Origin of the sequence: Caballeronia sp. LP006 (assembly GCF_031450995.1) — a bacterium.
Taxonomy (GTDB): domain Bacteria; phylum Pseudomonadota; class Gammaproteobacteria; order Burkholderiales; family Burkholderiaceae; genus Caballeronia.
Genome location: NZ_JARTVW010000005.1, coordinates 1,310,199 through 1,424,316 on the forward strand (window position 1 = coordinate 1,310,199; position 114,118 = coordinate 1,424,316).

Annotated in this window: 103 protein-coding genes, 1 tRNA gene and 1 pseudogene (2 of these 105 only partly in view); 53 read left to right on the forward strand and 52 right to left on the reverse strand. The window is 62.7% G+C overall.

Translation table 11 applies throughout. The features are described 5' to 3' along the window. Positions 1–447, reverse strand: the 5' portion of a protein-coding gene (locus tag P9250_RS22760; protein WP_244827436.1) for an ABC transporter permease. Its footprint begins 267 nt before the window's first position; the window shows 447 of its 714 coding nt (coding positions 1–447); the start codon lies at positions 445–447; its stop codon lies off the left edge, out of view. Positions 448–482: 35 nt separating this feature from the next. Continuing rightward, positions 483–1,169 (reverse strand): ABC transporter permease, encoded by a 687-nt coding sequence (locus tag P9250_RS22765; RefSeq protein ID WP_244827437.1) that lies wholly within the window; start codon positions 1,167–1,169, stop codon positions 483–485. A gap of 367 nt (positions 1,170–1,536) precedes the next feature. On the opposite strand from P9250_RS22765, the gene P9250_RS22770 reads away from it, so the two are divergent. Further along, on the forward strand, positions 1,537–2,235 hold the full coding sequence (locus P9250_RS22770; protein WP_250463968.1) for a pirin family protein: 699 nt from the start codon (positions 1,537–1,539) through the stop codon (positions 2,233–2,235). 246 nt (positions 2,236–2,481) lie between these two features. Here P9250_RS22770 and P9250_RS22775 read toward each other — a convergent pair whose 3' ends face one another. After that, positions 2,482–3,084 (reverse strand): periplasmic heavy metal sensor, encoded by a 603-nt coding sequence (locus P9250_RS22775; protein WP_310395323.1) that lies wholly within the window; start codon positions 3,082–3,084, stop codon positions 2,482–2,484. A 249-nt stretch (positions 3,085–3,333) separates the two neighbouring features. On the opposite strand from P9250_RS22775, the gene P9250_RS22780 reads away from it, so the two are divergent. Beyond that, positions 3,334–4,056: a response regulator gene (locus P9250_RS22780; RefSeq protein WP_244827440.1), complete on the forward strand. Its 723-nt coding sequence runs from the start codon at positions 3,334–3,336 to the stop codon at positions 4,054–4,056. Further along, entirely contained in the window at positions 4,040–5,383 is a 1,344-nt protein-coding gene (locus P9250_RS22785) for an ATP-binding protein (RefSeq protein WP_309961163.1), read from the forward strand. The genes P9250_RS22780 and P9250_RS22785 overlap by 17 nt, the downstream gene beginning before the upstream one ends. A gap of 277 nt (positions 5,384–5,660) precedes the next feature. Here P9250_RS22785 and P9250_RS22790 read toward each other — a convergent pair whose 3' ends face one another. Further along, complete coding sequence (locus tag P9250_RS22790; protein ID WP_244827442.1) at positions 5,661–5,924, reverse strand: hypothetical protein; 264 nt, start codon at positions 5,922–5,924, stop codon at positions 5,661–5,663. A 98-nt stretch (positions 5,925–6,022) separates the two neighbouring features. Continuing rightward, a complete protein-coding gene (locus P9250_RS22795; protein WP_244827443.1) occupies positions 6,023–7,708 on the reverse strand; it encodes a diguanylate cyclase in 1,686 nt (561 codons plus the stop codon). 721 nt (positions 7,709–8,429) lie between these two features. Here P9250_RS22795 and P9250_RS22800 point away from each other — a divergent pair. Beyond that, on the forward strand, positions 8,430–10,181 hold the full coding sequence (locus P9250_RS22800; protein WP_244827444.1) for an ABC transporter permease subunit: 1,752 nt from the start codon (positions 8,430–8,432) through the stop codon (positions 10,179–10,181). A 12-nt stretch (positions 10,182–10,193) separates the two neighbouring features. Then, on the forward strand, positions 10,194–11,573 hold the full coding sequence (locus P9250_RS22805) for a nitrate/sulfonate/bicarbonate ABC transporter ATP-binding protein (protein ID WP_310395327.1): 1,380 nt from the start codon (positions 10,194–10,196) through the stop codon (positions 11,571–11,573). A gap of 314 nt (positions 11,574–11,887) precedes the next feature. Here the strand turns inward: P9250_RS22805 and P9250_RS22810 are convergent, their stop codons facing one another. The 3 genes from P9250_RS22810 to P9250_RS22820 form a co-directional block, all read right to left on the reverse strand. Continuing rightward, the gene (locus P9250_RS22810) at positions 11,888–12,412 is read right to left on the reverse strand and encodes a hypothetical protein (protein WP_250463975.1); all 525 of its coding nucleotides are present in this window, start codon (positions 12,410–12,412) and stop codon (positions 11,888–11,890) included. Further along, positions 12,409–12,963 (reverse strand): hypothetical protein, encoded by a 555-nt coding sequence (locus tag P9250_RS22815; RefSeq protein WP_244827447.1) that lies wholly within the window; start codon positions 12,961–12,963, stop codon positions 12,409–12,411. The genes P9250_RS22810 and P9250_RS22815 overlap by 4 nt, the downstream gene beginning before the upstream one ends. Before the next feature lie 263 nt (positions 12,964–13,226). Continuing rightward, positions 13,227–14,297, reverse strand: coding sequence for a sigma-54-dependent Fis family transcriptional regulator (locus tag P9250_RS22820; protein WP_244827448.1), 1,071 nt, complete (start codon positions 14,295–14,297; stop codon positions 13,227–13,229). Between the two features lie 600 nt (positions 14,298–14,897). Between P9250_RS22820 and P9250_RS22825 the strand changes: the two genes are divergently transcribed. From P9250_RS22825 to P9250_RS22845, 5 genes are all read left to right on the forward strand, one after another. Further along, complete coding sequence (locus tag P9250_RS22825; RefSeq protein ID WP_250525579.1) at positions 14,898–15,251, forward strand: hypothetical protein; 354 nt, start codon at positions 14,898–14,900, stop codon at positions 15,249–15,251. A 55-nt stretch (positions 15,252–15,306) separates the two neighbouring features. Continuing rightward, positions 15,307–15,624, forward strand: a complete 318-nt coding sequence (locus tag P9250_RS22830) for a YqjD family protein (RefSeq protein WP_250508771.1) — start codon at positions 15,307–15,309, stop codon at positions 15,622–15,624. Positions 15,625–15,708: 84 nt separating this feature from the next. Further along, positions 15,709–15,945: a hypothetical protein gene (locus tag P9250_RS22835; RefSeq protein ID WP_244827451.1), complete on the forward strand. Its 237-nt coding sequence runs from the start codon at positions 15,709–15,711 to the stop codon at positions 15,943–15,945. Positions 15,946–16,326: 381 nt separating this feature from the next. Next, entirely contained in the window at positions 16,327–17,733 is a 1,407-nt protein-coding gene (locus tag P9250_RS22840; RefSeq protein ID WP_250492040.1) for a sigma-54 dependent transcriptional regulator, read from the forward strand. A gap of 239 nt (positions 17,734–17,972) precedes the next feature. Continuing rightward, positions 17,973–18,179: a hypothetical protein gene (locus P9250_RS22845; RefSeq protein WP_244827453.1), complete on the forward strand. Its 207-nt coding sequence runs from the start codon at positions 17,973–17,975 to the stop codon at positions 18,177–18,179. A gap of 24 nt (positions 18,180–18,203) precedes the next feature. On the opposite strand, the gene P9250_RS22850 is transcribed toward P9250_RS22845, so the two are convergent. Next, on the reverse strand, positions 18,204–18,386 hold the full coding sequence (locus tag P9250_RS22850) for a hypothetical protein (RefSeq protein WP_310395333.1): 183 nt from the start codon (positions 18,384–18,386) through the stop codon (positions 18,204–18,206). Between the two features lie 2 nt (positions 18,387–18,388). On the opposite strand from P9250_RS22850, the gene P9250_RS22855 reads away from it, so the two are divergent. The 4 genes from P9250_RS22855 to P9250_RS22870 all read left to right on the forward strand — a co-directional run bounded on the left by P9250_RS22855 (position 18,389) and on the right by P9250_RS22870 (position 21,784). After that, positions 18,389–18,625 carry a hypothetical protein gene (locus P9250_RS22855; protein ID WP_310395335.1) on the forward strand — a complete coding sequence of 79 codons (237 nt, stop codon included), beginning with the start codon at positions 18,389–18,391 and terminating at the stop codon, positions 18,623–18,625. A gap of 191 nt (positions 18,626–18,816) precedes the next feature. Further along, on the forward strand, positions 18,817–20,277 hold the full coding sequence (gene otsA, locus P9250_RS22860) for an alpha,alpha-trehalose-phosphate synthase (UDP-forming) (protein ID WP_244827456.1): 1,461 nt from the start codon (positions 18,817–18,819) through the stop codon (positions 20,275–20,277). A gap of 131 nt (positions 20,278–20,408) precedes the next feature. After that, positions 20,409–20,759 carry a chemotaxis protein gene (locus P9250_RS22865; protein WP_244827457.1) on the forward strand — a complete coding sequence of 117 codons (351 nt, stop codon included), beginning with the start codon at positions 20,409–20,411 and terminating at the stop codon, positions 20,757–20,759. A gap of 116 nt (positions 20,760–20,875) precedes the next feature. Further along, positions 20,876–21,784 carry a YihY/virulence factor BrkB family protein gene (locus P9250_RS22870; RefSeq protein ID WP_310395337.1) on the forward strand — a complete coding sequence of 303 codons (909 nt, stop codon included), beginning with the start codon at positions 20,876–20,878 and terminating at the stop codon, positions 21,782–21,784. 137 nt (positions 21,785–21,921) lie between these two features. On the opposite strand, the gene P9250_RS22875 is transcribed toward P9250_RS22870, so the two are convergent. Continuing rightward, a complete protein-coding gene (locus tag P9250_RS22875) occupies positions 21,922–23,409 on the reverse strand; it encodes an RNA polymerase factor sigma-54 (protein WP_310395339.1) in 1,488 nt (495 codons plus the stop codon). A 474-nt stretch (positions 23,410–23,883) separates the two neighbouring features. Here P9250_RS22875 and P9250_RS22880 point away from each other — a divergent pair, with 474 nt between their 5' ends. After that, on the forward strand, positions 23,884–24,222 hold the full coding sequence (locus P9250_RS22880) for a BON domain-containing protein (protein WP_244827460.1): 339 nt from the start codon (positions 23,884–23,886) through the stop codon (positions 24,220–24,222). 313 nt (positions 24,223–24,535) lie between these two features. Beyond that, a complete protein-coding gene (locus P9250_RS22885) occupies positions 24,536–24,751 on the forward strand; it encodes a hypothetical protein (protein ID WP_250463988.1) in 216 nt (71 codons plus the stop codon). 167 nt (positions 24,752–24,918) lie between these two features. Here the strand turns inward: P9250_RS22885 and P9250_RS22890 are convergent, their stop codons facing one another. The 7 genes from P9250_RS22890 to P9250_RS22920 form a co-directional block, all read right to left on the reverse strand. Continuing rightward, entirely contained in the window at positions 24,919–25,371 is a 453-nt protein-coding gene (locus tag P9250_RS22890) for a PA2169 family four-helix-bundle protein (RefSeq protein ID WP_310395341.1), read from the reverse strand. Positions 25,372–25,485: 114 nt separating this feature from the next. Continuing rightward, positions 25,486–26,055 carry a hypothetical protein gene (locus tag P9250_RS22895; RefSeq protein WP_244827463.1) on the reverse strand — a complete coding sequence of 190 codons (570 nt, stop codon included), beginning with the start codon at positions 26,053–26,055 and terminating at the stop codon, positions 25,486–25,488. A gap of 83 nt (positions 26,056–26,138) precedes the next feature. Next, complete coding sequence (locus P9250_RS22900; protein WP_244827994.1) at positions 26,139–26,426, reverse strand: DUF1488 domain-containing protein; 288 nt, start codon at positions 26,424–26,426, stop codon at positions 26,139–26,141. 113 nt (positions 26,427–26,539) lie between these two features. Beyond that, positions 26,540–27,073: a DUF4142 domain-containing protein gene (locus P9250_RS22905; RefSeq protein ID WP_250525580.1), complete on the reverse strand. Its 534-nt coding sequence runs from the start codon at positions 27,071–27,073 to the stop codon at positions 26,540–26,542. Positions 27,074–27,135: 62 nt separating this feature from the next. Then, the gene (locus tag P9250_RS22910; protein WP_250463994.1) at positions 27,136–27,687 is read right to left on the reverse strand and encodes a type 1 glutamine amidotransferase domain-containing protein; all 552 of its coding nucleotides are present in this window, start codon (positions 27,685–27,687) and stop codon (positions 27,136–27,138) included. A 136-nt stretch (positions 27,688–27,823) separates the two neighbouring features. Next, positions 27,824–29,191, reverse strand: a complete 1,368-nt coding sequence (locus P9250_RS22915) for an MFS transporter (protein ID WP_310395344.1) — start codon at positions 29,189–29,191, stop codon at positions 27,824–27,826. A gap of 75 nt (positions 29,192–29,266) precedes the next feature. Then, positions 29,267–29,770 (reverse strand): YbhB/YbcL family Raf kinase inhibitor-like protein, encoded by a 504-nt coding sequence (locus tag P9250_RS22920; RefSeq protein WP_250463998.1) that lies wholly within the window; start codon positions 29,768–29,770, stop codon positions 29,267–29,269. Positions 29,771–30,087: 317 nt separating this feature from the next. Here P9250_RS22920 and P9250_RS22925 point away from each other — a divergent pair, with 317 nt between their 5' ends. Further along, positions 30,088–31,569, forward strand: coding sequence for a sensor domain-containing diguanylate cyclase (locus P9250_RS22925; RefSeq protein ID WP_250525582.1), 1,482 nt, complete (start codon positions 30,088–30,090; stop codon positions 31,567–31,569). Positions 31,570–31,587: 18 nt separating this feature from the next. On the opposite strand, the gene P9250_RS22930 is transcribed toward P9250_RS22925, so the two are convergent. Beyond that, positions 31,588–31,983, reverse strand: coding sequence for a hypothetical protein (locus tag P9250_RS22930; protein WP_310395347.1), 396 nt, complete (start codon positions 31,981–31,983; stop codon positions 31,588–31,590). Between the two features lie 156 nt (positions 31,984–32,139). On the opposite strand from P9250_RS22930, the gene P9250_RS22935 reads away from it, so the two are divergent. Beyond that, positions 32,140–32,817: a TetR family transcriptional regulator gene (locus P9250_RS22935; protein ID WP_244827470.1), complete on the forward strand. Its 678-nt coding sequence runs from the start codon at positions 32,140–32,142 to the stop codon at positions 32,815–32,817. A 75-nt stretch (positions 32,818–32,892) separates the two neighbouring features. Here P9250_RS22935 and P9250_RS22940 read toward each other — a convergent pair whose 3' ends face one another. Beyond that, positions 32,893–33,759, reverse strand: coding sequence for a shikimate dehydrogenase (locus P9250_RS22940; protein WP_310395349.1), 867 nt, complete (start codon positions 33,757–33,759; stop codon positions 32,893–32,895). A 239-nt stretch (positions 33,760–33,998) separates the two neighbouring features. On the opposite strand from P9250_RS22940, the gene P9250_RS22945 reads away from it, so the two are divergent. Beyond that, entirely contained in the window at positions 33,999–35,915 is a 1,917-nt protein-coding gene (locus P9250_RS22945) for a sugar phosphate isomerase/epimerase and 4-hydroxyphenylpyruvate domain-containing protein (protein WP_250464024.1), read from the forward strand. Between the two features lie 66 nt (positions 35,916–35,981). Further along, a complete protein-coding gene (locus P9250_RS22950) occupies positions 35,982–36,152 on the forward strand; it encodes a hypothetical protein (protein WP_309842076.1) in 171 nt (56 codons plus the stop codon). On the opposite strand, the gene P9250_RS22955 is transcribed toward P9250_RS22950, so the two are convergent. Then, positions 36,136–36,456 carry a hypothetical protein gene (locus P9250_RS22955; RefSeq protein WP_309961147.1) on the reverse strand — a complete coding sequence of 107 codons (321 nt, stop codon included), beginning with the start codon at positions 36,454–36,456 and terminating at the stop codon, positions 36,136–36,138. The genes P9250_RS22950 and P9250_RS22955 overlap by 17 nt on opposite strands. Positions 36,457–36,636: 180 nt before the next feature. On the opposite strand from P9250_RS22955, the gene P9250_RS22960 reads away from it, so the two are divergent. Beyond that, positions 36,637–36,711: transfer RNA gene (locus P9250_RS22960), tRNA-Arg, on the forward strand. Positions 36,712–37,288: 577 nt separating this feature from the next. Next, complete coding sequence (locus tag P9250_RS22965) at positions 37,289–40,453, forward strand: PAS domain S-box protein (RefSeq protein WP_310395352.1); 3,165 nt, start codon at positions 37,289–37,291, stop codon at positions 40,451–40,453. A 9-nt stretch (positions 40,454–40,462) separates the two neighbouring features. Here the strand turns inward: P9250_RS22965 and P9250_RS22970 are convergent, their stop codons facing one another. Genes P9250_RS22970 through P9250_RS22995 form a run of 6 tightly spaced genes read right to left on the reverse strand, consistent with a single transcriptional unit; the run spans position 40,463 to position 46,840 of the window. After that, positions 40,463–41,785 (reverse strand): hypothetical protein, encoded by a 1,323-nt coding sequence (locus tag P9250_RS22970; protein ID WP_310396849.1) that lies wholly within the window; start codon positions 41,783–41,785, stop codon positions 40,463–40,465. Beyond that, positions 41,785–43,365 (reverse strand): VWA domain-containing protein, encoded by a 1,581-nt coding sequence (locus P9250_RS22975; protein ID WP_310395354.1) that lies wholly within the window; start codon positions 43,363–43,365, stop codon positions 41,785–41,787. Before P9250_RS22975 ends, P9250_RS22970 begins: the two co-directional genes overlap by 1 nt. 1 nt (position 43,366) lies before the next feature. Then, positions 43,367–44,380: a VWA domain-containing protein gene (locus tag P9250_RS22980; protein WP_310395356.1), complete on the reverse strand. Its 1,014-nt coding sequence runs from the start codon at positions 44,378–44,380 to the stop codon at positions 43,367–43,369. Then, positions 44,367–44,882, reverse strand: coding sequence for a DUF4381 domain-containing protein (locus tag P9250_RS22985; RefSeq protein WP_310395358.1), 516 nt, complete (start codon positions 44,880–44,882; stop codon positions 44,367–44,369). Before P9250_RS22985 ends, P9250_RS22980 begins: the two co-directional genes overlap by 14 nt. Then, complete coding sequence (locus tag P9250_RS22990) at positions 44,879–45,862, reverse strand: DUF58 domain-containing protein (protein WP_250492068.1); 984 nt, start codon at positions 45,860–45,862, stop codon at positions 44,879–44,881. Before P9250_RS22990 ends, P9250_RS22985 begins: the two co-directional genes overlap by 4 nt. Positions 45,863–45,880: 18 nt before the next feature. Continuing rightward, complete coding sequence (locus tag P9250_RS22995) at positions 45,881–46,840, reverse strand: MoxR family ATPase (RefSeq protein ID WP_310395361.1); 960 nt, start codon at positions 46,838–46,840, stop codon at positions 45,881–45,883. A 240-nt stretch (positions 46,841–47,080) separates the two neighbouring features. Here P9250_RS22995 and P9250_RS23000 point away from each other — a divergent pair, with 240 nt between their 5' ends. The 11 genes from P9250_RS23000 (at position 47,081) to parC (ending at position 64,035) form a co-directional block, all read left to right on the forward strand. Next, on the forward strand, positions 47,081–48,289 hold the full coding sequence (locus tag P9250_RS23000) for a formylglycine-generating enzyme family protein (protein WP_370652093.1): 1,209 nt from the start codon (positions 47,081–47,083) through the stop codon (positions 48,287–48,289). A 45-nt stretch (positions 48,290–48,334) separates the two neighbouring features. Further along, positions 48,335–49,408 (forward strand): HAD family hydrolase, encoded by a 1,074-nt coding sequence (locus P9250_RS23005; protein WP_310395363.1) that lies wholly within the window; start codon positions 48,335–48,337, stop codon positions 49,406–49,408. Between the two features lie 43 nt (positions 49,409–49,451). Then, positions 49,452–51,116, forward strand: a complete 1,665-nt coding sequence (locus P9250_RS23010) for an arylsulfatase (RefSeq protein ID WP_244827481.1) — start codon at positions 49,452–49,454, stop codon at positions 51,114–51,116. A gap of 18 nt (positions 51,117–51,134) precedes the next feature. Continuing rightward, positions 51,135–53,714, forward strand: coding sequence for a fused MFS/spermidine synthase (locus tag P9250_RS23015; protein WP_310395366.1), 2,580 nt, complete (start codon positions 51,135–51,137; stop codon positions 53,712–53,714). Between the two features lie 79 nt (positions 53,715–53,793). Next, positions 53,794–54,762, forward strand: a complete 969-nt coding sequence (locus P9250_RS23020) for a transporter (protein WP_310395368.1) — start codon at positions 53,794–53,796, stop codon at positions 54,760–54,762. Positions 54,763–54,890: 128 nt separating this feature from the next. Next, positions 54,891–55,691, forward strand: a complete 801-nt coding sequence (locus P9250_RS23025; RefSeq protein WP_310395369.1) for a hypothetical protein — start codon at positions 54,891–54,893, stop codon at positions 55,689–55,691. Positions 55,692–55,807: 116 nt separating this feature from the next. After that, positions 55,808–56,542, forward strand: coding sequence for a methyltransferase domain-containing protein (locus P9250_RS23030; protein ID WP_310395371.1), 735 nt, complete (start codon positions 55,808–55,810; stop codon positions 56,540–56,542). 187 nt (positions 56,543–56,729) lie between these two features. Next, the gene (locus tag P9250_RS23035) at positions 56,730–57,089 is read left to right on the forward strand and encodes a DUF4399 domain-containing protein (protein ID WP_244827998.1); all 360 of its coding nucleotides are present in this window, start codon (positions 56,730–56,732) and stop codon (positions 57,087–57,089) included. Between the two features lie 312 nt (positions 57,090–57,401). Next, on the forward strand, positions 57,402–59,336 hold the full coding sequence (locus P9250_RS23040) for an ATP-binding cassette domain-containing protein (RefSeq protein WP_310395373.1): 1,935 nt from the start codon (positions 57,402–57,404) through the stop codon (positions 59,334–59,336). Positions 59,337–59,671: 335 nt separating this feature from the next. Beyond that, positions 59,672–61,651 (forward strand): DNA topoisomerase IV subunit B, encoded by a 1,980-nt coding sequence (locus P9250_RS23045; RefSeq protein ID WP_244827487.1) that lies wholly within the window; start codon positions 59,672–59,674, stop codon positions 61,649–61,651. A 65-nt stretch (positions 61,652–61,716) separates the two neighbouring features. Next, positions 61,717–64,035 (forward strand): DNA topoisomerase IV subunit A, encoded by a 2,319-nt coding sequence (gene parC, locus P9250_RS23050; RefSeq protein ID WP_310395375.1) that lies wholly within the window; start codon positions 61,717–61,719, stop codon positions 64,033–64,035. A 49-nt stretch (positions 64,036–64,084) separates the two neighbouring features. Here the strand turns inward: parC and P9250_RS23055 are convergent, their stop codons facing one another. Together P9250_RS23055 and P9250_RS23060 are read right to left on the reverse strand one after the other, a co-directional pair. Further along, a complete protein-coding gene (locus P9250_RS23055; protein WP_310395377.1) occupies positions 64,085–64,660 on the reverse strand; it encodes a PIN domain-containing protein in 576 nt (191 codons plus the stop codon). Beyond that, positions 64,657–65,124, reverse strand: coding sequence for a helix-turn-helix domain-containing protein (locus tag P9250_RS23060; RefSeq protein ID WP_309845180.1), 468 nt, complete (start codon positions 65,122–65,124; stop codon positions 64,657–64,659). The genes P9250_RS23055 and P9250_RS23060 overlap by 4 nt, the downstream gene beginning before the upstream one ends. Before the next feature lie 137 nt (positions 65,125–65,261). On the opposite strand from P9250_RS23060, the gene P9250_RS23065 reads away from it, so the two are divergent. Continuing rightward, a complete protein-coding gene (locus P9250_RS23065; RefSeq protein ID WP_244827489.1) occupies positions 65,262–65,720 on the forward strand; it encodes a CopD family protein in 459 nt (152 codons plus the stop codon). Between the two features lie 3 nt (positions 65,721–65,723). On the opposite strand, the gene P9250_RS23070 is transcribed toward P9250_RS23065, so the two are convergent. The 5 genes and pseudogenes from P9250_RS23070 to P9250_RS23090 form a co-directional block, all read right to left on the reverse strand. Next, on the reverse strand, positions 65,724–68,216 hold the full coding sequence (locus tag P9250_RS23070) for an EAL domain-containing protein (protein ID WP_309842142.1): 2,493 nt from the start codon (positions 68,214–68,216) through the stop codon (positions 65,724–65,726). 660 nt (positions 68,217–68,876) lie between these two features. Next, a complete protein-coding gene (locus P9250_RS23075) occupies positions 68,877–69,338 on the reverse strand; it encodes a RidA family protein (protein WP_244827491.1) in 462 nt (153 codons plus the stop codon). A 54-nt stretch (positions 69,339–69,392) separates the two neighbouring features. Then, positions 69,393–70,589: a PLP-dependent aminotransferase family protein gene (locus tag P9250_RS23080; RefSeq protein ID WP_250464150.1), complete on the reverse strand. Its 1,197-nt coding sequence runs from the start codon at positions 70,587–70,589 to the stop codon at positions 69,393–69,395. A 146-nt stretch (positions 70,590–70,735) separates the two neighbouring features. After that, positions 70,736–71,662 carry a DMT family transporter gene (locus tag P9250_RS23085; RefSeq protein ID WP_250508795.1) on the reverse strand — a complete coding sequence of 309 codons (927 nt, stop codon included), beginning with the start codon at positions 71,660–71,662 and terminating at the stop codon, positions 70,736–70,738. 301 nt (positions 71,663–71,963) lie between these two features. After that, positions 71,964–72,626 (reverse strand): annotated as a pseudogene (locus P9250_RS23090) (VOC family protein); the annotation flags it as partial. Positions 72,627–72,851: 225 nt separating this feature from the next. On the opposite strand from P9250_RS23090, the gene P9250_RS23095 reads away from it, so the two are divergent. Continuing rightward, the gene (locus P9250_RS23095; protein WP_250464154.1) at positions 72,852–74,291 is read left to right on the forward strand and encodes a PLP-dependent aminotransferase family protein; all 1,440 of its coding nucleotides are present in this window, start codon (positions 72,852–72,854) and stop codon (positions 74,289–74,291) included. Between the two features lie 53 nt (positions 74,292–74,344). Here the strand turns inward: P9250_RS23095 and P9250_RS23100 are convergent, their stop codons facing one another. After that, the gene (locus P9250_RS23100) at positions 74,345–74,917 is read right to left on the reverse strand and encodes a Rhs element Vgr protein (protein WP_310395381.1); all 573 of its coding nucleotides are present in this window, start codon (positions 74,915–74,917) and stop codon (positions 74,345–74,347) included. Between the two features lie 187 nt (positions 74,918–75,104). On the opposite strand from P9250_RS23100, the gene htpG reads away from it, so the two are divergent. Beyond that, positions 75,105–77,009 carry a molecular chaperone HtpG gene (gene htpG / locus P9250_RS23105; RefSeq protein WP_310395383.1) on the forward strand — a complete coding sequence of 635 codons (1,905 nt, stop codon included), beginning with the start codon at positions 75,105–75,107 and terminating at the stop codon, positions 77,007–77,009. A 181-nt stretch (positions 77,010–77,190) separates the two neighbouring features. On the opposite strand, the gene P9250_RS23110 is transcribed toward htpG, so the two are convergent. Then, complete coding sequence (locus P9250_RS23110; RefSeq protein WP_250492084.1) at positions 77,191–77,442, reverse strand: hypothetical protein; 252 nt, start codon at positions 77,440–77,442, stop codon at positions 77,191–77,193. 124 nt (positions 77,443–77,566) lie between these two features. Between P9250_RS23110 and P9250_RS23115 the strand changes: the two genes are divergently transcribed. From P9250_RS23115 to P9250_RS23140, 6 genes are all read left to right on the forward strand, one after another. After that, a complete protein-coding gene (locus tag P9250_RS23115; protein WP_310395385.1) occupies positions 77,567–78,214 on the forward strand; it encodes a chorismate lyase in 648 nt (215 codons plus the stop codon). Next, on the forward strand, positions 78,211–78,693 hold the full coding sequence (locus tag P9250_RS23120) for a DNA-deoxyinosine glycosylase (RefSeq protein ID WP_309842158.1): 483 nt from the start codon (positions 78,211–78,213) through the stop codon (positions 78,691–78,693). The genes P9250_RS23115 and P9250_RS23120 overlap by 4 nt, the downstream gene beginning before the upstream one ends. Further along, entirely contained in the window at positions 78,690–79,592 is a 903-nt protein-coding gene (locus tag P9250_RS23125; protein ID WP_310395387.1) for a spermidine synthase, read from the forward strand. The genes P9250_RS23120 and P9250_RS23125 overlap by 4 nt, the downstream gene beginning before the upstream one ends. Positions 79,593–79,878: 286 nt before the next feature. Next, the gene (locus P9250_RS23130) at positions 79,879–80,136 is read left to right on the forward strand and encodes a DUF3311 domain-containing protein (protein ID WP_244827500.1); all 258 of its coding nucleotides are present in this window, start codon (positions 79,879–79,881) and stop codon (positions 80,134–80,136) included. After that, on the forward strand, positions 80,136–81,686 hold the full coding sequence (gene mctP, locus P9250_RS23135; protein WP_244827999.1) for a monocarboxylate uptake permease MctP: 1,551 nt from the start codon (positions 80,136–80,138) through the stop codon (positions 81,684–81,686). Before P9250_RS23130 ends, mctP begins: the two co-directional genes overlap by 1 nt. 89 nt (positions 81,687–81,775) lie before the next feature. Continuing rightward, positions 81,776–82,864, forward strand: coding sequence for an FUSC family protein (locus P9250_RS23140; RefSeq protein WP_250492088.1), 1,089 nt, complete (start codon positions 81,776–81,778; stop codon positions 82,862–82,864). Between the two features lie 34 nt (positions 82,865–82,898). Here P9250_RS23140 and P9250_RS23145 read toward each other — a convergent pair whose 3' ends face one another. The 7 genes from P9250_RS23145 to P9250_RS23175 all read right to left on the reverse strand — a co-directional run bounded on the left by P9250_RS23145 (position 82,899) and on the right by P9250_RS23175 (position 88,876). Further along, positions 82,899–83,333 (reverse strand): VOC family protein, encoded by a 435-nt coding sequence (locus tag P9250_RS23145; protein ID WP_250464167.1) that lies wholly within the window; start codon positions 83,331–83,333, stop codon positions 82,899–82,901. 199 nt (positions 83,334–83,532) lie between these two features. Further along, positions 83,533–84,486: a transaldolase gene (tal, locus tag P9250_RS23150; protein ID WP_244827503.1), complete on the reverse strand. Its 954-nt coding sequence runs from the start codon at positions 84,484–84,486 to the stop codon at positions 83,533–83,535. A gap of 210 nt (positions 84,487–84,696) precedes the next feature. Beyond that, positions 84,697–85,002, reverse strand: coding sequence for an energy transducer TonB (locus P9250_RS23155; protein WP_310395391.1), 306 nt, complete (start codon positions 85,000–85,002; stop codon positions 84,697–84,699). Position 85,003: 1 nt separating this feature from the next. Then, complete coding sequence (locus P9250_RS23160; RefSeq protein ID WP_310395393.1) at positions 85,004–86,206, reverse strand: benzoate/H(+) symporter BenE family transporter; 1,203 nt, start codon at positions 86,204–86,206, stop codon at positions 85,004–85,006. A 13-nt stretch (positions 86,207–86,219) separates the two neighbouring features. After that, a complete protein-coding gene (locus tag P9250_RS23165) occupies positions 86,220–87,395 on the reverse strand; it encodes a VWA domain-containing protein (protein WP_244827506.1) in 1,176 nt (391 codons plus the stop codon). Between the two features lie 25 nt (positions 87,396–87,420). Then, positions 87,421–88,011 (reverse strand): GNAT family protein, encoded by a 591-nt coding sequence (locus P9250_RS23170; RefSeq protein WP_310395394.1) that lies wholly within the window; start codon positions 88,009–88,011, stop codon positions 87,421–87,423. A 22-nt stretch (positions 88,012–88,033) separates the two neighbouring features. After that, the gene (locus P9250_RS23175) at positions 88,034–88,876 is read right to left on the reverse strand and encodes a MoxR family ATPase (protein ID WP_244827508.1); all 843 of its coding nucleotides are present in this window, start codon (positions 88,874–88,876) and stop codon (positions 88,034–88,036) included. Between the two features lie 397 nt (positions 88,877–89,273). Between P9250_RS23175 and P9250_RS23180 the strand changes: the two genes are divergently transcribed. Together P9250_RS23180 and P9250_RS23185 are read left to right on the forward strand one after the other, a co-directional pair. Beyond that, on the forward strand, positions 89,274–89,639 hold the full coding sequence (locus P9250_RS23180; protein ID WP_061121774.1) for a c-type cytochrome: 366 nt from the start codon (positions 89,274–89,276) through the stop codon (positions 89,637–89,639). Positions 89,640–89,735: 96 nt separating this feature from the next. Then, on the forward strand, positions 89,736–90,116 hold the full coding sequence (locus P9250_RS23185; protein ID WP_244827509.1) for a c-type cytochrome: 381 nt from the start codon (positions 89,736–89,738) through the stop codon (positions 90,114–90,116). Between the two features lie 96 nt (positions 90,117–90,212). Here P9250_RS23185 and P9250_RS23190 read toward each other — a convergent pair whose 3' ends face one another. The 3 genes from P9250_RS23190 to rsxB all read right to left on the reverse strand — a co-directional run bounded on the left by P9250_RS23190 (position 90,213) and on the right by rsxB (position 92,307). Continuing rightward, complete coding sequence (locus P9250_RS23190) at positions 90,213–90,644, reverse strand: DUF1841 family protein (protein ID WP_250464171.1); 432 nt, start codon at positions 90,642–90,644, stop codon at positions 90,213–90,215. Between the two features lie 101 nt (positions 90,645–90,745). Then, entirely contained in the window at positions 90,746–91,390 is a 645-nt protein-coding gene (gene nth, locus P9250_RS23195; protein ID WP_244827511.1) for an endonuclease III, read from the reverse strand. After that, the gene (rsxB, locus tag P9250_RS23200) at positions 91,387–92,307 is read right to left on the reverse strand and encodes an electron transport complex subunit RsxB (protein WP_409014927.1); all 921 of its coding nucleotides are present in this window, start codon (positions 92,305–92,307) and stop codon (positions 91,387–91,389) included. The genes nth and rsxB overlap by 4 nt, the downstream gene beginning before the upstream one ends. 261 nt (positions 92,308–92,568) lie before the next feature. Here rsxB and P9250_RS23205 point away from each other — a divergent pair, with 261 nt between their 5' ends. Continuing rightward, entirely contained in the window at positions 92,569–93,201 is a 633-nt protein-coding gene (locus P9250_RS23205; RefSeq protein ID WP_244828000.1) for a TetR family transcriptional regulator, read from the forward strand. Between the two features lie 112 nt (positions 93,202–93,313). Here P9250_RS23205 and P9250_RS23210 read toward each other — a convergent pair whose 3' ends face one another. Together P9250_RS23210 and P9250_RS23215 are read right to left on the reverse strand one after the other, a co-directional pair. Then, the gene (locus tag P9250_RS23210) at positions 93,314–94,585 is read right to left on the reverse strand and encodes a polyhydroxyalkanoate depolymerase (protein WP_250464175.1); all 1,272 of its coding nucleotides are present in this window, start codon (positions 94,583–94,585) and stop codon (positions 93,314–93,316) included. Positions 94,586–94,932: 347 nt separating this feature from the next. Then, positions 94,933–96,807: a glycoside hydrolase family 15 protein gene (locus tag P9250_RS23215; protein WP_244827514.1), complete on the reverse strand. Its 1,875-nt coding sequence runs from the start codon at positions 96,805–96,807 to the stop codon at positions 94,933–94,935. A gap of 396 nt (positions 96,808–97,203) precedes the next feature. On the opposite strand from P9250_RS23215, the gene P9250_RS23220 reads away from it, so the two are divergent. Further along, positions 97,204–97,452: a hypothetical protein gene (locus tag P9250_RS23220; protein ID WP_310395403.1), complete on the forward strand. Its 249-nt coding sequence runs from the start codon at positions 97,204–97,206 to the stop codon at positions 97,450–97,452. Between the two features lie 65 nt (positions 97,453–97,517). On the opposite strand, the gene P9250_RS23225 is transcribed toward P9250_RS23220, so the two are convergent. Continuing rightward, entirely contained in the window at positions 97,518–97,670 is a 153-nt protein-coding gene (locus tag P9250_RS23225; protein WP_244827516.1) for a DUF3096 domain-containing protein, read from the reverse strand. 170 nt (positions 97,671–97,840) lie between these two features. Between P9250_RS23225 and P9250_RS23230 the strand changes: the two genes are divergently transcribed. Both P9250_RS23230 and P9250_RS23235 read left to right on the forward strand, forming a co-directional pair. Then, entirely contained in the window at positions 97,841–99,184 is a 1,344-nt protein-coding gene (locus P9250_RS23230; protein ID WP_310395405.1) for a lactonase family protein, read from the forward strand. A 275-nt stretch (positions 99,185–99,459) separates the two neighbouring features. After that, a complete protein-coding gene (locus tag P9250_RS23235; RefSeq protein WP_310395407.1) occupies positions 99,460–100,527 on the forward strand; it encodes a transporter in 1,068 nt (355 codons plus the stop codon). A gap of 6 nt (positions 100,528–100,533) precedes the next feature. On the opposite strand, the gene P9250_RS23240 is transcribed toward P9250_RS23235, so the two are convergent. Together P9250_RS23240 and P9250_RS23245 are read right to left on the reverse strand one after the other, a co-directional pair. Next, on the reverse strand, positions 100,534–104,205 hold the full coding sequence (locus P9250_RS23240) for a DNA translocase FtsK (RefSeq protein ID WP_310395410.1): 3,672 nt from the start codon (positions 104,203–104,205) through the stop codon (positions 100,534–100,536). A 145-nt stretch (positions 104,206–104,350) separates the two neighbouring features. Then, positions 104,351–104,923: an META domain-containing protein gene (locus tag P9250_RS23245; protein WP_310395413.1), complete on the reverse strand. Its 573-nt coding sequence runs from the start codon at positions 104,921–104,923 to the stop codon at positions 104,351–104,353. A 296-nt stretch (positions 104,924–105,219) separates the two neighbouring features. Between P9250_RS23245 and purT the strand changes: the two genes are divergently transcribed. The 4 genes from purT to P9250_RS23265 all read left to right on the forward strand — a co-directional run bounded on the left by purT (position 105,220) and on the right by P9250_RS23265 (position 109,007). Beyond that, a complete protein-coding gene (gene purT, locus P9250_RS23250) occupies positions 105,220–106,488 on the forward strand; it encodes a formate-dependent phosphoribosylglycinamide formyltransferase (protein ID WP_309842195.1) in 1,269 nt (422 codons plus the stop codon). A gap of 45 nt (positions 106,489–106,533) precedes the next feature. Further along, a complete protein-coding gene (locus tag P9250_RS23255) occupies positions 106,534–106,689 on the forward strand; it encodes a DUF6726 family protein (RefSeq protein ID WP_309845184.1) in 156 nt (51 codons plus the stop codon). Positions 106,690–106,783: 94 nt separating this feature from the next. Beyond that, positions 106,784–107,116, forward strand: coding sequence for an MliC family protein (locus P9250_RS23260; RefSeq protein WP_409014928.1), 333 nt, complete (start codon positions 106,784–106,786; stop codon positions 107,114–107,116). Positions 107,117–107,537: 421 nt separating this feature from the next. Further along, positions 107,538–109,007 (forward strand): DEAD/DEAH box helicase, encoded by a 1,470-nt coding sequence (locus P9250_RS23265; RefSeq protein ID WP_250464186.1) that lies wholly within the window; start codon positions 107,538–107,540, stop codon positions 109,005–109,007. 240 nt (positions 109,008–109,247) lie between these two features. Here P9250_RS23265 and gluQRS read toward each other — a convergent pair whose 3' ends face one another. Both gluQRS and P9250_RS23275 read right to left on the reverse strand, forming a co-directional pair. After that, positions 109,248–110,123 (reverse strand): tRNA glutamyl-Q(34) synthetase GluQRS, encoded by an 876-nt coding sequence (gluQRS, locus tag P9250_RS23270; RefSeq protein ID WP_310395416.1) that lies wholly within the window; start codon positions 110,121–110,123, stop codon positions 109,248–109,250. A gap of 19 nt (positions 110,124–110,142) precedes the next feature. Continuing rightward, complete coding sequence (locus tag P9250_RS23275; protein ID WP_250464190.1) at positions 110,143–110,997, reverse strand: sulfurtransferase; 855 nt, start codon at positions 110,995–110,997, stop codon at positions 110,143–110,145. 213 nt (positions 110,998–111,210) lie between these two features. On the opposite strand from P9250_RS23275, the gene dnaE reads away from it, so the two are divergent. Continuing rightward, positions 111,211–114,118, forward strand: partial view of a DNA polymerase III subunit alpha gene (dnaE, locus tag P9250_RS23280; RefSeq protein WP_409014929.1) — the 5' portion only. 623 nt of this gene lie beyond the right edge of the window; the window shows 2,908 of its 3,531 coding nt (coding positions 1–2,908); its start codon is at positions 111,211–111,213; its stop codon lies beyond the right edge, outside the window.

A 114,118-nucleotide genomic window follows, 5' to 3' on the forward strand; every position in this document is an offset into this window, starting at 1 on the left:
TCGCCGATACAGCGTGAACGACGACATGCCATACGCGCGCGCGGCCTCGATCTCACCGTAGGGCGTCGCCTTGATGGCGCCGGCGAAGATTTCCGTGGTGTACGCGCAGGTATTGAGCGTGAAGGCGAGCAGCGTGCAGTTCATGCCGCTCTTGAAAAAGTCGGCGAGCAGCATGTGATCGCGCACGACCTGCAGGCTGTATAGGCCCGTGTAGCAGAGCAGCAACTGCACATAGAGCGGCGTGCCGCGAAACACGTACGTATACAGCCACACCGAACGCGAGAGCAATTTGTTCTTCGAGACGCGCGCAACCGACAGCGGTATCGAAAGACAAAAGCCGAGGCCGATGGAGATGACCAGCAGCCACATCGTGATCGCGAGACCGGTGATGCGGTAGCCGTCTGTGAAGAGGTAGTTCTTCCAGTATTCCTGGATGATTTGGATCATGGATTCCGCCGTTCTTTTTTAACCGACAGGCTCTATCAGAGGTCAGCCTTGCGCACGCCGATGGAATACCGCCGTTCGAGCCAGATCAGCACGAAATTGGAGATCGTGGTGATGGCCAAGTAGATCGCGCCGGCGAGCAGCGTGAAGAAGAAGAAACGCATCGTGCCCTTGCCGGCGTCCTGCGAGGCCTTGACGACATCCGCGAGACCGATGATCGACACGAGCGCCGTCGCCTTGACCATCACCTGCCAGTTATTGCCGATGCCGGGCAGGGCGAAGCGCATCATCTGCGGAAACATGATGCGCGTGAACGTCTGCCAGGGCGTCATGCCGTAAGCCGCACCCGCTTCGAGCTGGCCGCGCGGCACCGAGAGAAACGCGCCGCGAAACGTCTCCGTGAAATACGCGCCGTAGATGAACCCGAGCACGAGAATGCCGGCCAGGAATGGATCGATATCGATTTGATCCCAGCCGAGGGCATCCGTCAGCAGATTCAGCCAGATCTGGATGCTGTAGAAGAGCAGCAGCATGAGCACGAGATCGGGCACGCCGCGAATCAAGGTCGTGTAGACGGTGCCGACGCCCGAGGCGATTCGATTCTTCGACAGCTTCGCCGCCGCGCCGATCAGCCCGATCACGAAGGCGAACGCGAGCGACAACACCGCCAGCTTGACGGTCTGCCAGGTGCCCGCGAGGATCAGCGGACCGTAGCCTTGCAACATGGTGGTTCCTTGTAAAGGTGCCCGACGTGCCGGAAACTGCGAACGTGACGCGCGCCGCGCGCGGGGTTCGGGCTCCGGGAGATGACGCCTTTGGTGCGCGTATTCTAGGTGGCCAAAATTGGCGGTCGCCGTTGGCGGACGCCGAAAGACGCGCCTTCACGGGCTTTCCCGACCGGCTCTGGCCACAGGGCCGCCTGAAAAGCGCGGTATTTTACCCGAAGCCGGAAGATGCGCGGGTGAGAAGCGGAGGCATCCGATTACCCTCATGCGCGAGACGGTGTAGTGCCCGCGTGCCCGTTGTTTGACGGGGTGGACACCCTTACATTCTGTCCATCGCATTTCAACGTATTCAACGGGAGCACACATCATGTTCGAGATTCGCCGCAGCAGTGAACGCGGTCACGCCAACCACGGCTGGCTCGACTCGTACCACAGCTTCTCCTTTGCCGACTACCACGATCCGGAACACGTCCACTTCGGCGCGTTGCGCGTAATCAACGAAGATCGCGTCGCGGGCGGACAGGGTTTCGGGACGCACGGGCATCGGGATATGGAGATCGTGAGCTACGTGCTGGAAGGCGCGCTGGCGCACCGCGACAGCATGGGCAACGGTTCGACCATCCGCCCGGGCGACGTGCAACGCATGAGTGCGGGAACGGGCGTTCGGCATAGCGAGTACAACGGTTCGCCCAGCGAGACGGCCCACTTTCTGCAAATCTGGATCATTCCGGATGCACAAGGCAACGCACCGGGCTACGAAGAAAAGCGTTTCGGCGATGAGGAAAAGCGCGGCCGTCTGCGTGTGATCGCCTCGCCGCAAGGCGATGAAGGCTCGGTGAAAATCGGCGCTGATGCGCGCATCTTCGCGGGCCTTTTCGACGGCGCCGAGCGCGCGGACTTCGATGTTCCCGCTGGCCGGCGCGTGTACGTGCACGTGGCGCGCGGCGCGGTTTTGGTGAACGGCGAAGCGCTGAAAGCCGGCGATGCCGCGAAGATCGAGGATGTGTCGAAAGTCACGGTCGAAGGCGGTGAAGGCGCGGAAGTGCTGTTGTTCGATCTGGCTTGAGGTCGACGAAGGGTGATCGGGCGCTGCGGATGCTTCGCGCGGACGTTGAGTGCCGGAGAGCCGTAGATTAGAAGATCCATGCAACGCAAAGCCGCGAAGCGCCCAAAGCGCTTCGCGGTTTTTTTTGACGCGCAACATCGCGTCTCAAGCTAAGAGCAGCATGATGCTACCAGCTCGCGCGAACGCAGAGCTTGAACATAAACGCCCGCCGTCCGTATCACGACGGCGGGCATCGCTCCACGAAACTCAGGGCTTCGTCGTACCCGAAGCGCCAGCCGGCGCGCCGGCGCCCGGGCCGCCGTGCTGACCATCACGCTTGCCCCAGCGTTCGTGCATCTTGTGCTCGTGCTCGCGCATCTTCGCAAAGTGCTTCTTAAGCGCCGTGCTCACAGTGGTCTTCTGCTGATCGTTCAGCGAGTTATAGAAGTTGAGCCATGCGGTCGTGGTGCCTTCGCGCAACTGCTGGTTCTGCTGCTCGATCTTCTGATGCGCCGCGTTCATGGCGTTCAGGTCGAGAATCGGCTGCTGCTCCAGCGACTTCATCTGCTCGTGCATCTGACGGTGGCTCTCGCGCATCGCCTGACGGTTCTGCTTCATGGTGTCCTGCGCGGTCTGCCAGAGCTTTTCCTGATCTGCGTTGAGCTTGAGCTGACTATGAAGCTGCTCCATCTGCTTCTTCATCCGCTCTTCCATGCGATGACCGCCAGGGCCGCCGGGGCTACCCATCATGGCGGGACCGCCGGGCGGCGGCGCGGGAGGCGCGTCGCTGGTGGCGGCATAAGCCGTGGCGCCGAATGTCAGTGCAATTGCAGTGGCGGCGGCAGTAAGAATGCGATATTGCTTGCCCATTGTGAGACTCCCTGATTGATTGTCGATGCCGAAACGTCGAAGCCGCTTGCGACGGTATTTCCGAGAAGGTCGTCCAGGCTTTTGCGCTTGTCGGTGAGACACAGCGTAGAGGCTTGCGCCGCGTGGCGTGTTACGACACGGTCGCTGCTTATTACGCAGGTTTACGCGATGCTTTCGCGGTAACACCCCGTAACCCTTTACGGCATCCTTGCGGGCAAACGGTTACGTCTCACGCGCTAAACTTCAGCCATGACTACGCAAATACTTGTCGTCGACGACGACGCCGAACTGCGCGACCTTCTGCGCGACTATCTGGTCCGGCAGGGCATCGAGGTTTCGGTGCTGCACGACGCCGGTTCGCTGGAACGCCGGCTGGAGCGCGAGCGCCCCGATCTGATCGTGCTCGACTTGATGATGCCGGGCGTCGACGGCCTGACCGCGCTCAGAAAGCTGCGCGCATCGGGCGACGACATCCCCGTCATCATGCTGACCGCGCGCGCGGACGACGTGGACCGCATCGTCGGTCTCGAACTCGGCGCGGACGATTACCTCGGCAAGCCGTTCAATCCGCGTGAATTGCTTGCCCGCGTGCAAGCCGTGCTGCGCCGCCGCCGCACCATTCCATCGGCCGCGCCGGAACAGCGCGAGCCGTATTCGTTCGGGCGCTTCAGGCTCGACTTCCAGTCGCGCACGCTGCAACAGGACGACAGGCCGATCACCTTATCCGGCAGCGAATTCGCGCTTCTGAAGATTTTCGTCAACAACCCTATGCGCACGCTGACGCGCGAGCGTCTGCTCGAACTGCTGCACGGACCGGAATACGACGGCACCGACCGTGGTATCGACGTGCAGGTGTGGCGTCTGCGGCGCATTCTGGAAAGCGATCCATCCGCGCCGCGTTTCATTCAGACGGTGCGCGGGCGCGGCTACGTGTTCGTGCCGGACGGCGAGCAAAATGCGCCGGGCAATTGACACGCTGTTCGGGCGGCTGGTCGTCATCGTCATCGGCATGCTGGTGCTGTCGCATGTCGCTTGGTTCGCCATCATCCGCTTCGAGCGCGACAACGTGCAGACGCGTTTTGCCGTCGAGGAAACCGCATTTCTCGTCGATGCCGTGCGTCAGCACATGGCCAACACACCCGATCAACCCTTGCCGCCGCGCGTGCGCATCTTTCCGCTCAACAGCCCGGAAGTGCCCCGAACGCCCGACGAAGACACGCCGCCGCCGCTCGCTCATTTCATCGAAGACCTGAAAGACCGTCTGCCGGATGGCACCGATGTTCGCCTGAACGAACCCGGCGCGCCGCCGAGCGTGTGGGTGCATGGCGCGAAGGACGCCGGCTGGATCGTCGTGCCGGTGCAGCCGTTGCGGCCGCCGCGCTCCCGCGACCGCATGCTGCTGTGGCTCGCGCTCATTTTCTCGACTGCCGTGCTCGCCGCGCTCTTCGGCGCATGGCAGTTGCAATACCCATTACGCTCGCTGGCGCAAGCGGTCGGGCGTTTCGGTCGCGGTCAGCCGACGCCGCCCGTTCCCGAACGCGGCCCGCGTGAGTTGCGGCAACTGACGCACGGCTTCAATCAGATGGTGCGTGAAGTCTCGCAAACCGAGAACGATCGCGCGGTGATGCTCGCAGGCGTCGCGCACGATCTGAAGACACCGCTCGCGCGTTTGCGTCTACGCGCCGAGATGATGGACGACGCCAAGGTGCGTGATGGCGTAGTGCGCGATGTCGATTCCATGGCGCATATCGTCGATCAGTTCCTGGTATTCGCGCACGACCGGCCAGATGGCAGCGAGCCCGTTTCGGTCGATCAGCAGTGCGAGAAAATCGCGCGGACGTATCGCGCGGTGTCGCCGACCGCGGAACCGGTTCGGCTCGACCTGGAAGCCGGGCCGAATTTCGTGCTGCCCGCGGCAACGCTCGACCGGCTCTTGTCGAATCTCCTCGATAACGCGCATGCCTACGGCGCGGCGCCCATCGTCATTGCGACACGGCGCGCGGCAAAGGGCTGGGTGCTAACCGTCTCGGATCACGGCAAGGGTATCGCGCCGGACGATCTCATCAAGGCGAGCCGGCCGTTCGTGCGGCTCGATCCGGCGCGCGGCGGCAGCGGACATAGCGGCCTCGGTTTGGCTATCGTCGAACGGCTCGCACGGCGCGCGGGTGGGGAATGCGAGGTCGGCAATCAGCCTGCGGGCGGGTTGCAGGTGGTCATGACCTTCCCGTTCGATGTCGCCACGCAGCCGACGAGCGAAAGGCGCGTGGGAGCGCAGCATGAGGAGCGTGCTTCTCTTTGAACCGCGCACGTCGGCTTTCGTCGCGCTGAAAACAAAACGCCTCCGCATCGAAACGGAGGCGTTTTGTTTTGCGCCAATGTCTATGGAACGATGTTTCAGTGTCGGGCCGTGTTCGTGTGTAGCTCGAAGTAGGCCAGACGATGCTCAACGTCCGAAGCGCTGAACCTGCATCGAGAAAGCAAAATCGCCTCCGAATCAAAGTCCGGAGGCGTCTTTACTAAACCCGCGTCAATGGAACAACGTTTCAAGGCCAGGCGGCATTAATCCATGCCCCACGTCAATCAAACAACGTTTCCAGCGCCGAGGCCGCTTCACTATCCACGGTGTTGTAAGTCACCGTCGAAGCCTCGAAGATGTAATGCGTGGTGTACTTGCCAAGCCGAGCGAGAATTTCCTCCTGAATGACTTCCGGCGCAAGCGCGATCTTCAGAAACCACGTGGTCGAAGAAAGGCGCGTCTGGAACGAGCCGTACTCGGCCAGCAATTGGTCGAACGTTTCAGCGTCCTGATCGCGGCACACGATGACCAGATTTCCCTTCATGCATTTCTCCCGTGACGGCGGCGTCATTCGATATCGAACGTCGATGATACCTGCCCGCCGTCGAGCGCGACGAGATGCCTTCCCAAGCCATGCCGCGCTTACTTGCCCATCAGCGAGTTCTCGGGATAGCGCGCGGGCGGCGGGGGATCGGCCGGGCGCACTTCGCTGCGGTCGCGACCACGCGATTTCGCCTCGTAGAGCGCGAGATCGGCGCGAGAGAGAATCCATTCGAGCGCATCGTCGGCAGCGAGTTCGGTAATCCCGATGCTTACCGACAACACCGCCTCGTCGGGAAGATGCGCGCAATGCTCGTGATGAAAGCGCTTGCGCAGCCGCTCCAGCACGGCCTGCGCGTCCGCCAGCGCGGTCTGCGGCAGCAGGATGCCGAATTCCTCGCCGCCGAGCCGGCCGACTGCATCGCTCGGACGCAACTGCGCGCGGCACACTTCGGCGAAGTGTTCGAGCGCGCGGTCGCCGGACGCGTGTCCGTAACGGTCGTTGATCTGCTTGAAGTGGTCGAGGTCCGCGATGGCGAGCGACAACGGCGTGCCGACCGAGCGCGCGAGTTCCACTTCGTGGCGCAGCGTGTCGAGAAAGTAGCGGCGCGAGAGGGCGCCGGTGAGCGCGTCGTGGCGCGCTTCGGCCGACAAGAGCGTATTGGCCGATTGCAACTGCTCGGCGAGGTCGCGCGTCGCGCGATGCAGACGGCGCTCGCGTGAATACGAGATGGCGATCACGATAGCGAGTGTCACGACGCCGAGCATCGTCAGGAACACCAGCACGCGGTCGCGGCTGTGGTTGCGGCTGATCTCCGGCCAGCTCGTGAGCGGATGGACGATGTGCGCCGACAGCCCCGAATTCAGCCCGGTGCGCTCGTCGTAGAGCGCGGGCACGCTGCTGCCGTTGGTCGCGTAGAAGGTTTCCGCGAGCGTCGGCGCGAGCCAGTGCTCGGCCGCGCGCATCTGATCGCCGACATGCGCGACGCGCAACGGCGGAAAGTCCTCGCGCCGGTAATGTTCGAGCCGCTCGCGCGGCGTCATTTGGGCGACGGGCGCATCGGGCATGGCCTGATACTCGAGCGCGCCGTCGTGCGCCATCACCACGACGCCGTTTTCATCGGTGACGAAGGTGCCGGCCCGCGACACCCAATGCCGCAACCGGTCGATGCTCACCTTGGCGATCACCGCGCCCACGAGGATGCCGTCGTCGTAGATCGGCGCGGCGATGTAGATGCCCGGATCGCCCGAAAGCCGCCCGACGCCGTACATCTCGACGAAGCCGCCGAGCAGCGCCCGCGCGACATAGCCGCGCGCGCTCATCTTGTAGCCGATGAAACTGTTGTCGTCCGCCGAATTGCTCGATGCAATGCAGTAGCCCTGGTCGTTGATGAGCCAGATGGAATCGAGGCCGGAGAAGCCCTGTGCGTCATGGAGGAACCGGTTGACCTTCGCGAGATTGGGACGCGCGGTCCATTCGGCGCGCCGTTCGCTTTCCGAGCCCGCGGGGTTCGAGGCATAATCCCGCGATTGCGCGAGCGCATGCTGCATGAGCTCGACCTGTGCGAGCGTGGCGGGAATGGCGCGCGACATCGCGAGATCGCTTGCGATGACCTGCGCCATGTTGTCGACGATGGATGCCGCCATTTGTCGTTCGGTGCGCACCGTGCCCGTCATTTCCTGCTGTACCATTCGGTCCGACAGCAAGCCGGCCGCGATCCAGCACGCAAGGCCGAGCAGCGCGAATCCGAGGAGCGCGATCAGTCGGTGCAGGAGGGTCTTGTTCATCGCGTTCTCGGCTACGCTGGCTCACGCCGCGCGCGGATTCAAGCGAGAACAGCCGGGCAGACGGGCGTTCGGCTTCGGGGCGGCGTAGTGCATTGCATCGGCGCTCATTATTGTTAGTGATAGCCACGATTGGACGATGTTTTTCGCCGCCCAGCAAGCGCCTTGTCTCCACAGACGGCGTCTACCCAACACAGGGTAAGCACGGGCGGTTCGGTTCTTGCGTTATGTGTTGCCTTCGTCGCTGCTCAAACGCACTCCCGGCGTGGTTTTGGTCGGCCTGCTCCTCGGCTTGGGGCAGAGGTTAAGTCAAAAGAAAGCCAGACCATTCAGAATGCGGATGCGACGGCGACCAAGCGTTTATTTTGCCTCCGTGGCGCCGAAGAGCAAATAGAAACATCACACGAATGACGTGCCTGAGCGCCGAAAGATTGTGACTGTCACGAAACTTGGTGTAGTGTCGCTCGGTTCCGCACAGCCGGTACGCACTGGTTAAAGAGTGACGGCTTCCTGACGTTATCCATTTGCTGGTTTTCTGTGTCGTCTGTCAGCTTTTGGACGGGCAGATACGTTGAGCATGCGGGTAGCGCGACGGATTCCACGAGAGTCGACGATCAGGCAGTCATCGATCACGAAGGCGTCTTGCCCGCGCGACGGCTTGCCGTCATGAGCACTATCCCGCGCCTTGCGCGGTTGGAACAAAGCCTTACGGGGAGGGCGTTGCATGGAATTTGGTTTCAATCTGAACCGCACGGCGAACGCGTCGGTATGGCGGATCTTGCCCAATCGCTGGGACTTCGTCGCGTTCCCGATGATCATCTGCATCATCGCGCTTGCCGCTGTCGGTTTCCACGAGACGCTCGCGCCTATTTCCACCCTGCAGACGCAGGCGATCTCGCTCGACCCCGGCAATCTCCCCGAATACGCGCTGCGCACGACCTTGCGCATGCTGCTCGCCATGGTCGCCTCGCTCATCTTCACGCTGGTTTATGGCACGCTCGCGGCGAAGAGCCGGCGCGCGTCGGTCGTGCTGGTGCCGGTGCTCGACATCCTGCAATCGGTGCCGGTGCTCGGCTACATCTCGTTTACCGTCACGTTCTTTCTCGCGCTTTTTCCCGGACGCGTGATCGGCGCGGAGTGTGCCGCGATTTTCGCCATCTTCACGAGCCAGGCGTGGAACATGACCTTCAGCTTCTACCAGTCGCTGCGCACGGTGCCGCGCGATCTGGATGAGGTCTCGCGCGGCTTTCACCTCACCAACTGGCAGCGCTTCTGGAAGCTCGAAGTGCCGTTCTCCATGCCCGGCCTCATCTGGAACATGATGATGTCGATGTCGGGCGGCTGGTTCTTCGTCGTCGCCTCCGAGGCCATCACGGTGGGCAACCGGAGCATCGTGCTGCCGGGCATCGGCGCGTATCTGGCCGCGGCGATCGGCGAGCGCAATCTCTCCGCGATCGGTTGGGTGATTCTGGCGATGACCGTCGTTATCCTTGCCTACGATCAACTGATGTTCCGTCCGCTTGTCGCGTGGGCAGACAAATTCCGCATGGAGAACACGAGCTCGGGCAACGCGCCGGAATCGTGGCTGCTCGATCTGATTCGCCGCACGCGGCTGATCCACCGGTTGCTGGTGCCGGCCGGATGGCTGTTCGCGAAGGCCGCGCGCTTCCCGATTCGTCTGCCGTCGCTGCAAGGCGTGAAGCTGCCGTTGCGCGCCACCGTGCCGTCCACGCGCACCGGCGATATCGCCTGGGGCGCGGCGGTGCTGCTCGTCACGGCGTTCGTCACGTGGAAGGTGGTCTCGTTCGTGTCGACGGGCGTCGGCTGGAGCGATGTCGGTCACGTGTTCGTGCTCGGCTTCATCACGCTGATTCGCGTGGTCGTGCTGATCGGCATTGCGTCGGTGGTGTGGGTGCCGGTCGGCGTGCTGATCGGGTTGCGCCCCGCGCTCGCCGAGAAGATGCAGCCCGTCGCGCAGTTTCTCGCGGCGTTTCCGGCGAACCTGCTGTTTCCGGTGTTCGTCGTCGCCATCGTGCGCTGGCATCTGAACCCGGATATCTGGCTTTCGCCGTTGATCGTGCTCGGAACGCAGTGGTATATCCTCTTCAACGTGATTGCCGGGGCATCGGCGTATCCGAACGATTACCGCGAGGCCGCGGCCAACTTTCAGATTCGCGGTTGGCAATGGTGGAAAAAGGCCATGCTGCCAGGCATCTTCCCGTACTACATCACCGGCGCGATCACGGCATCGGGCGGCGCGTGGAACGCGAGCATCGTCGCGGAGGCGGTGTCGTGGGGCAAGACGAGCGTCGTCGCGCACGGGCTCGGCGCGTATATCGCGCAGACCACTGCGGATGGCGACTATCCGAAGATCATCCTGGGCATTGCCGTGATGTCGCTTTTCGTCACGCTGTTCAACCGATTGTTGTGGCGCCCGCTGTACGCCTACGCCGAAGCAAGACTTCGACTGGATTGAGGACGAGTTCCGATGCAGAACACCAAGAACACGCAAAACCCCAACACGCCGGGCGCATCGCGCACGACGGGCACGCCGGCGCCCAGCGTGCCCGGCACGCCGCCGCGCCTGGGCGCGGAAATCCTGCGCGTGCAGAACGTGAGCCGCGGATTCAACAAGACCCAGGGCGAACTGCTCGTGCTCGACGACGCCAACCTCTCGCTGCGCGAAGGCGAGATAGTCGGTCTGCTCGGACGATCGGGCTCGGGTAAATCGACGCTGTTGCGCATCATCGCCGGACTGATCGAGCCGACTGCCGGCGACGTCACTTATCTGAACGAGCCCTTGCGCGGACCGGCGAAGGGCGTCGCGATGGTGTTCCAGACGTTCGCGCTGTTCCCGTGGCTGACCGTCATGCAAAACGTGGAAGCGGGTCTGGAAGCGCAGGGCGTGGCGGCGCGCGAGCGGCGCGAACGGGCGTTGGCGGCCATCGACCTGATCGGGCTGGACGGTTTCGAGAATGCCTATCCGCGCGAATTGTCGGGCGGCATGCGGCAGCGCGTGGGTTTTGCGCGCGCGCTCGTCGTCGATCCGACCTTGCTGCTCATGGACGAGCCATTTTCCGCGCTCGACGTGCTGACCGCCGAGAACTTGCGTACCGACTTGCTCGACTTGTGGACGCAAGGGCGCATGCCGATCAAGTCGGTGCTGATCGTCACGCACAACATCGAGGAAGCGGTGTTCATGTGCGACCGCATTCTGGTGCTGTCGTCGAATCCGGGCCGCGTGATGGCCGAGATCAAGGTGCCGTTCAAGCATCCGCGCAATCGTCTGGACCCGGCGTTCCGGCGTCTCGTCGACGACATTTACGCGAAGATGACCGCGCGGCAACTGGATGAATCGAAGAAGAAGGGACTCGAGCTCGGAAGCTGGCTGCCGTCGGTGTCGACCAATCTGATGGCGGGTCTCATCGAAACGCTCGCGGCGGAGCCGTATCACGGTCGCGCGGACATGCCGGAAATCGCGCGCACGCTGCATCTCGAGGTCGATGAACTCTTTCCGGTGGCCGAAGTGCTGCAGCATCTCGGTTTCGCCGACGTGCGCGAAGGCGATATTTTCCTGACGCCGCAGGCGCGCGTGTTTGCCGAATTCGGCACGCAGGAGCGCAAGATGATGTTCGCCGAGCATCTGCTGCGGCACGTGCCGCTGGCGGCGCGGATCAGGAAGGTGCTGAACGAGCGGCCGGGGCATCGCGCGCCGCGCGTGCGCTTCGAGCAGGAACTGGAAGACTTCCTCTCCGACAAGGCTGCGCAGGAAACGCTGGATGCGGTCATCGACTGGGGTCGTTATGGCGAGATCTTCTCGTACAACGATCAAACGGAGATGCTGAGTCTGGAAGACGTGGAGGCTTGAGGCGGTGGTTTTTGCGGGAAAGGCGCGGTGACCGGTCAGGACGCCGCGTTTTTCTTTGGGGCTTTGATCATGACGTCGTGCTGGAGGCAAGTGAGAACGCTGAAGGTCGAGGCAAGGAGAAGCGAGTACTCGTCACGCCGTTTTCGAAAGTAGCAGGCGCACGGCAACGGTCAACGAACGGCGCGGCAGGCTCGCACTGCACTGGCCCGCCAACATCAAGCCATCGCCAGAATGGAAGCCAACAAAAAAGCGCGGACTCGCCGCGCTTCTTGTTCGAAGCCTCTAAGCAAAAAAGCGGTTCGGCTGTCTCCCGCCTACTGTAGATTTCCCCACCGCTCGACCGCCGGTTCCGCCGAAGCCCACTTCCATCCCTCGGTTTGCTGACACGCCGTCGCGATGAACCAGTCTTCATGCGAACTCGGATCGTCGCCATCCGCCACGGAGAACGCGAATTCCTTGCAGCTCGCAAGCGCGCTCTTGACCTCGCGCAGCACTCGCACCTGGCCGTGGCCATTTTCCACCGGCAAGGTGTGCTTGACCTTCCAGGGTCGCGTCTCGCCGATGTCCGACATGCCCGCCGTCACCGCGATGGCAACCTGCTGATCCTGATGCAGAGACTTCGTCACGCGTTTCACGACTTCGTCGGTCGCGGCCTGCACCGCAATGCCGACGCCCAGGCCGATAGCCGGATTGGTCGTCACCGCGCCCGTCGCCACGCCCGCGAGCGCACCGCTTGCCGCGCCAATCGACGCGCAGCCGCTCATCGCGACGCACGCCGCCGCGAAAGCCGCGATGCAGCCAAGGCGCAGCGCCATGGATACCGCCACGCGCTCCGTCATTGCAGCGAGCCCCAACGCGGCGTCGCCGGTTCGGCCGATGCCCACTTCCACTTGTCGCCGTCGCGGCACACGGATGCCACGTAGAACGCGCTGTCGGCGGCACGGTCTTTGGTCGCGTCGCGATCGACGGAAAAGACGATTTCCTTGCAGTCGAGCGTACCGCTGCTGATCTGGCGGCTCACTGTCACGCGGCCTTTCTCGTCGTCTTCGATAGGCACCGAATGCACCGAGATCCACGGCGCCACCGAGCCGACGTCGAGCGGGCCGGCGACCGACGCGATCTTGTCCTGCGTGTCCGTATGCACGATGCGCTGCGAGTACTGCACGCCCGCGCGCGCCGCCGCCACCGCGCCAAGACCGATACCCGTGGCGACCGCCGCGTTGCTCGTCACCTTGCCCGCGATAGCCGCACCGGCGATACCGGCGCCAGCCGTCGCGCCTTCGCTGTAGAGGGAATTGCAGCCGCTGAGACTCACGCAGGCGATAGCGCCCGACACGATCGCGGCAAGCGCGGCGGCGCGCTTGCCGCGCCATTCAACCCTGATCTGCATGTTGCTGGTTTCCTTCGTCTGCCCAGGCGCCGTGAGCCAGGCTGCGAATCTCCTTGAGGAATCGCCGCCAAAGCCCCGCCACGTAAGAATGCGCGACACGTGCATGTCGCGAGCTTCGCGCATTTTGAAGCATGCTTCTAATTACCGCTTCGAGAAAATTGCAAGAAATTGCAAGCAGCGGGAACGCGTTGCTCAACGCCCCATAAAAAAGGCGAGAACGCTTTCACGCACTCGCCTTTTGTTCGTCCGTGACCAACGGACGCTCAACTTTCGTTGCTGCCGCCGGAAGGGGCTTCGCCTGATTCGGTGTCCTCGTTTTCATAGGCGCCAAGGCGGTTGTAGAGCGTCTTGAGACTCACGCCCAGCGCTTTCGCGGCACGACGCTTGTCGCCGCCGCAATGCTTGAGCGTGCCGAGGATGATCTGCTTCTGCGCATCCGCGAGCGGCGTGCCGACCCAGACGTTCATCGCATCGCCCTGAGTGACGGGCTTCTTCACGCGCGATGCCAGATGCGGATGCGCGATCTCCACCGTCTTCTCCGCGAGAATGAACGCGCGATACACCGTGTTCTTGAGTTCGCGCACGTTGCCCGGCCACGAGTAGGTGCGCAGCACGTCGAGCGCGCGCTTGCTGAAGGCCTTGCTCGTGCCCTCCTGCGCGTTCATTTCGGACAGAAAATGCTGGGCGAGCAGTTCGCGGTCCGAATCGCGTTCGCGCAAAGGCGGCGCGCGCAGCGGAAACACGGCGAGCCGGTACATCAAGTCCTCGCGCAAGCCGTTTTCCTTCACGGCGGCAATCGGATCGCGGTTGGTCGCGGCGATCACTCGAACGTCGGAGCTGATGAGATCGTTGCCGCCGACCCGAAAGAACGTGCCGGTTTCGAGCGCGCGCAAGAGCTTCACCTGCCGCACGGGCGACATCTCCGTCACTTCGTCGAGAAAAAGCGTGCCGCCATTCGCGTGTTCGAAGTAGCCGATACGTCCCGATACCGCGCCCGTGAAACTGCCTTTTTCGTGACCGAAGAGTTCCGCTTCGATGAGGTTGTCGGGAATCGCGCCGCAATTCACGGCAATGAACGGTGCGTCCTTGCGCGCGCTTTTATCGTGTATGGTGCGCGCGACGAGCTCCTTGCCGGTGCCCGACTCGCCGATGATGAGCGCGGTCGCATCGGTGCCGGCGACGCGTTCGATCTGCGTGTACAACTCCTGCATCACGGGTGATGAGCCGTACAGCAGTCCGTACGATCTCAAGCCCGGCACTTCCCCCGCATTGCGCTTTTTCTGCGCGGCTGTATCGCCGACGGCGATGGGCGGGTCCAGATCGGTTGTCGCCATGTGTGCTGATATGTCCTGAGTTCTGCCAATATGGTTGAGCGGATGGCGGCCAGGCATCGGTCAAGCGTGGTGGCGCATGTCGATGCGCGAGAGCGGCGCCAAGCATGCAAACCGGCCGCGTTAGCTGAGTTTCGGCTCGATGCCGCCAGTTTCGGGCGTTTCCTGGCAGCAACACGTCGCTTGGTTTGACGGCAAGCAAGCTCGCGATCCATTCGTACGATCGCTCGTCAGGCGGGTCGATGTTTTCCGTAGACGGACAAGTCCATCTCATAAACGCTATTTAACCATTCGCAACGACTTTGCGGCAACGTGCGGCGTTCGGCATCGCCCAATTTGTCTGATTGGCACATGTGCGTCGCGTGACTTCCGGCAAGGTTCTCGCTTCGCTCGGGGAATTTACACGTCCACAGCGTAATACTTACCCGGTTTCGTGATGGCTTGCGCGGACCACTTCGGGCAAAACATTTCCTGGACGCCGTCACAGATGGCTGGCATGAAAGCTGCAAGGACGGAGTTATCCTTATTCGAACAAGCTCGCAACAAGCGGTCGGTGTGCATCGCAACTGCGAGCGGACGGCAGCGAGAGAGGTAACACGCATCATGGACGATACGCTCGACTTCGACACCGCCACGCGCGACGGCACTATGGTCGGCAACTTCGGTGGCAACGCCAGCAAGCCCGTGCGGCCGACGCGCGGCGGACAGGAACTCGCGGTGCGCGAGCCGATCGACATTTACCATTGGGCTCTGGTCGCGCTGGTGACCGCGCTCATGTGTGCCGTGCTCGGTTACGCGGCGGGCACACCTGCGCTCTCGCGTGCGGCGAACGTCACGAGCGCCGTGTTCGGCATGCTTGGCGTCGCGTTGATGGCCGGCGGCGTCCTGCGCAATCTGCGCATGCGTTTCACGATGCACGGTGTGGCCAAGGCGCTCGCGGGCGCTGAAACGCATTGAGATACGCAAAGCTTCAGACTTCACCCCCACATTTCTAAAGCAAGGACCTGATTTCATGACTGAGACGACTGTCCAGCTTGCGTTGGGCAAGCAGAAAATTATCGAAGACATCAAGGTGCTGCTCAACGACTCGGAAGAGTTGTTGCGGCTCTCGGCGTCGCTGCCGGGCGAGGGCGTCGATGCCTTGCGCACGCGCCTTCGCGATCACGTCGATTCGGCGCGCTCCGCGCTCGAAGACGCTCAAGCAAGCGCGCAGACGCGTTACAAGACCAGCGTCGAGTGCACCGAAAAATATGTGCGCGAAAATCCGTGGCAATCGCTGGGTATCGCGGCGGGCGCGGGCTTTCTCATCGGGCTTCTGGTTGTCCGCTGATCGAAGCGCGCTGAGTAGTCAAGAGCGCGCATCGGCGAAATCAAGGCACAAACAGCGATTTAGATAACCAAGGGAGAAAACGAGATGGCACGTCCTTCAATCGGAATTTTCGGGGCGCTGTTCGCGGTGGGCAGCGTGCTTGCATGGAAATGGGCGCAATCGCGCGATGCCGCCACACGTCGCACGGCCCGCGATCTGCACCGTTGGGAAGACGAGGGCGGCAAGGTGCTGACGCCGTCGAGTCGCTTGCCCGCGCCGCATGAGGTGAATGGTCACGGCGTAGGCGGCACGGCAGACGCCTGGAATTTCCCGCGAAGCTGACGCGCAGTAGTCCACAACCGTCGTTCCGTTGCGAGCGACGGAGTACTGCTGGAAGGCGCTTTCATCACCGCCGCGCTCGAACGAACTCCACGCACGCCCGACCGGCGTGCGTTTTTATGTCGATAAACCTTTATAATCAACGAATATCCGCCATAAGTTGCCTAAATGGAAAAACTTACGGCTGACAGACCCAAGCGTACAGCGCATCGGAAATTATTCTATTTCTCGCGCTTTTTGCGTCATGCACTTCAAGCTCGAGCCACAACGGGCGCATGACCGAAAGCCGCACCGGCCCGGGCAGTCCACCGTGTCATCGCCCGGAGAAGACCACGCCGCACCTGGCGTGTGACCCTGAAAACGCTTTGGAAATATCGAGACGCAATGCCACATGTATTGATTGTCGATGACGATCCCAGTACCCGCGAGGCGCTAGCCGCGATCATCGGCGAAGACGGACTGACGACAGCCACGGCAGGCGACTTGCGCGAGGCGCGCATCCAGCTCGTGCGGCAGACGCCGGACGTCGTGTTTACCGACCTCAAGCTGCCCGACGGCACCGGCGTCGATCTGTTCGAGGATCTGGACCCGCGCTCGGGCGTCGAGTTCATCGTCATTACCGGCCATGCGACCGTCGAGTCCGCGGTCAGCGCACTCAAGATGGGTGCGGCGGATTATCTGGTCAAACCCATCAACATGCAGCGCGTGAAGGCGATCCTTTCGCGCCTGCCGCGCGCCGGCGACCTGAAAGCGGAAATCGGCACCTTGCGTGGCGAGTTGCGCCGCATGGGCCGCTTCGGGCTGATGCTCGGCAATTCGCCGGCCATGCAAACGGTCTACGATCAGATCGGCCGCGTGGCACCGACGGCAGCGTCCGTGCTGTTGATCGGCGAGTCCGGCACCGGCAAGGAAGTCGCCGCGCAGACGCTGCACGAGCTGAGCCTGCGACGCAAGCACGCGTTCATCGCGGTGAATTGCGGCGCCATTTCGCCGAACCTGATCGAATCCGAAATGTTCGGCCATGAACGCGGCTCGTTCACGGGCGCGGACCGGCAGCACAAGGGTTATTTCGAGCGCGCGAACGGCGGCACGCTGTTCCTCGACGAAATCACCGAGATGCCTATCGAGCTTCAAGTGAAGCTGTTGCGCGTGCTCGAAACCGGCATGTTCATGCGCGTCGGGACCACGAAGGAACTCGAAACGGACGTGCGCCTGATTGCCGCGACCAATCGCGATCCCGAGCAGGCTGTGCTCGAAGGCAAACTGCGGCTCGACCTGTATCACCGCCTGAACGTGTTTCCGATCAACCTGCCGCCGCTGCGCGAACGTGGCACGGACGTCGAATTGCTCGGGCAGGCGTTCCTCGACGAACTCAACTCGCGTTACAACACAAAGAAGGTGTTTCCCGCCGCCGTGCGTGAAATGCTCGCGTCCTACAACTGGCCCGGCAACGTGCGCGAGTTGAAGAACTACGTGCAGCGCGCGTACATCATGTCGGGTACGGATTCGGATAGCACGGCCACCGTGCCGCTGCAGATTTCACTGTCGCGTCCTTCGGCGGGCACGGCCGTGACGATTCCCTTCGGCACGTCGCTCGCGCAGGCTGATCGGCAACTCATTCTCGCTACGCTCGAACAATGCGGCGGCGTGAAGACGCGGGCGGCGGAAATTCTCGGCATCAGCCTGAAGACGTTGTATAACCGGCTCGTCGAATACGGCGAGGATTCCGCTGGCAAGGCAGCCGTCGGAGAAGGCGGAGACCTTTCTGACGCGGATAGCGAAAATACCTGAACGTCGCTTATCTTTAGACAAAACATTGCCCGCTGCTTGCAAAAGCGCGGGCTTTTTTATTTGTCGCATGCGGATTCAGCGCCGATAATGAAGCGGAGTCCTGGCGTGAGGTAGGCGTAAATTGGAAGAAACAAGGGCATAGGCCTTGCTGACCGCTGACTGCCATCCACGCGCGGGAAACCGCAGGAAAAGGAGCGTGGATGCGGCGATTACGATCACAAGACCGCAAGGAGCCTGACATGCCCGATTTCGCATCCGATAGCGCTCGAATCAGCGCGCAGACGCCCCAGCCGCCGGACCCGCCCGTGACGCCGCCCGATCAGCCGCCGCCTACGCCGATTCCGCCCGACACGAATCCCGATCCGACTCGCGAGCCGCCCGAACAACCGATGCAGCCCATTGGCGACCCGCCGCCCGGACCGAACGAAGCGCCGCACGTGCAATAAGGGAATTGGCGAACTTTCGACCATTCACTGAATCTGTGCAGGCTTTGAATAAGTTTCCATCTCGAAGGTAGGGATTACAACGTAGCCAGCAACAATGACCGGCGCTGCAATCAGTGTCCGGTCGATTTTTCTAGCAAAGATGCATTGCGACAAGATCGGTCCGACGCCGCCGACGTCATTTTCGACGGCCTTCTTCTCTGGAGGCATTGATGAGGCATCCCGCACTCCGACGCTCCGCGCGTCACTCTTTCAAGCGCGAAGCACGCGCCGAGGCGGCTAAAACCGCTGGTGGCGAAGCCGCGCCGGCACCGCCGATCGAACACGATCCCGCCAGCCAGAACCGCCCCGCACCTGACGCTCCGCCCGACGGCGAGCACAATCAGGGCGGCGTGCGCCGCGAGGGAATCGATTATCAGCGCGACCTGGGTTCGGAGCAGGATTCCTGATTTCACCGCCTTTGTTTCCTTCGACGAAAGAGCAAAAACTTCTACGCGGCGGCGGCTTACCGCGTGTCCGATTTCGTTCGTAACACTTGGATACGAATTTTCATCCTGCCCGTGTCTTAAAAAGGCACGGCTCTTGCATATCTTCAGCCGCCAATTCGAGCAAGCAACGACAACTGAGAGGTGATGCTGTAATGAGCAGATTGATCGTGGTTTCGAATCGCGTCGCGCCGATCCAGGAAGGCAAGCCCAGCGCGGGCGGCCTTGCCATCGGCGTTCTGGATGCGCTCAAGGAGACGGGCGGCGTATGGTTCGGTTGGAGCGGCGAGATCGTCGGTGAAGCGGCTGACCCTGTCATCGAGAAAAACGGCAATGTGACGTATGCCACCGTCGGCCTGACGCGCCGCGATTACGACCAGTATTACCGTGGTTTTTCGAACGCCACGCTGTGGCCGACTTTCCACTACCGCAACGACCTGTCGCGTTTCGATCGCGAGGAATACGCGGGCTATATGCGCGTGAACGCGGGACTCGCCGCGAAGCTCAAGACGCTCATCAAGCCGGATGACATCATCTGGGTACACGACTATCACTTGCTGCCGTTCGCGCAGGAGTGCCGCAAGATCGGCATCCAGAATCCGATTGGCTTCTTCCTGCACATTCCGTTTCCAGTGCCGGAAGTGATGCGAACCGTGCCGCCGCACGAGGAACTGATTGCCGGCATGTGTCAGTACGACGTCGTGGGCTTTCAGACCGATGCCGACAAGCAGTCCTTCACCGATTACGTCGAACGTAGCGGGCGTGGTCATCTGAGCGAAGACGGCATGTTGCAGGCGTTTGGCCGCATGCTGAAAGTGGGCGCGTATCCGATCGGCATCTATCCGGACGCCATCGCCAAGGCAGCGGATCAGTTCTCCAACCGCAAGCAGGTCAAGAGCCTGCGCGACAGCATGCGTGGCCGCAAACTCATCATGAGCGTCGATCGGCTGGATTATTCGAAGGGCCTCGTCGAGCGCTTCCAGGCTTTCGAGCGCCTTTTGCTCAACGCGCCGGGCTGGCATGGCCGCGTTTCGCTCGTGCAGATCGCGCCGCCGACACGCTCGGACGTGCAGACATATCAGCGCATTCGCCAGAACCTGGAAGGCGAAGCGGGGCGTATCAATGGCCGGTTTGCGCAACTCGACTGGACGCCGATTCAATATCTCAACCGCAAATACGAACGCAATCTGCTGATGGCGCTTTTCAGGCTTTCGCAGGTCGGATATGTCACGCCGCTGCGTGACGGAATGAATCTCGTGGCGAAGGAATATGTCGCGTCGCAAGACCCGGCCGATCCGGGCGCGCTCGTGCTGTCGCAATTTGCCGGCGCGGCAGATCAACTGCCGGGCGCGCTCGTCGTCAATCCGTTCGATCTGTCGCAGATGTCCGAGGCGCTCGAACGTGCGTTGTCGATGCCGCTCGCCGAACGCCAGGCGCGTCACGCCGACATGATGGCGCCGCTGCGCGAGAACAATCTGTCCGTGTGGCGCGATTCGTTCCTGTCGGATTTGCGCAGCGTCGCAACCGCGACTTCCGTCACAGAGCAGACCGTCAAGACGGTGCGCCAGGGCGCGAGTACATCGACGCAGGCAAGACGGCCCTCCGCCAAGGCTTGAACGTGTAACCAGAAAACCCCGCGCCTCTACACGGCGCGGGGTTTTTATTTGTGCGCGCCATTCGACGCCGCACGGTTTGCGCGGAACGCTCCTTGCGCTTCAACCTTCGACACGAAACGAAGGAGGTCACGATGAGCGGAAGCACTCTGAATCCCAATGAAGAAGGCGAGATCGAAGTTGGCAAGGGGCACGGCACAGGCGCGTTAGGTCCGAGCGATTCCTCGGATAGCGGTTCCGACGTGCAGGGCGAAATGCGTCATCCGGGCGACATCGAAGACGAACTCGATGCCCACGCGCTCGGCCAGTCCAAAGCCGAACTCGCGAGCGATACCGACCGCTACGGCACGGGCGAGGCAGCTTCCGCCGATGGCGACCACAATCTCGAACCGGACGCGGACATTCTGCCGGACGACATCGAGGACGAAACGCGCGGCCTGCTCGACGAAGACGCCGACCCCGCGGACGACGAAGACAAGGTCTGAGCACGCATTTAACGATCGATACGGCGTGCCGCGATGCACTTGCGGCGCGCCGTTTTTACGCACGTCTTTCGAAGCGGCGTTAACATCGGCGATTGATAACCGCCAAGCTCACGCCGATGACCCGAGAAGTTCCGACCTCTTCCACGCCTGTCGCTATCGGCCGCACGTCGCGTTTCGGCTGGGTTGCGTGGTTCGTCGATCCCGTCAGGCAATGGATTCAGGACCATTGCCTGATGTTCTCCGCATCGATTTCGTTTTTCGCGGCGTTCTCGCTGGCGCCGACGCTCGTCATCGTCATCGCGGTCGCGAGCGTTTTCTTCGGCGCGGATGCCGTGCAAGGCAGACTCTTCGATGAAATCAGCGGCGTCGTCGGCCCCGATGCGGCGCACGCGCTCGAAGCCATCGTCGCCAACGCGTGGCACGCGGATATCGCGCGCAGCACGGCGCTGCTTTCGGCGGGCGGCGTGCTGATCGGCGCATCGGCGACGTTTTCATCGCTGCATAGCGCGCTCAACGTGATCTGGCCCACGCCTATCGTGAGCGCGAAGGAAAGCATCGTCTCGCTGCTGCGCGTTCGGCTGATGTCCTTCGGCCTGGTCGTCGGCTCCGGCTTGCTGGTGGTTGCGTTGCTCGTGCTCGATGCGCTCGTCGAAGTGCTCGGCCATTGGGCTTTCGGCGACGGCAATCCGTTCATTATTCTGTCGAGCGTCACGCAGCGCGCGATTTCACTTGGCATGCTCATGCTCGCGTTCACGCTTCTGCTCAAGTTCTTGCCGACCACGCGCATGATGTGGCGCGACGCCGCGTTAGGCGCAACCGCGGCGGCCATGTTGTTCGAGGCGGGCAAGCGACTGTTTGCGTTTTATCTCGCGCATGCGGGCACGGCTAACATGTTCGGCGCGGCGGGGTCGCTCGCGATCATCCTCATGTGGCTCTACTATTCGGCGGCGGTTTTTCTGCTCGGCGCGGAGCTGGCGGCAACGGCGGCACGCAGGCGCACGCATCGGGAGGCAGGCTGGCGTTAGCGCGTCGACTAAACGCGGCGATTCGGCCGCGCATAAAAAAACCGCCCGTTGACAGGGCGGCTGCGTGCTGTGGCTACGAGGCGACTCTCTTGACCGGGTCGTCGCCCAATGCGTCAGCGCGTGAAAGCTGCATGCGTTTAGGCTTGGCGGCGCAACTCGGCGGGCGGCACCTTCATCAGATGACGATACTTCGCCACCGTGCGGCGCGCGACGATCACGCCCTGATCCGCGAGCATCTTGGCAAGGCTCACGTCCGATAGCGGGTCGCGCGAGTTTTCCTTCGAGATCATTTCCTTGAGCAGCGCGCGTACGGCGGCAGCCGAGCACGTACCGCCGCTTTCCGTGCTGAGTTCGCGCGGGAAGAAGTGTTTGAATTCGAAGATGCCGCGCGGCGTCGACATGTACTTGTTGCCCGTAGCGCGCGAGATGGTCGATTCGTGCAGGCCGAGTTCGTCGGCGACATCGCGCAGGACGAGCGGCTTGAGCGCGATTTCGCCGTAATCGAAGAACGCCTTTTGATGCGAGACGATACATTCGGCCACACGTTGAATCGTAGTGAAGCGCTGCTGCGCGTTGCGGATCAGCCAGCGCGCTTCCTGCAACTGTTGCGCGAGCGGCGAACGGCTTGCGCCAGCGGACTGCGCGAACAATTCCGCGTACATGCGGTGGATGCGCGCGCGCGGCAGCACGGCCGGATTGATCGTGACGACCCAGCTTTTCTTGACCTGACGCACGATGACGTCCGGCACCACGTAGTTGTCTTCGCTCGCGCCGTAGTTCTCGCCGGGCTTCGGGTCGAGACGACGCACCAGCGCACACGCTATACGCAGTTCTTCCGCGCTGCAGCCGATCTTCTTTTGCAGTTCGGCCTGCTCGCGACGTGCAAGCCGTTCCAGATGATGTCCCACGATCTCGCGTGCGACGGCGCGGCCCGGCGTGCCTTCGGGCATCGCATCGAGCTGCAGGGTCAGGCATTCCGAGAGATTGCGCGCACCGACGCCCGGCTTGTCGAGCGACTGCACGAGCTTGAGTGCGATAGTGAGTTCGTCTTCGGTCAGCGCCGGTTCGATATCGACCACATCGGCGAGTTCGCTCAGTTCCTGACGCAGATAGCCGTCGTCATCCAATGCTTCGATGATGAGCTGGGCAATCGCGCGGTCGCGCTGGCTGAGTTGATAGAGGCGCAGCGTATCGTGCAACGTCTCATGCAGCGACGGCTCGATGCGTACCCAGTCGGCGGGATCGGAACCTTCGCCGTCGCCGCTATTACGCGTCGAACTGCGGCCGAACGGATCGGACGAGTAGTCGCTCATGGAGTCGTCGCGCGAATTGTTGTCGCCGCCGGAGTCGCTGTCCATGCTGCTTTCGGAGGCCATTGGCACTTCGGTCGCATTGTCGGACGAATTCGAGAGCGGCGAGTCGCTCATCGAATTGCCGTTGTCGGCGGAAAGGGCGTTGTCTTCGGTTTGCGACTCGTCGTATTCGAGAAACGGATTCGTGTCCAGCGCGTTACGCAACTCCTGTTGAAACTCCAGCGACGACAACTGCAGCAGGCGTACCGACTGCTGAAGGCGCGGGGTGAGTGCGAGGCTTTGCTTGGTGCGAAGTTCGAGTGTAGGCGGCATTGCTTGCTAATCCTCGTTATTCTGGACTGAGAGGTGTTCGTAACGAGGACTAAAGCAATGGTTATGCCAATGCGCATCGGATGCCTGCTGCATCTACGTTTCGATCTTTGTCCACGGCTTGTTTTCACTTGGCGAAGCGATGCTTTCGCGCACTTTTTACACGCACTCAGACAAAAGCGCCGCGCCCTCCCGAGCTTATGGATCGGACTTGAGCGGTCGATGCCGCGCTCGCCGAGGACGACTTCGAGAAGCGCCAAGCCCGTTGATTCGTCGGGCTTTTTTGCTGCGTGCGGAGACCCACTAAGCACTTTTGACGGGGCACGGCACGCAAGTTGCGGTAGGGGGGGACACGATTCGTGCAACACGCGGCGAACGTGATCGAGCATCACTAAAAGCAGCACCCACGGGGCGTTCCGCAATAGGCTCAAAGCCACGGACGCGCAGTATCGAAAATCGAAAAAATGGAGTATTGCCATGAAGACGACTCAATTCCTCAAAGCTGCTGGCGGTATCGCATGTGTGGTGTTCGCGCTGAACGTGAACGCGCAGACCACGACGACGAACTCGGGTTCGACGGACACGTCCGTTGGCCAAAAGGTCGATGACAGCGCAGTGACGACCAAGGTCAAGGCCGAACTGCTGCAAGCGAAGAACGTCAAGTCGACGCATATTCACGTCAAGACGCGCGCCGGCGTCGTCTCGCTTACCGGCACGGTGCCGTCGGCGGAAGACAAGACCGCCGCCGAAGAAACCGTAAAGCAGGTTTCCGGTGTTGCTTCCGTGAAAAACCATCTTAAAATCGCTGCCAACTAATGGCATAGTGCGTATGCCCGGCTCGTCACGGCGGGTCGCGGTGTAGCAGTCGCAGTACCGGAACCCGCGCGGAAGTTTGGCGAATCGCTCTCTTGAACGATGAGGCCAGGCTTCTAGCGCGGGTTCTTGCATGAGCAGCGTGGAGAACGTGCGCGCGGCCATGCGAAAGTCGCAGACGGGCATGACACGCAATACCCTCGCAGCATCTTTGCTACCTTAAAACGAAGTACGTCCGTTCGAGGACGTTACGCAAAGCCGGCCTGCGAATGCTTCCTTCGCGATGCATCCAAGGGCCACGGCAAATGGAGCTCTTATGAAGACGAAAAAGATGGCCTTGATTGGCGCGCTGGCACTCGCATTCTCGACGACGGCATTCGCGCAAGCGGCTTCCGACGCCGCTGCCGCTCCGGCGAAGAAGCAGAAAGGCACGTATCTGCATCAGCAAGACAAGGCGCACAAACTGAAGGGCGCATCGGCGGCCGCTGCGGCTTCCGCGCTCGGGACGAACGACAAGGGTCAGCCGCACTAAGCCTTCGTCGTTGCCTGCTGCTTAACTGAAACGGCCGCGCAAGCGGCCGTTTCTCTTTGAGCTTTCGCTTCCACACGCGCGCGCCGCAATAAAAAATCGCCGCGCACTTGGCGCGGCGACTGTCGCATCACGAGCCGCCAACCTCGCGGCTTCGACGCTAAACCGAATCAGGACTTCGCTGCGGCGTACTGATCGCGCAGATCGCGGATACGGTCGTGGTTCTCGAGCACGCCCTGATACTGGCGTTCGACCACGGCACGCACATCGGCGGGCAAATCCTTGTCGAGTGCTTCGCGATAGTTCTTCTTGGCGGAATCTTCACCGCGCTCGCATTCGGCGAGAATCGCGTGATCGCCGTGACCGGTGACGGCCGATTTGACATCGACCCAGCCGCGATGCAGCGCGCCTGCAACCGAGCCGCCCGTTTCCGGCGTGCCGCCCAGACGCTGAACGATTTCCTGCAACTCGCGTGCGCCCGTCGTGCAGGCTTGCGCGCGGTCCTGGAATAGCAGCTTGAGGCTTGCGTCATGCGTCTCTTCGGCGGCCTTGAGGAAACCCTTTTCGCCGTCCTTCGACGTTTCGATGAGATCGTTGAGTACCGATACGACGTTCGTGCTCATATGACACCTCCTATTAGTTTGGATCTTGCCATCGTGCAACATCCGGCACGTTGGCTCTGGTACGAGTAGACGCACGCGGCGTGCCCGGCAGACCGCTTTCCGCAGTCATTCGCTTCAGGCACGATGTTCCGCAAACTTTTCCACCGGCTTCGGCGGCTTGGACGGATCGAAGTCGCTCCACTTGCCTTGCTGCCAGCGGCCCGACGCGCGTTCGACATCGACGCCGCCTGCATCGCGCAAGATGGTGGCGGCATCGTTCGAATTCTCCGGCGACACATGCACCGCGACCAGCACGCCCGCATGACGCGGCGCCGCTTCGGTGTGAGCCGATTCCTTGGTCTTGGTATGCGACATCGCGCCCGCCAGCGAGCCAACGTAAGCGCCGACACCCGCTGCAATGGCCGAGACGATTAGCGGCGCCTTGAAGATGGCGAAGAGCGCCGCGCCGACGATAGCGCCCACGACCGCACCGATGGTCACGCCCTTACCCGCGCCCTTGGGCGAGGAGCGCGCGCCAACGTCGGTGCCGACATCGCCACCCAGCGGATGCCGCGCATGTTGACCGCCCGGATTCACGAAGAACAGGGTGACATCTTCTTCGATGAAGCCGCGTTCGAAGAGGCGCTGTGCCGCGGCTTCTGCAGCGGGAAAAGTCTGGAAGCGACCCGCGATGATCAGGGACATATTCCCTCCTTCTTTTCAGTGTTACGTGGTTCGGCCCGGGCGCGTGCGCTCGCGGGACAACGGGTTAACGATGTAAGTCCTGCTCAATCCGGTTCGAGTCCCGCGACGCGGAACAAGCCGCTACGCAGCACGACGGGCACGCCGCCGTTGTCATCGAGCACTTCGGCGCATACCGCGCGAATGCGCGCCTCGCCGCGCTCGAATGCGGGAAGCAGATCGTCCTCGCGCGCGGATGGAGCGCCGAAATGATCTTCCAGCGCTTCGGCGCTAATCGAGCACACGACGGGTTCGGAATCGACGAGCGCGGTGAAGTGAAGGGCGAGGTCGTCGCCATCGAACACGGGTTTTTCGTCTGCAAAGGTGATATGCATGGTCGAATCCTCATAGGCCGGACGATGTCTTGCATGCGCGTCCGCTACGGCGCGGGTCAGCCGTGTTGCAGGGCTGTCGGATACATCGATGACTTCCATGAATTGAAAGACGCTCATGACGCCGCCTTTGCCTTCGCCAGTTGTTGCGCCATGGCGTAGTGATGGCCGATAACGGGCAACGCCTTCGCCGCGACTGCCTTCAACGCGGCGTCATTGCCTTGCTCGCTTTCTTGCTTGAACAACTCCATGGCCTTGCGATGCCCATCGACGGCTACCTTTTGGATATAGGCATCGTCGAATGCATCGCCCTGAAGATTTTGCAGGCTGCCGATCACCGACGAATCCGCGCTCGGTGGCTCGCTCATGCCGTGGCGTTTTGCGATTCCATCCAGGCTGTGCGCGAGCTTCGTATGATCCGCAATCATTCGCTGTGCAAAGTCCTTTACCTGCTTGCCGCTTGCATGCGTGAGCGCGAGCTTGCTGGCTGCGATTTCGGTCGCGCCCGCGGTGCCGGCGTCTTGCACGAACTGCTGGTCGACGCTCGACAGCTTGGCGCTTGCGGCGTCACCGGTCTGCGCGTGAGCAGCGCAGGCAACGGCCAGCGTTATCGCACTTGCACAGCCTGCGAACAACGATCGCGGCATCATCGGCTCGACTCCGTTTTGGTCGTTGATTCTTGTTGAATACGGTGGCCCCGTCGCTTCTTGTTTCAGGCGGCGCGCGTCTTGCCGAGCGCGTCGATCAGTGCCTTGTTGAAAGCGGGAATGTCGTCGGGCTTGCGGCTCGTGATGAGATTGCCGTCGATCTGTACTTCCTGATCGACCCAAGTGCCGCCCGCGTTGCGAATGTCGTCCTGCAGGCTCGGCCAGCTCGTCATCGTGCGGCCTGCAATGATGCCCGCCGAGATCGGCAGCCAGCCGCCATGGCAGATCACGGCGATGGGCTTCTTCGCCTGATCCGCTTCCTTTACGAAGCTTTGCGCCTTGGCGTCCAGGCGGATGGCGTCGCCGTTGACCACGCCGCCCGGCAGCACGACGGCGTCGTAATCGGATGCGTTGGCGGCGTCGAAGGTTTGGTCCACATCGACCTTGTCACCTTTGTCGACGTGCTTGAAGCCCTGGATCTGTCCGGGCTTTTGAGAAATGACATCGACCTGCGCGCCAGCTTCCTTGAGCGCGCGCTGCGGCTCGATTAGTTCGGCTTGCTCGAAGCCGTCCAATGCAAGAATCGCGACCCTGTAACCGTCAAGGGAAATTGCCATTGCTTCACTCCTTCATTGCTCGAATTTTGATGCACCGCAAGAGGCGGATACCTGATTCGAAAAGGAGCAAGGGGTGTGCCCAAGTGGGGGCTGGGGCGCGTCGGTGATCGGCCAAACCATGGCTAAAGCCGAACCATCAAACGGTCTCGACGCTACGCTTCCCCGTCAGCCGCAAGAGACTAACCAAAGCCGCCGTCGCCGCGAAACCAGCACCTACGCCAAGCGCGATCAGCGGCCCGTGCTGTGGCTCGACGCCAAAGATCAACGCGACGATAGCCGCGCCGAGTGTCTGCCCCGTCAGCCGCGCCGTGCCGAGCATGCCGCTCGCGCCGCCGCTGCGATGCCGTGGCGCGGAAGAAATGATTTGTCGGTTGTTCGGAGACTGGAACAGCCCGAAGCCAAGCCCACAGACCGCCATGCGCCAGCCGATATCGAACGCATCCGGATGCGGGCCTGTCGTGGCGAGCAGCGCAAGACCCACGGTCAGAACCGCCAGCCCGATGCCGCCCAGCAGACCAGCGGGATAACGATCCGCGAGCACGCCCGCGAGCGGCGCGACGAACACGATCACGAGCGGCCACGGCGTCATCAGGAAGCCAGTTTCGACCTGACTCATGCCGAAGCCGTTCTGCAGCAGAAAAGGCAGCGACACGAACGCCAGCATCTGCGCGCAGAACGAACACACCGACGCGCCAATCGATAGCGCGAACACTGGAATGCGCAACAGATCGACGGGCAAAAGTGGCGCGCTTTGACGCAATTGCCGGCGCACGAAAAAGTAGCCGATGACCGCCGTCACGATGAACTCGCCGATCACATACGGCCGATGCTCGCCGTGCCCGAGCCCGTCGACCGCGACGATGGCAAGCCCGAAGAAAAGCGCGTTCATCAGCGCGCTGATGTAGTCGTAAGGCCGGCGATGCCCGTCCATGCGCGGCAGCGCCTTCGTGCCGATGGCAAGCGCCACGCGTCCTATCGGCACGTTGATGGCAAAGAGCCACGGCCAGGTGGCGACCGAGAGCACGCCCGAGGCGACCGTCGGACCGATCACCGATGAAATCGCGACCACGGTTGCATTGATGCTGATGCCGCGCCCCAGATGCTTTTGCGGATAGATCATGCGCACGATCGCGGTGTTCACGCTCATGATTCCCGCCGCGCCGAATCCCTGCACGATTCGCGCTAGCGTCAGCGTGAGCAGCGAACCGGACATCGCGCAGGCCAGCGACGAGACAGTGAAGACCGCGAGGCCGGCCATATACACGCGACGGTAGCCGATACGGTCGCCGAGCGAAGCCAGCGGCAAAAGCGAGATGGTGATGGTGAGCTGATACGCGTTGACGATCCAAATGGAATCCGCGGGCGAGGCCAGCAGATTGCGCGCGATGGTCGGCAACGCGACGTTGGCGATGGCGCCGTCGAGTACCGCGAGCGTAATGCCGAGCGCGACCACCGCGATGGCCCAATAACGCTGCGGCAGGGGAAGACCTTGTTCGGAATCCATCGGTAGGCGAAAGGTAGGAGCGGCGCGTTCAACGGCCGGACGATGCGCGCATCGTCCGGCGAAGAAGCGTGGTGCTTATTTCAGCTGATAGAGACCGGTGTACGTCGCCGAGTCGATCTCGTTGAGATGAGTCATGAAGCGCGCAACGGCATTGGTCGCGTTGGCATCGAGCGGCAGTTGATCCGCCTTCAGCGCGTGAATACGGAAGATGTAGCGATGCGGCTTGTCGCCACGCGGCGGCGCGGCGCCACCGAAGCCAACCGTGCCGTAGTCGTTGCGCATTTGCAGCGCGCCCGCTGGCAAGAGGCTGCCATCCGCCTTGCCCGCGTTGCGCGGCAGCGAGCGGACATCGGCGGGAATGTTGACCACGACCCAGTGCCAGAAGCCGCTGCCGGTGGGCGCGTCGGGATCGTAGACGGTAAGCGCGAGGCTTCGCGTGTCGGCGGGCGGGTCTTCCCATTGCAGTGCCGGGGAAAGGTTGTCGCCCGAGACGCCGAAAGCCTGCTGATCGAACTCGTGCTCGCGCGTCAAGTAACCGTTGGCGGGAAATTCGTCGGACCAGATGCGGAAATCAGCCATGAGAGTCATGCCTCCTTGTCGCGTGTTGGGAGTTGGCGGACTGAAAGGGTCCGCGGACGTGTGTCGATGCACGCTTGAATACGGCAGCACGCAACCGATTGCAGCAAGCATGCCTACGATCGGGAGTTGAACTTGCGGCGCATTATTCGATCGAGTGTAGCATCCGCCCCTCAATTGAGTCGGGCGTCGCTCCTGATTCGGGAAAATCGCCCGGAATCTGCTCGCTTATCAGCGGATGGGACGGAAAAGCGGCGCGCTACAATATTGAGACAAATCGTGCGAAGAATAGCGCTCCGACGCAAGCCGAAGGGATTTTTATGCCAAACGATCCGCGCCCAATCACTGGACAGTTCACCCCCGCGAGCGTGCCGGAAGACGATGCCGACATGTTCGACCTCGCTCCGGTCTCGCTCTGGCTCGAAGACTTCAGCGCCGTGCGCGAGCAGTTCGAGCGCTGGCGCGCGGCGGGCGTCACCGACTTGCGCGCGTTCCTCGAAGAAGACCCGGCGCGCATCGTCGAATGCTCTTCACGCATTCGGGTGGTGAAGGTGAATCGGCGCACGCTCGGCTTGTTCGGCGCGAAAGACCTCGATCATCTCGTGCAAAACCTCGAACGCGTGTTTCGCGACGACATGCTGACCACGCACATCGACGAACTGGAGCAACTCTGGTCCGGCGAACCGCGTTTCGTAAGCCAGACGGTCAACTACACGCTCGACGGCAAGCGTCTCGACGTGCTTCTCAAGGCCGCGATCTTGCCGGGGCACGAGAATACGTGGAGCCGTGTGCTCGTCACCATTGAGGACATCACGGAACTCGAAACCATGCGCCGCCAGACCGCGGCGAGCGGCCTTTATGCGCGCGGCCTTTTCGAGCATTCGCCGGTTTCGCTGTGGGTGGAAGACTTCAGTTCAGTGAAAGATTTGCTCGACGATGTACGCGAACGGGGTATCGTCGACTTCCGTACCTTTACGAGCGTGCACCCCGAATTCGTCGAACGATGCATGCAGGAGATTCACGTCCTCGACGTGAATCAGCACACCTTGCGCATGTTCGCCGCGCCCGACAAGGCGACCTTGCTCGCGCGTCTGCCGGAAGTGTTCCGCGACGACATGCAGCAGCACTTTCAGGAGCAGTTGATCGAGCTATGGGAGCACAAGCTCTTTCATCAGCGCGAGGTGCTGAACTATTCGCTCGATGGCAACGAGGTGCACGTGCACCTGCAATTTTCGGTGTTTCCGGGGCACGAGAAGCGCTGGGATCTCGTGCTCGTCGCGCTCACGGACATCACCGCGCGCAAGAAGGCCGAGGCGTATCTGGAGTTTCTCGGCAAGCACGACGTGCTCACCAAGCTCAAGAATCGCTCGTTCTATGCCGATGAAATCAATCGGCTGGAGCGCAAGGGCCCGTTCCCCGTGACGGCCATCGCGGTCGATGTGAATGGCCTCAAGACCGTCAACGATCAGCTCGGCCACGCGGCCGGCGACGCCTTGCTGCGCCGCGCGGGCGAAGTGCTCTCGAAGGCGGTGGAGAAGCCGTTCCAGGCGGCGCGGATAGGCGGCGACGAATTCATGGTGCTGCTGCCCGGCACGGACGAACGCGGCGGCGAGGCGCTGATGGACGGCATTCGCCAGTTGCTCGAAGTGAACAATCAGTTCTACTCGGGCATGCCGCTCAGTTTCGCGATGGGCGCCGCGACCGCGCACGAAGGCGAGCGCATCGAGCCGATGCTGCAACGCGCCGATGCCGCGATGTATGTCGAGAAGCGCCTGCACTACGCCAACGCGCAACGCAAATAGGGCGCTTCGGACGACGGCTTATTGAGCCTGTGCCGTCGCTTCATCGATACCCTTGTTCAGCGCCGGGCAGGCTTCGTCGATCTGCTTTTGGTATTGCGCCGGATTGCTCGTTTGCAGCTTGTTGATGCGCTCCACCGTCGGTTGCGCCTGCGCGAGCCCGAGCTTCCACTCGGCGTCGAAATCGGGCGCATCGGGGAAGTTCTTGCGTGCCATGTCCTTGAAACGCGCCACCTTGGCAGCGTCGATATGACACACGTCGGCTGCGCCGCGCGCGATGTTCGCGCTCGTCATCACGCCTTCGGCGGCCAGCAGTTGCGGCGTGGCGGGATGACCGGGAGGCAGTTGCGTCTGCGCCGCCGCGTGCAGGGCGCCAAGACCCAGCAAGGATGCGGCAAGTACCTGAAGGTGCTTCATTCGATTCTCGTTTGATTGATGCGGACCACGCATCGGGGACCGAAAAATTATAGGTTAAGCCTTTGAAAACAAATGCCGCGCATAGGGATGAAGCGCATAAGACGCTTGGAAGCCCCATGCTAGAATCGATTTTCGATGCCGTTCTCAGACAGAAAAATGAAGAAAGGAAGCAAGGCCGCCAGTGCTGCGCCCTCGTCGTCCTCGGAAGGGCGGCGCAAGTACGATCCTGAGGAGACCAAGCGGAACATCCTTGACATCGCGACGCAGGAATTCTCGGCAATGGGTCTGACCGGCGCGCGCGTCGATGCAATCGCGGAGCGCACCAACACCACGAAGCGCATGCTGTATTACTACTTCGGCAGCAAGGACGGTCTCTATGAAGCCGTGCTGGAGCAGGTGTATGGCGACATCCGCGCGCTCGAACAAGAGCTCAGGCTGGAAGAGCTGGACCCGGAAGAGGCCATGCGCGAGTTCATCGGCTTCACGTTCGACTATCACGACAAGCATCGCGATTTCGTGCGTCTCGTGACTATCGAGAACGTGCATGGCGCGAAGTATATCGAGCAGTCGAAGACCTTCAAGGCGCGTAACTCGACCGTCATCAAGACCATCGAAGACCTGATTGCGCGCGGTGTCGCGGCGGGGCGTTTTCGCGAGGACATCGACCCGATCGATCTACATCTGATGATCAGCTCGTTCTGTTTTCATCGCGTGGCGAATCGGCATACGTGGGGCGCGGCGTTCGGGCGCGATCCATCCGGGCCGCGTTCACGGGCGCGGCATCGCGAGATGATCATCGAAGCGGTGCTGCGCTTCGTGCGCCGCGAAGACTGAAGCCAAGACGAGCCAAGACAAAACGGCGGCACTTCTGCGAGTGCCGCCGTTTTGGTTTCGAGGGCGCCGAAGGGCTCAGCGTTCCAGCAAACTCTGGAAATGCGCGAACATGCGCTCGGCATCCGGTTCGAGGCCGGTAAAGATGCGCAACGCATCCACGGCCTGACACACCGCCATGCCGCCGCCGCTCACCGTGCGGCAGCCGAGCGCGCGGGCTGCTTTCAGCAACTCCGTTTCGAGCGGGAAATAGACGATCTCCGCCACCCACAAGTCCTTGTGCAGAAACTCGGCGGGCAAGGGCAGGCCGGGCAGTTTCGCCATGCCGGTGGGCGTCGCATGAATCAGGCCGTTCGCCATCTGCAACACGTCGCGTAGATCGCCGCCGCTCTTGACTTCGCGATCGGGAAAACGCGCGGCGAGTTCGCTTGCGAGCGCGGCCGCGCGAGCGTCGTCCGAATCGAATAGCGTGAGCGATCGCGCGCCCAGGGTCAGCGCGGCATGGGCCACCGCCGCGCCCGCGCCGCCCGCGCCGAGTTGCACCAAGCGATCCATCGGCACACCTGGCAAACCGCGTTCGAACGCCCGCGCGAAACCCGACCAGTCGGTGTTGTAGCCGATCCGCTTGCCATCCCTGAAGACAACCGTATTGACCGCGCCGAGCGCGCGGGCGTCGGGGTCGAGGTCGTCGAGCAAGGGGATCACCCTCTGCTTGCACGGATACGTGATATTGAGCCCGTCGAAGCCCATGCGTTCGGCGGCATCGAGCAGATCGGGCAGCGCGGACGGTTCGAGCGCGAGCGCCTGCAAGTCGATCCGTCGATACACATAGTTGAGCCCGAGCTTGCCGCCTTCTTCCTCGTGCATCGCGGGCGTGAGCGAGCCGCCGATACCCGAGCCGATCAGCCCGACGAGATAGGAGCGGGGAGACGCTTTGCTGGTCATGCGCAATACTCCAGTGCAAATAATGTAAGCGCAGTGTGACGGGCGCTCGGTGCCGTGTCCTTCGGTGTTTTCACGTATTTGTACGGTCTAGTTAGTTTGTTATGCTTGCGCACAATGACATGGATTGCGTGCGCACCGCTCCGTTTCCCGCAAGCGCCGCGAACGTCCTACACTGACGGGACTGCACCGATCCACCCGCATCATCTGAATGCAACGAGGAGGCAGCGATGCTGCGTTCAATCCGGACATCCATTGCGACGGTATCCATCAGCGGCACCTTGCCCGAGAAGCTGAAGGCAATCCGCGCGGCAGGGTTCGATGGCGTCGAGATTTTCGAGAACGATCTGCTGTACTTCGACGGCACGCCCGCCGACGTGCGCCGCATGTGCGCGGATCTTGGCCTCGCCATCTATCTGTTCCAGCCGTTTCGCGACTTCGAGGGCGTGAGCGCCGAGCGTCTCGCGAAGAACGCCGAGCGCGCGAAGCGCAAGTTCGAGCTGATGCACGAGCTCGGCGCGGATCGCATGCTGGCGTGCAGCAATGTGTCGCCGGACACCATCGGCGACGACGCGCTGATCGTCGATCAACTCGGCAAGCTCGCGCGCCTCGCGGAAGAAGCGGGCGTGATCGTCGGATACGAAGCGCTTGCGTGGGGGCGTCACGTCAACTCGTACAAGCACGCGTGGAAACTCGTCGATGCCGTGAATCACGCAAGTCTCGGTATCGTGCTCGACAGCTTCCATACGCTTTCCATCCGCGATTCGGTGGAGGAGATCGCGCGGATTCCGGGCGACCGCATCACCTTCGTGCAAATCGCCGATGCGCCCGTGCTCGCCATGGACGTGCTCGAATGGAGCCGTCACTATCGCTGCTTTCCGGGACAAGGCGCGTTCGATGTCGCGGGCTTCACGGCGCGCGTGTTCGAAGCGGGTTATACCGGCCCGCTCTCGCTCGAAATCTTCAACGATGGTTTTCGCGCGGCGCCCACGGCCATCACCGCCGCGGACGGGCATCGCTCGCTGCGCTTTCTGGAAGAGCAGACGCGCGCATTGATGGGCGACCAGGCGCCAGCCGAACTCTTCGATCCGCCCGCGCCGCCCGCGCATATCGGCTTCCAGTTCCTCGAATTCGCCGTCGATGCCGCCACGCGCGAACATGTCGCCGGCTGGCTCGGCAGGTTGGGCTTTCGGCTGGCGGGCAAGCATCGCTCGAAGGATGTCTCGCTGTACCGGCATGGCGCGGGGTCGATCGTGCTCAACGCGGAAGCCGATTCCTTCGCGAGCGCGTTCTTCGAGCAGCACGGCTTGTCGCTGTGCGCGTCCGCATTTCATGTCGATGACGCGAAGCTCGCGTTCGAACGCGCGGCCGCTTATGGGTCGAAGCCGTTTTCGGGGCAGGTCGGACCGAACGAGCGCGTGGTGCCGGGCGTGCAGTCGCCGGACGGCAGCCTCGATTATTTCGTCGATGAGGAACCGGGCGGTCCCACGCTGTGGGAATCCGATTTCATTTTGACGGACATCGACGGGCCTTACGAAGTGGGTCCGCTCGAACGTATCGACCACGTGTGTCTGTCGCTGCCCGCCGACGCGCTCGACACCTGGGTGCTGTTTTTCCGCAGCGCGTTCGGCTTCGAGGTCGAAGCGAGCGTGACCGTGCCGGACCCGTACGGTCTCGTGCGCAGCCGTGCGGTACGCAGCCGCGACGGGTCGGTGCGCATTGCGCTGAATGCGTCGATGGACCGGCATACGGCGGTGGTGGAGTCGCTGACGACTTATCGCGGTTCGGGTTTGAATCACGTGGCGTTCAGCACGTCCGATATCTTCGATGCCATTCCTCGACTCGAAGCCGATGGCGTCAAATTCCTGCGCATTCCGCGCAACTACTACGACGATCTGGTTGCGCGCTACGGCCTGGCCGACGAACTGATCGACGCCATGCACGAACACAACATTCTTTACGATCGCGACGAGCGTGGCGGCGAGTTTTTTCATGCGTACACCGAGCAGCTCGATCAGCGCTTCTTCCTGGAAGTGATCGAACGGCGCGGCGGTTACGATGGTTACGGCGCGGCGAATGCGGCCGTGCGGCTCGCGGCGCATGCGCAACAGCAGCGGGCGCGGCAGGGGGCTTCAACTTCGGCTTCGGCGGGCGGATGATTGGCTGGCCGTGCGTGACTGCGCGTCCTATCATAAAGACATGGCGGCAATTCAAAGGAGGGCGCCATGTTCGACTTACCGATGTTTCTAGTGGGCCTTGCGGCGCTTGCCGCCATTAGCATCGTCTTGCTGGCCGACGATTGGCGCGATGCGCGGCGCGAGCGCATGGCGCGACGTGAGCTCGAGCAAGCGGCGCATCATCCGCTGCGGGACTGGTGGCTCAGGCATCGGCACTGAGCGGCGCGCCGGGTTCGATATCGGCGGCATCGGCCAGGCGCTTGGCTTCGCGTGCCTCTGCGGCGGCTTCGAACCGGTCGACATACAAATACAACCGATGCACCGTCTGCAACTGCGTGTGAGACAGATGCGCCTGCCGCGTGATGGCCGCGAGACGCTCGCGCCAATACGCTGGTGGCAGCGCGTACCCGCCCGCGTCGCGCGACAATGACTGCCGCAACACCCGCTCGAGATGAGTCAGGTCCTGGTCTGCCAGCAATGCCGAGAACGCGCCTTGTGGCTTGGTATCGGGGATAGGGTCCATTATTGCGATGGCGGCCGTTTCTGATCCAGCTTGATAGGGATAAACCCTGAACGTACGCCGTTGGCGTCAGCGTGATGAATTTTCCGCGCGACGTCCCGATTAGCGCGAGTGGCGTTTGCTATACTCTGCGCTCGCTTGGCCGTCTCGCAACGGCGAGCCGTGCGCCTCGATGCTGGCGCGCTCCCCGTAGTTCAATGGATAGAACGAGTGCCTCCTAAGCGCTAGATGCAGGTTCGATTCCTGCCGGGGGGACCATCCTAGGTGCCGACATCACCTAAGAAAACCCCATCGCCCTCTCGAAAACGCCAATCGGCAGGGCGCGCTCATGAGCGGCAAGCGCCCGTCGAATGGATACGCCTCGGCTCGGGATCTTGCATCCTGTCGCAAAGCGCGGCCACCTCATGGATTTCCCAGTCCTCGTGTGCGGGACGTCAGTCATTGGTTGACGCACCCATTTGAGGTGTCCACTACGGCTTGAGTCGATCAAGTCTGCCGAGACGCTGCAGCACCTACGACGAACCCCAAAGCGCGCTCGCAACCACGCCGGAATCGTTGCAAGCGCCTGGGATCGAGTTCAAGCCGACGCTGTAGCCAGCACGCATATTCGACGTTGCCCCTGAGCGTCTTCCGCCGTGAGATGCGCCCGTCGACTACGCGTGCCTCAATCAAATCGATCTTCACCGCCTGTTTAATTTTTTCCTTCCAGTGCCGTTAATCCAGAAAGTTCGCGCTTAGGGAAAAGGTTAAGTGATCGTCGAATTCGATCCATGAGACAACTTCGTTCCAACCTGCCATCAGCGCATATCGCCGCAACTTCTACTGGCGGGTGACAATGCATAACAATCCGGTGAAATTCTCCTTTACTCCGGCCGATCAGGAAGCGCTGGAGAGAAGCCTCGGGCGGATCGCCTTCGCGCCCGACGGCAGCATCCTTCGGGTCAACGAGCGCTTCCTGGAGCTCTTCGACTACAAGGGCTGGGAGCTCGTCGGACGCAATCGCAGCATCTTCAGGCCGCTCGCGACAGGCGCCACCACGCCGGACGAGATCGATACGGTCTTCGCAACCGCCAAAGCCTTCTTCGGCGAGATGCAGCAGTTGAAGCGCGATGGCACGTCCTTCTGGACCGAGGTTTCCTGCATACCGGTCGCAGCCGAAGACGGCGCGGTCGGCGAGACCGTCATGCTGGTGCGCGACGTCACTGACCGCATGATGTCGGCCGCCGACGTCGCCGGCCAGATCGCCGCCATCAATACTTCGCAGGCCGTCATCCATTTCGCCATGGACGGCACCATCCTTCATGCCAACGAGAAGTTTCTGGAAGCCACCGGCTACCGGCTCGATGAACTCGTCGGCAAGCATCATCGAATGTTCGTCGCCGCCGACGAGGCCAGGGACCCGTCCTATGCCGCCTTCTGGGAACGGTTGCGGCAGGGTTTGCACGCTTCCGGCGAATATCGGCGATTCCGCAAAGACGAAAAGGCCGTCTGGCTTCGGGCAACCTACAATCCGATCCTCGACCTCGAAGGACGTCCGTTCAAAATCGTCAAGTATGCGGTCGATGTCACGTCGGAGAAGAAGCAGAACGCCGATTTCGAAGGCCAGATCGCCGCGATCGACAAGTCGCAGTGCATGGTGACCTTTTCGCCCGACGGCACCATTCTCGACGCCAACCGCAACTTCCTGGAAGCGGTCGGCTACACGATGGAGGAGCTCGAAGGCCGTCATCACCGCATGTTCGTCGATCCCGCGTACGCGCACAGTCTCGACTACGAGATCTTCTGGAGCGATCTGGCCGCCGGCCGTCATCGCAGCGGCGAGTTCCGGCGGATCGGCCGCGACAAGCGCGAAATCTGGCTGCAGGCTATCTACAGCCCGGTGCTCGACCAGGACGGGCGGCCCTTCAAGATCGTCAAATACGCGACGGTGGTCACGCGTGAAAAGCTTCGCCAGGCGGACCACCAAGGCCAGATCGCCGCGATCCACAAATCGCAGAGTGTCGTCGCCTTCAATGTCGACGGCACGATCCTCGACGCCAACGACAACTTCCTGGACCTGACGGGCTATCGGCTGTCCCAGGTCATCGGTCGCCATCATTCGATGTTCGTCTCGGCCGAGGAGCGCGAAAGCGAGGCTTATGGGAAGTTCTGGCAGACGCTCGCCGCGGGTGAGTATCAGGCAGGCGAGTTCAAGCGGCTCGGCCGCGATGGCCGCGAGATCTGGCTGCAGGCTTCCTACAATCCGATCCTCGACATGAACGGGCGCACCTTCAAGGTCGTCAAGAACGCCGTCGACGTCACCGGGCAAAAGCTGCGGCAAGGTGATTACGAAGGACAGATCGCCGCGATCAACAAGTCGCAAAGCGTCGTCTCGTTCGACATGGACGGCAATGTGCTCGAGGCGAACGACAACTTCCTTACCCTGATGGGCTACGCGCTCCCGGAAGTCGTCGGCCGGCACCATCGCATGTTCGTCGACAAGGAAACCGTCGCGCATGCCGATTACGCACGCTTCTGGAGCGATCTGCGCGCGGGCAAGTTCCTGTCCTCGAAGTTCAAACGCATCGCCGCGAACGGGGCGGAAGTTTGGATTCAGGCGTCCTACAATCCGATCTACGACCTGAACGGCAAGCCCTTCAAGATCGTCAAGATCGCCGCCGACATCACCGCCGACGTCTCGCTCGCCGCCGATCTCTCGCGCGCCCAGAAAGAAGTCCAGCACGATCCGGCGACGGGCCTTCCGAACCGGCTCGGCCTGCGCAAGTTCATGCGTCAGGTGCTTTCGGCGACCGACAGCGAGCTCGCGCTCTTCTATCTCGATCTCGATCACTTCAAGCCGATCAACGACACGTTCGGCCATGAAGTCGGCGATCTCGTCCTGCGCACCGTTGCCGCCCGTCTGACGGGCGAGTTGACGGAAGGGCAGCTCGTCGCGCGGATCGGAGGAGACGAGTTTGTCGTCGCGGCCACGAATCTCACGCGGCCGCAGATCGTCGAACTCGCGGAGCGCCTCATCGAGTCCGTGTCGCAGCCGATCGCTCATGGCGAGCGGTGGCTGGAGGTCGGTCTTTCGATCGGTATCGCGCTGACGCCGCAAGACACGCTGGAGGAAGACGAGCTTTTCCGCTTTGCCGACGTTGCGCTCTATCGTTCCAAGGGCAAGCAGCGTGGCACCTTCACCTTCTACGCCGAGGATGCGGAAACCTCCGCCGAGACCGAGCGGCATCTGGCGCACGACATGCTGATCGCGATCAAGGCGCGTGAGTTCGATCTTGCCTGCAGCGTGCGTGTTTCCGCAAACGACGCAATCGCCGTCGAGATTCAGCCGTGGTGGAACCACCCGACGCTCGGCCGCCTCGGCACCGAAACCTACCTGCGCGTCGCCGAACAAAGCGGTCTCGTCGTTCCTCTCGGCGACTGGATCTTGCGCGAGGCCTGCAAGCTCGCCACGGACTTGCCCGAGATTACCGTTTGCGTGCCGGTCTATCCGAAGCAGCTCCTGACCAGCGACTTTGCGCAGACGCTGACGCTGGCGTTGCGAGAGAGCGGCGTGGACGCGAGCCGCCTCGAACTGCGGCTCGAACGCGGCACGGCGCGCGTCAACACGGAAAGCCTTCGCTCCGATGTCGCAAAGCTCAGGGCGATGGGCCTCGAAGTCGTCGCCGATAGCGTCCTCGCCGGCGAAAACGCGCTTTCGAATCGCGCCTACTGGAGCATGGACCGGGTGATGGTCGACGCGCGCCTCGGCGCCATTCTCAAGAGACAGGCTCATCCGCTCGCAACCGAGATTGCCGAGATCGAAGCTCGCGACGCCAAGGCGAAAATTTCCGGCAAACGCTGCTTCGAGATCGACGCCAAGGCGGCGCTACACAGCTTCGTGGTGCTCGATACGATCAGACCGGCCGAGCTCACGGCCGCGCTTCGCGAGACGAGTAAGAGCGCGGAGGATGCGCAGGCCGAAGACGACGGGATGATCGCGAACAAAGAGAACGTCGCGTGAGAGTCGGTTCTACCGATCTTCGTTGTCGTTGAGCGGAGCCAGCGCCGGGCGCTTCGTTCTCCAACTTCGCCAAAACTTCGTGTGACGGCGCAGACGTGTGGGTGGCGCTTCATCGGCGCGACCCGTGCCCCGATAATGGACGATGGCCGAATCCGCTAGTCGCTTCAAGTCGCTCGGTTCGAACTCGCCGATATTGCGAAGCCGCGCCGGACGCGGATAACGCGGATTGACGTCCATCCATCGGTAAAGCGCCGGAACGATGCGCGACATGCTGCCCGCGCTCGCGGCCTTTCGAAGCGCCCGCCAGGCGGCGAACTCGCCTTCCGCGCGTGCTTTGCGCCACGCCGACCACCGGCGCCAGCCGCGCTCGATCAGTACACGCATGCGCGGATAAAACCAGATCGCGAGCGCCATCGCCGCCAGGGCGACACACGCATACATGACATCTCTCTCATCGAGGTAGATCACCGTATGCCGCGCCAGGCCGCCCGGAATGTCCCAAAGCGGCCGTTCGCTCGCTGCATGCGCGCGAAAGCTGAGCGCCGGAAGATGAATCTTTTCGCGCGCGCGAGTGGTCGTGTTCCACCATTCGATATCGATTGCTGGCAGCGTGTACGTTCCCGGACGCTCGACGAGATACGCGACCGTATCCGTGCGCTCGCCCGCGACGAATCCCGAACGGTCCTGCGTGATATTGCGGGTTACCGGCGGCTTCGAATAACGGCGCAATCCGGCGATGTCCGCAAAAGCGAGCGGTGGAATCAGCATCGACTCGGTGCCTTCCGCGCGCTCCGTGACGGCACGCGTCAAGGTGCCGCCGACTTCCAGCTTGCCGTCCGAAGGTTCGATCCTTTGCGTCACGGTAAGCTTTGGCGTGGGGAAAAACGACGCCATGTCTTCGGCCCCCGCCGGCACGCTTGCGACCAACTCCAGCCGGGGCGTCGTAAGCGTGACCGGTCCGTCGGCGCCGCCGGGATGCAGCGTGATGGCGAACGGCGGCACATCGAAAGTGCCCGCCGCGCGCGGCACGATTCGATAGACGCGCCGTACCCCGAACCAGCGCACGCCGTCCATGGTCTCCGAAAGATTCTGCGCACTCTCGTCAGGCAACGTGACGAACGCATCGTGCACGTCGAACAGCGGCCAGTCCGGCGCGGCCGTGAACCATGTGGTCGTGAGCGCATCGACGACGAGTTGCGCCGCGCTGCCCGCCACCACCTTGCCAGCCGGTTCGAGATGCGCGCGCAACATGGTTCGGGGCGCATCGTCCGCGTGAGCGATCGAAAACACGTTCGAGAGAATGACGAGCCCTATCGCGAGGAGCAATCGCATCACGGGCTCGCTCCTGCTTCCTGTTCGAAGCGCTGATGCAAAAACGCCGCGGGCGATGTATTCAGATTACGCATCCACGTTTCCTCCGATGGACGCTGTTGCTCGACCAGCACGCGCTGGCCGCCTTTGATCTTCTTCTTGTCCGTCTCGACCTGATCGGGCTTCTGCGTGGTCGATTCGTCACTCTGCTCGTCGTCCTCGATGAGCATCTGTACCAGCTTCCGATTTGCACGCGCCTCCGCGAACCCCGCGCGATGCGCAATCGCGGCGTCGTAAGCCTTCATCGCGCCCGCGTAATCTTTCATCCGCGCGAGCGTGTTGCCGACATAGAACAACGCGTCCGGCGTGTCGAGTCGGGTGAACGTATCGAGTGCGCCGGCAAAGTCGCCGGCAAGATACTGTGCGCGGCCTTTCCACATGGGATCGTCGAAACGCGCGGCGGCACGCTTGTAGTCGCCATGTTCGAAGCTGTAGCGACCCTGCTGATCATGCGTTGCGAAGAGATCGAGCCACTCGAACGACGCGGCTTGCGCCTGCCTGGGAAAGTAAGCCATTGAAAGCGCAACTAGTATGATCGGCAGCCACTTCACCGTCCAGCCGCGCCTGAAGCAATACAAGGCGATGACGAGAATCGGCGCGAGCAGCCAGTAGCCCGATTCCTTCCAGCGCGGCACGATCTTCGAATCTTGCGCCGCTTCGAGATACACCTGCGCACGGTGCTGCACCCATTGCACGTCGTCATCGTCCGCGCGCATGCTTGCAAGCGGAATCGAAGCCGCTTGCGTGACTTTGCGGATGGCGGCTGCATCGAACGTGCCGGTGACAGGGCGGCCCGCTCCGTCAGTCGCGATTTCGCCGTTCGCTCCCCGGATCGCGCCGCCGCGTTCCGTGCCGACCGCGAGCCAAAGCAACTGGTGGCGCGATTCTTTCGCCATCCGAACGAAATCATCCGTATGGCTTTCATCGAAACCGTCGCTCATGAAGACGATCGTGCCCGCTGCGTCGTCGGCCTTCTGCAAGACACGCTCCGCAAGCGCCAGCCCCGCAGCGGCGTTCTTGCCGTCATGCGGCATCAATTCGGGCGCGAGCGCAGGCACATAAAGCCCGAGCAAGGCGGGATCTTCCGTGGGCGGCACGACGAGATGCGCGCTCGCCGCGAACACCAGCAGCCCGGTGCGCGCGCCTTTGCGCGCTGCCGCGAGATCGAGCACCTTTTGCCTTGCCCGTTCGATACGGCTTGGCGCGACATCGGTTGCATCCATCGAACGCGCGAGTTCGAGGACGATCATGAGCGGCGCCTTGTCCCGATCGAAGGGCGGACGTTCCTGTTGCCACGTCGGCCCCGCCACGGCAATGGCGGATAAGGCGATCAGCGCGGCCAACGAATGGATCGGCTGCAAACCACGCTTCGCACGCTCGCCGACGATCAGATGCTCCAGCAAATGCGGCGCGATGATGTTGCGCCAGCGTGAACGCACATCGTTACGACGCAACCACGCAAACGGTAATAGCACGGCTGGAATGAGCAGCAAGAGCCATAACGGGCGCAGGAAGTGAAAAGCCGTCAGATCGATAGCCATATCAAGCTCCGATCTCCCCGGGCACGCGACGCGGCGCGCGCAAGAGCGCAACGAGACAGGCAATGCCGTGATACAGCGTGAAGAGCGACACCGCGAGCGCGAGCGCCAGCCAGTAGAACTCCCGGCGCGGTCTGTACACCTCGCGCGTGATCTTTTCCGGCGTCATCTTGTCGATCTGCGCGTACACGGACGCGATGTCTTCCGCGCGGCCCATTGCATGGAACGACGTCCCGCCAGTCGTCCGGGCAATGCGCGTCAGTGCGTCGAGATCGACCTTGTCCTCGCCTTCGGTCTGCGAATCGCCGATACCGATGGTGTGCACCACGATGCCGTGATGCTTCGCAATCTGCGCGGCCTGCGTGGGCGCGATGGCGCTTGCGGTGTCGTTGCCATCGGTGAGCAGAATCAGCACCTTTTCCTGCGCGGGCGTGTTTTCCATGAGTCTGACCGCCAGCCCGATCGCGTCGCCGATAGCCGTGCGCGGTCCCGCCATGCCAATGCGCATGGCGTCGAGCAGCATCAGCACGCTGTCGTGATCGAGCGTGAGCGGCGCTTGCGGATAAGCACCGTCGCCGAACACGATCAGGCCGATGCGGTCGCCCTTGCGCTTCGCAATGAAATCGGCGACTACGCGCTTGACCGCGCTTAGGCGATCGAGCCGTTCGCCGGTCGCGCCATCGATGAAATCGCGCTCGCTCATCGATTGCGACAGGTCGATCGCAAGCAGCAAGTCACGCGCGGGTAACTCGTGCGTGACGGGCGGTTCGAGGAACACCGGCCGCGCCGCCGCAACCAGCAGCAAAATCCAGAGCACGGGCATGAGCAAGCGCTGCAGCCAGTTGCGGCGCAGACGCACGCCGCCAGGCGCGGGTTTCTCGCCGGCAGCATGGGCCATTTCCTGAAAGAACGGCATGCGCACGGCCGTCGATGTCGTGCGATACGCGGGCGCCAGCCACCACACGAAGAGGGGCAAGGGCAGCAGCGCGAACATCCACACGTACTCAAACTTCCACATGATGATGCTCGATCCAGTCGCGCGCCGCGTGAACGAGACGGTCGGCGTCCTGTCGCGTGATGGCGGCGAGTCGCGCTTGCGGCGCATATGTCGCGGTGAAAAGCAGCGCGCCGCTCGCATCGTCGAAGTGACCGTGCGTGGCGCGCAGAAATGCAAGCCAGGTTGCGCCGGTGAGCGAGGCCACTTGCCCGCGCGGCGCGGCGGCAAGCGCGGTACGTTTGATGAGCGGCGCGATCTCGGCAAGCGCGGCCGCACGGCTTGCTTCGTCGGCAAGCTTCGCTTCGATGCGCGCCAGTTCGGCAAGCGCCTCGCGCCGGTAGCGGCTCCTTTCATGCCGACGCCAGGCGAACCATCCGGCGAGCGCCGCCAACGCCGCGAGCGAGACAAGCACGAAAAGCCAGCCGATGGTCCGCGGCATATACGACACGGGCTCGGGCAACGGTAACTCGCGCAGCGCCTGCAACGCGGCGGGCGTGTCGGCGGGCATGAGCGGCGGGGTCATAGGCCGCCTTGCGCCGCGCGACGCACGCGCTCGCCGAATAAGCGCCGCACCTGATCGACGACCGGTTCGGCGGTCGATAACGCCATCAACGGCACGCCGCTCGTGCGCAATAGCTCCGCAATCGCTGCCGCGCGGCCCTTGAAGAGGCTGGCGAGCGGCGCACGCACGCGTTCGTTTTCCATGCGCAGCTCCACTTGCAAGCGTCCTTCGCTCACCACCAGCGCGCGATGCTCGGGCATGCCTTGCCAGAGCGGATCGAAGACGAGCGCCGCGATCACGTCGTTATGCGCGGCAATCTGCCGGAGCAGCCGGCGCGTGCGTTCATCGGCGCCTGCAAAGTCGCTCATGATGCACACCAGAAAGTCGTGCGATGCGATCTGCAACACGCCTTCGAGCGCCGCATTGAGTTGCGCGTAATTCGTTCGCGCGAGACTCTCGGCATGCAACGACGCGTTCATCCGCGCGATGGCGCCGAACAGCAAGTCGATGCGCGCGCGACTTCGCAACGGACGCACGCGGACCACTTCTTCGTCGCCGAACACGACGCCGCCCACGCGATCCCCAGCGGCAAACGCCATCCACACGGCGAGCGCCGCCGCTTCGGCCGCGACCACGGACTTGAGCGCACGGCTCGATCCGAAGAACATGTTCATGCGCTGATCGACGATGACCAGAAGCGGCCGATCGCGCTCCTCGGTATAGACCCGCACATGCGGCTTGCCCGTGCGCAGGCTCACGCGCCAGTCGAGATGGCGTATGTCGTCGCCGGGCAAATAGCCGCGCAGTTCCTCGAAATTCAGGCCGCGTCCGCGCATGCGCGACGCTTGCCGTCCCGACAAGATGCTCGTTACGGGCGCGGGCGCGACGAAGCTCAAACCCCGCGCGCGGCCTTCGAGCCCGGCGAGATGCGCGGCATCGACATAAACGCTGCCGATGGCCGAAGCGGGCGGGCCATGAACGTCTGCTGCGTCGTGCGGCATCGCGGGTTTCCTCCAGGCTCAAGCTGGCACGGCCACTTTCTCCACTAGCCGGTCTATCACTTGGTCGGCGCCGACCTTGTCGGCGGTCGCATCGTAGGACAGCAGCAAACGATGCCGCAGCACCGGATGGATGACCGCGCGCACGTCGTCTGGCGTGACGAAATCGCGCTCGTCGAGCCATGCATGCACGCGGCTCGCCCGATCCAGTCCGATCGCGCCGCGCGGGCTCGCTCCGACTTCGATCCATTTGCCGAGGTCGGCATCGAGCGCGCCGCCATGACGCGTCGCGTTGACAATCGATACGATGTATTCGTCGATGGCCGGCGCCACCGCGACGCGCCGGACGGCTTCGCGCGCGGCGAACACATCTTCCTGCGTCAGCGTTTCCATGGCGGCCGGCACGCCCTCGCTTTCGCGACGCAGCAAGCGCAGCATGTCCGCCTCGCTCCGGGGCGACGCATAACCAATCAGCACCTTCATGAGAAAACGGTCCATCTGCGCTTCCGGCAGGGGATAAGTGCCTTCCTGTTCGATGGGATTCTGCGTCGCCATCACGAGGAAGAGTTCGGGCAGCGGGTACGTCTTGCCGGAGATTGAAATTTGCCGCTCTTCCATGGCTTCGAGCAGCGCGGATTGAACCTTGGCGGGCGCGCGGTTGATTTCGTCCGCGAGAATCAGATTGCCGAAGATGGGACCCGGCTGGAACGAGAGCGTGCGTTCGTTGCCCGATTGCAGAAGCGTCTCGCCGCCCGTGATATCCGAGGGCAGCAGATCGGGCGTGAACTGGATGCGCTTCATCGTGGCGGCCAGACGCGCCGCGATGGCCTTGACGGTACGTGTCTTTGCGAGACCCGGAAGGCTCTCGAGCAGCACGTGCCCATCCGCGAAAAGCGCAATGAGAATCTGGCGCACGACGGCCTCCTGGCCGATCACCGCTTGCCCGATGCTCGTCTCGAATCGCCGGATGAGGTCTTGCATGGCTCGCTCGCTAAGAGTGCAACGCGCACGCGTTGCTGATGCGATGATCCCGAAGCTGTCTGAACACGTGCTGCACAAGTTACTAAAGCAAGGCGGTTTCGTCAAAGCCGTGTCGGCCCTTTCGCAAGGATGCCTACCGTTTGCGGCATCGCTCGAAAAAAAGATTGCTAACATTTATTCGTTCGTATATTGGTGGCTCCATTGTGTTGGCTCCCATGCGACACGGTCGGGGTGACGGCAATGGCGAACATACCGGTGAATCACAACGCGGCCGGGCGAAGCTCGGAATTCAACGCAAGGCGCATGGCGCTGTGGGCCGTGCTCGTGCTGCTATGTCCGGCGCTCGTCGGATTCGCGGTGAGCCGCGCGCTGCGCGAGCCCGCCAGGCCGATGGTCCATGCCGTCCTCGGCGACGGCGTGAGCGGCCCGAAAGGCATGGCGTGGATACCCGGCGGCGAATTCCAGATGGGCAGCGACAGCAAGCTCGCGCAAGCCAACGAACGTCCGGCGCATACGGTGCGCGTTCACGGTTTCTGGATGGACGAGCATCACGTGACGAACGCCGAATTCGGCGCGTTCGTGGCGGCCACGCACTACATCACCACCGCTGAAAAGAAACCCGACTGGGAGACGCTCCGGGTGCAGTTGCCACCCGGCACGGCGCGTCCGCCGGACAGTGCGCTCACGCCGGGCGCAATGGTGTTCGTCGGCACACGGGAACAGGTGTCTCTGCAAGACTATTCGCGCTGGTGGCGCTTCGTGCCGGGCGCGGACTGGCGGCATCCCTCGGGGCCGTCGAGCAATATCGATGGCAAGGACGATCATCCCGTCGTGCAGGTCTCCTACGAAGACGCCGAGGCCTATGCCAAATGGGCGGGCAAGCGCCTGCCCACCGAAGCCGAATGGGAATTTGCCGCGCGCGGCGGGCTCGATCAGGCGACCTATTCCTGGGGCAACCAGTTCGCACCCGACGGCAAGCAAATGGCCAACGTCTGGCAAGGCCAGGAAAAGCAGCCGTTCCCCGTCGTCAACGCGAAAGCGGGCGGCGCGGCCGGGACGAGCCGCGTGGGGAGTTTTCCGGCCAACGGCTACGGACTCTCCGACATGACCGGCAACGCGTGGCAATGGGTAGCCGACTGGTACCGGGCCGATCAGTTCAGGCGCGAGGCATCGATAGGCGGGGTGGTCAACGAGCCCGCGGGCCCGGCCAGTTCATGGGACCCGGCCGATCCCGGCGTACCCGTGGAAGCGCCCAAACGCGTTACGCGCGGCGGTTCGTTTCTGTGCAACGAAGACTACTGCCTGAGCTATCGGCCAAGCGCGCGGCGCGGCACCGACCCCTACAACAGCATGTCGCACCTCGGTTTCAGACTCGTGGTGGATAAGGACGTCTGGCAAGCGGCGCATGGCGCATCGCCGGCGAATCCGACCCGGACCGCCGCTCGCTGAACGCATCGGCGCGGCAACACATTGCTTTCGCGAAAGGAGAGTCGAGTGCGGCGGGGACTTCGACACATTCTTGCTGGCGTGCGGGCCGCGCTGCTGACTGCCGCGTTCGCGGTGCTCCTGGCGGGCTGCGCGCGCTCCGGCAACGACGCGTCCGCTCAGGCCAGCGCCGGCGTGAGCGCCGGTACCGCGCAGACGGCGCAAGGCGTTCTGCCATCGTGGCGCGGCGGCCGCGCTCGGCAAGCGCTCATCGACTTCGTGCAAACCGTCACGCGCGAAGGATCGCCAACCTATTTGCCGCCCGCGCGACGTATCGCCGTGTTCGACAACGACGGTACGTTGTGGAGCGAACAACCTATCTATTTCCAGTTTGCCTTCATGCTCGATGAAGTGAAGGCGGCCGCGCCGAACCATCCGGAATGGCGCGGCGACCCGGCGTTCAAGGCGTTGGCATCGGGCGACAAGGCCGCGCTCGCGGGCCAGCAAAAAGCATTGCTGAAACTGCTCGCGGTGGCGAACAGCGGCATGACGGTCGATGAATACGACAGCGCCATTCGCGCGTGGCTCGCAACATCGAAGCATCCGACGCTCGGGCGTCCGTACACCGCGCTCGTCTATCAGCCGCAACTCGAACTGCTCGACTATTTGCGGGCGAATGGCTTCAAGACCTTTATCGTGTCCGGAGGAACGATCGAATTCATGCGCGTGTTCGCCGAACAGGTCTACGGCATTCCGCCCGAACAGGTGATCGGGTCGAGCCAGCTCGTGAAGTACGTCGTGCGCGACGGCAAGCCCGCACTCGTGCGCGAACCGAAGCTCGATTTCGTCGACGACGGTCCCGGCAAGCCCGTCGGCATCTACCGGAACATCGGCAGGAAGCCCGTGCTCGCATTCGGCAACTCGGACGGCGACTTGCAGATGCTGCAATACACGGCCGCGCAGGACGGGCCGCATCTCGAACTGATCGTGCATCACGACGACGCGGCGCGCGAATTCGCCTACGATCGCCAGTCAAAGATCGGCAAGCTCGACCGCGCATGGGACGAGGCGCTCGCGCGCGGGTGGATCGTCGTGAGCATGAAGAACGACTGGAAGGCGGTTTATCCGGCAAGCGCGCCATGACGGGCGACGCGCGAAAGACGTATGGCGCTCAAGGAGAATCACGATGACCAAGCCGCAACTCCGACGCTTCCGCTATATCACCGGCGCGCTCGCCGCGCTCGCGGCGATCTGCGTGCTGATCGTCCCGCCGATCGTCTCGACCGCGCAGACGCCGAACGCGGCGAAGCCCGCGAAACCCGCGCCGGCTCCCGCGCCCGCCGCCGCGCAGAACAATAATCAGAATGGGAAGAAGCCCAACATTCTCGTGATCTTCGGCGACGATATCGGGCAGACCAATATCAGCGCATATAGCAAAGGCGTGGTTGGCTACGAAACGCCGAACATCGATCGCATAGCCAACGAGGGCATGCTCTTCACCGACTACTACGCGGAGAACAGCTGCACGGCGGGCCGTTCGACCTTCATCACGGGCGAAGTCACCTTGCGCACGGGGCTGTCGAAAGTGGGCATTCCCGGCGCGGACGTTGGCCTGCAGGCGCAGAACATCACCATTGCCGAGGCGCTCAAGCCGCTCGGCTATGCGACCGGCCAGTTCGGCAAGAACCATCTCGGCGACCGCGATCAGTACTTGCCCACCAAGCACGGCTTCGACGAGTTCTTCGGCAACCTGTATCACCTGAACGCCGAGGAAGAACCGGAGCGTCCTTATTATCCGAAGAACGACACGGCGTGGGTCAAGGCGAACGCGCCGCGCGGCGTGATCCATTCGTTCGCGGATGGCCGCGTGCAGGACACGGGTCCGCTCAACACCAAACGCATGGAGACGATCGACGACGAAACGACGAGCGCCGCCATCGACTTCATGCAGCGCCAGAACAAGGCCAACAAGCCTTTCTTCGTGTGGATGAACACGACGCGCATGCATTTGTTCACGCACGTGCGGCCATCCATGCTCGGTCAAAGCGGCATGCCGGGCAACGAATACGCCGACGGCATGATCGAGCATGACAACGACGTCGGCAAGCTGCTCAAGGCGCTCGACGACATGAAGATCGCGGACAACACCATCGTCGTCTATACGACGGACAACGGGCCGAACCAGTTCTCATGGCCGGATGCCGCCACCACGCCTTTCCGCAGCGAGAAAAACACCAACTGGGAAGGCGCGTTCCGGGTGCCCGCGATCATCCGCTGGCCCGGCAAGATCAAGCCGGGGACGGTTTCGCGGCAGATGATCTCGGGCCTCGACTGGTTCCCGACGCTGGTCGCCGCCGCGGGCGACAACGGCATTGCCGACCGCTTGCTCAAGGGCGCGGCGATCGGCGGCAAGAACTTCAAGGTGCATCTGGACGGCTATAACTTCGTGCCGTATCTCACAGGCCAGACGAAGGACGCGCCACGTCACGAGTTCTTTTACTTCAACGACGATGGCCTGCTCGTCGCGATGCGCCAGGACGACTGGAAGGTGGTCTTCTGCGAGCAGCGCCAGCCGGGCGGTTATGAAGTGTGGGCGAACCCGTTCACGTGTCTGCGCGTGCCGAAAATCTTCAATCTGCGCATGGACCCTTACGAGCGCGCCGATATCGTCTCCGACCAGTATTACGACTGGACCACGAAGAACGTGTATATCGCGCAATACGCCGTCTCGAAGGTCGCGCCGTTCCTCGCGACGTTCAAGCAATATCCGCCCGCTCAACGGCCCAGCAGCTTCAGTATCGACCAGATGACCGACAACTTGATGAAGAGCATCGAAAGCGCGGGCAAGTGATCCGTGAGCCGAGAGACGATGACAGATCTGAGCGCCGCGATCAAATCCGCCCGGACCAAGGCAGGCCGCCGCGCACCGGCCAGCGCCGATGCGCATCACGCGAGCACCATGCGTCTCGCGTGGCCTGCGTTGCTGTTGTTTGCATCGGGCGGCGCGGCGCTGATCTACCAGGTGTTGTGGGTGCGGCAACTCACGCTCGTGGTCGGCATCGAAGTGCAGGCCGTGACCGTTGCGATCAGTGCGTTCTTTGCGGGACTCGCACTCGGCGGATGGCTCTTCGGCAAGCTCGCCGACCGGAGCATGCGGCCGTGGTTGCTGTACGCGGGACTGGAACTCGCCGCGCTTGGCCTCGGTCCGGGCGCGACGCACGCGCTGGCGCACTCGGCCGCGCTCTTCGCGACGCTGCAAGAGCGCGCCGGGCCGCTTGCGTGGTTCTTGCCGTTCGCGCTGGTCGGCGCGCCTGCCATCGCGATGGGCGGCACTTTGCCCGTCCTCATGCGTGCAACCGGCGCGGCGCGGCAAGACATCGGTAGCGCGGGCGGGCGGTTGTACGCGGCCAATACCGCGGGCGCCATCGCTGGCGCGTTGCTGCCGGTGTTCGTGCTGATTCCTTTGCTAGGCGTGCAGGGCAGCGCCTATGCGGCCGCGCTTCTCAACGCCTGCGCCGCGATCGGTGCAATGTTGCTCATGCGCCGCGCCGCCGTGCAGAACGGTTCGCTCGATGACCCCGCCGCGCGCGCCAGCGCCGCTTCCTCCGGCTCGCGCATCGCCATTGCGCTCTATGCCGTCGCGGGTGGCATCGCGCTCGGCTACGAGGTGATCTGGTCGCAGGCCATCGGGCAATTCGTCAGCACGCGCAGCTTCGCTTTTTCCATCGTGCTCGCCACGTATTTGCTCGGTCTTGCGCTCGGCAGCGCGATCGCGGCGCGCCATGCCCAACGGATACGCGACCCGTGGAGCGCATTCGGCGTGCTGATCGCGTTGGCGGGTCTGGCCGCGTTCGCGGGCGTCGCATGCGTGGGCGACTGGCTTTCGCTCGCCCAGCGTCACGCAGCCGACTTCGGCCTGAGCGTGACGGGCAACATGCTCGCGTCGATGAGCGCGGGCTTTGCCGTCGCCGCATGCGTGATCGTGCTCGTGCCGACGATCTTGCTCGGCGCGGCGTTCCCTTTCGCGCTCGCCATGGCCGCCGATGGGGACACGGCGCACGGAAGCGGCATCGCAAGCCGGGTAGGGCGCGTCGTCGCGATGAATACCGCGGGCGGCATCGGCGGGACGCTGTTTGCGGGTTTCGTGCTGATTCCGTCGCTCGGTCTGATCCGCTCGCTCGGCTTGCTTGCGGTCGCGGCGAGTCTGATCGGCTTGTCGGCGGCACTGAGCGCGCGCTCCGCACAAAAGGCCGGCATCTGGGCAAGCGCGGGCATTGCGGCGATCTCGGTTGCCGTCGCGATCGTCGTGCCGTCCGACCGGCTTGGCGTGCTGCTCGCCAAGGCGCATCACGGCAGCCTTGCCTATTACGAGGAAAGCTCGGGCGGGACGGTCGCCGTGCTCGAACAAGGCCCTGAGGCGCAACGGTTCCGCCGTCTCTACATTCAAGGTGTCTCGAACTCGGGCGACGCCATGACGTCGCTGCGCTACATGCGTCTGCAAGCGCTGCTGCCGCTCATCGTGCATGCCGGTGCGCCGCGTTCCGCGCTCGTCATCGGACTCGGCACGGGTATCACGGCGGGCGCGCTGCTCGCGTGGCCGGGCCTCGAAAAACGGGTGGTCGCCGAATTGTTGCCGGCGGTCGTGCGCGCGTCGCCGGCGTTCGCGGGCAATTACGACGTGAGCGCCGATCCGCGCATCGAACTTCGAGCCGGAGATGGCAGGCGCGAACTGCTGTCGCGCGATGAACGCTACGACCTCGTGACGCTCGAACCGCCGCCGCCATCGGCGGCGGGCGTGGTGAACCTGTATTCGACTCAGTTCTACCGGCTCGCGGCGGCGCGATTGAACGAGCGCGGTATCGTCGCGCAATGGTTGCCAATCGCGACGCAAAACGAGCAGGAAACGCGCTCGCTCATCCGCAGCTTCATGCAGGTGTTTCCGCATGCCGCGCTCTTCACGACCGAGTTCCACGAGATGATGCTGATCGGCTCCAGGGAGCCGTTGACGCTCGACGTCCCGCGCATTCGCGAGCGCTTGGCACAGCCCGACGTAGCGCGCGCGTTGAACGAGGTGGGCATCGGCTCGGCGGAAGCGCTTCTTGCAACTTATGTCGCGGATGGCCCCGCACTTGCCTACTATGCCGCCGATGCCCGCCCCGTCACCGACGACGATCCGCGCATCGAATACGCGCCGTGGGTCGAGCCGACGGATTTTCCGGCGACGCTGACGCGCTTGCTGGCGTTGCAGAGCGAACCGCCGCTCGCAAACGGCGACGCCGGATTCACCGACGCGCTGCACAGCGAGCGCGACACACTGCATGCGTTTTACCGGGCGGGACTCGATGCGTATCGTGGCGACCGCAACGCATGGGCGGGGGAAATTCGCGCGGTGCTGAGCGCCGACCAGGCGAACCCGTATTACCGCTGGGTGCTCGGCGCGCACGACTGAGCGCCGCATCTTGCTTGCGTGAAATCGTTGTTTTTTCTAAAGGCGATGAACCGGCATGACGTTACCGACACACCACCTCATGCATGCTTTCCGAGTCCATTGGCATCGCCTCGCCGTGGCGCTTTTCGTGGTCGGCGTCTGCCTGCTGCCTTTATCCTCGCGTGCGACCGAGGGCGCGTTGGGGCGGCCCGTTGCGGGCATGAGCGTGCTGTCCGGAATCGGCATTGTTCCGCCAGAGCCGCTGACGCTGGTGAGTCTGCAGCAAATTTATATCGATGGTTCCATCAGCGGCAACCGTCAGGTCCCGGTTGCCGGCAAGACCTCGCTCGGGATCGACGGGCAAGTCGCCTTCACGCTCGCGACGGTGCTCAAGGTATGGGGCGGCTTTGCGGGATGGGACTTCGCATCGGGAATCACGGTTCCGTACGTATGGACCGAAGTGACGGCATCGTTTTCGGCGGGGCGCTTCGGAACGACGAGCAGCGACCGCGCGTCGAATCTGTTCGACCTCTACTTCACGCCTATCGTGGCCGGGTATCACTTTTCCCAGACGGCGCATATCGCGCTCAGCTTCAATTTCTGGGCGCCCACCGGCCACTACGATGCGAACGCGCTCGCCAATCCCAGCCTGAATAACTGGACCTTCGTCCCGCAGGTCGCGTTCACCCAGTTGATGCCGAAATACGGGCTCGAATTCGACGTCGTGGCCGGTCTCCAGTTTTATACGCGAAACACCGCAACCGATTATCAGAACGCGCCATTGTTCACGCTGGATGCAATGGGACTGAAGAAGTTCTCGAACGGCCTGGGGGTTGGCCTCGTGCTCGGAACGGTTCAGCAGTTGGGCAACGACTCGGGACCGCTCGCGGACAGGCTGAACGGCTTTCGGGGGCACGACTTTTCGATGGGTCCGATCCTCACCTACGACACCAAGATCGACGGCAAGCGCCCGTTGTCGGCAAGCTTGCGATGGGTGCCGTCGATTGCAAGCACGAACCGGTTAAAGAGCACGGCGAGCGTGATGGCGACCATGTCCGTCGCTTTCTAGGCCGCGGCCGCCCTTCGATCGACGAGTCGAAACGCTGCGTCCCCGGCGTTTTTCAACTGCACCGCGCCTGCTTTCTGGTCGATAATGCGGCGAACCGTTGCGCCGCCGCGCCCACGACCCATGCGCTCATGACTGAAGTCGAATCCGCCGTCCTCGTTTTCGCGTTGCTGCTCGCAAGCACCGGCTTGGGCGCGATCGTCCGGCCGTTGCTGCCCGAGGAGCACAAGGCGCAGGAGACCGTGCAACTCGTGCAACTGCTGGTCGGCATGCTGGTGACCTTCGCGGCGCTCGTGCTCGGCTTGCTGACGGCATCCGCGAAAACGGTCTTCGATACCACCAACACCGACTTGCGCAGTTACGCGACATCGATCATCGAACTCGATCACACCATGCGCGATTACGGCGCCGGCCTTGAGCGCGCACGTGCGCTCTTGCGCTCGTACACCGCGGCGGCGATCGCCAGCACCTGGCCCGACGAAGCGCCGCCCGTGGGCGATTATCCGGCGGTCGGCACATCGCTTGGCGGAGCCGACAATCTCGCGAGCCGCACACTCGGCGAATTGCTCAATCGTGGCCAGCATGAAGTGCGCATGCTCGCACCGGGCGATGCCTACCACCAGCGCCTCGCCGACGAATGCGCGACGCGCTTCGAAGACCTCATTGCGCTGCGCTGGAAGCTCGTCGAGGAAGCGCATGGGTCGATCTCCTATCCGTTCGACCGGATTCTCGTCGGCTGGCTGCTCATCATCTTTCTGTGCTTCGGGCTGATCGCGCCGCGCAACGCGCTGTCGCTCGTGACGATCACGCTGGGCGCGCTGTCGATCGCCTCGGCGGTGCTCGTGATCCTCGATCTCGACACGCCGTTCTCCGGTTCGATCATGGTGCACAGCCAACCGATGCGCGACGCGCTGGCTTATCAGAGCCGCTAATCTCCGGTTACGCTGACGCGTGCTTCGTCGCGCTCGCCGACGAGAAGCGCTAATCTCCTGTTACGCTGAGCGGCGCTTCGTCGCGCTCCATCACTCGTTCGCCTACAGAGCCGCTCATGTCCAGTTACGCTGATCCACGCATCGTCGCGCTCTACGACGCGCTCAATCCCGCCGCCGCCGATACCGCGTTTTATCTCGCGCTAGCCGAATCGGCGGGACATATCGTCGATCTGGGCTGCGGCACGGGCTTGCTCGCCTGCGAATTGGCGATGCGTGGCTACAAGGTCACGGGCATCGATCCTTCCGCGCCCATGTTGCGCGTTGCGCGTGCGCATGCGCATGGCGAGCGCGTGACGTGGATCGAAGGCGACGCCTCCGCCTTGCCGTTCGTCGCCCCTGCCGATCTCTTGTTGATGACGGGTCACGTCGCGCAAGTCTTTCTCGACGACGCCGCCTTTCTCGCCACGCTCGTGGCCGCGCGCCGGGCGGTGCGTCGTGGCGGACGCATCGCCTTCGAAAGCCGCAATCCCATTGCGCGCGCGTGGGAGCGATGGACGCCGGAACATTCGCGACGTCGCGTGAGCGGGCCGGATGGCCGCGGCGTCGAAGTGTGGCAGGAACTTCACGCGACCCCCGATCCGCTAATCAGCGCACGCGCGGCCTTCACGACGCACTATCGTTTCGACGATGGCGAGACGCTATCCGCAAAGAGCGAGTTGCGCTTTCGCTCGCGCGATGAGTTGGCGCGCCTGCTCGATGAGGCGGGTTTTGCGCAGATCGATTGGTATGGAAACTGGGATCGTGCGCCGGTGACGGACGAGAGTCCCGAGTTGATCGCCGTGGCGTCGTGAACGCTCGGACGCGAGCGCGCCACGTTGGCGTGGCGAGTAGCCACGACAACTTCACGACACGCGGTGTATCCTTGGTCGCGGCCTCGGCGCGAAGGCTCGCGCAATCGGCCGGTTTATCGACAAGGAGAACACGATGCTTAAGAAAACGCTCTCGAAAGCGCTGTTGCCCGGCGCATTCGCGCTCTCGATGCTCGCTGGCGCGGCACATGCGCAATCGTCGCGCGTCTACTTCGTGGAGCCGAAGGACGGCGCCACCGTCACGAGCCCCGTGCATGTGAAGTTCGGCGTGGACGGCATGAAGATCGCGCCAGCCGGCACGATGACGGAAGGCACCGGACATCACCATCTGCTCATCGACAGCGGTCCCTTGCCCAAGGGCACCGTGATTCCCGCGAACGATACCTCGCTGCACTTCGGTAAAGGCCAGACGGAAGCCGATGTGAAGCTGCCGCCGGGCGATCACACGCTCACCATGCAGTTCGGCGACGGCCAGCACAAGTCGTATGGGCCGGAAATGAGTTCCACCATCAAGGTTCATGTGAAGTAACGTGAGGGCGGCGGGGGCAGCGGCGATTCCTTGCGGAATGGCCGAGGCTGCCGTCGCGATTCTTTCGTACCTACCGGCACGCCGCATCCGCATCCAGCCGACGATTGCATCGGCCGCATCGACGTCCCATGCGTTTCGGACCAGCCACGCCGCCGCCCTCATCCATACGGCCAGGGCCTTCGCCGACGACCGCGCGCGCACGCCGCGTTTCCGACTCGCCATCCTCGTCCATTCAGCCAGCGCCCCAACCCTCGGGCCTAACATCGGTACAATGGCCGCTTCCCCGGTATCGCACTGTTCGCATCCATCCCCATGTCGCTTTATTCCATTACGGACGCGCAGCTCGCGTTCGGTCACGTCGCATTGCTCGATCACGCGGATTTTTCGCTCGAAGCGGGTGAACGCGTCGGTCTGATCGGCCGCAACGGCGCGGGCAAGTCGTCGCTACTAAAGATCGTGGCGGGGCTCGCCGCGCCCGACGACGGTCTCGTCACGCGTCAGAACGAACTCTCCACGGTCTATGTGCCGCAGGAACCCGAATTCGATCTCGACGCCACCGTGTTCGATGTCGTCGCCTCCGGCCTGACCGAAGCACGCGCGCTCCTCGACGAATACGACGCCGTCGCCCACGAACTCGCGGATACCCCCGAAGGCGCGCAGCACGACGCCTTGCTCTCGCGCATGAACGCGCTGCAATCGGCGCTCGATTTGCGCGATGCCTGGAACTGGCGCAATCGCGTCGCGACCACGCTCGCGCAGATCGGTCTCAACGGCGACGCGCGTTCGGGCGCGCTGTCCGGCGGCATGAAAAAGCGTGTCGCCCTGGCCCGCGCGCTCGTCGTGCAGCCCGACGTGCTCTTGCTCGACGAACCGACCAACCATCTCGACTTCGACGGCATCCGCTGGCTGGAAGACCTGCTCGTGACACTGCGCACGGGGCTGCTGTTCATCACGCACGATCGCGCGTTTCTGGATCGCGTGGCTACACGCATCGTCGAACTGGATCGCGGGCGGCTCTTGTCGTATCCCGGCAATTTCAGCGCGTACCAGACGAGAAAGGCGCAGCAACTCGAAGTCGAACAGGTGGAAGCGGCGAAGTTCGACAAACTGCTCGCGCAGGAAGAAGTGTGGATTCGCAAGGGCGTGGAAGCACGCCGCACGCGCAGTGTCGGACGCATTGCGCGGCTCGTCGAGATGCGCAACGAGCGCGCCGAACGCCGCAACGTGCAAGGCAACGTCAAGCTGGATGTCGGGCAGGGCGAGAAATCCGGCAAGATCGTCTCCGAACTGACCGATGTAACCAAACGCTTTGGCGGGCGCACCGTCGTCGATGCCTTCACGGCCACCGTCATGCGCGGCGACAAGATCGGGTTCGTCGGGCCGAACGGCGCGGGCAAGACGACGCTGCTCAAGCTGATTCTCGGCGAATTGCAGCCCGACGAAGGGCGCGTGCGTACCGGCACGAACATTCAGGCGGCGTATTTCGATCAGATGCGCGCACAGCTCGATCTCGACAAATCGCTCGCCGACACCATCAGCCCCGGCAGCGAATGGGTCGAAGTGAACGGCGTGAAGAAGCACGTGATGAGCTATCTCGGCGACTTCCTGTTCGCACCGGAACGCGCGCGCTCGCCGGTGCGCTCGCTGTCGGGCGGCGAGCGCAATCGGCTGCTGCTTGCGCGGCTCTTTGCGCGGCCCGCCAACGTGCTCGTGCTGGATGAGCCGACCAACGATCTCGACATTCCCACGCTCGAACTGCTCGAAGAACTGCTCGCGGAATACGACGGCACCGTGCTGCTCGTGAGTCACGACCGCGCATTTCTCGACAACGTGGTGACGTCCGTGTTCGCCGCGGAAGGCGGCGGCAAGTGGCGCGAGTATGTCGGCGGCTTCTCGGACTGGCAGATTCAGCGCGAACGTTCGGAGCGTATCGCCGAGGAAGCCGCGCGTCAGAGCGCGAAGGAAGCGACGAAGGACGACGCGCCGAAGGAAAGCGCGGCCGGCCGCAACGCGCAACGCAGCGTCAAGATGTCGTTCAAGGAACAGCGCGAGCTGGAAGCGCTGCCGGTGCGCATCGCGGAACTGGAAGAGGAGCAAAAGCGCATCGGCGCGCAGCTGGAAGACGGTTCGATCTTCGCGAAGGACGCCAAGGAAGGCGCGCGTCTTTCGGAGCGGCACGCAGCGATCGACGAGGAACTCATGATTGCGCTCGAGCGCTGGGAAGAGCTCGAAGCCAAGCGCAAGTAACACACGCATTTCAGCATGCCTGGCCGCGACCGCGCGAAATCGGCGCGGTCAGGGCTGGCCTTTTATTCGTCCGATGTGGGCGGCGCGGACGAAAACCGCTATTCTCCTAGCGCGGCCAAGGATCGGCGGGCGGGGCGAGCGCTCCGCACGAGCACATCCGGCCAGGCAGATAACGTTTCGAGCAATCGATCAAGCATTCGCCGGCACTTCGGGCGCATGTCGTGGCATTCCCGCGAGCACGCACGATGCCGGGTCAACGTTCAACTATGACCACGAAAAAATCCAGCGCGGCCGAGTCAGGCACGCAACACCGCGCAGCGCAACGAGAGCGCGCGATGAGCGCGAAAGCGGCCGGCTACAGCGAAGCATCGATCAAGGTTCTCAAGGGGCTCGAGCCGGTCAAGCAGCGGCCCGGCATGTACACGCGCACCGAGAACCCGCTGCATATCATTCAGGAAGTCATCGACAACGCGTCCGACGAGGCGCTCGGCGGCTACGGCAAGCAGATCACCGTCACGCTTCATACGGACAACTCCGTGTCCGTCGAGGACGACGGCCGTGGCATTCCGTTCGGCCTGCATCCGGAAGAAGGCGTGCCGGTGGTCGAAATCGTGTTCACGCGCTTGCACGCGGGCGGCAAGTTCGACAAGGCCGCGGGCGGCGCCTACACGTTTTCCGGCGGGCTGCACGGCGTGGGCGTTTCGGTCACGAACGCGCTTGCCACGCGCCTCGAAGTCACGGTCTGGCGCGACAACAAGATCGCGCAACTGGCGTTCGCCAATGGCGACGTCATCGAGCAACTCGTCACGCGCCCCGGCGACCGGGGCGCGAAAAAGACGGGCACGCGCGTGCGCGCCTGGCCCAATCCCAAGTACTTCGACTCCCCGAATTTCCCGCTCGGCGAATTGCAGCGCCTGTTGCGTTCTAAAGCCGTCTTGCTGCCGGGCGTGGAAGTGGCGCTCGTCATCGAGAAAACGGGCGAACGGCAGTCGTGGCGATACGAAGACGGTTTGCGCGGCTATCTGCTCGAAGGCATGGGCGGCAGCGACTTGCTGATCCCGCTTTTCGAAGGCGAACGTTTCGCGGAAAGCTCGCGTTCCAGCGAGGAAACCTTCGCCGAAGGCGAGGGCGCGTCGTGGGTCGTCGCGTGGAGCGAGGAAGGGCCGCTTCTGCGCGAGTCTTACGTCAATCTGATCCCGACGCCCGCGGGCGGCACGCACGAATCCGGCCTGCGCGACGGGCTCTTTCAGGCGGTTAAAAGTTTCGTCGAGCTTCATAACCTTCAGCCGAAGGGCGTGAAACTTCTCGCCGAGGACGTGTTCGCGCGCGTGTCGTTCGTGCTTTCCGCGAAAGTGCTCGATCCTCAGTTCCAAGGCCAGATCAAGGAACGCCTGAACAGTCGCGATGCCGTGAAACTCGTTTCGTCGTTCTCGCGTCCGGCGCTCGAATTGTGGCTCAACCAGCACGTGGAATACGGCAAGAAGCTCGCGGAACTGGTGATTCGCCAGGCGCAGGCGCGTACACGTGCCGGGCAGAAGGTCGAGAAGCGCAAGAGTTCGGGCGTCGCGGTGCTGCCGGGCAAGCTGACGGATTGCGAATCGACGGATATCGCGCGTAACGAACTCTTTCTCGTCGAGGGCGATTCGGCGGGCGGCTCCGCGAAAATGGGCCGCGACAAGGAGTTCCAGGCCATCCTGCCCTTGCGTGGCAAGGTGTTGAACACGTGGGAAACGGAACGCGACCGGCTCTTCGCGAACAACGAAGTGCATGACATCGCCGTGGCGATCGGCGTCGATCCGCATAGTCCGGACGACAAGATCGACCTGTCGAATCTGCGCTACGGCAAGATCTGCATTCTCTCGGACGCGGACGTCGACGGCTCGCACATTCAGGTGCTCTTGCTCACGCTTTTCTTCAAGCACTTCCCGCAACTGATCGAACGCGGTCACGTGCATGTGGCGCGTCCGCCGCTCTTTCGTGTCGATGCCCCCGCGCGCGGCAAGAAGCCCGCGCAGAAACTCTACGCGCTCGACGAAGGCGAACTCGAAGCCATTTTAGACAAGCTGCGCAAGGACGGCGTGCGCGAAACCGCATGGACCATCAGCCGCTTCAAGGGCCTCGGCGAAATGAGCGCGGAACAGCTCTGGGACACGACCATGAACCCCGACACGCGCCGTTTGCTGCCGGTCGGCCTGGGCGATCTCGGCTTCGATCTCACCGTCTCGCGCATGACCATGCTGATGGGCAAGGGCGAAGCCGCGTCGCGCAGAAGCTGGCTCGAAGAGAAGGGCAACGAAGTGGAAGCGGACATCTGAGGCTCGCAATCTGGCCCAAAGCGCCCGCATGCAACGCGCCCTGAACGCATAACAACGGATATTCGATGGGAATCACAGACGATCTCTTCGCCGATCAGCAAGCAGCACCGGAAGGCGAACAACTCACACTCGGCGATTACGCCGAACGCGCTTATCTCGACTACGCGGTGAGCGTGGTCAAGGGCCGCGCGCTGCCCGACGTGTGCGACGGGCAAAAGCCCGTGCAGCGCCGCATCCTCTACGCGATGAGCGAGATGGGGCTCGCCTCGGGCGCGAAGCCGGTGAAGTCGGCCCGCGTGGTCGGCGACGTGCTCGGCAAGTATCACCCGCACGGCGACCAGTCCGCCTACGACGCGCTCGTGCGTCTCGCGCAGGACTTTTCGATGCGCTATCCGCTCATCGACGGTCAGGGCAATTTCGGCTCGCGCGACGGCGATGGCGCGGCAGCCATGCGCTACACCGAAGCGCGTCTCACGCCCATTGCGCGCCTTTTGCTCGATGAAATCGATCAGGGCACCGTCGATTTCATGCCGAACTACGACGGTTCGTTCGAAGAGCCGAAGCTCTTGCCCGCGCGTCTGCCGTTCTTGTTGCTCAATGGCGCATCGGGCATTGCGGTGGGTCTCGCGACCGAGATTCCCTCGCACAATCTGCGCGAAGTGGCGCAGGCCGCCGTCGCGATGATCCGCGACCCGAAACTCGGCCATGCCGGCGTGATGGAAAAGCTGAACGGCCCGGACTTTCCGGGCGGCGGGCAGATCATCTCGAGTCACGCGGAAATCTCGGCGGCCTACGAGACCGGACGCGGCAGCCTGAAAGTGCGCGCCCGCTGGAAGATCGAGGAACTCGCGCGCGGTCAGTGGCAACTCGTCATTACCGAATTGCCGCCGAGCACGTCCGGACAGAAGGTTCTCGAAGAAATCGAGGAGCTCACCAACCCGAAGATCAAGCTCGGCAAGAAGACGCTCACGCCCGACCAGTTGCAGACCAAGCAGACACTGCTCGGCTTGCTTGACACCGTGCGCGACGAGTCCGGCAAGGACGCGCCCGTGCGGCTCGTGTTCGAGCCGAAGTCGAGCCGTATCGACCAGACCGAATTCGTGCATTCGCTGCTCGCGCATACGAGCCTCGAATCGAACGCGGCGATCAACCTGGTGATGGTCGGCGCGGATGGCCGGCCGCGGCAAAAGGGCATCGTCGAAATTTTGCACGAGTGGGTCGGCTTCCGCTTCGTGACGGTGACGCGCCGCACGCAGCATCGGCTGAACAAGGTGAACGACCGCATCCATATTCTCGAAGGGCGGATGATCGTCTTCCTGAATATCGACGAGGTCATTCGCATCATCCGCGAGGCGGACGAGCCGAAGCAGGCGCTAATCCAGCGCTTCAACCTGTCGGACCGGCAGGCGGAAGACATCCTCGAAATCCGCTTGCGTCAGTTGGCGCGGCTCGAAGCGATCAAGATCGAGCAGGAGCTGGCCGACCTCGGCACCGAGAAGACGAAGCTCGAAGAGTTGCTCAATAGCGATGCCGCGATGAAGCGTCTGCTCATCAAGGAAATCGAGTCGGACGCGAAGCAATATGGCGACGATCGCCGCACGCTGATTCAGCAGGAAAAGCGCGCGACCTTCGAAGTGCGCGTGGTCGACGAACCGGTGACGGTAGTCGTCTCGCAGCGTGGCTGGGTGCGCGCGCTGAAAGGCCACGGACTCGATCCGGCGGGCTTCACCTTTAAGGCGGGCGACAGTCTTTACGCGGTGTTCCAGGCGCGCACGCCGGACACGCTCATCGCATGGGGCAGCAACGGGCGCGTGTATTCCGTGGCGGTCGCCTTGCTGCCGGGCGGCCGTGGCGACGGCGTGCCGGTCACGTCGCTGATCGAACTGGAGTCGGGCTCGCACTTGCTGCATTACTTCGCGGCGACGGCGGAGCAGCCGTTGCTGCTGGCATCGAGCAATGGCTTTGGCTTCATGGCGAAGCTCGGCGACATGGTGAGCCGCAACAAGGCGGGCAAGGCGTTCATGACGATCGACGAAGGCGCATTGCCGCTTGCGCCGATGCCGGTCGTGCCGGGCGCGAACTATGTCGCGTGTTTATCTAGCACGGGGCGACTGCTCGTGTTCGGCATGGACGAGATGAAGACGCTCTCGGGCGGCGGACGCGGCGTGATTCTGATGGCGCTCGATCCGAAGGAAACCTTGCGTCAGGCGCTTGCCATCGATGCACGCGGCGTGGTGATGATCGGCACCGGACGCGGCGGCAAGCCGAAGGACGAGAAGCTGTCGGGCTCGCAGTTGCAATTGCATCTGGGCAAGCGGGCGAGAAAGGGCAGGACGCCGGATGGGACGTTGAAGGTCGCGGAGTTGAGGCCGGTGTTTGAGTGAGGGCGATTGTGAGTCCGTCGCGATGCCGGTTTGCTTCCGGCATCGCGCTCTACAAGACCGACCGGAATCTCGCGAGAGATTTACAAGTAGTGACGAGCCCCTGCTTCGACAGGATGTCGAGATAACGGTCCACGTCGAGCAAAGGGTTCCTTAGCTGTCTGCGTTGACGTTGGGCCGCGAGCACCACGGCGGCTTCGTCGAGATCGAAAAGATTGTCGACGAACACATCGGGGTGCTGCGCCTCGACGTCGTAGGTCGACAAGACTTCGTCTGGAAAATCGCGCTTGTTGAACGTGACGATAACGCTCGCGCCGCAGCGAATTGCCGCCGCCAGCACATGGCGGTCGTTGGGATCGGGAAGGTCGAGCGCGTCGATGAGTTCGTCATAGTGGCTGACGAGTGCGTCTGGAATGGCGGCATCCATCAGGGCGGCCGTGCGGTCCACTTGTCGTGCCGACAAGTCGGGACGGTTACGCAAGAGATTGCGCTTCCATTCGTCGTGTATTCGCGCGCTCCATCGCGCTCTGAAAAGCCCGGACAAACCCAGCCACATCAGAAAGTCTCGCAACGGCGCCGGGTACAACACGCACGCATCATAAATAACCGTAAAGCGGGAACTCCTCATTCGTAACCCATTCCTAGTTCTTGTGCCTGTCGGGTTAATGCTTCCATGGCCCGCTCGCTTTCTTGATCGCGCTCGGCTTTGTAGCGCATGAGGTCCGTGAAGCGCACGCGGCGATGCTTCCCGGTCTTGCGAAACGGCAACGCATTGGATTCGAGCAATTTGACGAGATGCGGTCTGGAAACGTTGAGCAGATCGGCGGCCTCCTGCGTGGTCAGCTCGGCGTGAACCGGGACCACTCTTACAGCGTTGCCGTCCGCAAGTTCGGCGAGGATATCGACGAGCAGTCGAAGCGCCGAAGTTGGCAATTCAACTTGATGCGCCTTTTCATGGTCATCGTAAATTTGAATGCGTTGAGTCTGAAATCCGGTCGAGAGATAGGCGGCAAGTGTGCGCTGTCCTTCGCCCGCAACCTGTACTTCGCGTTCGACCGGCAGCGTCGTCTCGGATATGGCTGGATGGGTCATGGCTGTTCTCATGTACGTTCGGCAGGCTTTCCATTTTATTCGAAATAAACGAAAATCGCAGCAAACAAAACGGCTACACATCGCGTCACCCGCGGCACCTTCCTCCCGAACCTAATCAACCGATAATCAAAAGATCCATGACCCACGCCATCGAAGCCGCCCTTTTCCTGCACCTGCTCGGTGTCGCCATATGGATAGGCGGGATGGTCTTCGCGCATTTCTGCCTGCGCCCGGCGCTCGGCGATCTCACGCCGCAATTGCGCCTGCCGCTCTGGGAAGCCGTGTTCGCACGCTTCTTCAACTGGGTCGCGGGGTCGGTGCTCGTGATTCTGCTCACGGGCGGCTTCCTGCTGTGGCAGTTCGGCGGTGGTCACGCGGCGTGGCCGCTGCACGCCATGGCGGGGCTCGGCATCGTGATGATGCTGATCTTCGGGCACATCCGCTTCGGCGTGTTTCCGCGCATCCGTCGCGCGGTGCAGGCGCAGAACTGGCCCGATGGCGCGCGCGCCGTGGGCACGGTGCGGCGCCTCGTCGTGATCAACCTGGTATTGGGCGTGGTGACGATCGGTACTGCCGTCTTGTCGCGCGGCTTTTGAGTCTCAAACGCCGCGTTCGTCGCTCAGCGCGGGACTCGGCGGCTCTTGACCCGCATGGCCCGCATCTTTCTCCGAGCGTGGCATGACCCCTCGTGTCAAGCCGCATACGCCAAAGCGGTCGAGCAAGGCCTGCACGCCATCCGCCGGGACGGGCCGCGAGAACAGGAAGCCTTGCGCTTCCACCGGACCGAGCGCCGCGAGCCACACGATCTGCTCTTCGCGTTCCGTGCCTTCCACGACCACCGTCAGGCCGAGTGAACGCGCGAGATTCACGATGGCCGACACCATCACGCACACGCTGCGGTCTTCGGGAATCGCCTGGATGAAGGAGCGATCGACCTTCAAGGTATCCACCGAAAAACGGTTCAGATACGACAGCGACGAATAGCCCGTGCCGAAGTCGTCCAGCGCGATACGCACGCCAAGACGCTTCAACGCCATGATCTTTTCCTGCACGAGCTCGGGGTATTCAACCATCACGGTTTCGGTGATCTCGAGTTCGAGCTTGTCCGACGGAATGCCGCTCGCCTCGATGGATCGCGCCACCGTCTCAAGCAAGTCTCCCCGCCAGAATTGCACGGCCGATATGTTCACCGCGAGCGACAAGCCGGTGTAGCCCTCGCGCTGCCATTGCGCGAGCTGCATGCAGGCCGTGTGAACCACGAAGTCGCCCACCGCGACGATCAAGCCGGTCGACTCCGCAACCGGAATGAATTCGTTGGCGGGAATCAGCCCATGCTGCGGATGATTCCAGCGCACGAGCGCCTCGAACCCGGTAATGCAGCGCCGCGCCAGATCGATCTTCGGCTGATACACGAGAAAGAGCTGCTGCTCCGTCAACGCGACGCGCAACTGCTGCTCCCACTTCATCAGATGATCCGCGCGATGCGACAACTGCGGCGAATAGAACTGATAGCAGTTCTTGCCCGCGTCCTTCGCGCTGTACATCGCGAGATCGGCCTTCTTCAGCAGATCGATCTCGCTTTCGTTCGATACCGAAAAGAGCGCAATGCCGATGCTCGCGTGCAGCACGAACGCACTGCCGCGCACATCGAACGGCGTGGCGAACATGGTCGAGATGTCGTCGGCGAGCGTGATCGCGCGCTGCTCCACTTCCTCGCCCTTGACGACCACCACGAACTCGTCGCCGCCGATACGCGACAGCGTGCCGCTTTGTCCGACGGTTTCGGCGAGACGCGACGCCGTCATCTGCAGGACGATATCGCCCGCGTTGTGGCCGAGCGTGTCGTTGACGGTCTTGAAGTTGTCGAGGTCGATGAAGAGCAGCGCAAGCCGTCCGATGTTCTCGGTGTGCGCCACGTCCTGCCGCAGCCCGCGCAGAGTCGAATAGCGATTACGCAAGCCTGTCAGCAAATCGTATTCGACGAGATGCGTCATCTCGCGCTCGCGCCCGAGCAGCTTGCCGATGAGACCAGTGGCGACCGCGAAGAAGCCCAGCATCGCGAGCGAGATGAAGCCCGCCATCAGCAGATACACGTTGCGCGTGTGATTGAAGTCGACGAGTTCCTCGCGCTCCGAAAGGCCGACGAGCACGCCGAGCGGATAGCCGTCGATATGCCGGTAAGACACGATGCGCCTCACGCCGTCGATCGGATCGACATAGATGCCCGACGCGTGCTCCGAGGTCGGATACACGCCGCTCGCACTGAACTCGCCGTGGACGGGGCCGCTCGCGTTGCGCGCGCCGCTGCCCTTGGCTACGGCGTTCGGCGCGCGTGCATCGGAGGCCGCAGACGAAGCGCCAGAGGCGCCGGATACGCCAGCTACGCCAGAAGTGCCCGCGCCGCCGCCCGTACTGCGCGCGAGCACCGAGCCGTTGTCTGACACGACCGCAATCACGCCTTCATGCCCGATGGACGCGACGTTATAGAAATCGCTCGTGAAGTACGCCGGGTCTTCCGATACGACGACCACGCCCGCGAAGGAGCCATCGGAGTGATTCAACCGCCGCGTGATCTGCAGCGTCCAGATGCCGGAGACGCGTCCGCGCACGGGCCGGCTGATATAGAGCAGGTCGTCGTTGGAGTGGACGTGAACCTTGAAGTGCTCGCGATCCGACAAGTCGATGGGCTTCGGATGCGGATCGGCCGTCGTGGCGATGAGCGCGCCGTGTTCGTCGATGAGCGAGACTTGCACGAGCGTGTCGCTCTGCACGACGCCTTTGTCCACGGTCGCGATGAGATCGAACTCGCTGGGCGACTTCTCGTATTCGTACTTGACGAAGCGCGTGATCTGATCGACCTGATGGATCGCCTTGATCGTGTGCTGTTCGAGCGCGGAGGAGAGGATGGCGGCGGACGCCATGGATTCGTGCGTGGTGGATTCACGTTCCACCGAGAGCCGCGTGAAGATCACGGCCCACAACGACACCAGCACCAGTGTGCCGAGCACGGGAATGAGCAGCAGTGCGCGCCGCCGCCGCGCGCCCGGTGTCACGGAGCGCGCGTCGCTGGCCTTGATGCGCGAGCGCTTCATGGAAGGCGTGGGCCCGCGAGGGCATGCAACGCTTCGGCTGACGAAGAGCACGAGAGGTTGCAAGCTGCCGAGCGCGCGATGTGTATGAAGCGGACCATGTCTTCTTGCGTTGAGGCGAAACGAGCCACTATACCGCGCGAGTTGGGCGACCACGCTTCGAACGACGATGCATGGCGAATCTGGCGCCATGCGCTTCGCGTGAGAAGCGTTCGGCGCCCGGCGGTTACTTGAAGCCGTGCGGCAACTGAAGCAACTACAACACGGATTTGACGATGAGGGTGCGACTTATCTGACAGCATACGTTTGCGCCGAAGCGCAAGCGGCTGAATACGACACGAATCGCGCTCGAGCTTTTGTGGTCCCCGATTGTTCAGATATTAGCGAACAGACCGGAGTTCGGAAAGGGGCGTGGCCAAGGGGTATACGCGTGGCACGACTTGCCGATGAACCGACGTCCCGCAAGCAAAATGTGCCATCGAATATCGTAACGAAGTGGCTGCCGATGCCCGCCGACGAATCGTTTCGGCAGGCGCGAATGCATCGTCGAGGCGCTTTCGCCGCGCATGCGTCTTCAGCCGTTCTTGGCAAGTGCGCAAACAAAAAACCCGGCGCCTGATGACGCCGGGTTCTTGCAATGTTACGGCGGCGAAGGCGAAAGCGTCAGGCCACTTCGGCGATCAGTTCGATTTCCACACATGCGCCAAGCGGAATCTGCGCCACGCCGAAGGCCGAACGCGCGTGCTTGCCGGCATCGCCGAAAATATCCGCGATGAGTTCAGACGCGCCGTTGGTGACGAGATGCTGCTCGGTGAAGTCTGGCGTCGAATTGACGAGGCTCATCACCTTGACGATACGGCGCACGCGGTTCAGGTCGCCCACATGCGCGTGCAGCGTCGCGATCAGGTCGATGGCCACGTTGCGCGCGGCGGCCTTGCCTTCTTCGGTGGAAAGCGTGTCGCCGAGCTTGCCCGTATAAACCTTGCCGTCTTTCTTGGCGATGTGTCCCGACAGATAAACCGTGTTGCCGCTCTGCGCGCTCATCACGTAGGCGGCGGCGGGCGCGCCCGCGGTGGGCAGGTCGATACCGAGTTCCTTCAGCTTGTCGTAAACGTTGGATGCCATCGATGACTCCTGGAGTGAGTTGAAGCGCGACGCCAATGAAGCGCCGCGCGTGGATCAGACGCTCGCGCGCAGCAGTGCGCCGAGCCTGGCGACGCCTTCGTCGATCTTCGCGGGCGGCACCGTCACGAACGAAAGACGCAGCGTGTTGTGCTCGGCGTCGTTGGCGAAGAACGGACCGCCCGGCACGAACGCCACGTTCTCCGCGATGGACTGTTCGAGCAGCTTCATCGAATCGATGTGCTTCGGCAGTTTCACCCACACGAACATGCCGCCTTCGGGCCGGTTCCATTCGACACCGGCGGGCATGTGACGTTCGAGCGCGTCGAGCATGGCCTGACACTGGTCGCGATACAGCGCGCGGATGGTCGGCACATGTCGATCGAGAAAGCCGTCCTTGATGACTTCATGAACGATACGTTGCGTGAGACTCGGCGTATGCAGATCGGTTGCCTGCTTGGCTTGCACGAGTTTGAAGTGCAGCTCCTCGGGCGCGATGATGTAGCCCACACGCAGACCCGGCGCCAGCACTTTCGAGAACGAGCCCAGATGGACGATGTGATCGGGCGCCATCGAGAGCAGCGTGGGCAGCGGAGCGCCGGCGTAATCGAGCGCGCCGTAGGGGTCGTCCTCGATGATCGGAAACGCGGCGCTTTGCGCGAACGCGGCGAGCGCGCGGCGGCGCTCCAGCGGCAGACGGCGACCCGTCGGATTCTGGAAGTTCGGCTGTGCGTAGAGCAGGCGTGCATCGGCGGTGAGCGCGGCGCTCAGTCCTTCGGGGATGAGGCCGGCTTCGTCCGTCGGCATCTGCACGTAATGCGGCTCGAACATCGAAAAGGACTGCAGCGCGCCGAGATAAGTCGGCGTTTCGACGAGCACGCGGCTGCCGGGATCGACGAGCGTCTTGCCAAGCAGATCGAGCGCTTGCTGCGAGCCCGTCGTGACGAGCACCTGCGTCGGACGAATGGTCACGCCGTCTTTCGAATAACGCGCCGCGATCCATTCGCGCAGCGGCATGTAGCCTTCGGTCGCGCTGTACTGAAGCGCGGCGGCGGGCTGATCGCGCAAGATGCGTTCGGACGCGACGCGCATTTCCTCGACGGGAAACGTCTGCGGCGAGGGCAGGCCGCCCGCGAAGGAAATGACTTCGGGCCGCTCCGTGACTTTGAGGATTTCACGAATCGCCGAGCTGGTGAGCTTGCGGGCGCGTTCGGAAAGTTGCCACGGCGTGGCGCGCAGATCGGCTTGATTCATGGAATGTCTCGCTTGGGGTTTCCGGGGTTGACTACAACTGGCTGAAGCTGATCCTGAATCCGGCGGCAAAGTGCACGGCCGCCTGAAATGTCGATTATCGCCCAAGCGAACTTGCGTGCACGGTCTCGGGCTTTCGGCCTGGGTGCTTATCTTGCGCTGTTCGGGCTTGCCGCCGCAACGGGCAGCGGCGCCGCGCGCACCGCCGTCTTGCGCCCGAGCACGACTGTCACGATGACGGCGGTCGCGTAGAGCCACGTCGTCGCGCTTACCTGTTCGCCGAAGAAGAGCGCGGAGAATGCCATCGTGAAAAAAATCTGCAGTAATTGCACTTGTCCGACGCGCGCGATGCCGCCCATCGCGAGACCCGCGTACCACGCGAAAAAGCCGATGAACTGCGAGAAGAGCGTCACGTAACCGAACGCGAGCCACGTGCGTAAAGCGAGCGGCTCGGGATGAGCCGCGTGATGCGCCCACGCGAGCCAGCCGACCGGCAGCACGAGGAAGGGCGCCGATAGCACGAGCGCCCAGCAGATCACCTGCCATCCGCCCATCTGTCTGGCGAGCCGCGCGCCTTCCGCATAGCCGAGCGCGCCGATGCCGACCGCGACGAGCATTAGAAGGTCGCCTGCCTGCAAGCCGCCGCCGCCCGTCTGCAAGGCGAACGCGATGACGATCGCGCTGCCCGCGATAGCGCTCACCCAGAAGAGTTTCGATGGCCGCTCGTGCGAGAGCCACGCGGCGTAGATCGCGACGCACAGCGGCTGCAAGCCATTGACCACGGCGCCGTGCGACGCGGGGACGGTTTTCATCGCCCAGGCGGAAAACACCGGAAACGCGACAATCACGCCAAGAGACACGACCGCGAGGCTCTTGATCTGCGGCCAGGACGGCCGCTTTTCGCGGCGCCATGCAAGCAGCAAGGCGGCGGGCAGCGCGGCGACGAGCGCGCGCCCGAGCCCGTTCAGAAGCGGATGCACTTCCTGCACGACGATGCGCGTCATCGGCAGCGTGAGGCTGAAGATGACGACGCCGATCAGGCCGAGCAACATGCCTTCGGTTTCGCGGGTTCTCATCGTTCCATGTCTCCTTTGGGGCGGGCTCTTGGGCTCGCTGTTAGTCGTCGTTGTCGTTGTCGTCGGTAGGTGCGGCGTCGGCATCGACCGTGGCTTGCTCATTCGTCTCGGCTTGCAGTTCGCGCGGATCGCTTTGCATGCTGGATGCACCGCCTTCTTCGGCAGACGAATCGCCATCCAGCGCAACCGCCGCAGCCTTGTCTCGCACACGCCTTCGCTTGCCTGCCGCCTGCCGCGCCTGCTCGTTCGCAAGGCGCGCCGCCTCCACCGATTCCGCCGATTCGCCGAGCGTCACCATCGAGCCATCTGGCAGCTCGAAACGCGCGACGAGAGCGGGCGCGCCACGCGTTGGCTCGACTTGCATCAGATGCGCCGCGCCGAGCCATTCGAGCTGTTGCGCCACCGCATCCGCGTTCGGATGAAACCCCGTGAGCGATGCCAGCGCAATGCCCGTCTGCGGCAACGTATCGCTCGGATGACGCGGCGTATCCCATTGGATCAGCGCGGGCAACACGCCATCGCCCACGCCCTGCCACGCGGGGAACGCGCCGTCGTCCGGCACCGTCAGCCCCCACGTATTGCCGGAGCGCGACATTGCCACCACGGGCGCGATGCGTTCCGGATACTGCTCCTGCCAGCGCACGAGCGACTTCGGCCGATCCACACGAAGCACCCAGTGCACGAGCTGCGGACCGTCTTCGAGGCGACGCTGCAATGCCGGGTCGTCGAGCGCGAAGAGGCGCGGGCGCGATGTGGCGGGCGAAGGCGCGTCCGGATCGATTGCGATCACTTCGATATAAGCGCCGCCCCACAGGCTCAAGAGCCGGTTGTGCGTGCGCATGAGCGGATGCGCGCCACCGGGCGCGGTCTCCACGCCGAACTTCGCGGCGATAAATTGCGCGCCCTCGGCAAGCGTGCGCGCGGCGATCACGAGATGGTCGAGTTTCAGCGGATGAGCGGTCATGGCACAAGCCCGAAGCGTCAATACAGGGGCCGATAGCATAACCGCTCGCCCGCGCCGCCCGAAGCGCACGGTCACGGAAAGGATGCGCCATCCAGTGCAGCCCGAATGCAGAATGTAGCTGCTGCCACCAGAACAGTAACGGTACAATCGGCGGAATACTGTTCTGTACAGTTTTGAGCATATCGAACGCTTCGCCTGAACCGCACATCCGCCACGGAGGCCCGCATGTCCGTCCCGCTCGATCAGATTCCCGCTCCGCACGACGCCGCGCAGCTAACGCTCGTCGATCAGCTCGTGCAGTGGGGACGCCGCCGCATCGACGAACGGGTGTTTCGGCCGGGCATGCGCATGCCGTCCATCCGCAAGCTGGCGGTCGATAAAGGCGTGTCGCGCTTCACCGTGGTCGAGGCTTATGAGCGGCTTGTCGCGCACGGCTATCTCGATTCGCGGCGCGGGTCGGGCTTCTACGTGCGCGACCGTATCGTGGCCGCCGCGAGCCCGGCGCCGGAGCAGGCGCCCGTGCAGAACGCAATCGACGTGGTCTGGCTTCTGCGCAACATGCTGCACAGTTCGAGCCCCGAGAAGGGGCCGGGGCTCGGCTATCTGCCGAACCGATGGCTCGACGGCGAGCTCATCACCAACGCGCTGCGCTCGATGAGCCGCATGTCCGGCGCGCAGATGCTCGGCATGGGCACGCCGCATGGTTTTCTGCCGCTGCGGCTGCAGTTGCAGACGCGTCTCGCGGAACTGGAGATCGGCGCGACCGAGCAGCAGATCGTGATGGTGTCGGGCATCACGCAGGCCATCGACCTGATTTCGCGCCTTTACGTCAAGCCGGGCGATGCGGTGATCGTCGGCGATCCCGCGTGGTTCCAGATGTTCGGCCGTTTCGCATCGCAGGGCGCGCGGCTCGTCGGCATGCCGTACACGCCGGATGGGCCCGATCTCGACGCGCTCGAATCGCTCGTCGCGACCTGGCGGCCGAAGATGCTGATCATCAACTCGGTGCTGCAGAACCCGACCGGCACGTCGCTCACGGCGGCGCAGGCGTTCCGCATCCTGCAACTCGCGCAGCAGTACGACTTCATGGTCATCGAGGACGATATCTACGGCGATCTGTGTGCGCCTTCGTATCCGGCAACGCGGCTTGCATCGCTCGATCAACTCAAGCGCGTAATTTTTCTCGGCAGCTTTTCGAAGACGCTCGCCGCGAATCTGCGCGTGGGTTATGTCGCGGCATCGGCGGAAGTGGCGAAGGCGCTCGCCGATCAGAAGATGCTCGTCGGCATGACGACGCCCGAACTCAACGAACGCGTGCTTTACAAGGTGTTGACCGAAGGGCATTACCGGCGGCACGTCGAACGGCTGCGCGGGCGGCTCGACGCCGTGCGTGACAAGACCGCTCGCATGCTGGAAAAGACCGGTCTGAAGCTGTTCACGACGCCATCGGCCGGCATGTTTCTTTGGGCCGACACGGGTGTCGATTCGGAAAGTCTCGCGGCGGCGGGGCACGAAGCCGGCTTTTTATTGACGCCGGGCAGCCTGTTTTCGCCGAATCAGTCGCCCACTACGTGGATGCGCTTCAACATCGCCAACTGCGGCGATCCGGCGTTGCCGGAGTTGCTGGCGAGTCATCGGGAAAAGGCGGCGCGGCGGGGTTCCTAGGCGAGCGGCTCGGCTGAATGGTGTCGTGGAAAACCGCGCACCCCGGCCGCACGTCAACTCTCCCGACGCGGCCGATTCCGAAGACGAGGCAAATGCCGCCGGTCCGATGGCGCATTCAAAAACCCCGCCAGCACGTGCTCGAAGAGCGCAAGCGCACCCGGCATCAACCGATACCGACGCTCATAGAGCCGCGCCTGTCCGCCGCAAAACTTAAGCGCGTAATAGTCGGCAAGCAGGTTGCCTTGCGCTTCCATGTTGTAGTCCGCGAGACCTTTGTCGGCCGCGAGCGCATAGCGATAAGGCAGGCCGATACGAATCGCCCCGCGCAGCCTCACCCAATAGCCGAGCTGGAACTGCCACACATGCGTCATCTCGTGGATGAACCACATGCGCTCACCGAGGTCGCAGGCGGAGAAGTCGTGCTGGTAGCATGCGCGTGGAAAATAGAGGTTGCCGTTCGGCGACATCGCGGTGTGTCGCGGTTGCAGTCCGAACGGCAGATAGCCGCGAGCGTGAACGCGGACCGTCGAATAATCGATCGAAGCGCCGAACACGCACCGCGCCAGCGCGATCTCACCGGGCGTGAGCGGCCGTGCGCGTATCAAGGGCTTCGGCGTGTGAAACATGGTCGGGCGATCGGTCGTGCTAAAGCGTCATCCTAACCGGCTTTTCACCGGCTCTTGAAATAGCCCGTCCCGCCCATATATCGGACGAATTCTGCGTGTGTACGCGGCGCATGCCATGCAAGTGGCTTAAGATCGCACGCCGCGCATTCCGAACCGCATCTATAAAACTCAACCAGAGGACTCGACCATGGCGCAAGAAACCATGAGCTTTCAGGCGGAAGTGAAGCAGCTTCTGCAACTGATGATTCATTCGCTCTACAGCAACAAGGAAATCTTCCTGCGCGAGCTGATCTCGAACGCATCGGACGCGGCAGACAAGCTGCGCTTCGAGGCAATCGAAAACAGCGCGCTCTACGAGAACGATCCGGACCTGCGTATCCGCGTGTCGTTCGACAAGGCGGCGCGCACCGTCACCATCGACGACAACGGCATTGGCATGAGCCGCGAAGAAGCCATCTCGCATCTGGGCACGATCGCGCGCTCGGGCACGAAAGAGTTCTTCTCGAAGCTCTCCGGCGACCAGCAAAAGGACGCCGCGCTCATCGGACAATTCGGCGTGGGCTTTTACTCGGGCTTCATCGTCGCCGACAAGATCACGGTGGAATCGCGCCGCGCCGGTCTTCCGGCATCGGAAGGCGTGCGCTGGACGAGCGCGGGCGAAGGCGAGTTCGAAGTCGAGAATATCGAGCGCGCGCAACGCGGCACGACCATCACGCTGCATCTTCGTCCGGAAGAGGACGAACTGCTTTCGAGTCACAAGCTCAAGTCGATCATCCAGAAGTATTCGGATCACGTCGCGCTGCCCATCCTCATGAAGAAGGAAGAATGGGACGCCGAGAAGAGCGAGATGGTCGAGAAGGACGAAGACGAGACCGTCAATCAGGCGAGCGCGCTGTGGACGCGTAACAAGAGCGACATCACCGACGAGCAATACAAGCAGTTTTACCAGCATATTTCGCACGATCACGACGACCCGCTCGCGTGGACGCACAACCGCGTGGAAGGCCGCAGCGAATACACGCAACTGCTGTATGTGCCGAAGCACGCGCCGTTCGATCTGTGGAACCGTGAACATCGCGGCGGCCTCAAGCTCTACGTGAAGCGCGTCTTCATCATGGACGATGCCGAGCAATTGCTGCCCGCGTATTTGCGCTTCGTGAAGGGCGTGGTCGATTCGGCCGATCTGCCGCTCAACGTCTCGCGCGAGATACTGCAGGAAAGCCGTGACGTGAAGGCAATTCGCGAAGGCGTGAGCAAGCGCGTGCTGTCGATGCTGGAAGAAATCGCATCGTCATCGGCCGAAGCAACCGACGAAGCCGACCGAGAAAAGTACACGAATTTCTGGAAGGAATTCGGTCAGGTGCTCAAGGAAGGCATTGGCGAGGATTTCAGCAACCGGGATCGCATTGCGAAGCTGGTGCGTTTTGCATCGACGCATAACGACTCCGACGTGCAAAACGTCTCGCTCGCCGATTACGTCTCGCGCATGAAGCCCGAGCAGACGAAGATCTACTACGTCACCGCGGACAGCTGGCAGGCCGCGAAGAACAGTCCGCATCTGGAAGTGTTCCGCAAGAAGGGCGTGGAAGTGCTGTTGCTGACGGATCGCGTCGACGAATGGATGCTGTCCTTCCTCAATGAATTCGACGGCAAGCCGCTGGCGAGCGTCGCGCGTGGCGACCTCGATCTGGGCGCGCTGAACGACGAGGAAAAGCAGCAGCAGGAAAAGGTCGGCGAGGAATTCAAACCGCTCGTCGAGAAGATGAAGGAAGCGCTCGAAGGCAAGGCCAAGGACGTGCGCCTGACCTTCCGCCTGACCGATTCGCCGAGCTGTCTCGTGGCCGACGAAGGCGACATGAGCGGCTACCTGCAACGCATGCTGAAGGCAGCGGGGCAGAACGCACCGAAGATGGAGCCGATTCTCGAAGTGAACCCGGAACATCCGCTGGTGAAGGCGCTGCAGACCGATGGCGCGAATTTCGCGGATTGGTGTCATCTGCTGTTCGATCAGGCGTTGCTGGCCGAAGGCGGATCGCTGGAAGACCCGGCAAGTTTCGTGAAGCGGACGAATGCGTTGTTGTTGGCGCGTTGAGGTCGAGGGTTGGTTGTTGAGGTGAAGGACGCGCCGCCGAGTGAACGGCGGCGCGTTTTTTATGCGGCTACGACTTCTTGGCCCGCTCGGGCACGGAAGCGGACTGAAGCGTTGTCGTTAGCGCGCTTGAAGTCTCGACCTTTGGATGCGCGCTGCCGGAACGGACCGGCAGCGCGTATTTTTACTTGCGCTCCTTGTTGGATTGGGCGAGCACGGAAGCAGCTAGCGTCTTCGTTTCCTTCGAATACTTCGGGCTTTTCAGCACTTCGCTTGCCTTGTGCTCCATCGCGCCGCTTGTTTGCTTCGCGCTATGGGCCTGTGATAGAGCCGACGCGGCAAGACTCTTTTTTATCTCCGATGCTTTCGGATCATGAAGCGTCTCGGATGCCAAATGCGCCACCTTGTTCGACGTCTGCTTTGTGTTTTTAGACATTTAGATATCCTTTTATAAATGCGCTGATCGTGAAATCCACGGTCTGCAATTCAGTGTGCTGCGTTGCGCGCCGCCATTCCATACGATTTGTCCGAAGGGCAAGCGCGGTTTTATAATCAATGCCATGCTGACCTGCACCGATCCCGTCGACCGCCATTGGCGCAGCGCGCCGCTCGCATCGCTTACGGGGCATCAAAAAGACTGGCTCACACGCGGCGGCTCCCTGACCGCGCACTTGCGCGCGCTAGGACAAGTCACTGTGGAAGTGACGCGCGAATGCGTCGCCGCGCCGTGGCTTGACGAATGGCAAGCGCTCGGCGTCACGCCGCGCACGCCGGTGTGGACGCGCGAAGTCGCGTTGAAGGTCGATGGCGTCGCAGTTGTAGTCGCGCACAGCATTGTCGCGCTGTCGCACAGCACGGGCATCTGGCAATCGATGCGCCGCCTGCGCACCCGCCCGCTCGCCGAACTTCTCTACAGCGACAGCAGCGTGTCCCGTTCCGTACTCGCAAGCCGCGTCGTCACCGCGCGGCATCCGCTGCATGCGCTGGCCTTGCGCGAAACGCCGCCCGGACATGCTCTGCACGCGCGCCGCTCGGTATTCCTGCGCTACGGCGCGCCGCTCATGGTCACCGAATGCATGCTCGATGCGCTCTGGGCGCGGCTCGCGGAATCGGCAAGACCGCGGGGTGTTCATCATCGTGAGCATGCGCGGGCGTTCGAGCACCTGAGTTCGCATGCGAAGCGCGTCGCGGACGAGAAAGCCCGATGACGCTGACCGGATTCGCGCCCGTGGCCGACCGCGCCACGCATACGCTGATTCTCGGCAGCTTTCCGGGCGTCGCATCGCTGACGGCGACGCAGTACTACGCGCATCCGCGCAATCAATTCTGGCGGCTCGTGGGCGCGGTGATCGGCGAACCGCTGCATGAATTCAGCTACGAGAATCGTCTGCAACGCCTGCTTGCTCATCGGATCGGCTTATGGGACGTGCTCGCCGCATGCGAGCGCCAGGGCAGCCTCGACAGCGCAATCCGCAACGCCGCCGCGAACGACTTCCACGCATTTCACACGCGCTTTCCCGCGCTCGGGAAAGTCTGCTTCAACGGCAAGACTTCGGGCCGCTTCGAGGCGCAGGCGAGCGCTGCGGGTTACGCGACGCTCGTGCTGCCTTCGTCGAGCGCGGCCAATGCTATGCTCTCGTTCGACCAAAAACTGCGCGTCTGGCGCGACATTCTCAGCACACAATGAAGAATCTGATCAAGCGCGCATCCGCCGAAGCACGCGCGTTCGGCCGCAACAAGGACGCGGCGAAACAAGACCGCCGCCGCATCAAGGGCGATGACGACGATCTCGCCAACGCGCCGCGCATCGACGCGCCGCGTAAGCCGCGCTTCGCGCCCGTGACGTTCTCGGAAGAGGGCGGCGTGCGTTATCTGCACTTCGGCACTGAATGGATCCAGGGCGCGATGCGCATCAAAAAGCCCGATCACCTCGAACTCGAATACGCGCAGCAGATGATGGCGTGGCTGCTTTTCATCGAGACGCCGGCGCGCATCGTGCAACTCGGGCTCGGCTCGGCCGCGCTCACCAAGTTCTGCTATCGCTTCCTGAAACGCGCGCAAGTCGAAGCGGTCGAGTTGAATCCGGCGGTCGTGATCGCCGCGCGCGCCATGTTCGAGCTTCCGTACGACGACGCGCGCCTCACCGTCACCGAACGCGACGCGTGGGAGTTCGTCAACGACCGCGCGAACCACGGCACCATCGGCGCGCTGCAGATCGATATCTACGACGCCAGCGCGCGCGGTCCCGTGCTCGACAGCGTGTCGTTCTATCGCGCGTGCCGGGCGTGTCTCACGCCGGATGCGGGCGTCGTCACGATCAACCTGTTCGGCGATCACCCGAGCTTCGTGCGCAACATGCGGCATCTGAACGAGGCATTCGCCCATCGCGTGATCGCGCTGCCGGAAGTACACGACGGCAACCGTATCGCGCTCGCCTTCGCCGGTCCCGCGCTAGACGTGCCGTTCGCCGCGCTCGAAGCCCGCGCCAGGCTGATCGAAGCACAACTCGGCCTGCCCGCGCGCAAGTGGGTGAAAGGCCTGGCCGAAACCGCGACGCTGCCGATGACCGGTTCGTTCGCCATCTGATCCCCGGATCCGCTCCAGCCAATCCAGCCAATCCAGCCAATCCAGCCAATCCAGCCAATCCAGGCAGGCGATCCCGGCGAATTTTACGATCTCATTTCTTATCAGGGGATTAGTCGGGATTCCCCCTGCTTGACCCGCGTTTTTCGGTCCATATACTCCTCCTGTTATTTCGGGGCGCTTTCAGCGGCGTGCCATGCAAGATGGCAACCGGCCTTTCGAGCGAGCGACCGACCGTCCTCGCCTGGCCGCGCCCAAAGCGAATGCTCAAAACAATAGGGAGACCGTCATGGCTCACGAAGCTGCGACCGGCACAGGACAACCACGCAACAAGCATTGGCTCTGGCTTCTGATCCTTCCGTGGATCGGCGTGGTTTGGGTGCCGTTTTACAACAAGATCGAGCCGGTTCTGTGGGGCTTTCCGTTTTTTTACTGGTATCAGTTGCTGTGGGTGCTGATCAGCGCGGTCATCACGGCCGTCGTCTATAAGAAGACCAAGGCGCTGTCCTCGGGTCGTGCCACGCCCCGACAAGGAGCCCCGCGATGATGAATCTCACCGCGACTTTCGTCTTCGTCCTGTTCTTCGTCGGCGTGACGATTCTCGGCTTCATCGCCGCGCACTGGCGCAAGGGCGATCTCGGCCAGCTCGACGAATGGGGCTTGGGCGGCCGGCGCTTCGGAACCGTCGTCACGTGGTTCCTGCTCGGCGGCGATCTCTACACCGCGTACACCTTCGTGGCCGTGCCGGCGCTCGTGTTCGGCGCGGGCGCGACGGGCTTCTTCGCGCTGCCTTACACCATCCTGATCTATCCGTTCGCCTTCGTCGTGTTTCCGAAGCTGTGGAGTATCGCGAAGCGGCACGGCTACGTAACCGCCGCTGACTTCGTGCATGCACGCTACAACAGCCGCATGCTCGCGCTGGCGATCGCCGTGACGGGTATCGTCGCGACCATGCCGTATATCGCGTTGCAACTCGTGGGCATCGAAGTGGTGATCGGCGCGCTCGGCTTTTCGACGCAAGGGTTGCTCGGCGACATGCCGCTCATCATCGCGTTCGCGATTCTCGCGGCCTACACGTACACCTCGGGCCTGCGCGCGCCCGCCATGATCGCCGTGGTGAAGGACGTCCTGATCTACATCACCATCATCGCCGCGATGATCATCATTCCCGCGCAGCTCGGCGGCTTCGGGCACATCTTCGGGGTCGTGCCGCCCGCCAAGCTGCTCTTGAAGGCGCCCGATACCGCGAGCCTCAACGGCTACAGCGCGTACGCGACGCTCGCGGTGGGTTCGGCGCTCGCGCTGTTCCTGTATCCGCACTCGGTGACGGCGATTCTTTCGTCGAACTCGGGCAACACCATTCGCCGCAACATGGCACTGTTGCCCGCGTACTCGCTCGTGCTCGGGCTGCTCGCGCTGCTCGGCTACATGGCGCTTGCCTCGGGCGTGAAGGACATGCCGGAATACGCGTCGTACTTCAAGGCCTACGGCGCGAACTTCGCCGTGCCGGCGCTCTTTCTGCATTACTTCCCGTCGTGGTTCGTGGGCGTGGCGTTCGCGGCCATCGGCATCGGCGCGCTGGTGCCCGCGGCGATCATGTCGATCGCGGCGGCCAACCTCTACACGCGCAATGTGCATCGCGAGTTCGTCAACCGGTCGATGACGCCCGAGCAAGAAACCAACGTCGCCAAGCTCGTCTCGCTGATCGTGAAAGTGGGCGCGGTGGTGTTCATTCTCGCGCTGCCGCTCACTTATGCCATCCAGTTGCAACTGCTCGGCGGCATCTGGATCATCCAGACGCTTCCCGCGCTCGTGCTCGGTCTCTATACGCGCGTGCTGGATCATCGCGGTTTGCTGATCGGCTGGGCGGTGGGTATCGGCACGGGTACGTGGATGGCCGTATCGCTGCAACTCAAGGGCTCGATCTTCACCGTGCATATGTTCGGCTACGCCGTGCCGGGCTATGCGGCGGTGTGGGCGTTGATCGTCAATCTCGTGGTGTCCATCGTCGTGAGCCTGCTGGTACGCGCGCTCGGCCTCAAACGTTCGGATGACCGTACGCGTCCGGAAGATTATCTGGACATCGTGGAAGGTTGATCGCGCGATTTCTCCGCGTTTGATACCCTGAACGCCCGTAACCGCCTTCCGGCTGTTGCGGGCGTTTCGACTTCGGACCACGAGCGACCATGCCCTTACAGACTTCCGTGTCACCCCGGCGCATGCAGGCAAGGCGGCTCATGCACGGGCTCGCTTCGCCGTATTTTCGATACCGGCATGCGAACGTGATCCACGCGGTGCGCGTCGCGCTCGGCATGGCAACCTCGTTTCTGGTGACGACCGGCATCAACGTGCCGCATGGCGTGTGGGCGTCGGTGTCGCTGCTGGTCGTGATCGGCGGCTTACAGCACTACGGCAATATCCGCAAGAAAGCCGTTGAACGGGCACTGGGTACGGCGCTCGGCGCGGGCATCGGCCTCTTTTTGATCCTCGTGCATGCGCTGTTCGGCTCGCTCCTGCTGTTTTTCTTTCTAATGTCCCTGTTCGCGGGCGCGTGCGCCTACTACGCAATTGGCAAGGCGGGCTATGTCGCGCTGCTGACCGCGATCACAATGGTCATCGTCTCCGGTCATGGCGATCTTTCCTTCGATGTCGGGCTGTGGCGCACGGCCAATGTGATGATCGGCATTGCCATCGCGCTGGCGTTCTCGTTCGTGCTGCCGCAGTACGCAACGTATTCGTGGCGCTATCGGCTGGCGGACAACCTGCGCGAATGCGCGCGGCTTTACGGCGCATTGCTCGATGGCAAGCCGCTGTTGCCCGAGGAAACCACGCGGCGCTTTCTTGCGATGAGCCAGCGTCTCGTGCAGGCGCGCGGCTTGATGGAATCGGTCGCAAAGGAAACACATGTGCCAATTGCGCGGCTAGAGGAGATTCAGCGCCTGCATCGTTCGATCCTGGCGGCGCTGGAGATGCTGGCTTCGTCGGCGGTGGAGAATTTCGGCATCGACTGCACGCCGCGTGAGCAGGAGGCGCGGCACAAGCTGCTGCGCATGTCGCGCGCGCTGCGTTTCGGGCGTGTGGGTCTTTTGCACCGAAGCGTGGACCTGACCGTATTCACGCCGATGCCAGGAGAAGCGAACGAAAGGGATTTATCGACGCAGGGCATGCACTGGCTCGCCATGCGTTTTGCGGAGCAGGTGGAACGCCTGCGCTTGCGACTGAGTGAGATCGAGCGGCAGTGGAACATAGAAGGCGCACGGCCGCTCAACGATTGACTGTGCTCGTCTCGCGCCTTCAGTGAGCGGGCTGTCACGCCTGCGCGGGTGCTTCCTCGGTGGTATTGACCACGTTGATGAGCCAGGGCACGCCGAAACGATCCTTCAGCATGCCGAAGCCTGCCGTGAAGAAAGTGGCCTGCCACGGGGTCAGCACTTCGCCGCCTTCGACGAGCTGGTTGAACATGCGTTCGCCGGAAGCCGCGTCGTCGGCGGCGATGGACAGCGTGAAGCCCTGATAAGCCTTCGACGGCTGACCGAACTGGCCGTCCGACACCATGATGGCGTTAGGTCCCACGCTGAAGAGCGCGTGCATGACCTTGTCCTGCCATTCGGGCGGAACGCTCGCGCTGTCGGGCGTGTCGCGAAAGCGGATCAGCGCATGAATCTCCGCGCCGAGTGCGGTTTGGTAGAGAGCGAGCGCGTCCGCGCAGTCGCCGTTGAAGAACACATAAGTATCGAGTTGCATGACTGACTTTTTAAGCTCTTACGTTTTGCCTCAGAGCCTCGCAGTCTATTGCAACGCGCGTTTATGGAAACTGGGAAAAGGTCAATTTAGGTCAAAATAAACGGGAATAGTGCGTTTACAGAAACACTGAGTCATGACAACAAAATGGCGCAGTGTGAGTGCGCCATTTTGTTGTACTGCATGCGGGGAAGCGCCCGGCTTATTGAAGCGCGGTAATCAGCTTTTCGAGCTTGATTGCATCGGCAGCGAACGCGCGAATACCTTCCGCGAGCTTTTCGGTGGCCATGGCGTCGTCGTTGACGAGGAAGCGGAAGGTCGGCTCATCGACGCTGATCTTCTCGACGTTCTCGTTCTTGACCGAATCCGCGGAGAGCTTGCGCTCCACCTTCTCGTCGCTGTCGGCGAGTTTCTTCAGGAGATCGGGGCTGATGGTCAAAAGATCGCAACCCGCGAGTTCCGTGATCTGGCTCACCGTGCGGAAACTCGCGCCCATGACTTCCGTCTTGTAGCCGAACTTTTTGTAGTACGCGTAGATGCGGCGCACCGACTGCACGCCCGGATCGTTAGCGCCGCCCATTTTCGCTTCGTCCCATTCGGCGCCCGCCGACTTCTTGTACCAGTCGTAGATGCGGCCGACGAACGGCGAGATCAGTTGCGCACCGGCTTCCGCGCACGCGACGGCTTGCGCCAGCGAGAACAAGAGCGTCATGTTGCAGTGGATGCCTTCCTTTTGCAGCACCTCGGCCGCGCGGATTCCTTCCCACGTGGACGCCAGCTTGATCAGCACGCGGTCCTTCGAGATGCCCGCTGCGTCGTACAGCTTGATGATTTCGTGTGCCTTGTCGATTGAGCCTTTGGTGTCGAACGAAAGGCGTGCGTCGACTTCGGTCGATACGCGGCCCGGAATGATCTTCAGAATCTCGGTGCCGAACGCGACGAGCAGATTGTCGATGATCTGACCCATCGGCTTGTCCTTGTGCTCCTTGACGGTCTTCTCGAGCAGCGGCTTGTAGTCGTCCTTCTGCACGGCCTTCAGGATCAGCGACGGATTGGTCGTGGCGTCCTGCGGCTTGAACGCGACGAATTGCTGGAAGTCGCCGGTATCGGCGACGACGGTGGTGTATTGCTTGAGCTGGTCGAGAGCGGATGTCATGTCGAGTTGTCGGCGCAATGCGCCTTGTCAATTGCGGTGGCCCGCGGTTTGCCCTTGAACGCGACGCCGCACGCGATGCTTCGGCTGCGGCGCGCCCCTGATTTCTGACTTCATCATTCTAGTCCCGCGCACGGGTTTCACGCTTGAAAGCGCGCACGCGGCATGCCCGGCTTCGACCGGAGCTGCACGGCGCGGTTCCTTACAGCGCGGTCACTCGATGCTGTACGCCAGCTCGTGCCAGCGCCGCACCGTGCCTGAACCGATCTGCCCGCGTGGAAAGCGCATGGCGCGTACTTCCTTGAGGGCGCGCGCGTCCCTGGCCGTATCGCCGCAACTTTTTTTGAGCACGACATCCTGGACGGTGCCGGTGTCGTCGAGCAGGACGCGAACGATCGTCTTGCGCTTTGTCGCGCCGGCGGAGATGCCGCGCGCCAGTAATTTGTCGATCAGAGACATGACGGTGATGCAGAAGTAGTTGCAATATCTCGGCCAGATAATGCCGGCCGATACCGTCATTTTAGGCGCTCGGCCGGCGCGCATTAAGGATCAGATGCGTCACGACGCCCGCGATTAAACCCCAGAATGCGGAGCCGATCGACAGCAGGGTCAGCCCGGAAGCCGTCACCATGAACGTGACGAGCGCCGGCTCGCGCTGGCGCACGTCGTGCATAGCGTTGGCGAGTCCGCTCATGATCGAACCGAAAAGCGCGAGCGCCGCGACCGAAACGACCAGCGCTTTCGGGAACGCCGCGAACAGCGCCGCAATGGTCGCACCGAACGTGCCCGCGACGAGATAGAAGATGCCGCACCAGACCGCCGCCGTGTAACGCTTGTCGCGATTTTCATGCGCTTCGCGGCCGGTGCAGATAGCGGCCGTGATCGCCGCGAGATTGACGCCGTGCGAGCCGAACGGCGCGAGCAGCAAGGAAGCGATGCCGGTGGTCGAAATGAGCGGCGCGGAAGGCGTGTCGTAGCCGTCGGCGCGCAAGACGGCGATGCCTGGCACGTTTTGCGAGGCCATCGCCACGATGAAGAGCGGAATGCCGATGCTCACGATTGCCGAGACGGAGAACGACGGCATCGTGAAAACGGGGTGTGCGAGCGCCACATGGAAGCGCGAAAAGTCGAGCAGTCCGAGCGAACCCGCGACGGCGATTCCGGCGATGAGCGTCGCCGGAATGGCGTAACGCGGCGCCAGGCGCTTGGCGATGAGGTACGTGAAGAACATCACCAGCACGAGCGCCGTCTGCATTTGCGCCGCTCGAAAAATCTCGATGCCGATTTCGAACAGAATGCCCGCAAGCAAGGCTGCGGCGATGCCCGACGGAATGCGCTTCATGAGCGTGTCGAACCAGCCCGTCACGCCGACCGCGGTCAGGAGCGCCGCGCACACGATAAACGCCCCGATGGCCTCGCCATACGCCACGTTCGGCAGCGACGAGATGAGCAAGGCCGCGCCCGGCGTCGACCACGCGACGACGATAGGCGCGCGATAGCGCAGCGACAAGCCGATCGTGCACAGCGCCATGCCGATGGAAAGCGCCCAGATCCACGACGAAATCTGCGCGTCCGACAGATGCGCGGCCTGGCCCGCCTGGAACATCAGCACGAGCGAACTGGTGTAGCCGGTCATCATCGCGACGAAGCCGGCGACGATGGCGGAAAGGGAGGTATCGGCAAGCGGGCGAAGCGGGGCGGGCGTGGAGGAAGAGACGTTCATGCGTGGTGGATGGTTATTTGGACAGCGCGCGCATCGCGCTTTCGAGGCCTGCCATGGTGAGCGCGTACATGCGGTTGCCGAGGACATGGCGGATCGCGGAAACGGACTGGCGATATTCCCACAGCCGCTCGGGCTCCGGGTTCAGCCACGCATGATGCGGAAACTGATCGGCAAGACGCCGCAGCCACACCGCGCCGGCTTCGGCGTTGTTGTATTCGACCGAGCCGCCCGGTTGCAGCACTTCGTAGGGACTCATGGTGGCGTCGCCGACGAAGATCAGCTTGTAGTCCGGCGTGAATTTATGCAGCACGTCGAAGGTCGGCGTGCGTTCGGCATGCCGGCGCCGATTGTTTTTCCACAGATAGTCGTACACACAGTTGTGGAAGTAAAAGAACTCGAGATGCTTGAACTCGGCCTTCGCCGCCGAAAAAAGCTCTTCGACGCGCTTGATGTGATCGTCCATGGAGCCGCCGACATCGAGCAGCATCAGCACTTTCACTTTGTTGTGGCGCTCCGGCACCATCTTCAGATCGAGCCAGCCGGCGTTGGCTGCCGTGCTGCGAATGGTGTCGGGCAAATCGAGTTCGTCCGCGGCGCCTTCGCGCGCGAAGCGGCGCAAGCGTCGCAAGGCGACCTTGATGTTGCGCGTGCCGATTTCCACCTGATCGTCGTAATCGGCATAGGCGCGCTCGTTCCACACCTTGACCGCGCTGCGCTCGCCGGGCGAATCGCCGCCAATGCGGATGCCTTCCGGGTTGTATCCGCCATGTCCGAATGGCGACGTGCCGCCCGTGCCGATCCACTTGTTGCCGCCTTCGTGGCGGTCCTTTTGCTCGTCGAGCAGTTCCTTCAGGCGCTCCATCAGCTTGTCGATACCGCCCATTGCCTCGATGCGCTTTTTCTCTTCCGGCGTGAAATCGCGTTCGAGCCGCTTCTTGAGCCAGTCGAGCGGAACCTCGAAGGCTTCGTCGGGCAACTCGGTGATGCCATGAAAGTACGCGCCGAACGCGCGGTCGAACTTGTCGAAGTACTTCTCGTCCTTGACGAGCGCCATGCGCGCGAGGAAATAGAACTCGTCGAGCGAGGGCGAGATGACCTGGGCCTTCAGCGCTTCGAGCAAGGTCAGGTATTCCTTGACCGAGACGGGCAGCTTCGCGTCGCGCAGCGAGTAGAAAAAGTCGATCAGCATGGCGCGCTCTCCATAGCGAGGTGAATCAGCGGTCGAGCCGATACTTCAGATGCGCGCGCACCGCGGGCCATTCCGACTGAATGATCGAGAACACGACGGTATCGCGCAACACGCCGTCGCGTCCTATCTGATGGTTGCGCAGAATGCCGTCTTGCTTCGCGCCAAGCCCCGCAATGGCTGCACGCGAGCGGTGATTCATAAAATGCGTGCGGAACTCGACGGCGATCGCATCGAGCCTTTCGAAGGCATGCGTGAGCAGGAGCAGCTTGGCTTCGGTGTTGAGCGCGGTGCGCTGCATGCGCTTTGCATACCACGTATGGCCGATTTCCAGCCGCCGATGCGTTTCGTCGACCGCGAAATAGCGCGTGGAACCGACGACATCGCCGGTCTTCGCATCGATCACCGCGAAGGGATGCGCGCCAAGACGGTCGCGCATGTCGAGCGCTGTATCGATATATGCGCGCGTCTTGTCGGGCGACGGCACGAAGGTGTACCAGAGTTTCCACAACTCGCCGTCGGAAGCAGCGGCCGTGAGCGCGGCTTCGTGTTCGACGGTGAGCGGCACGAGCTTGACGTGCTCGCCTTCGAGCGTGACGGGTTCGATCCAGCGGCTCATGCGTGCTTTTTCCAGGGCTTGGTTAGCGGTTGTTGCGGTTCATGAACAGAAGCCGCTCGAATAGCGCGACGTCCTGTTCATTCTTCAGAAGCGCGCCGTGCAGCGGCGGCACGATCTGCTTTTGATCAGTCGAGCGCAGTGCTTCAGGCGGGATGTCGTCGGCGAGAAGCAACTTCAGCCAGTCGAGCAGCTCGGAGGTGGACGGCTTTTTCTTCAGGCCCGACACGTTGCGCAGTTCGAAGAAGCTCTGCATCGCGGCGGCGAGCAACTCCTGCTTGATGTCCGGGTAATGCACTTCGACGATTTCTTTCATCGTCTGCGCATCCGGGAACTTGATGTAGTGGAAGAAGCAGCGGCGCAGGAACGCGTCAGGCAGTTCCTTCTCATTGTTCGACGTGATGATGACGAGCGGCCGATGCCGCGCCTTCACGAGTTCCCGCGTCTCGTAGACATAGAACTCCATGCGGTCGAGTTCGCGCAGCAGGTCGTTCGGAAACTCGATATCGGCTTTGTCGATCTCATCGATCAGGAGCACCGTCTGTCGATCCGCTTCGAAGGCCTGCCACAGCACGCCCTTGACGATGTAGTTGCGGATGTCCTTCACGCGCTCGTCGCCGAGTTGCGAGTCGCGCAGGCGCGAGACGGCGTCGTATTCGTAGAGGCCTTGCTGGGCCTTGGTGGTCGACTTGATATGCCATTGCAGGAGCGGCATGCCGAGCGCGCTTGCCACTTCCTCGGCAAGCATGGTCTTGCCGGTGCCGGGTTCACCCTTGATGAGGAGCGGGCGTTGCAGCGTCACCGCGGCGTTCACCGCGAGTTTGAGGTCGTCGGTCGCGACGTATTGCGATGAGCCTTCGAAACGCATGACGAAGTCCGGTGAGGAAAAAAATCCCAGTATAAGTCAGAAGACCTTTTGGCATCGGGGCTTGCCGGGGTATCGTGTGAGCCGCTTCAGGCACGCCGGAGCACGCGCGCCGGCCCTGCATCCGAAGTCGGGCGAAGTCAATCGGAATGTTTGTGCAGGGACCAATTGTCGCAGGCGGGTTAGCTGCTTTTCAGCCGATTCCCCTTGTCAGCAGGGCTTTCGCGCGATCTCCCCTTGTGGACGGTGGGGAGGTCGCGCGGTACAATTAGCCCGATTTTTTTGGCCTGCGTGGCTAAATAGCGAAAACAGTCCCGAGAAGGTTGTGATGCGCTCGGCGCGGCCTTGGCCCCAAGCGGTAGAAGCGCGCCGGATTTCCCCTCATGCTAGGTTAGAAGCTATGAACAATTTTGTCGGCAAATGTGCCGTGATTGCAGCGCTGTCGGGTCTTGCCGGCTTCGCGACCCAGGCGTCGGCCGACGTCGTGGGCAACGCAAAGGCCGCTGAGGGCAAGGTCGCGATGTGCATCGGCTGCCACGGCATACCCGGCTATCGCACGGCGTATCCCGAAGTTTATGAAGTGCCCATGCTCGGCGGTCAGAACGCGCAGTACATCGCCAATGCGCTGCATGCCTACAAGAAGGGCGACCGCCACTTCGACACCATGCGCGCCATCGCGACTACCTTGTCCGATCAGGACATCGCCGATATTGCCGCGTACTACGCCGCGCAAACTCCCCAATCGAAGAACAATCCCGACAAGTGATCCGTGCTTTTTAGCGTTTGACTCGATGCGACGCGCGCGCACTCATGCGCCGACGTCGATACGGCAATCCGGTATTGCATGGACACAGGAGAATTCATGATGCCCTCTCAGGCACTCCACACAAGCTTCAAGGCGGCATGCGCGGCAGCGGCGCTCATCGGCATGGCGGCGTTGAATGTTGCGCACGCGGCGGACGTCGGCAACGGCAAGGCACTGTCCGAGAGCCACAATTGCTCGGCCTGCCACGGCCCTAACCTCAATAAACCAGTGAGCGGCGAGTATCCGCGTCTCGCGGGTCAGCATGCGAGCTATATCTACTGGGCGCTCCGGCAGTATCAGATTGGCGGCGGAAATCCGAATTTCGGCCGCAACAACGCCATCATGGCGGCGCAGGTGCAGAACCTGTCGCAGAGCGACCTGAAGGATCTCGCGGCTTATATCGAATCGCTCGACGGCAACCTCGTGCTGAAGAAGTAAGCGCGCTTCGGTTCGTTCGCATCAAACGAAACACCCCGCATCGAGCGGGGTGTTTTGCTTTGTCGCGCGGCTTCGAAGATGTTTAGTCCGGCGAAGTTAGTCCTTTGAAGCTCGACGCTCGATGAGCGCGAGGTATGCGTCGGTATCCGGCGGCGTGTTGCTGCGCTGCGCTTCCCAGATCACCTGCCCAAGGCATTCCATGATGGCGTGCTGCGCCTCGTGCGTGGAACCGAGCCGCGCGGCCAGTCGCTCGTGCGCTCGACGAATGCCAGGCGGCTGATCGATCGACAACTGTTCGGTGATCGCAAGATGCATCGACAGATGCAGAAACGGGTTGCTCTGGCCGCGATCGGGCGAATAGTCCGCGCCTTGTGCTTCAGGATCGATGAGCGCGTCGTGATATTCCGGATGCTCGCGCATCCAGTCGGCGGCCATGCTTTCGAGCGGCGTGAGAATTTCGCTCGCGCGCTCCTTGCGCCAGGTTTCGGTGAAGAACTGACGAACTTCGTCGCGGCTAGGGTTGAACATAAGGTATTGATTCGATTGCGGGATTCAGACCGCTATTGTAGAGCTTGGGGTGGGGGTTCTGCTTGAGCGCTGGGGCAATTGGCGCTTGGCTGCCCGGCGGTTCAAACCACCGGCGCCGGCGTCTTCGGCCGATATTCGCAAAGCGGCTCGATCGCGCAATGCCAGCACTCCGGCACGCGCGCCTTGCAGACGTATCGCCCATGCAGGATCAGCCAGTGATGCGCGTGCTGCAAAAATTCAACCGGGACATACTTCTCCAGCGCGGTTTCGACCGCCCGCACGTCCTTGCCCGGCGCCAGTCCCGTCCGATTGGCGACGCGAAAGATATGCGTGTCGACGGCAATGGTCGCTTGCCCAAACGCAATATTCAGCACGACATTCGCTGTCTTGCGTCCGACGCCTGGCAGCGCTTCGAGCGCCTCGCGATTGTCGGGCACTTCGCCGCCGTGTTGCTCGATCAACATCCGGCACGTCGCGATCACGTTCTTCGCCTTGGTCCGATACAGCCCGATCGTGCGGATATAGTCCGTCACGCCTTCCTCGCCGAGCGCAAGCACTTTCCCAGGCGTGTTGGCGACGGGGAACATCTTGCGCATCGCCTTGTTGACGGAGACATCGGTGGCTTGCGCCGAGAGCATCACGGCGATCAACAGTTCGAATGGCGTCGTGTATTCGAGCTCCGTCTTCGGTTCCGGGTCGATGCTTTGCAACGTTTCGAAGATGGCGCGGCGCTTTTTGGCGTTCATCGTGAGTTCGGGGGATCGTTGTTCGCGTTTTCCTGCATGGCGAGCCGCCGGCGGCGCTCCTCGGCGGCATCGATCTGCGCTTGCACGGCGGGGCTCACGTTGTCCGTGTTCTTCGGGCCGGTGCCTGCGTGCGCCATCTCTTCCTTCTTCTTGCGTGCGCGGTCGAGCGCGGCCTGAATGATCGCGCGTTTCCTGGCTTCGGGGTCGTCGGCTTGCACGGCGGCGCTTACGGCTGCTTCGGGCTGTGCGGAAGATGCCGCCGCTTGCGCCCGACGTGCCGATGCACGCGCTTCGGCCGCCGCGCGCTCACGTTCGTCGCGCGCCACGCGCCGGTCGTGACGCTCGCGCGCCGCGTCGGCTTCCGGTTGAGACCACGCATTCCAGCCGGTGGCGTCGCCGGTCACGGGAATCATCGTGATGCAATCGACGGGGCAGGGCGGCACGCATAGATCGCAACCCGTGCACAGTTCGGGAATGACCGTATGCATCTGTTTCGCCGCACCGACGATTGCATCGACAGGGCACGCCTGCATGCAAAGCGTGCAACCGATGCACACGTTCTCGTCGATCACGGCAACGGGACGCGGACGTTCGACGCCATGCGTGGTGTCGAGCGCAATCACGGGCTTGTCGAGCAATCGAGCGAGCCGCGCGATGCCTTGTGCGCCGCCTGGCGGGCACTGGTTGTAGTTTGCATCGCCCGCGGCGATGGCTTCCGCATAAGGCCGGCAGGCGGGATAGCCGCACTTGGTGCACTGGGTCTGCGGCAGCAAATCTTCAATGCGCTCGGCGAGCGTCTTTGAAACGATAACGGTCACGAAGGGGTCGCGATATGGCTTGGGGAGTCGAGGCAGGGAGGAGCGCAAGAACGGCTCGACCACAATCAAACACGTATGACGGTTGCTCGCTGCCTGCATTCGGCGCGCTTATTCCGCTTTTGACGACGGTACGCGCTCGGGTTTAGGCGTCATTATCGCCGAAGTCGCAAATAGTCGTGCTGCGAACGCTTAATCCCAATTGCCAATGACGTGGCGATGTGCGCATAATCAAAGCGCTTTACCGTTTGACCGCAGGACGGTGTTCCCCAATAACCATGGGCAGCGCCCGTTCACGTCATGTACCCAAACGCGGGCCGCGTGACGCTCATCCGGACAACGCGGCTCCTGAATCATGCCACCATGAATCAGCCGAAAATCAAAAGAGATCCTGAAGGCACCCGTCGCCGTATCCTGCTGGCTGCTGCAGAAGAGTTTGCAGCGGGAGGACTGTTCGGCGCGCGCGTCGATCAGATCGCGCGCCGGGCCGAAACCAATGAACGCATGCTCTATTACTACTTCGGCAGTAAGGAGCAGCTTTTCACGGCAGTGCTTGAACACGCCCTCGGCTCGCTGGTGGAAGCCGAGCGCACGCTCGACCTCGACGGCGTGGCACCCATCGAGGCCATCACGCGCCTTGCCCATTTTGTCTGGGATTACTACCGTGATCATCCGGAATTGCTGAGGCTGATCAACAATGAAAACCTGCACGAGGCGAAATACATCAAGAGTTCGAATCGCACGCGCGAACTGATCTCGCCCATGCTCGAAACGGTCACCGCAATTCTGGATCGCGGCCAAAAAGCCGGGCTTTTTCGAAACGACGTCGACCCGTTGAAGTTCTATATCACGCTGTCGGGGCTCGGCTACTACATCGTATCGAATCGATTTACGCTCGAAGCCACATTTGGACTCGACTTTAGCGAAACGTCGCAGCGCGAACAAATGGTGCGGATGAATACGGAATTGCTGCTGGCGTTTTTGACGCGTCGTTAATCGTCTGACACGCGGGCAATAAAAAAGTCGCGCCTGGAAACAGGCGCGACTTTTCGTCTTTTACGGAACCGGTTCTATGAACCGGCGCGTAGTCGAACTCGGTCACTGAATCTCAGGCCGGCACGGCTTCCTTCTTCGGCGCCTTGTCGTGTTCGAGAATGAACTCGCGCAGTTGCGGATACACCATCGTGCGCCAGCGGCGTCCGGAGAAGATGCCGTAGTGACCAGCTTTTTCCGCCGTGAAGTGCCGCTGATTCTGCGCGGGAATGCCCGTGCAGAGATCGTGCGCGGCGCGTGTCTGACCGCTACCGGAGATGTCGTCCAGTTCGCCTTCAATGGTGAACAGGGCCGTCGCCGTGATGTCTTGCGGGCGCACGCGCTCGCCGTTCACGTCCCACGTGCCTTCGGCAAGACGGAACTCCTGGAACACGATACGGATGGTCTCCAGGTAATACTCGGCGGCCATGTCGAGCACGGCGTTGTACTCGTCGTAGAAACGGCGATGCTGCTCGGCGTCGTCGTCGTCGCCGCGAAGAAGGTTCTGATAGAAGTCCCAGTGCGCGGTAAGGTGGCGCTCCGGATTCATCGCAACGAATCCCGCGTGCTGCAAAAAGCCCGGATACACCTTGCGGCCCACGCCCGGATAATTCGCCGGCACCGTATAGATGACGTTGTTCTCGAACCACTCGTACGAGTGCTCGTTCGCGAGCGAATTGACCGATGTCGGGCTGCGGCGCGCGTCGATCGGGCCGCCCATCATGGTCATGGTGCGCGGCGTGTCCTCGCCGCGGCTCGCCATCAGCGAAATGGCGGCAAGCACCGGCACGGTCGGCTGACACACCGAAATGACATGCAGGTCCTTCGCACCGATATGGCGGATGAACTCCTGAATGTATTCGACGTAATCGTCCAGATGGAACGCGCCATTTTCGACCGGCACCATGCGCGCGTCCAACCAGTCGGTGATGTACACCTTATGGTCTTGCAAAAGCGTGTTCACGGTGTCGCGCAAGAGCGTTGAATGGTGCCCGGAAAGCGGCGCGCACACCAGCACGATAGGCTCGTCCTTCAGCTTGGTGACGGTGGCGCTGTCGTCGGCGAAGCGCTTGAAGCGCAGCAGACGGCAAAACGGCTTTTCGACAACCGTCTGCTCGACGATCGGAATGTTATGGCCGTCCTTCACGATCTGGTGGATGTCGAACTGCGGCTTTTCGTAGTCTTTGCCGAGCCGGTACAGCAATTCGTAGCCGGCAGCAAAACGGCTCGCGCCGGGAACATAGGAAAGCGGGCTCGCCGGATTCACAAACGACTTCGATGCGGCCTGGGCCCAGGCGGTGAGGGGCGACAACATGGCCCGCTGAACTTCGTGGATTTGGTAGAGCATGGTTGCCCCGTGAAAAACCGGTCTGCGTGTCGATCCCGGCAAGACTTCCGGCGATCAGGCTCAACGACGCTCGATAATCCCCGCGTGCGGCGGGCTGTCGCCGCACGCGAGGCACTGTCTCTTCCCTTACTACAAACGTCTGATGCTTGATACTGGGCAACTTCTGGGCATATAACGACACGCCCGGCTCGGAGCTTGAGCCGAAGCAGAATTTTCCGCGCAACAAACGCACGATTCCACTAAACGGTTAAAAATACCAGCTTTTGCTTCGCTACGCGCAACAGTTAAATTTTGTGCGTTGCACCAATCTTAACTGCATGGCATTCGTATTCCAAACACGACTTTGCCTATTTCTTGGCCATCGCGGCTTCCAGCGCTGGATTTGCCTTGAGATTTCCGTCTTTTGAGTCGCCAGCAGGTTGACCCGTCGCTTCGGCCATCTCTTCTTCGTGCCGCATCAGATTCATGCCAGTGTGCACCAGCGCCACGTGCGTGAAGGCCTGCGGAAAGTTGCCAACCATGCGCTTCGCTATCGTGTCGTACTCCTCGGCCAGAAGGCCTACGTCGTTGGCGAGGCCGACGAGACGCTCGAACATCTGATGCGCCTCATCGAGCCGCCCTTGCAGCGCGAGGTTGTCGACCAGCCAGAAGCTACAAGCCAGAAACGTGCCTTCTCCAGGCGGCAGACCATCGGCGACTTCGGTCGTGTGATAGCGCTTGACCAGCCCATCGTGCGTCAGAGTGGTTTCGATTGCATGTACGGTTCCGGCCACTCGCGGATCATCGGGCGGCAAAAAGCCGAGCAATGGGATCAAAAGAAGGCTCGCATCGAGCGCATCGCCGTCATACGTCTGCGTGAACGAATTGATTTGCGGATTCCAGCTTCTCGCGCAGACGGCGGCATGCACGCGCGCGCGCATCTCGCGCCAATGATCCACCGGACCTTCCAGATCGAACTTTTCCGCCGATTGAATAGCGCGGTCGTAGGCCACCCACGCCATCACCTTGGAGAACGTGAAGTGCTTGCGGCCGCCGCGCACTTCCCAGATGCCTTCGTCGGGCATCTCCCAGACGGTGTCCAGGTGCTGAAGCATGGCGCACTGGATCGACCATGCGGTTTCGTCGCTTTGCAGGCCACCGACGCGCGCGAGATGCAACGCGTTCATCACTTCGCCATAGACGTCGAGCTGCAACTGATTGACCGCGCCATTGCCGATGCGCACCGGTTGTGCGCCTTCGTAGCCCGGCAGCCAGGGAATCTCGTATTCGGGCAGACGCCGCTCGCCCGCGATGCCGTACATGATCTGCACCTGATCGGGCGAACCCGCCATCACGCGGCCCAGCCACGCGCGCCAGGCGCGGGCTTCGTCGTAGTAGCCGCCGCGCATCATCGCGAGCAGCGTGATGGTCGCGTCGCGCAGCCAGCAATAGCGATAATCCCAGTTGCGCGTGCCGCCGAGCTGTTCCGGCAGCGACGTTGTCGGCGCGGCAACGATGCCGCCGGTCGGCTCATACGCCAGCGCCTTGAGCGTAATGAGCGAACGGCGTATTGCGCTGGCCCACTTGCCCTTGAGTTCACTTTGGCTAGACCATTCGCGCCAGTAATTTTCGGTGCGTGCGAGTTGCGTGTGCGGATCGTGCGCGGGCGGCAGCCGCAAATGCGATTGCGAATAGCACAGCGAAAAGGGCACGCGTTCGCCCGCGCCAACGTCGAAGTACGCGGTCGTGCGCATGTTCTCGCCGACGAGATCCACGGGCGTGCGCAGCACGGCGAGATCGGGACCGGCAATCGCGCGAATGCCGCTCGCATCGGGCAGACGGCTGACCCACGGAATCGCCGAGCCGTAGTCGAAGCGCAACACCAGTTCCATCTTCATGCGCACCGAGCCGCGTTTGCCCACGACGATGCGCACCAGTTCCGAATGACCGTTGCGCGAAGGCATGAAGTCGACGATCGTCACCGCGCCATCGGGCGTCTCGAAGTCGGTTTCGAGGATCAGCGTGTCTTCGCGATAACGACGCCGGATGACCGGCGCTTTACCGTCGGGCATTTCCGGCGCGAGCAGCCATCGGCCATGTTCGGGTGTGCCGAGCAACGCCGAAAAACACGAGGCTGAGTCGAAGCGCGGCCAGCAGAGCCAGTCTACGGAACCGTCACGGGAAATAAGTGCTGCGGTGTGGCCGTCGCCGACCATGGCGTAATCTTCGATCAATGCTGGCATGCGGACATCTTCCTGCTGGCGGCGCCCGAGAGCGCCGAGGGTTGGAATGAGAACGACACAGACATGTAAGACGCAAAACGCAAACCCTTGGTCTGGCCGCATTCTGCCGCATTCGTTCACGGTGAGCAGGAAACCGGGCGAACGCTCCTCTATCGCAGCGGCAACGGCGCGTCCCGCAGGGCTGGCGGAAACGCCCGCGTAACTCGCCGATGAAAACTTGCCGGAACGATCGGCCAATGTTTAAATGAAGTCTTACGAACGGCCTTCAGGTCGCGTCGTTCAGCTGCGCGTCGGGACCATGTCGCGCTGTCATCGACCCTTCTTTCGCACCACGGTTTCACGCTTCGCACGTCGCATACCGGTTCATCACTTCGTGATTTCGGGGAACAGGACACCATGCACAATCCGTCGAAAGCTGACTGCATCGCCATTCTTTCCGCAGCAAGCCGGTTGAACGAGCCCGGCACTTTGCTCGCGCTCGATCCCGGACATCTCGGTTTGTCGCGCAACGCGATGGAAACCGCCGCTGTCTTTCTCACCGAGCGCGGCTGCTTCAGCGGCTATTCCTTCGACGCGGCGGGCGTCGCGGTAGGCGCGCTGTCCTTGCAAGGCCGCTTGCGGCTGGATCAACTCGCCAACGGTTGAAACGCGAATACTTTCGCGTCCAGTCCTAGGACATGCGCGCGGTTCAAGCCGCGCGCATGCGTTCGTCAGAAATGCGCCGAGCCCATGCCGAATAGCCCGATCAGTCCAATCACGATCAGATAGATCGCGACGATGAAGTTCAGCAGTCGCGGCATCACGAGGATGAGAATCCCGGCGATCAGCGACACCAGCGGCCCAAGGCTTACGTGAATGTTCATCGCAGCAACTCCTTTTTGTTGTTGGTTCGAATGGTTGGGTTTAGCCTGTTGCGGTTTGCCCGGTGGCACGGTGGGAGCAAAACTTGCTCGCGCCACGCCAGCCAGACGATGCCGCAGCCGTTCGCGCATCGCCCTCGATAACAAGCATCAGAAGACGATGAGGAGCTTTCATGCACCCGAGCCATCCGTTGCCGGAACGGTTGTCCGCCGTCGCGGCGAGACGCACGTCGCAAGTGCCGCGCCCGCTACAGAATACGCTCACGAGTTCGCTCTTGGCTTCATTCAAGCCGCGTAGGTGGGCCCGGGGTTTCGCGTTGATCCTGTCGATCGCGGCCACGCATGCCGTGGCGCAGACGCCCGCAAGCGCGACGCCGGCCGCGGGCGCCAGTGGCGCTGCGGTTTCATCGGGCGGCGAGGTGCTCGATCTGCTCATCGGCACTTACACGGGCGGCGGCAAGAGCGAAGGCATCTACGTTTATCGCTTCGATACCGGCAATGGCGAGCTGACGCGCGTCGCGTCGGCGCAGACGGTGAACCCGTCGTATCTCGTCGTGAGTCGCGATCACAATTACGTGTATGCCGTGAACGAACTGCCCGGCGACAACGGCCCGGCTTCGCAACGCGGCGGCATCAGCGCGTTTCGCTTCGACCGCGCAACCGGCCAGTTGAGCTTTTTGAACCGCGTGTCGGCGGATGGCAACGACCCGTGTTACCTCGCGCTCTCGCCGGATGGCAAATATTTGCTGACAGCCAATTACTCGGTGGCGGCCAATCCCGGCGGCAGCTTCGCGGTGTTTCCGATCAACGCCGATGGTCACGTCGGCACCTCCGTGCTGACGGTGCATCACGAAGGCAACGGGCCCGTGAAAGGGCGGCAGGACAACTCGCACGTTCACTCGACCGTGTTCTCGCCCGATGGCAAATATCTCTTCACGCAAGACCTGGGCGTCGACAAGGTGTTCGCGTACCGCTACACGCCCGATGGTAGCCGCGGCCTGTTCGGTCCGACCGATGCGCGTTACACGCCGATCAAGGCTGGTTCGGGCCCACGGCATCTGATTTTCGATACCGGCGGCAAGCATGCGTATCTCACGACCGAAATGAACGCGTCGGTGCTCGTCTTTAACTATCGCGACGGCAAACTCAGCGAAACGCAGAGCGTGCCGATGACCGCGCCCGGCTTCAAAGGCAAGATCGGCGGCGGCGCGGTGCATCTGTCGCCCGATGGACGCTTTCTGTATGCGACCAATCGTGGCGACGCGAACGAGCTCGTCGCGTTCGCGGTCGATCCGAACAACGGCCATCTCAAGCTCATGAAGCGATATCCGACGCTTGGCAAGACGCCGCGTGAGTTCGCGATCGACCCGAGCGGGCGCTGGCTCATCGTCGGCAATCAGGACAGCGACAGCGCGTTCTTCTTCCAGCGCGATCCGGCATCGGGCGAACTGGCATCGGACCCGAAGCGGCTTTCTATCGGCTCGCCGGTCGATTTCAAGTTCGTCTCGCCGTCTTGAGAAGTTTTGCGCGGCGCGTTGTCGATCGCGGCAATGGTCCGTTCCAGGCTTTCGTCACGTGACCGACACGCGAAGCCGTCACGGTTTCATCTCTGTGCACGGTCTTCGCGCTTCTCATGCGGCCCGTGCAACCGATGGCAACGGCGGCGTTGTGTTCTTCCGGGTCCGCCACGAGTTCTAGTACGATGCTGCGTCGGCTCGCGCAGCCTGGCATTTGGAACCGAAAGGTATCCTGATGAAATCGAAAGACAACGGAAATTGCAGGGAAAGCAAGATTGAACACGACTTACACTTCCGGCCGCGCCAGGCGTCCCGAACCGGGCCCGCAGCCTGACAAGAACGAAGCGGCGCCGCCCGGCTTCATCAGCGCGTTCCGCTTTGCGGGCGGCCAGGCGCTGCGGCTTTCGTGGGACGAAGCGCGCGATGCAATCACGGGCGACGGACCGACGTGGCTCCATCTCTCGGCCAACGACGATACCGTCGAAGGCTGGCTCGAAGGCGTGAGTTCCATGCCCGATGTCGCGCGCGAATTTCTGAACGGCGAGGACAAACGTCCGCGCGTGCACATGGGACCGAATTTCATGTACGGCGTCGTCGCCGACTTGGAGCTCGTCGCGGCGACGCCCGCGGGCGCGGAGCCGGGCGCACGCGAGGCGATTCGCGCGACCGGCGCATTGCGCTTTTACGTCGACCGCAACCGCATGATTACGGTGCGCGCGCGTCCCTTGCAGTCGACCGACCGGCTGCGTCATGCCGTGCTCGAAGGCGCGATGTTCCGCGATACCGTCGATCTTTTCGCGGGTCTGATCCGCGCGCTCAACGAGACCTTCGCGGACCGTATCGATGAAATCGGCGACCGTCTCGACGATGTCGAAGAGGGCGTGCTCGAAGGCGGCCATTCGAACTGGCGCGTCGAACTCGGCGTGGTGCGGCGGCGGCTGGTGGAGGTCAAGCGCTTTATCGACCCCGAGCGTAACGCGCTCACGCAACTCGTGACGCGCCGGCTTGAATGGGCCGAACCGCGCTCGATGGAAGCGCTCGTGCAAGCCATTCAGGTGCTCAACGGATTGGGCGGCGGGCTCGAAGGACTTTACGAACGCGCCAAACTCTTGCAGGACGAAATCGCCGCGCTGCTTTCCGAGGACATCAACCGCAAGCTCTTGTGGCTCGCGATCATGTCCGCGTTGTTATTGCCCGCCACGCTCGTGACGGGCATCTTCGGCATGAACGTCGCGGGCTTGCCGGGCACGCACAATCCCGCTTCGTTCTGGGTGGTGGTCGGCGTGATGGCGGGATGCGCCGCCATCACGATCTTCCTGTTGCGCCGCTTGCGGCTCTGGTAAAAACGCTTAGTCGGCCGGGCCGGGCGGTGCGAGCACTTCGCGATTGCCGTTGCTGCCCATCGAGGAGACGAGCCCGGCCGTTTCCATCTGCTCGACGAGCCGCGCCGCGCGGTTATAGCCAATACGCAGTTGCCGCTGCACCGACGAAATCGAGGCGCGCCGTGTGCGCAACACGAACGCGACGGCTTCGTCGTAGAGCGGGTCGGCTTCGGCCTCGGGCGTTTCGCCGAACAGGTCTGGCGACGCGCCTTCGGACGTCGGCCCGGACAGAATGCCTTCCTCGTATTCCGGCTCGCCAAACTGCTTCAAATATTCGACCACGCGATGCACTTCGTCGTCCGCGACGAACGCGCCGTGTATGCGTTGCGGGTAGCCGGTGCCGGGTGGCAGGAACAGCATGTCGCCTGCGCCGAGCAGCGATTCCGCGCCCATCTGATCGAGAATCGTGCGCGAATCGATCTTGGACGACACCTGAAACGCCACGCGTGTCGGAATGTTGGCCTTGATGAGACCCGTGATGACATCGACCGAAGGCCGCTGCGTCGCGAGAATCAGGTGGATGCCGGCCGCGCGCGCCTTCTGCGCAAGACGCGCGATCAATTGTTCGATTTGCTTGCCCGCGACCATCATGAGGTCGGCCAGTTCGTCGATGATCACGACGATGAGCGGCAGCGTCGATAGCGGCTCGGGTGCATCGGGCGTCAAGGAAAACGGATTCGTGAGCTTCTTGCCGGCCGCTTCGGTGGCGCGGATCTTTTGATTGAAGCCCTGCAGATTGCGAACGCCCACCGCCGACATCAGCCGGTAGCGCTTTTCCATTTCGCCGACACACCAGTTGAGCGCGTTCGACGCGAGCTTCATGTCAGTGACGACGGGTGCGAGCAGATGCGGAATGCCTTCGTACACGGACAGTTCGAGCATCTTCGGGTCGATCATGATGAGGCGCACGTCCTCAGGCGTCGCCTTGTAGAGCAGCGAAAGGATCATTGCGTTGATCGCGACCGACTTGCCGGAGCCCGTCGTGCCCGCGACCAGCATGTGCGGCGCCTTGGCGAGGTCGGTGACGACCGGATTGCCGACGATGTCCTTGCCCATCGCGATGGTGAGATTCGACTTCGACGCGCGGTACACGTCCTGTTCGAGAATCTCGGACAGACGGATCATCTGGCGTTTCGCGTTCGGCAGTTCGAGGCCCATGCAGGTTTTGCCGGGAATCGTTTCGACGACGCGGATCGATGTGAGACCGAGGCCTCGCGATAGATCCTTCATGAGGCCGACGATCTGACTGCCGCGCACGCCGAGCGCCGGGTCCACTTCGAAGCGCGTGATGACGGGGCCAGCGGATGCGCCGACGACCGTGACGGGCACCTTGAATTCCTGCAGCCGTTGTTCGATTAGCTGGCCGGTTTCGGCGAGTTGCTGTTCGGAGACGGGTTCGGCGTCTTCGGATGCGGGTTCGAGCAGGTCGAGCGTGGGCAATTCAACTGCAGATGCGTGCGGCGCGTGAAATTCGAATTCGGTGGGCGCGAAGCCGCGTACCGGCGGGCGCGGGGCGCTTGCTGGTGATGTTGTTGCGGCGGGTGGCGCTTCGGCTTCGGCCTCTTGCAGCGGGACGGCGATGGGGAAGCGCACGATGTTCGATGGCTTTTCCGGCGCGTCGAAGGCTTCCTCGCGCGCGGTCTCGTGGACGGGCGACGTCGAAGCGCTTTGGATCGAGTCATCTCGAAGCGACGCGGGCGCGTGCCGCACGGTGCCGTCGCGCGGCAACGCGGGTGCGCTTTGGCCGGTACCGTCGCCAGGCAACGTGGATGCGCTTCGGAATGTTTCGTCGGGAGGCAATGCCGCCGCGTTTCGCACGGGATCCGCACCAGACGGGGCGGGCTGGTCGCGAGCATCGTCGAATGCGTCCGCGAGCGGCGGCGGCTCGTCCATCGGCAGGAACGACGGCAGAGGAGGTGGCTCGTATCTCGGCGACGATGACGGCTCGTCCAGCCACGGCGGTGCAGGCGTTTCGGTGTGACGCGTTGGCTCGACCAAGTCAGGCTCGGCGTGCTCCGGCGTGAACTCGCGATGAATCGGTGGCGTAGCGGGCGTTGCGGGCGCGTCCAACGAAACCGCTGCCGGTGCTTGTGACGCAACGTTGGCTCCCATGCGTGAGAAAACGAGCGTGCTTGCCCCAACGGAGGTGGCATCGTCTGAAATGGCGCTGTCCGCGTTCAGACCGCCGTCGATCAACGTGTCCGCTGGCTTCGGAGAGAAGTCGACAGGTTCCGTACCCGTTGGCGCTCGCGTCACAGTGTCGCTCGCAGATTGCGATGCGACTTGCGAGCCAGACGCTGCGGCCATATCCGCCACCATCGCTTCAGGTTCACGCGCGAGCCCCGTTCCGGCGAGCGACGTCCATAACGCGGCGTTTTCCTCGATAGATCGCAGCGTCGCCTGAACGGACTCGGGCGGTGGAGGTGGTTCGAGCGGCGGAAGTGCCGAACGCGCCAGCGCGTCGGCGGGCGTTGGCAGCGAACGCCCAGCAAAGTCACGCGTGGCCGGTGTTGCGGTCGGACGAACGGGCGGCGCGCGCCGCACGAGCCCAGGCGAAGTCTGCCCCGCACGACTTTGTGCGGGCATCGGACCGCGTGCATTGCCGCCTGCCGATACTGAAGCGGTGCCGCCCCGGGCCAGTGCAGCCGAAGCAGCCGGAGCCGCACCCGCCCGAGAAACATTCCCGCGTGGCTCGACCGCAACCGATGAGGCAGCATTGCGCGACGCAGAAGCCGCAGCCATTCCCGCGGAAGTTCGCGCCGACGCTGTCGTGCCATTCGCGCCTTGTGCCGGCCGCGCCCCCGGCGACACCGAGGCACGCGGCTGCGTGGACGGATTCAACCATCCACCGGGCGCGACCGGCTCGATAGGCATCGGCCGACCGGACGCGCTCTCCGCTTCGAACGCGGATCGGCTGAGACGCACGGCGGCATAGTTGGTCGACGCGGTATTCCTCGCTGACGCCTGATCGCGGTTCGCGCCGCTCTTGCCGATCGAAGGCGGACGCCACGCGGTAGGCCGCCGATAGCGTCCGCGTTGCTTGCCGGTCGGCAAACCGAGCGTGGGCTCATCCTGCGGCACGCGCACGGACGAGGCATCGAAACGATCCGCGCCGATGCCGCGCACGGGGATCTCGCGCGTCGTCTTGGTCTTGTCGCGCGCACGACGCTCGAACCAGCCGGATGCATCGCGTCGCCCACGGTGTTCCTTCTTCGGCTGCGGTTCGCGCTCGTTTTTTTCGGGTGGTGTCAGCCAGCTCTTCGGCAAATCGAAGCCGAACGCTTCATCGAACCAGATCAGCACGGAGCGCCACGAGAACTCGACGAGCCACGGCGCGAACATTGCCAGCACGAGGGCCGCAACGGCAATCGCGCCAGCCGGATAAGCCAGATTGACGAGAAGCAAGGCAAGCGCCCGACCACCGCGATTGATATTCGCCTGCGTTTCGACGCCACTTGCAAGCAGGCCTTCGAGCACGCTGCTCGACAGCAATACGCAGATGAAGCCGACCCACAGCCGGATCGTGCCGGGGCCGCGCAGTCCGCTGCCGCTCGGGAGCACCGATTTCACGATGCGCCAGAGGAGTGGAAGGATCCAGACGACTGATGCACCGAACCAGCCGAGAACTACCATTTGCATGCTAGAGATAGAACCAATGTTGGGTGAGACGTATGAGACAGGACCAGACTCGCTGCCGGCTTCGGACGCATGCGCGTTCAACCAGGCAGTTTAACGGTTGCGGCGTGCGCCGATAGGTATGGCGCAAGCACGCAACACCTCGCGCTTACTTTGGCCGCGGCGCGAACGTGAGCACCTGTCCATCGGCGAGCGTCAGTTGCAACGCTGGCGGCGGGTTCATCTGAACGCCGCTTCTGGCGACATGTGCGAGCCCATCCAGATACGGCTGCTCCAACGCACCGCCCGTGCCGGAGACGCAGGCCATGCGCGTACCGGCGAGCGGGCCGAACGTGAGCTTGCCGTCTTTCAGGTCATAGGCGCCCGCGAAGCGGTTGCAACCGGAAAAGCCGCTCGCGCGCCGATGGCCGCTCGCCGTCGAAAAGTCGAGCGTGATGGGCTGTGCGCCGCCCGCGTCCTGAGGAAGCGCACGCGGCTTGCCGCTTGCATCGGTCCAGCGCGTGAGCTGCCATTGCGTGTCGTCGAGCAATTGCGTGGCGGCGGGATTGTACGGATCGGTGGGCGGCGCGCTCGCGTCGGGATGCTTGGGGAGCGCGCAGCCGGCGATGAAACCCGTGGCGAGCAGCAGCACACCGGCGCGCCGCGATGCACGTGTGAGCCACGCCGGCGCTCCCCGAAAAAGCGGCGACGTAGACGGTGTGCGGATGAAGTGCGTGGGCATCGGGGAGTCCTGAAACTGGCGAAACCGTAAGGGTATCGCACTCGTCCTACGATTTGTCCAGCGCTCGATGCAACAAAATGATCGGCAGCGCTTTCCTCCCGTCGACGATCTTCGAAAAGCACGCGAATGCCTTGCAACTGAGCAGCGATACCGCTTGTCATACTGCTCTTGGCGCCTGTCAATAGACCGAATGGCAGAGCTGTTGCACTAAGCGGTGCGTGTTAACATCCGGGCCATTCTCGCCTCATCGAATGTTCGAGCAACAGGCGCCACCGAATCCGATTTCTGGAGCACTCATGCACACCGACTCGCAACGCGACCCCGCTACCGGCACGAATGCCGCGACCGACGTCGAGCGCCGCATCGGCACGCCGCTTTCGGCGCATGCCACGCGCGTGATGTTGCTCGGCGCGGGCGAGCTCGGCAAGGAAGTGATCATCGCGTTGCAGCGGCTCGGCGTCGAGGTGATCGCGGTGGATCGCTATGCGAACGCGCCGGGGCATCAGGTCGCGCACCGGGCGCATGTCATCGACATGACCGATGCCGTGGCGCTGCGCGCGCTCGTCGAGCAAGAGTCGCCGCATCTGATCGTGCCCGAGATCGAGGCAATCGCCACCGACGCGCTCGCCGACATCGAAGCCGCTGGCATTGCCACCGTGATTCCGACCGCGCGCGCCACGCAATTGACGATGAATCGCGAAGGCATTCGCCGCCTGGCCGCCGAGACGCTTGGCTTGCCGACCTCGCCGTACGCGTTCGCGCAGTCGCTCGAAGAGATGAAGGAGGCGATCGCGAAGATCGGTTTTCCGTGCGTGGTGAAGCCCGTCATGTCGTCCTCGGGCAAGGGACAAACCGTGCTCGGAAGCGACGCGGATGTCGAGCCCGCCTGGAACTACGCGATGGCGGGCGGGCGCGTGAACCACGGGCGCGTGATCGTGGAAGGGTTCATCGACTTCGAGTACGAAATCACGCAACTCACCGTGCGCGCGGCCGACCCCGCGACCGGCGAGACGGCGACTTTTTTCTGCGAGCCTATCGGCCACGTGCAGGTGGCGGGTGACTACGTCGAATCCTGGCAGCCGCAGGCGATGAGCGCCGTCGCGCTCGCCCGCTCGCGCGATGTCGCGGCAAAGGTGACGACCGCGCTCGGCGGACGCGGCCTCTTCGGCGTGGAACTCTTCGTGCGCGGCGATGACGTATGGTTTTCGGAAGTCAGTCCGCGTCCGCACGACACGGGTCTCGTGACGCTCGCCACGCAGCGTTTCTCCGAGTTCGAACTGCACGCGCGCGCCATTCTCGGCTTGCCCGTCGATACCGCGCTGCAAACGCCGGGCGCATCGGCGGTGATCTACGGCGGCCTCGACGAAGCGGGTATCGCCTTCGAAGGCGTGGCCGAAGCGCTTGCGGTGCCGGGCGCGGATCTGCGCCTCTTCGGCAAGCCCGAGAGCTTCGCGAAACGGCGCATGGGCGTCGCGCTCGCTACTGGCGTCGATACCGGCGAAGCGCGTGAGCGCGCGAAGCTGGCGGCGTCGAAAGTAAAGCCCGTATCGAGTCGACCGGGCTGACCATCGCCTGCAAATGGCAGGGAGAAGATAGTGAAGCGAATCATCATGGCCGCGTTGATCGTGGCGTGCGCGGGACTTTCGGGCTGCGGGCTGGCCGCGGCTCCGTGCCGGATCGCGTCAGCGGGTTTGAAGATCGTGCCGGTGGTCGGCCATGTCGCGGCCGCGCCCACGGACGCCTGCGCGGACGTGATCGATCCATGATCTTCGGGCCATCCATCAAGGCTCGCCAAGCCGCTTCCCACGATTTCCGGACCCGATGATGAAACGATCTCTCGTACTTTCGGCCGCGCTTCTTATGGCGTCTTCCGTCGCCACGACCTCGCGCGCGATGCCGCTCACCGTGCCGCAAATCCAGACCGCCTCGACGCAGACCACGCGCTACGACTGCAAGGATGGCAAGAGCGTGTCGGTGCAATACACCAACGCACGCAATCACCAGAGCTTCGCGGCATTGACGGTGGATGGCCGCAAACTGCTGTTCGTCAACGTGATCGCGGGTTCCGGGGCCAAATACGTCGCGGATCAATATACGTGGTGGACCAAGGGACCGCAGGCCAATCTCTATGACGAGATGGCGGCCAAGGACTCGCCGCCGCTACTGGCCGATTGCGAGGCGCACAACAAGTAAGCGCGGCCTACGTCGTGCGCCTCTGTCGCATGAAGCGCGGAAAGGGGCGGATCGACGCCGGATGCTACAATGTGCGGCTTTCCGGCTAAGATTTTTGCCCTGCAGCGTCGTGGTTCGCATCGGCTCGCGTGGCCTTCCACTTGAGCGTGCGTCGGCCGCCTTGAAGGCGTCATCGAAGCCGTGTTCCATCGCAGCGGGCCTTGTGCCCGAACCTGCGGCGTTCCGCAGGCCGCGACCATCGGCCGAATCTGCGTCAGGCGCTCGTTTTCCTGCCCGGCGCGCTTCAAGTGCATGGCAAGCGCCGCGCACAAATGCTTGCGCGGACAACCCTCCGCGTCACCGAAATACTCACGCGTAATCGACCGAACGCCCGCTTACGCACCGCTTCAAGCGGATTTTTAGCGAAAGCCCAATAGTCACCATGTCAGATTCCGTCGCCACGAACCCGTCCACCGCGCCTACGTTCGATCAGTTCGGCCTGGCCGCCGACATCCTCAAGGCAGTGAGCGAGTCCGGCTATACCACGCCCACGCCGATCCAGGAGCAGGCCATTCCCGTCGTGCTCGCGGGCCGCGATGTGATGGGCGCGGCGCAGACCGGCACGGGCAAGACCGCGAGTTTTTCGCTGCCGATCATCCAGCGTCTTTTGCCGATGGCCAATACGAGCGCCTCGCCCGCCCGCCATCCCGTGCGCGCGCTGATGCTTACGCCCACGCGCGAACTCGCCGATCAGGTCGCCGCCAACGTGCAGACCTACTCGAAGCACACTGCGTTGCGCAGCACGGTGGTGTTCGGCGGCGTCGACATGAATCCGCAGTCGGATGCGTTGCGCCGTGGCGTGGAGATTCTCATCGCGACGCCGGGACGTCTGCTCGATCACGTTCAGCAGAAGACGCTCAATCTCGGCCAGGTGCAGATGCTCGTCCTCGACGAAGCCGACCGCATGCTCGACATGGGCTTTCTGCCCGACCTGCAGCGCATTCTGAATCTGCTGCCTAAGGAGCGTCAGACGCTGCTGTTTTCGGCGACGTTCTCGCCTGAAATCAAGAAGCTCGCGGCAACTTACTTGCGCAATCCGCAGACCATCGAAGTCGCGCGCAGCAACTCCACCGCGACCAACGTGCGGCAGATCGTCTTCGAAGTGCACGAGAGCGACAAGTCGGGCGCCGTCGCGCAACTGATCCGCCAGCGCGGATTAAAGCAGGTCATCGTGTTCTGCAATAGCAAGATCGGCGCGAGCCGGTTGGCGCGCGTGCTGGAACGTGATGGCATCGTCGCCACCGCGATTCACGGCGACCGTACGCAAGGCGAGCGCATGCAGGCGCTCGACGCGTTCAAGCGCGGCGAGATCGAAGCACTCGTCGCAACCGACGTGGCCGCGCGCGGGCTCGATATCGCCGAATTGCCGGCGGTCATCAACTTCGACTTGCCGTTCAGCGCGGAAGATTACGTGCACCGTATCGGTCGCACGGGGCGCGCGGGTGCGTCGGGCGACGCGTTGTCGCTGTGCAGCGCGAACGAACGCAAGCAGCTTGCCGACATCGAGAAGCTGATCAAGCGTCCGCTCGAAGTGATGACGCTCGAAGTAGCGACGCCGGTGCGCCGTGAAGGCGCGCGGCGCGACGAGCGGCCGGTCCGCCCGGAGCGCAGCGAACATCGGCATGGCGCGCGGGAAGAAGCGGGTCCGCGCCGGCGCACGTCGGGGTCGTCGTATGATCGGCCGCGCGGGCGTCAGCAGCCGGTGGACGAATTCTTCCTCAAACCTTACGAGCCCTCGCCCTCGGCGGTGAAGCGGCACGAGGAAAGCGTCGAGCCGGAGCGCAAGAGCGCGCCGAAGCAGCCGTTGGCCGCGTTGCTTGGCGGGTTGGGTGCGTTGCGTAAGTCGACTTGAGTTGGCGCGTGAAGCTCTAAGAAACGGTGGTCTCTGCGACTGCCGTTGAACCGTTGGGAACGGTACGTGTGGGATGAAAAGGGCAACCGGTTAGGTTGCTTTTTTTTGTGCCGCTCTTTGACCACTTAAAGGCCGCAGCCAAAGTCCTGACGCGACAAAAGGCCCAATCTCGTACCGCACTCGTCAGTCGAACGCTTACGCGGCGCGAGCGATTCGCCCCTCAAAAGCGAACGCATGCGGCTAAATAATCCCGAACCGACGCGCCCACTGCGCGGTCGCATCCGCATAAAACGACTCGAGCGAACCGGCGGCGGCCACTTCGATACTCAAATGCCGCGCCGCCTGCACCAACGCATCCAGCGGCGAGTCACGACCAAGCGGCGCCGCGCCCGTCTGCTTGCTGAGTTTCTCGCCCGCATCGTTGCTGACGACAGGCACATGCAGATACGACGGCGTCGGCACATCGAGACATCGCTGAAGATAAATCTGCCGCGCGGTCGAATCCAACAGGTCTGCGCCGCGCACGACATGCGTAATGCCGGCTGAAGCGTCGTCGACGACGACAGCCAGTTGATACGCCCACAGCCCATCCGCACGCTTCAAGGCGAAATCGCCGACTTCGGCCGCAAGATCTTGCGTTTGTATTCCCTGCCAGCGATCCACGAAACCGACGCGCGCCGCGTCGCCGTCCGGCACGCGCAGTCGCCACGCGCGCGCGGGACGGCCATGCAAGCCGCTTCGACAAGTACCGGGATAAGCGAGCGTCGCGTGACGCGCATGCGCATGAACGAGCGAGTCGGCGATCTCGCGTCGCGTGCAGCCGCAGGGATAAACGAAGCCGGCGGCAAGCAAGCGCTCGAATGCATCTTGATAAGCCGCGTCGCGTTGACTTTGCCAGACCGGCGGTTCGTCCGAATGCATGCCGAAATGCGCGAGCGTTGCGAGAATCTCGTCGGCCGCGCCAGCCACCGTACGCGGTGCATCGACATCTTCTATTCGCACGATCCAGCTACCGCGATGCGCCCGCGCATCGAGAAGACTAGCAAGCGCGCTGACGAGCGACCCCGCGTGCAGCGGCCCGGTGGGCGAGGGCGCGAAGCGGCCACGGTAAGTCATCTCAGGGCTCGTTCAAGGTTCAGGCGGCCTTCGCATCCGGATGACACGCGGGGCACGTGGCGCCCGGCACGTACAACGGCGACTGCTGATCTTCCACGCTGACCACCGCGCGGCAGCCGAAGCATTGCGAAGTGGAGGTCTGCTGCAGGTTCGGATCGAGCGCCGTGCGGTAGTCGAACACGAAACATTCGCCCGAGTAATGCGCGCCGCCCACTTCCTCGAAATACTTGAGGATGCCGCCCTCGAGTTGATAGACGTGATCGATGCCCACTTCCTTCATGTGAATCGCAGCCTTCTCGCAACGAATTCCGCCCGTGCAGAACGACACCACCGTCTTGCCTTCCAGATCGGCACGGTTTTGTTCGATCACCTCGGGAAACTCGCTGAATTTCGTGATGCGGTAGTCGAGCGCGTGGTCGAACGTGCCGACGTCCACTTCGAAGGCATTGCGCGTGTCGAGCATGACGACCGGACGGCCTTCGTCGTCATGACCACGGTCGAGCCAGGCCTTGAGCGTCACCGGATCGACGGCGGGCGCGCGGCCGAGTTCCGGCTTGATCGCGGGCTTCTTCATGGTGATGATCTCGCGCTTGAGTTTCACCAGCATGCGGCGAAACGGTTGCTTTGCGGAGAGGCTTTCCTTGAATTGCAGATCGGCGAAGCGGTCGCCGAAGAGTGCGTCGCCCCGAATGTAATCGATGAACTCGCGCACCTCCGCCACCGGCCCCGCGATGAAGAGGTTGATGCCCTCCGGCGCGAGCAGAATCGTTCCCTTCAGGCCAAGCGCGTTGCAGCGTTCGGTGACGAGCGGGCGCCAAGCGGCGCTGTCGTCGATGGAAACGAATTTGTAGGCGGAGAGGTTCAGAATGCTCATGATCGGATAACGGGGCAAAGCCGGTAAAAAGGGCGGCAAAAAGCGGATGCTGGGACGCCGCGCAACTCCGTATTATCCCGCAAATGGCGCAGGTCTTTTCGCAGGCGCGGGCCGCCGCGTTCGCGCCGTTTGCGCCAGCGCAATTTCGAGAATCGCCGAGGGCTTGTCCGTTCGGCTAACGCGCGCCCCTTAGCCGTTTTCGCGATGGGCCGCATGTACAATATCGTCATGTCAGATCCCCGCTTCGTTCATCTTCGCGTCCACTCCGAGTTCTCGATTGCCGACGGCATCGTGCGGCTGGACGACGTCGTCAAATCCGCCGCGAAAGACGGTCAGGGCGCACTCGCGCTGACCGATCTCGCCAACGCGTTCGGCCTCGTGCGCTTCTACAAGGAAGCGCGCAGCAAGGGCATCAAACCCATTGCCGGCTGCGATGTCTGGATCACCAATCCCGCCGATCGCGACAAGCCTTCGCGGCTGATCCTGCTCGTGCGCCACAAGACCGGCTATCTCAACCTGTGCGAACTGTTGAGCCGCGCGTGGCTGACGAATCAATATCGCGGGCGCGCAGAAGTGCTCGTCGAATGGCTCGAAGAAGGGCTGGCTGAAGGTCTGCTCGCCATTTCCGGCGCGCAGCAGGGCGACATCGGCATGGCGTTCGCGGCGGGCAACGCGGCAAGCGCGCAACGCAACGCCGAACGCTGGTCGGCGCTCTTTCCGAACGCGTTCTACATCGAACTGCAGCGCGCCGGTCAGCCGGGCGAACAGGCTTATTTTCAGGAGGCCGTCGCGCTCGCCGCAAAGCTCGGGTTGCCTGTGGTCGCCACGCATCCGCTGCAATTCATGACGCCCGACGACTACACCGCGCACGAAGCGCGCGTGTGCATTTCGGAAGGCGATATCCTCGCCAATCCGCGTCGTCAGAAGCGCTTCACGACCGAGCAGTATTTCCGCACGCAAGACGAAATGTGCGCGCTTTTCGCGGATATTCCTTCCGCGCTCGCTAATACGGTCCAAATTGCGAAGCGCTGTAATCTCACGCTCGAACTCGGCAAGCCCAAGCTGCCGCTTTTCCCCACGCCGGACGGTCTCACGCTCGACGACTACCTCGTGCAGTTGTCGAAGGAAGGCCTCGAGGTGCGGCTCGCGCAGCTCTATCCCGATGAAGCCGAACGCGAGGCACAGCGCGAGACTTATTACGCGCGGCTCGAATTCGAGTGCGGCACGATCATCAAGATGGGCTTTCCGGGCTACTTCCTGATCGTCGCCGACTTCATCATGTGGGCGAAGAACAATGGCGTGCCGGTGGGTCCCGGCCGCGGTTCGGGCGCGGGCTCGCTCGTCGCTTATGCGCTCGGCATTACCGATCTCGACCCGCTGCGCTACAACCTGCTGTTCGAACGCTTCCTGAATCCCGAACGCGTGTCGATGCCCGACTTCGACATCGACTTCTGTCAGGAAGGGCGCGACCGCGTCATTCAGTACGTGAAGCAGAAATATGGCGCGGACGCGGTTTCGCAGATCGCCACCTTCGGCACCATGGCGGCGAAGGCGGCGGTGCGCGACATCGGCCGCGTACTCGATCTCGGCTACATGTTCACCGACGGCGTCGCCAAGCTCATCCCGTTCAAACCGGGCAAGCACGTGACCATCGCGGACGCGATGAAGGAAGAGCCGACCCTGCAGGAGCGCTTCGACAACGAAGACGAAGTGCATCAATTGCTCGAACTCGCGCAGCGCGTGGAAGGGCTCACGCGTAACGTCGGCATGCACGCGGGCGGCGTGCTGATCGCGCCTGGCAAGCTCACCGATTTCTGTCCGCTCTACACGCAGGGCGAAGACGGCGGCGTGGTCAGTCAATACGACAAAGACGACGTGGAAGCCGTCGGTCTGGTCAAGTTCGACTTTTTGGGCCTGACCACGCTCACCATCCTGGACTGGGCCGAGCGCTATATTCGCCGGCTCGATCCCTCGAAGAAAGACTGGAATCTCTCGCAGGTTCCGCTCGACGACCCCGCTTCGTTTTCGATCCTCAAGAAAGCGAATACCGTCGCCGTGTTCCAGCTGGAAAGCCGCGGCATGCAGGGCATGCTGAAGGACGCGCAGCCGGATCGCTTCGAGGACATCATCGCGCTGGTGGCGCTGTATCGTCCGGGCCCAATGGACCTGATTCCGAGCTTCTGCGCGCGTAAGCACGGGCGCGAGATCGTCGAGTATCCGGACCCGCGCGTCGAGCCCGTCCTGAAGGAGACCTACGGCATCATGGTCTATCAGGAGCAGGTGATGCAGATGGCGCAGATCATCGGCGGCTATTCGCTCGGCGGCGCGGACTTGCTGCGTCGCGCGATGGGCAAGAAGAAGCCCGAAGAGATGGCCGTGCATCGCGAGTTGTTCCGCGAAGGCGCGGCGAAGAACGGTCTCACCGCGCAGAAGGCGGACGACACCTTCGACCTCATGGAGAAATTCGCGGGCTACGGCTTCAACAAGTCGCACGCGGCGGCTTACGCGTTGCTCGCTTATCACACGGCGTGGCTGAAGGCGCACCATCCGGCGGAATTCATGGCGGCCAATATGTCGCTCGCCATGGACGACACCGACAAGGTCAAGATTCTCTTCGAGGACTGCATCGGCAATGGCATGGCCGTGCTGCCGCCGAACATCAACCAGTCGGCGTATCGCTTCGAACCGGTCGCCGAAGCGGACGGCAAGCGCTCGAAGACCATTCGTTACGGTCTCGGCGCGGTGAAGGGCAGCGGCCAGAACGCAATCGAGGAAATCCTGCGTGCGCGTGAAGACGGGCCGTTTGCGGATCTCTTCGACTTCTGCGAGCGGATCGACCGGCGCGTCGTGAATCGCCGCACGGTCGAAGCGCTGATCCGCGCGGGCGCGTTCGACTGCCTGCACGAGAACCGCGCGCAACTGCTGGCCTCCGTGCCGCTCGCCATGGAAGCTGCCGATCAGGCCGCCGCCAACGCCATGCAAGGCGGTCTCTTCGACATGGGCGACGCGCCGCTCGAAAAGCATCGGCTCGTCGATGAACCCATGTGGTCCGACAAGAAGCGCTTGCAGGAAGAAAAAACCGCGCTCGGTTTCTATCTGTCTGGCCATCTCTTCGACGCCT

Excerpts from the sequence above, each read along its gene's own strand:
- P9250_RS22765 (WP_244827437.1), bottom strand. The coding sequence starts at position 1,169 with ATGTTGCAAGGCTACGGTCCGCTGATCCTCGCGGGCACCTGGCAGACC.
- P9250_RS22770 (WP_250463968.1), top strand. The coding sequence starts at position 1,537 with ATGTTCGAGATTCGCCGCAGCAGTGAACGCGGTCACGCCAACCACGGC.
- P9250_RS22775 (WP_310395323.1), bottom strand. The coding sequence starts at position 3,084 with ATGGGCAAGCAATATCGCATTCTTACTGCCGCCGCCACTGCAATTGCA.
- P9250_RS22780 (WP_244827440.1), top strand. The coding sequence starts at position 3,334 with ATGACTACGCAAATACTTGTCGTCGACGACGACGCCGAACTGCGCGAC.
- P9250_RS22785 (WP_309961163.1), top strand. The coding sequence starts at position 4,040 with ATGCGCCGGGCAATTGACACGCTGTTCGGGCGGCTGGTCGTCATCGTC.
- P9250_RS22790 (WP_244827442.1), bottom strand. The coding sequence starts at position 5,924 with ATGAAGGGAAATCTGGTCATCGTGTGCCGCGATCAGGACGCTGAAACG.
- P9250_RS22795 (WP_244827443.1), bottom strand. The coding sequence starts at position 7,708 with ATGAACAAGACCCTCCTGCACCGACTGATCGCGCTCCTCGGATTCGCG.
- P9250_RS22800 (WP_244827444.1), top strand. The coding sequence starts at position 8,430 with ATGGAATTTGGTTTCAATCTGAACCGCACGGCGAACGCGTCGGTATGG.
- P9250_RS22805 (WP_310395327.1), top strand. The coding sequence starts at position 10,194 with ATGCAGAACACCAAGAACACGCAAAACCCCAACACGCCGGGCGCATCG.
- P9250_RS22810 (WP_250463975.1), bottom strand. The coding sequence starts at position 12,412 with ATGACGGAGCGCGTGGCGGTATCCATGGCGCTGCGCCTTGGCTGCATC.
- P9250_RS22815 (WP_244827447.1), bottom strand. The coding sequence starts at position 12,963 with ATGCAGATCAGGGTTGAATGGCGCGGCAAGCGCGCCGCCGCGCTTGCC.
- P9250_RS22820 (WP_244827448.1), bottom strand. The coding sequence starts at position 14,297 with ATGGCGACAACCGATCTGGACCCGCCCATCGCCGTCGGCGATACAGCC.
- P9250_RS22825 (WP_250525579.1), top strand. The coding sequence starts at position 14,898 with ATGGACGATACGCTCGACTTCGACACCGCCACGCGCGACGGCACTATG.
- P9250_RS22830 (WP_250508771.1), top strand. The coding sequence starts at position 15,307 with ATGACTGAGACGACTGTCCAGCTTGCGTTGGGCAAGCAGAAAATTATC.
- P9250_RS22835 (WP_244827451.1), top strand. The coding sequence starts at position 15,709 with ATGGCACGTCCTTCAATCGGAATTTTCGGGGCGCTGTTCGCGGTGGGC.
- P9250_RS22840 (WP_250492040.1), top strand. The coding sequence starts at position 16,327 with ATGCCACATGTATTGATTGTCGATGACGATCCCAGTACCCGCGAGGCG.
- P9250_RS22845 (WP_244827453.1), top strand. The coding sequence starts at position 17,973 with ATGCCCGATTTCGCATCCGATAGCGCTCGAATCAGCGCGCAGACGCCC.
- P9250_RS22850 (WP_310395333.1), bottom strand. The coding sequence starts at position 18,386 with ATGCCTCCAGAGAAGAAGGCCGTCGAAAATGACGTCGGCGGCGTCGGA.
- P9250_RS22855 (WP_310395335.1), top strand. The coding sequence starts at position 18,389 with ATGAGGCATCCCGCACTCCGACGCTCCGCGCGTCACTCTTTCAAGCGC.
- otsA (WP_244827456.1), top strand. The coding sequence starts at position 18,817 with ATGAGCAGATTGATCGTGGTTTCGAATCGCGTCGCGCCGATCCAGGAA.
- P9250_RS22865 (WP_244827457.1), top strand. The coding sequence starts at position 20,409 with ATGAGCGGAAGCACTCTGAATCCCAATGAAGAAGGCGAGATCGAAGTT.
- P9250_RS22870 (WP_310395337.1), top strand. The coding sequence starts at position 20,876 with ATGACCCGAGAAGTTCCGACCTCTTCCACGCCTGTCGCTATCGGCCGC.
- P9250_RS22875 (WP_310395339.1), bottom strand. The coding sequence starts at position 23,409 with ATGCCGCCTACACTCGAACTTCGCACCAAGCAAAGCCTCGCACTCACC.
- P9250_RS22880 (WP_244827460.1), top strand. The coding sequence starts at position 23,884 with ATGAAGACGACTCAATTCCTCAAAGCTGCTGGCGGTATCGCATGTGTG.
- P9250_RS22885 (WP_250463988.1), top strand. The coding sequence starts at position 24,536 with ATGAAGACGAAAAAGATGGCCTTGATTGGCGCGCTGGCACTCGCATTC.
- P9250_RS22890 (WP_310395341.1), bottom strand. The coding sequence starts at position 25,371 with ATGAGCACGAACGTCGTATCGGTACTCAACGATCTCATCGAAACGTCG.
- P9250_RS22895 (WP_244827463.1), bottom strand. The coding sequence starts at position 26,055 with ATGTCCCTGATCATCGCGGGTCGCTTCCAGACTTTTCCCGCTGCAGAA.
- P9250_RS22900 (WP_244827994.1), bottom strand. The coding sequence starts at position 26,426 with ATGCATATCACCTTTGCAGACGAAAAACCCGTGTTCGATGGCGACGAC.
- P9250_RS22905 (WP_250525580.1), bottom strand. The coding sequence starts at position 27,073 with ATGATGCCGCGATCGTTGTTCGCAGGCTGTGCAAGTGCGATAACGCTG.
- P9250_RS22910 (WP_250463994.1), bottom strand. The coding sequence starts at position 27,687 with ATGGCAATTTCCCTTGACGGTTACAGGGTCGCGATTCTTGCATTGGAC.
- P9250_RS22915 (WP_310395344.1), bottom strand. The coding sequence starts at position 29,191 with ATGGATTCCGAACAAGGTCTTCCCCTGCCGCAGCGTTATTGGGCCATC.
- P9250_RS22920 (WP_250463998.1), bottom strand. The coding sequence starts at position 29,770 with ATGGCTGATTTCCGCATCTGGTCCGACGAATTTCCCGCCAACGGTTAC.
- P9250_RS22925 (WP_250525582.1), top strand. The coding sequence starts at position 30,088 with ATGCCAAACGATCCGCGCCCAATCACTGGACAGTTCACCCCCGCGAGC.
- P9250_RS22930 (WP_310395347.1), bottom strand. The coding sequence starts at position 31,983 with ATGAAGCACCTTCAGGTACTTGCCGCATCCTTGCTGGGTCTTGGCGCC.
- P9250_RS22935 (WP_244827470.1), top strand. The coding sequence starts at position 32,140 with ATGAAGAAAGGAAGCAAGGCCGCCAGTGCTGCGCCCTCGTCGTCCTCG.
- P9250_RS22940 (WP_310395349.1), bottom strand. The coding sequence starts at position 33,759 with ATGACCAGCAAAGCGTCTCCCCGCTCCTATCTCGTCGGGCTGATCGGC.
- P9250_RS22950 (WP_309842076.1), top strand. The coding sequence starts at position 35,982 with ATGTTCGACTTACCGATGTTTCTAGTGGGCCTTGCGGCGCTTGCCGCC.
- P9250_RS22955 (WP_309961147.1), bottom strand. The coding sequence starts at position 36,456 with ATGGACCCTATCCCCGATACCAAGCCACAAGGCGCGTTCTCGGCATTG.
- P9250_RS22965 (WP_310395352.1), top strand. The coding sequence starts at position 37,289 with ATGCATAACAATCCGGTGAAATTCTCCTTTACTCCGGCCGATCAGGAA.
- P9250_RS22970 (WP_310396849.1), bottom strand. The coding sequence starts at position 41,785 with ATGCGATTGCTCCTCGCGATAGGGCTCGTCATTCTCTCGAACGTGTTT.
- P9250_RS22975 (WP_310395354.1), bottom strand. The coding sequence starts at position 43,365 with ATGGCTATCGATCTGACGGCTTTTCACTTCCTGCGCCCGTTATGGCTC.
- P9250_RS22980 (WP_310395356.1), bottom strand. The coding sequence starts at position 44,380 with ATGTGGAAGTTTGAGTACGTGTGGATGTTCGCGCTGCTGCCCTTGCCC.
- P9250_RS22985 (WP_310395358.1), bottom strand. The coding sequence starts at position 44,882 with ATGACCCCGCCGCTCATGCCCGCCGACACGCCCGCCGCGTTGCAGGCG.
- P9250_RS22990 (WP_250492068.1), bottom strand. The coding sequence starts at position 45,862 with ATGCCGCACGACGCAGCAGACGTTCATGGCCCGCCCGCTTCGGCCATC.
- P9250_RS22995 (WP_310395361.1), bottom strand. The coding sequence starts at position 46,840 with ATGCAAGACCTCATCCGGCGATTCGAGACGAGCATCGGGCAAGCGGTG.
- P9250_RS23000 (WP_370652093.1), top strand. The coding sequence starts at position 47,081 with ATGGCGAACATACCGGTGAATCACAACGCGGCCGGGCGAAGCTCGGAA.
- P9250_RS23010 (WP_244827481.1), top strand. The coding sequence starts at position 49,452 with ATGACCAAGCCGCAACTCCGACGCTTCCGCTATATCACCGGCGCGCTC.
- P9250_RS23015 (WP_310395366.1), top strand. The coding sequence starts at position 51,135 with ATGACAGATCTGAGCGCCGCGATCAAATCCGCCCGGACCAAGGCAGGC.
- P9250_RS23020 (WP_310395368.1), top strand. The coding sequence starts at position 53,794 with ATGCATGCTTTCCGAGTCCATTGGCATCGCCTCGCCGTGGCGCTTTTC.
- P9250_RS23025 (WP_310395369.1), top strand. The coding sequence starts at position 54,891 with ATGACTGAAGTCGAATCCGCCGTCCTCGTTTTCGCGTTGCTGCTCGCA.
- P9250_RS23030 (WP_310395371.1), top strand. The coding sequence starts at position 55,808 with ATGTCCAGTTACGCTGATCCACGCATCGTCGCGCTCTACGACGCGCTC.
- P9250_RS23035 (WP_244827998.1), top strand. The coding sequence starts at position 56,730 with ATGCTCGCTGGCGCGGCACATGCGCAATCGTCGCGCGTCTACTTCGTG.
- P9250_RS23040 (WP_310395373.1), top strand. The coding sequence starts at position 57,402 with ATGTCGCTTTATTCCATTACGGACGCGCAGCTCGCGTTCGGTCACGTC.
- P9250_RS23045 (WP_244827487.1), top strand. The coding sequence starts at position 59,672 with ATGAGCGCGAAAGCGGCCGGCTACAGCGAAGCATCGATCAAGGTTCTC.
- parC (WP_310395375.1), top strand. The coding sequence starts at position 61,717 with ATGGGAATCACAGACGATCTCTTCGCCGATCAGCAAGCAGCACCGGAA.
- P9250_RS23055 (WP_310395377.1), bottom strand. The coding sequence starts at position 64,660 with ATGAGGAGTTCCCGCTTTACGGTTATTTATGATGCGTGCGTGTTGTAC.
- P9250_RS23060 (WP_309845180.1), bottom strand. The coding sequence starts at position 65,124 with ATGACCCATCCAGCCATATCCGAGACGACGCTGCCGGTCGAACGCGAA.
- P9250_RS23065 (WP_244827489.1), top strand. The coding sequence starts at position 65,262 with ATGACCCACGCCATCGAAGCCGCCCTTTTCCTGCACCTGCTCGGTGTC.
- P9250_RS23070 (WP_309842142.1), bottom strand. The coding sequence starts at position 68,216 with ATGAAGCGCTCGCGCATCAAGGCCAGCGACGCGCGCTCCGTGACACCG.
- P9250_RS23075 (WP_244827491.1), bottom strand. The coding sequence starts at position 69,338 with ATGGCATCCAACGTTTACGACAAGCTGAAGGAACTCGGTATCGACCTG.
- P9250_RS23080 (WP_250464150.1), bottom strand. The coding sequence starts at position 70,589 with ATGAATCAAGCCGATCTGCGCGCCACGCCGTGGCAACTTTCCGAACGC.
- P9250_RS23085 (WP_250508795.1), bottom strand. The coding sequence starts at position 71,662 with ATGAGAACCCGCGAAACCGAAGGCATGTTGCTCGGCCTGATCGGCGTC.
- P9250_RS23095 (WP_250464154.1), top strand. The coding sequence starts at position 72,852 with ATGTCCGTCCCGCTCGATCAGATTCCCGCTCCGCACGACGCCGCGCAG.
- P9250_RS23100 (WP_310395381.1), bottom strand. The coding sequence starts at position 74,917 with ATGTTTCACACGCCGAAGCCCTTGATACGCGCACGGCCGCTCACGCCC.
- htpG (WP_310395383.1), top strand. The coding sequence starts at position 75,105 with ATGGCGCAAGAAACCATGAGCTTTCAGGCGGAAGTGAAGCAGCTTCTG.
- P9250_RS23110 (WP_250492084.1), bottom strand. The coding sequence starts at position 77,442 with ATGTCTAAAAACACAAAGCAGACGTCGAACAAGGTGGCGCATTTGGCA.
- P9250_RS23115 (WP_310395385.1), top strand. The coding sequence starts at position 77,567 with ATGCTGACCTGCACCGATCCCGTCGACCGCCATTGGCGCAGCGCGCCG.
- P9250_RS23120 (WP_309842158.1), top strand. The coding sequence starts at position 78,211 with ATGACGCTGACCGGATTCGCGCCCGTGGCCGACCGCGCCACGCATACG.
- P9250_RS23125 (WP_310395387.1), top strand. The coding sequence starts at position 78,690 with ATGAAGAATCTGATCAAGCGCGCATCCGCCGAAGCACGCGCGTTCGGC.
- P9250_RS23130 (WP_244827500.1), top strand. The coding sequence starts at position 79,879 with ATGGCTCACGAAGCTGCGACCGGCACAGGACAACCACGCAACAAGCAT.
- mctP (WP_244827999.1), top strand. The coding sequence starts at position 80,136 with ATGAATCTCACCGCGACTTTCGTCTTCGTCCTGTTCTTCGTCGGCGTG.
- P9250_RS23140 (WP_250492088.1), top strand. The coding sequence starts at position 81,776 with ATGCCCTTACAGACTTCCGTGTCACCCCGGCGCATGCAGGCAAGGCGG.
- P9250_RS23145 (WP_250464167.1), bottom strand. The coding sequence starts at position 83,333 with ATGCAACTCGATACTTATGTGTTCTTCAACGGCGACTGCGCGGACGCG.
- tal (WP_244827503.1), bottom strand. The coding sequence starts at position 84,486 with ATGACATCCGCTCTCGACCAGCTCAAGCAATACACCACCGTCGTCGCC.
- P9250_RS23155 (WP_310395391.1), bottom strand. The coding sequence starts at position 85,002 with ATGACGGTATCGGCCGGCATTATCTGGCCGAGATATTGCAACTACTTC.
- P9250_RS23160 (WP_310395393.1), bottom strand. The coding sequence starts at position 86,206 with ATGAACGTCTCTTCCTCCACGCCCGCCCCGCTTCGCCCGCTTGCCGAT.
- P9250_RS23165 (WP_244827506.1), bottom strand. The coding sequence starts at position 87,395 with ATGCTGATCGACTTTTTCTACTCGCTGCGCGACGCGAAGCTGCCCGTC.
- P9250_RS23170 (WP_310395394.1), bottom strand. The coding sequence starts at position 88,011 with ATGAGCCGCTGGATCGAACCCGTCACGCTCGAAGGCGAGCACGTCAAG.
- P9250_RS23175 (WP_244827508.1), bottom strand. The coding sequence starts at position 88,876 with ATGCGTTTCGAAGGCTCATCGCAATACGTCGCGACCGACGACCTCAAA.
- P9250_RS23180 (WP_061121774.1), top strand. The coding sequence starts at position 89,274 with ATGAACAATTTTGTCGGCAAATGTGCCGTGATTGCAGCGCTGTCGGGT.
- P9250_RS23185 (WP_244827509.1), top strand. The coding sequence starts at position 89,736 with ATGATGCCCTCTCAGGCACTCCACACAAGCTTCAAGGCGGCATGCGCG.
- P9250_RS23190 (WP_250464171.1), bottom strand. The coding sequence starts at position 90,644 with ATGTTCAACCCTAGCCGCGACGAAGTTCGTCAGTTCTTCACCGAAACC.
- nth (WP_244827511.1), bottom strand. The coding sequence starts at position 91,390 with ATGAACGCCAAAAAGCGCCGCGCCATCTTCGAAACGTTGCAAAGCATC.
- rsxB (WP_409014927.1), bottom strand. The coding sequence starts at position 92,307 with ATGCAGGCAGCGAGCAACCGTCATACGTGTTTGATTGTGGTCGAGCCG.
- P9250_RS23205 (WP_244828000.1), top strand. The coding sequence starts at position 92,569 with ATGAATCAGCCGAAAATCAAAAGAGATCCTGAAGGCACCCGTCGCCGT.
- P9250_RS23210 (WP_250464175.1), bottom strand. The coding sequence starts at position 94,585 with ATGCTCTACCAAATCCACGAAGTTCAGCGGGCCATGTTGTCGCCCCTC.
- P9250_RS23215 (WP_244827514.1), bottom strand. The coding sequence starts at position 96,807 with ATGCCAGCATTGATCGAAGATTACGCCATGGTCGGCGACGGCCACACC.
- P9250_RS23220 (WP_310395403.1), top strand. The coding sequence starts at position 97,204 with ATGCACAATCCGTCGAAAGCTGACTGCATCGCCATTCTTTCCGCAGCA.
- P9250_RS23225 (WP_244827516.1), bottom strand. The coding sequence starts at position 97,670 with ATGAACATTCACGTAAGCCTTGGGCCGCTGGTGTCGCTGATCGCCGGG.
- P9250_RS23230 (WP_310395405.1), top strand. The coding sequence starts at position 97,841 with ATGCACCCGAGCCATCCGTTGCCGGAACGGTTGTCCGCCGTCGCGGCG.
- P9250_RS23240 (WP_310395410.1), bottom strand. The coding sequence starts at position 104,205 with ATGCAAATGGTAGTTCTCGGCTGGTTCGGTGCATCAGTCGTCTGGATC.
- P9250_RS23245 (WP_310395413.1), bottom strand. The coding sequence starts at position 104,923 with ATGCCCACGCACTTCATCCGCACACCGTCTACGTCGCCGCTTTTTCGG.
- purT (WP_309842195.1), top strand. The coding sequence starts at position 105,220 with ATGCACACCGACTCGCAACGCGACCCCGCTACCGGCACGAATGCCGCG.
- P9250_RS23255 (WP_309845184.1), top strand. The coding sequence starts at position 106,534 with ATGGCCGCGTTGATCGTGGCGTGCGCGGGACTTTCGGGCTGCGGGCTG.
- P9250_RS23260 (WP_409014928.1), top strand. The coding sequence starts at position 106,784 with ATGGCGTCTTCCGTCGCCACGACCTCGCGCGCGATGCCGCTCACCGTG.
- P9250_RS23265 (WP_250464186.1), top strand. The coding sequence starts at position 107,538 with ATGTCAGATTCCGTCGCCACGAACCCGTCCACCGCGCCTACGTTCGAT.
- gluQRS (WP_310395416.1), bottom strand. The coding sequence starts at position 110,123 with ATGACTTACCGTGGCCGCTTCGCGCCCTCGCCCACCGGGCCGCTGCAC.
- P9250_RS23275 (WP_250464190.1), bottom strand. The coding sequence starts at position 110,997 with ATGAGCATTCTGAACCTCTCCGCCTACAAATTCGTTTCCATCGACGAC.